This is a genomic window from Nocardia transvalensis, from assembly GCF_015477765.1.
Classification (GTDB): Bacteria; Actinomycetota; Actinomycetes; order Mycobacteriales; family Mycobacteriaceae; genus Nocardia; species Nocardia transvalensis_A.
This window is the reverse complement of sequence record NZ_JADLQQ010000010.1, coordinates 56736-171490: the sequence shown is the minus strand read 5'-3', so window position 1 is coordinate 171490 and position 114755 is coordinate 56736. Positions and strand designations below refer to the sequence as shown.

Genomic DNA, 114755 nt, shown 5'->3' with positions numbered 1-114755 from the left:
TGGTGCGGGAGGGATCTCGCCCGGTGGTGCACCCGGACAACCAGGCACCCCGCCGTCGAAGGCCGTCACCACCGGCGGCGGAGGAGGCGGCGGAGCCCCCACCGATAGCGGTGCCTCCGCTCCCGGTGCCTTTCCCGGTGGCGGAGGCGGGGGTGGAGGCGGTGGCATGACCGCATCGACACCGGGCAGCGCAGGCGCGAACGGCATCGCCTACATCATCGAACGAGCGAAATGACGTGGCTCCCGCAACCGGAAACACCAGTTGTTTACCAGCGTATTTGTGTCGTGGACAAGTGTCTTCGACTACTGGCCGTCGCTGCCTAGGTGTGCGACACGGATGGGCAAGGCCAAGTCAATGATCAGCGCAAGAGTTCTGCAGGGACGCGTAACTCGTCGCGCGCGTAGAGTTCCATGAGCGCGACGGTGTCGCCGTGGATGCAGATCGCGGCGATGGTGTCGAGGAGCTCGTCGTAGTCGGGACCGGTTTCGCCGTTGTAGGACGCGGTCATGCGGCCCCACTCGTCCCACGGAAGGGCCTCGACCTTGTTCAGAGCGGCGAGGTCTTTGATCGCGTTGCCCCGGATCTCGGCTGGTCCCCAGTTGTCGGTTCCATAGACGCCGAAGGTCGAGGCGTCGATGCGGTCATCCTGGAACGCGGCCCATGCCTCAACGCCGCTGAGGAATTCCCCGGCGCGGAGATCCTCGGGATGTTCCAGAACGGACTGCCCGAGGATCTCGGAGTCGATCCGCATCCAACGGCTTTCGCTGTCGTTCCAGTACTCGGTGATCCAGTGATCGAGCCCCTGTCCGGACTGGAAGTAGGTGGCGAAACCGCACCGGACACGGGACGCAATGCCCCGGTGGCGCAGCAACGCGCAGCTGATCACGGCGAAGTGACGACACGTACCGATGACGCGACAGGACGGCGCGCGGGCAACGTCGAGCGGCGTCGGTTCCAACATTAGGAGTGCTTCGATGAGACGGTTGGCCGGCCGGATCTGGTTCTCGGCGAACCGCTCTGCCGGAAGGTCCAGGGTCTGGGCGTCATGTGGCTGTATGACCAGGGCCGAGGTCAAGCGACAGATTTCGACGGCCTCGGTGGGTACCGAGCGCAACACGGCGTGGTCGATACCGTTCAAGCATGTCAGGGGGCCAGGTGTGGCGTAGTCGAGCACCTCGCTCATGCAAGCGATCGTAGGCATCCTTCCCGACACTCGTGGGCCGATCGGTCCAGCTTGCTATGGCGAGTCGCGTCACGCGGCTGCGGTGCCGCTGGTGTCGCCACCGTCATCGAACAATCACACGAGGAAGACCATGGCGACAGCGAAACTCATCCACGACAACCTCGGCGGATATCCCGGACGTGCCCGCTGCTACCAGCTTGACCCGCCAACCACATTCGGCGGCACAGGACACGAATACGTGACGATCTGGGTGCAGCCCGCTTTCTCGCACCAGCACGCCGAGGTCGGCGTCATCCCGGCCACAGCATCCGGTGCTTCCGCGCTACCCCACATCCAGCGCCACCCCGGCAGCTTCATCCCCCGCCACAACCCGGCCGATAAAGATGACGACTACACCGACGGCTGCTACGCCTGGGCACTCGACCAACTCGGCGAATACACCATCACCCCCTGACACAACCCACCGGTCACCCCCCACACCGTTACGCGCAGCATGCGCGCGGATCATGCGCGGGCACAACCGGATTTAGGAGAATTCGTGACCATATTCGGCGTTGACATCTCCAATCATCAGGCCGGATTGGATCTGGCGACAGTGTTCGCCGAGGGATTCGAATTCGCTTTCGCCAAGGTGAGCGAGGGCGACTACTTCCGCGATCACACCTGGCCGCAATTCCGTGACGCCACCCTCGCCGCAGGCAAGGTGCTCGCCGGATACCACTATGTGCGTGCCGACTGCGACCCCGACGCACAAGCCAACCTGTTCGTCGACCACCTCGGCGACTCCAACATCCCGGCGATGCTCGATCACGAGGTCAACTCCGGCGGTGTCGATGTTCTGCGCGCAGTGCGCGATGCGATCGAGGCCCGCGGCGTGCGCGTCGGCCTGATCTACCTGCCGCGCTGGTACTGGCAGCAGATCGGCGAGCCCGACCTGACCGGGCTCCCGCCACTGATGTCCAGTAACTACGGCCCGAACCGGGCAGGCTACGCCAGCGTGATCTACCCCGGCCCCGACGACATCGGCTGGCAACCATACGGCGGGCTCGACGTGACGGTCTTCCAGTTCAGCGACCGCGGCCAAGTGGCCGGCCAGTCCATCGATGTCGATGCCTTCGAAGGCACCCCCGACGAACTCCGCAACCTCTTGATGGGAGACGACATGGCATTCACCGACGACGACCGCCACATGCTGCGTGAAGTGTGGGAGCAGTTGCGCGGACCCGGCGGCGCAGGCTGGGCCCAGCTCGGCCGAAACGACAAGGGGGAGAACCTGACCCCGGTCGACAAGCTCACGGAAATCGGCGCCACCGTCGACGAGATCCGCGCCGCGGTCACGGCGAAGTGATGAGCCGCCACGGCCTGGCCGAGGGTGCGCCGAGTCAGGTTCGGCATCCGTGGCGCACCGTTGTGCGCACACTGTTCCAGCTCGGTCTCGGCGTCGCCGCAGCAATGCCCGAGATCATCTCGGCCTCCGGGCTCTCCGCAACCGCCACCGGTGTCGGGTCCGCGCTTGCGATCTCGGCCGTGGTGACCCGCATCATGGCGATCCCCGCCGTCGATGCCGCACTCGCGACCTGGTTTCCGTGGCTCGCGGCACACCCGCCCAGTCCGAAGTAGCGGGATCCTCATCAGCGAAGACAGCCACATTTGTTATGACTGCGCCCCAGACTCCTCGCTGGACAGAGGAGTCTGGGGCGCTTTTCGTCGTTCACTGGCACGAAGACCTACTGCCATGGGTTCCGCTGCGGCCGCGCGGCGTGAGCGTTCATCCGCCACTATGGGCGCACCGTCGTGGAATCAGTGCGATCATAGGTGCATTGATGTGAGTTGACTCGGGTTGCGCGGGGAACCTACCCTGGCATCAGGGTGCTTCAACCAACATCAACAGACTTGATCTTAGTTCGTTTGATGGAGGTCGAAGTCGGATGCTCGGTCTTGGAGGGTGAGATGCCCAAGGGCAGGAATACGAGGAAACGTGGAGGTGGCAGTTTCGCTGAGAAGTTGAACTACCTGTTCGCGACGGTGACTCCGGCCGAGGACCGGGAGTACAGCAATGAGCAGGTGGCCTCGGCGATCACCGCGAACGGGGTGCCGATCTCGCAGAGCTATATCTGGATGCTGCGGAAGTCCAAGAAGGACAACCCCACGTTGAAGCATGTGCAGGCGTTGGCGGATTTCTTCGGGGTGCCTCCGGCCTACTTCTTCGACGAGGCGGTCACCGACCAGGTGGGTCAGCGGTTGGCCGAGGTGAAAGCAGAGCAGCAACGTCTGCTCGAGATCGCCGAAGGTAGCGAAGCGCAGATGATGGCCCTGCGGGCGGGCGCGTTGTCTCGCAAGAGACGCCGACAGGTGATGGATCTTCTTGATGTGGTTTATCGTCTGGAACAGGCAGAACAGGGCAATGTGCCCGAGTGAGCCAGCGCCGGTAGTTCGGCCCGTACGTGTGTCGGCGCACGATCCGCCCGGCGGGGGTTGATATGCGATCGAGGAGCCACACGACAGCGGAGCGCGAGTTGCGTCGCCGATGTCGCCGTCTGCTAACCGAATTGAATATCCGGCCCCCGTTGGATGTGGTCGCCTTGTGCCAACGAGTGGGCGAGCAACGGGGGAGACCGATCCGGCTGGTGCCGCACCCCATTCCGGTGCCGGGGCCGTTCGGGGCGTGGGTGGCCACCGCGAAGGCGGATTACATCCTTTACCAGCGGGAGACCACCAAGGCTCACCAAGATCACATCATTCTGCACGAACTCGGGCACCTGTTGGCCGGCCATCGCAGCGACGAGCATGACGATGCGCTGCTGCGTCAGTTGTATCCGCCAGGCGCCGCCTTGACCCCCGAGGCCGTGCGTCGGGCGTTGCGCCGCACGTCGTATGACACCGTCACTGAACGTGAGGCGGAATTGGTGGCCACCATCATCCTGGAGTGGGCCAGTGTCGTCGACCCCCTCGCCGATCCGGTTCCGACCGATCCCACCGCTAGATGCTTGAGTAACGATTTCACCGATCGGGTGGGGTGGCTATGACCATAGATGCCGTGTTGCAGTCCATCGTGCACAATTTGCGGATTGTTTCCATGATCGGCTGGGCATTAGGGCTGGTTTGGGTTGTCTATCAAACCCTGCGCACACCCTGGAACATACGAATGCGCTGGATGACAGGCTTGTTCGCGGCAGTCGCTTTGCAGCCATTGTTCGTTTGGGCGTCCGGTCATTCGGTCAACCTGCTGGGTTTGACCTCATTGGGCAACTTCTTGCTTGTGTATTGCCTTGCTCTCATCGGCGATTATTGCTTGATTTGTTTCGCCTTGTTCGTTACGCGGGATTCACATACTGCCGGTGTCTGGGCTCGACGGTATGCTCTGGTCCTTGTCTCGGTCATCGCGGTCTTGACAGTGTTGGTTCTGCTCACCCCCGCGACGGCATCGTACAGGTCCACCACGCTGCCCACCGTTGCGGCCTTCCATATGATCACCAACCTCACCGGGACGGCGTGTTATGTGGTCGCGCTGGTCTGGACCCGCCGCTGCATTCGCCACGCTGGGCCTCGCTTGGCCCGAGGCCTGAGCCTCGCGTCATTCGGCATGGCCGGAACCGTTCTCTCCGGCTCCTTCTACATAGTGGTGGACATCCTCGGCTATACCACCAACACCGTTCCTGGTGTCCTAGCCAAGTCTGTCACTGTCGTCTATTACGTCGGCTCACTGCTGCTGCTGGTCGGGTTGTGCTACCCCACCGTTGCCATGCGAGCCGCGAGCTGGCGGATTTGGTGGAAACACCGCCGCGCGTACGATCAACTCTATCCCTTGTGGAACCTGCTACAGACCGCATTTCCCGAGGACCTGCTCGACCGGGTCCCCGCCAGCCGATGGCGCGATCGGATGAGTCTGCGAAACGTGCACCGCCGCTTCTACCGCCGGGTCATCGAATGCCGCGACGGCCTGGTGCGCATCAGCCCGTACATCGCCAAGGTTCGTAGTGACGGTCTCGTCTCCGCGGCGCTGGCCGACCAACTCGCCGCCGCCTTCGACCTGCGGGCCGCGGGGGAAGCCGACAGCGAAGCCGCCGTGGCGATCGCGTCGCCGCCCACACCCGGACTCGATGCCGATGTCGGCGAACTCATCACTCTCTCCCGCGCTCTGAAGGTCAGTGCGAACGGAGCCCGATGATGCATGCGGCGGTCATCGGTGGCGGCATCGCCGGAGCCACTGCCGCAGCGGCTTTGGCCGAGATCGGCGCCGAGGTGGAGGTCTACGAAGCAACGGGCCGGACAACCGAACACCACGGGTGGGTGACCCTGGGCCCGTCGGCGATGACAGCACTCGATCAGGTCGGAGTCGGCGAGCGAGTGCGAGCTGTCGGTTTCCCGGTCGTCGAGGCGCGCATGGTGAACACTGTGACGGGGCAGGAGGACAGGTTTTCCCGGTATGAGCCCAGCCATCGCTGGTCGAGTACACATGTCTGGCGACGAGATCTGCTGTCGATACTGCGTGATCGTCTCGATCAGGTGAATGTCCGCTGCCACTTCGACACCGCTGTCACCGCAGGCGAGGTAAACGCCGATCTCGTTGTCGGCGCCGACGGCGCACGCTCGGAAACCAGGCGTCTGCTCGGAAATACGACACCGTTGAGCTTCGCCGGACAGGTCATCCTGTACGGCCACCACCCCAAACCGGCGCCTGGGCTGCCGAGGCACGTGCTGCATTTCTGGATCAGTCCCCGCGGTGTCGTCGGTTACGTCGGCGATGACCGAGATGGATCGTTCTGGTTCAGCCGACACGATGCCGATGCTCCAACCGACATCATCGACCGCACCCAACTGCTCCATCCGCTGCGATCGCCGTCTGTCGCCGAGATCGTCGACATCTCCGAAATGAGCGATCAAATCGCCATCTACGAACTGGATCCCCGCGGAATCTGGCACAACACGGACACAGTGCTCACCGGCGATGCCGCCCACGCGGTCTCACCGGCGACAGCACGCGGCGCCACATCCGCCATCGAGGACGCCATCGTTCTCGCCAGGTGCCTGCGCCGCGCCGACACCATCACCGCGGCACTCGACACCTACACCGCCACCCGCCGCCCGGTGGCGTGGGCGACCTACCGGCCGACACCCGGCTACCGCGCGCTGCTCCCGACGGCAGACGACCTCTCCCTGGATGACATTGCCCGAACGTAACCCCGCGGCAGGGAACGATGACAGTTCGTTGCCGATTGAACATCCCACAAGGACGGATGCGGTGGTCGCGACAGTGCTGCAGTGTTGTTGGCGTTCGTGAAAATCCGCAGGTAGGCCGACAGCATTGCTTGAGCAGCGGAGGTGTTGGCGCTAGAAAATCTTCCCCAGAGGTGCTCGGAGCATTCCGGGATTGGGTGTCCGGGGACGCTGTTGGTATTTCGGCTCGGCGGCGTGTTCGCTTTGAACTTTGTGCGGGCAGCGGTCCGAAGGCTCGAACCCGCGCTACCTCCTGGATAGATCTGATCGAGTACGCGCGCAGACGCTATCAGCGGCTTCCGCTAAGGGCGAGCCTATCGCCCGGTTTCTGGCAACCAGAGGCCATCCCCAGCGCGGCGGAGGCGCTCCCGGAAGTCTTCGCAGCCCGGTAGAGCCTGCTCGACGATGCGCCAGAACTCGGCACTATGGTCAGGGCGCTTGAGGTGTGCCAACTCATGCACGAGGACGTAGTCCACCAGGCTAGGCGGGAGTTGCATGGTGGCCCAGTGGATATTGACCTGACCATCCCTGGAGCATGAGCCCCAACGGTAGCCAAGCGGACGCACTCGCAGCCCGGTGAACTCGACGCCCATCCGTGCCGCCCATGGCCTGCTTCGTCTGGTGAGCCATGGGTGGCCGACCCGGCTATACCAGCTCACCAGTTCCCTGACGCCACCGCCTTCAGGCAGCTCCAGCCGGCCTCGGATCAACCGGACCTCACCTGCGGGCACGGTTCGAAGCCGGTAGGAGCGGCCCAGATAGCGGAAGCCTTCGCCGGAGACAAGCGCCTTCTCTGGTGGGGCCTCGCCGAACTCCCGCTTTTCGGCAAGCTTGCGGTACAGCCACGGGCGTTTGGCTTCCACAAGCTTGGTCAGTTCGGCGGTGCAGATCTCCGGTGGCACAACAGCGGTGACCGAGGCGTCACGTTCGACGGTGAGACGGACGCTCTTGCGACGGTCACTCACCGAGACGGCAACCTTCAGGTCGCCCACCTGCAGGGCTCCGGGGAACTCAATCACGGGTTCACCGCCATGCCGCTACTATGCCCTGGGGATTGTCGCACTGTTGTCTTTGACGATGTCGCGTGTCTTGTCCGCGACAAGTTCCAGGTGTTCGAGTTCACCAAGATCGCTCATAGCCAGGATCTCGAAGATCTCGCTGCGGAAGTCGGCGACGTCGGAGCGCTTGGTCCAGAAATCGCGGCGGTGGATGGTGCGGCTCGCCAACGCCACGATCTCACGGGCAGCATCGACGAAACGGTGGTCGTGGATGTCCTCGTCCGAGGTTGCCAATTCCTGGACGAGTAGGCCGTAGACGGCGAACTCGGCCGCGCTGAAGTCGTGCGGGTTGTCCCGATGGTCGTCTACCACATCGGTCACAAGATCCCTGAAAGCCGAGAGCTGGGCATCCCAGTCGTCCTTGAGTTCGGTGAGAATTTGTTCCAGGCGCTCGCTGAGGAGTTGGTAGCGGGCTGGATCCTGGCCAGCGTGGACGGTGATGTGGTGGCGCAGGGCATGCTCCATCTCCGATGCCTTGGCCCGAGAACCGCCGGTCATCGCCTCCACTTTGGTGGCGAAGTTGTCAGCGGTCAGCGCGATCGGAGGAAGCTGCTGCTCGATGCCGAGTGAGGTGATGTGCTCATCGATGAGCAGCTTGATCTTTTGGCCGTATGCGCCAGGATCGAACTCGCCGCTGTCGATCCGGTACCGCCGGTTCGCGGTCAACCTGATCACCGAGAACCGCTTGACGTCTTCCAAGTACGGCATCGCTGCTGGATCCGGCAGGACAGTGTTGATGGTCCGGGCAAAACGGGTAAGTTCTATGCTGAATCGGTCCCGCAGTTGAGCGTCAGCCAGTTCTTGGACGCAGCCTTCGATGTCTGTGTGATCTTGGAACATCAACCGAAGTCGCTGCTGTTGCGGGTCTAGTTTGGAGATCTCCGACGCAAGATTGCGGAGTGCATTGGCGACGTCGTCGCTCTCGCCGGTCTCGAACTCCTCGTCGGCATAGATTCGCAGCGCATCCACGAGACTCTGCGCCACGCCGCGATAATCGACCACATAACCATAGAGCTTGCCGTCCGCTGTTCGATTCACCCGCGCGACCGCCTGGAGTAGATCGTGCATCTCCAACCTGCGGTCGAGGTACATCACTTGCTCGATCGGTGCGTCGAAGCCTGTGAGCAGCATCGACTTGACGATGACGAAGGCGATGTCGTTTTCCCCGAAGGGCTGGGTGAATCCGTCGATTCGGAGTTTCTGCTTGGCCTCGTCGGTCCATTCGGAGTAGCGCTCTTCATGCTCGGAGTCCCCTTTAGAGATCACCGGCACGAAGTCCATCCTCTTCAGGAGATCGAGCTGCTTGTGCGCTTTGACAAGCTGCACTTGTCGTGGTTTGAGTTCGTCCAGGCTCCGAGTCAACAGGTGCGGCGGCAACTTCTCGATGTCGCGCACCAGCTCATCGCGGGCGGCCATGAGTGCTTCCCGATAGCGGACGGTGGTCTCCCGGTCGTGCGCAACGACTTGCGCCTTGAAACCCTCGGGCAGCACCTTGTCCACATAGTGCCGGAGCATGTGCTTCGCTTTGACATCCACCAGCTTCTGTGCCGCTGACACGTTGCCCTTGGTAGCCCACCGCTGTTGGAGCTGCTGTCGCTCCTCGTCGGTCAGGTCCTCGAACTCTTCCTCGAAGAGTTCATCCATGTCCTGACCGTCCCGGAGCGCAGCCTTGATCTTGAAGCCCTCGTAGAGAATCGGCACGATGACCTCGTCATCTTCGGCTTCGCGCAGTCGGTAGGTATCGATAAACGGACCGAAAAGCTCAACGCTGGTCTTGCGCAGGCCCTTTCGGGTCATGATTGGGGTGCCGGTGAAGCCGATCCTGGCCGCGTTCGGCAGCGCCTGCCGGAGATTGGCTCCCAGCCGGGCAGTGTGCGAGCGGTGCACCTCGTCGATCAGCACGATGATCGATTCGTCGGGGTTGACCTCGCCCAGTTCCAGCCTGTCCTGGGGCACGCCGCTCTGGTTCTTCTGGATCATGACGAAGACCAGACCAGGCCCTTTACGTCCGAGCAGGGTCTTGGCACGGGCGCTACTCTTGGCGACGTCCAGCTTCTCGTTACTGAGCTGCATCTTCTCGCTGAGCTGGTTCTGCAGGTGAGTTCGGTCGGTGACGACAACAACCTTGTAGTGCGCCAGCTTCGGGATCGAGCGCAGTCGCCGGACCAGGAAGGACATGGTCAGGCTCTTGCCTGACCCCTGGGTGTGCCAGATGATCCCGCCCTTGTGGCCGGGTTTTCCGTGCAGCAACCGGTGCACGGTCCGCTCCACCGCGCGGAACTGCTGGTAGCGCGGTGCCACCTTCACTGTGACACCCTCGTCGGTGGTCATGAAGGTGACGAAGTTGTGGACGATATTGAGCAGGTTGGTCGGCTTCAGCGCGCCCGCGACCAGGATCTCCTGCCTGCTCAGCTGCTCTTCGCCCTTCTCCAGCTTCTCGGCGAGCTGTGCCTTGGTCAGCGGGTAAGGGTCGCGCCAGGGCACGTAGTGCTCCATCTTGGCGGTAAAGGTGCCGAGCTTGGCGTCCTCGCCGCTGGTGACCACAGTGAGCTGGACCGGATGGAACAGCTTTGGGTTTCCGGTACCGCTGTCGCAGTACCGGCGGATCTGGTTGACCGCGACGTTCAGGTTGCTTTCGGTGGTCTTTTTGCATTCGATGACCACCAGTGGGATGCCGTTCACGAAGAGGACGACGTCCGGGATGATCTGCTGTTTCCCACCGGTTCCCGGGATGTCCACACGGAACTGGTTGATGGCGGTGTACTCGTTGTTGCCGTACCGCCAGTCGATATAGTGGACGATCCGGGACTTGCCGCTCGTCGGGTCCTCAATCGGAATGCCGTTGATCAGCAGCTCGGTGACCTGCTTGTTGGCTTCCAGTAGGTCGGCCGCTGGCACACGGGTCAGGGCGTTGAGCGCCTGGCTGATCTTCAGATCGTCCAGCCAATCCCCGTTGATCCGCTTGATCGCTTCCCTAAGTTTGCCCTCAAGGATTAGTTCGTCAAAAGACCGCCGTGCCGACAATCCGGGGAACATCGGCACGACGTCCCCGTTTCGAGCGCCCGCAAGGTGCTGCCAGCCCATGCCCTCCAGCTGCTCGATCAACGGCCGCTCGACAAGGGTGTACTCGTAGTCGGTCATCGGCCAGCTCTCCTTAGCAGATCCATGAATAACATCAACACGAAATCTCACTCATCTTGGGCAGCGTTTGCTATCCCAGAATCAAAGGTCCTCCAGGGCAGCTTCAGCCTCCGGCACTCTGACACGCCCGGTCAGCAGATTCTCCATTAAACCTTGTTTGAGGGTGAGTAGTTTGCCGCGTTCCGCTTTCAGGGCATTAACTACACTCCGTCCCGCTTCGTTACATGCAACCACTCGACCTTGCCGAGAAAGAGAAGGAAAACGGACCCTGAGAGCCCTGACGAAACCCTGAGATATATTATTCTGGCCGCTGCTTCCACTTGTGGCTGCGTCGATCTGCCGCCGAACGTCCGCGGACGCGAGCGCCAGTTCCAGGTATGCGTTGTTTACGACTGATCTGTCGACAACGAGGCGCATCAGCTTATCGGACAGCATAAGCTTGGATGGCGTGTCTCTAACCAAAGCAGCTACGCCCACGAGGCTTTTGACCCCATTTGCTCGGCAGAGAATGAGGTCGCCGGGATGAACCTCAAGTTCTGGTCGTGGCCGCATCCCAGGGAGGAGAATTTTCGATTCCGATGGTACATAAGCTCCCGATGTGACGGCACTAACCTTGAGGACGCCCCACTTCCCAGGAGGGGGAGGAATCTCCTCACACAGTGGGCTCCAACCCGCTTCGATATCTATAAGCGCATCACCCAAACGTACCGGATCGACCACGGCTGCGTCTTCGGCGAGCAGGGCGCTTGTAAGCCCATCGAGAGCCTTGAGCTGCTTATTGATTACGAGATCAACGCTAGAAATTCTGAAATCCAGAGCGCCGATAATATCTGCGATTCGCCGCTGCACCTTAATCGGTGGGATGGTGATAGTCCAGCCCAGCAGTGAAGTAAGATTTATTCGGTCGCGGGTAACCCCCTGAAACCTTCCAGCCAACCCTTTGCGACCTGAGTAGCTATTTAGAACTAATTGCATAAACGGCGCCAAGACAAGTTCGTGCTTGACTCTAATTCTAAAGCAGTCTGCCTTGACGATTCCAGGGGGTAGATGCGAGGGATAGGTACAAGCACGCGCAACCGGGTGATTTTCATCACCCAGCGAAGCGACTAGAAGATCGCCGCCTCGTACCTCATGACGAGAAAGCACCCGTGCGTGACGCTCAGACACATACGCATGATCCGAATCGTCGAAGGTTCCAGAACCGATGTTCTGCAACCGCACAACCCGGACCCCAGGTACCTCAACGTAGTGCTCGGTCTTCAGGTTCGATCCAAACGGTCCGTCGGTGGCGGACTCCACCAAATCCGTCAGCGCTACTCGCGTCCAGCCAGAAGGAAGCTCACGCATAACCGAGCTCCTTGAGGTAGGCATCCAGCTTGACAGCGGCGGCTTCGAACTCGGCTTCGAGGTCGCGCAAGGTCACCGCATACTTGTCGGCCCACGTACGGAAAGCCGTCTCGCAGAGCCGGCGGGCGGCGGACGTACGGGATTCAAGACGAGATGTGAGTTGCGAGCGGAGGACGTTAAGGACCAGGTCTCGGCGAGAGTCGTCGTCGAGGGCGGCGATCGCCATCCGCAGGCGTGGGAGGAAGTGGTCCTCCAATGCATTGACCTTCTTCCTGGCGGCAGCCGTACGGGCCTTCAACTCCTTGAGCTCGGCCTCTGAAAGCTGGTCCTCGGCAGGCTCGTCGGTTTCCTCGTCATCTTCAGAAGGCTTGGCGGTCACCGCCTTGTACTGGGCGTTCAGTTCGGTGTACTCGGCTTCGGCCTCCTCAAGCTCGGCCAGGTAGTCCGGGATGAGCGCCGGGACGACTCGATGGTCGCGGGCCTTGCGCTTCTCGGCAGCGACCTTCTGCTTGTCCCAGTACTCAAGCTCCTCTTCGTCCAGCTCGAAGGCCGATTCGATGGTGGTCAGCCAGCCCTCGACGACGCCCTCAAATCCGTTGAGGCCGAGGGTCTTGATGTCGTACTGGGCCTCACCCCACCAAGCGGCGACTACGCCAGCGACGTCGAAACGGTCGAGAATGCCAAGTGGATGGAGCTCCGTGACGAAGGAGTCGAGGATCTCGGCCCGAACTTCCATGACCTTGCGCGTGTCGGGCAGTTCGATCAGCCGCTTGCTATGCCGGACCCACCAATCGGAGAACGCCTCGTGCAAGCGCCCCTCGGCTGAGGCGGCGAGGGAAGGGAGTCGGTCAGCGGTCGCCTGCCATCCCTCGGGGAGGAAGTCGTAGTAGTCGGAGTCCCGCTCGGCGAACAGCGTCGCCGGGTCGATGTCGAACGCGCGGAACAGCCCGGCCTTGGCCTCGATTTCTGCCTTGGGGACGCCGCCGTGGAGGTGGGCGCGGACATCTTGGGGCTCGGGTGGGGGCGTGTTGTCGACGTAGCGCCGGATGTTGAGGTTGAAGTCATTCGCGCGCAGTTCCTTGGTGTCCACAACCCGAGCGAAGCCAGGGATACCGCAGTACTCCTCATCGGCGCAGTACTCCTCATAGGCTGCGACGATCTTCTCGGCGTGCTGCGGGTCGAGGTAGTTCTGCGCCCGGCCGGGGGTGAACTCGCGATCGGCGTTAATGAACAGCACCTTGCCTTGCCGGTTCGCCGGGCGCGGGGCGGTGCCGCGCAGCACGAGGATGCAAGCGGGGATCCCGGTGCCGTAGAACAGGTTGGGTGCTAGGCCGATCACCGCTTCCAGGCGGTCGTCCTTGATGATGCGTTCCCGGATCTCCTTCTCCTTGCCACCGCGAAAGAGCACGCCGTGCGGCATGACTGTGGCGCCGATCCCGTCGGGAGTGAGTACGGCGAGCACATGCTGGGCGAACATGAGGTCCGCCTTCTTGCCGGTCTCGGGGGCGTAACCGTGCTTGAAGCGCTCCTTGTGCTTCATGTCGGCGGAGGAGTAGTTCAGTGAGAACGGTGGATTGGTGAGGACCCTGTCGAACCGTTCGAGCTCACCGTTCTTGACGTGTTTCGGCTCCGCCAGCGTGTCGTCGTTCTCGAGCTTGGCGTTGAGTACGCCGTGGAGGATCATGTTCATCTTCGACACGGCCCAGGTGCCGCCGTTGTACTCCTGCCCGGCCAGGGTCAGGTCGCTGGAGTCCAAGCCATGTTCGTCGATGTACTCCTTGGCGTGGATGAGCATGCCGCCGGAGCCTGAACACGGGTCGTAGACAGCATGGCCAGGCTGCGGCTTCACGAGCCTGACCATCATCCGGACCACACCCCGCGGGGTGTAGAACTCGCCGCCCTTCTTGCCAGCCGAGTCGGCGAACTGGGCGATCAGGTATTCGTAGGCCGCGCCAAGCAGGTCGGGGAACTCGAAGTCCTCGTTGCGCAGCCGCACCCGGGAGAAGTGATCGATGAGCTGCTGCAACCGCTTGTCCGGGATGGTCGACTGGCCAACCTTACGGGTGAAGTCGATGTGCTCAAGGACACCTTCCAGGGCCTCGACGTTCTCCTGCTCCAGCGCGGCCAGTGCCTTGTTGAGCATGTCACCGACGTTCTTCTGGCGGGAGTGGTCCTTGATGAACCGCCAGCGGGCCTTTTCGGGCACGTAGAACTTGTCGCCTCGGTAGAGGCTGCGCACCTCCGACATCTGTTCGGCTTCCTGCTGGCTCTTGCCCTGAGCCACCCACTTCTTGATGAGTTCCTCGCGGACCGTGTCGAACTGGTCGGAAGCCCGCTTCAGGAACAACATCCCGAAGATGTACTCCTTGAACTCCGAGGCATCCATCTTGCCGCGGAGGATGTCGGCAGCTCCGAACAGGTGCCGCTCGAGTTGCGGCAACGTCAGCTTCGCCACGCGGTGGCCTTTCTACTGTGATCGGTGGGTGGGCAGCTCAGTTTCGCAGGCGTCTCTTCGATGGCTACGTTCCAGCCGATGGTCACGTTCCAGAGCCGTTCGACCGGCGGCGGGTCGGCGAGTTACGGCAGCAGCAGCTTCCTTGCGAACGAGGTTGACGGGCGATGCCGATGTCGACCATCGTCAGCAGAGCTGCACTATCGGAGTTGCGACGTCGTCTGGGCATGCTCATGTCTCCCTGCTGGACAATGGTTGGTGGGCGAGCACCTGAAAAACCGTAGCGTGTCACACCGACAACTTGAGCCCGAATGACGACGTCACCCAGGCTGTCTGAGCGGGGATTGGACTCGCACGGCGTAGGTAGCAGCAAGCAGGATGTGCGCGGTGTGGTGAACGGGTCGGGGAGAAAGCTGTGGTCGTAGCGGGTATGTAACGACGAGCGGGGCCTGCCAGCGCTGACTGGTGATGTTGATCAATCGGGAGACTTGAGCCACGCCCGATAGCTAGGAGACTTTGGAGATCGTCGCGACGGCACCTCGGGTGTGAGTGCTCGGCTCGAACACTTTTGTCACCTTCCAGGTATCACCCTCGAACTGGAAGGTGTCGCCTTCGACCACGTCGATGAACAAGGAGTCGGGGCCGGATCCCACCGAAAGCCGAACCACCCAACGGCCTTGATCATCGACGGCGCTTCCCGCTGAAACGCCTGCGCCGCTTGCAGTCGTTGTAAGAATTGTCTTGTGTATGGTGATCGTTTCGGGCTGACCGCTGGTCATGGGGTCCTCACTTGATGGTGGTGTATTGGCCACTGCGGCTACCGTCAATGTTGTACCAACGGTAGTACTCCAAGAAAGTCTGTACATCTATGGGCGCCGGGTTATACGCGTCACCCCAGGGGTTCCGTAGATGGAGCACATCGCCGTCCACCTTGGTCACCTCGTATGCGTGGCCGAAGGCGAAGTGCTGAAACGGCGGAAGCTCTCCACCGAGTGGTCCGCGGCTCCCGACCAGTACTGGCTTCCCGTCGTCGAGTTGCCTGCGGAACTCGTCCAGCAGTGCCTGCGGGCCATTCTGCTGGTCGGGGAGGGGACGGACTTCGGCCTCCTCTCCGGTGAGTTTGGCGAGTAGATCGGCGCGTTCGTACTCGGTCGAGCCGAGGTCGATGCGGTTGTAGCCCAGCGGTGGTGTGTCCAGCGAGGGCGGTAAGCCCGCGTCACGTCGTTCGGCGTCGACGAGCGCTTTCGTGCCGTGGTATGCCCCGGCTTGCCAATCGTGTTCCCAGTCAGCGTGTTTGGTGGTGTCCCAGGCTTGGTCTTCGGCGGCGATGGCTTTCTCGAGCAGCGCGGGCCAGGTGCATGTGTCTGGCCGGGCCCCGGCCAGTGGTTGGCCGGGTTCGTTGAGGCTGACGGGCAGTTCGTTGCTGACGCGGTAGGTGGTCGTGTCGCCGGTGGGTCTGGCGACCGGATCCGACGGTGTCGCGGGGGCGATGGTGTGCAGTGTGATGTCGTAGGTGCCGTCGCCGTGATCGGTGATGGTGTTGGTGATTGCGTCGGGGCGGTGTCCGGCGACGGCACCGAAGGTGGAGATGATCCCGCAGTCGCCGACAGCACCCTGAACGGCCTGTTCGCGGGTGGGCGGGCCGTCGAACATAGGCTCGGTGCAGGGGCGGTGGTCGACGGGCGGGATGTTGGGGTAGTAGTCCTGGGTTATCGCGGGCCGGTCGGTGTCGATCACCTCGTGCGGTCGGTCGGGCGCAGCAGTCGTTTCAGGATGGGGACCGGTCGGGGTGGTGCGCTGTCCGGTGTTGTCGGGTTGTTGATCCGTGGTATCGGCACTGGGTTTCTGTGCGGTTTTCTCCAGCGCATCCGGCGCAGGTTCGTCCGCGGATCGTTCGGTGATGGGTTCTGGTTCCGGATGTGGACTGTCGTCGACGCGGTCGGCTGTCTTATCGGTGCGCTCGAGTGGTGCGTTGGCGTGTCCGGTTTCATCGCGGTCGACCGTGTGGGCAGTTGGTAGTTCGTGATCGTCGGATTGAGCTGTGTCGTCGTCCAGGCTAGCGTTGTGGTCCGTGTCGCGGTTGCGGACTTCCGGCGCCGGTGTTTTCATCGCTGGTGGCTTGTCGCTGACGGACTGATCCGCATCGCCCGATTTCGATGGTTCGGATGGCCTCTCGAAGGGTGCGGGCGGCACATCGCCGTTCTCGGTGTGCTCGATATTCCGTGGTGTTTTGACAGGCCGATCGGGAGCATGTGATTGGGGTACGGCCGCCGGATCGGGACGGGGTTGTTCGTCGGGCTGGGCCGCGTCAGGTCGTGGGCGGGACGCAACGGCCTGTTCCTGAGAGCGGCCGGCTGCCGAGGTGTCGATGTCATCGGGTCTGTCGAGGTGGCGGTTTGTTGCGTTGGCGCTGCGGTCCGAGGACGTATGTGTTGCGTCGGTACGGATTTCGGGCATTTCCGTAGTCACCGAACTCGGCCAGCGCGCTGGGCTTTCCTGGTTCTCACGCTGTTCGATGCGGTCGGTCCGATCGTCACGCCAGCTGTCACCGCTACTGTGTTGGTCGGCGTCTGGTCGCGATGGGCGATCGGCTGACCCGGTCTGTGCGTCGCGCGGTTCTTCGGCCCGTGCGCTGCTCGCGTCGGCGCTCATCGCTCGGCACTCTTGAACAGGGCCAGCGGCCACAGTGTCGGCAGAGTCAAATGCAGTGTGGCGGTGTCCAATTGCTTCTTCGGATCCGGATCGGGGCTGAGTTGGGCGATGGCGGCCATGAGGGTGGTGCGGGTCGATGTGGTGGCGGGTCCGTCGATGATCGCGGGATCGGATGCCCAGAGGTCGGGGTGTGTGCGTAGCGCCTCGAGCTGTTCGGCGGGTGTTGCGCCGGGCAGGAACAGGCCTCGACGGATCCATGCCTCGGTGTCCGGATGCGGCGCGTCGGTGGGGATGTCGGGGTCGGTGAGGGCGCGGCGGACATCGGCCCACCGGTAGTCGCCGGCCTGCCAACGGGTGTCACATCGGGTGCCGTTACCGCAGGCGAGGTCGTCGATGCAGGGGAGGAGGCCCATCTGGGCGAACGCGACGCGGATCAGGTGGGCGGTGAGGGTTTCGGGCTGATAGTAGCCGGTCAGTCCGCGATATCGTGCGTCGATTCCGGTGGTGAGCCGGTGGGCGATGGCGGCGCGGAGTATGCGGCGTCCGTCGGGGTGGTCGGTGGGGACCACGTCGTCGATCCACGTGGCGGCGGGGCGCGGTGTCGGTCGCCCCATCAGGTGGGCAATCAACAGCAACTCACACCAGACGATCACGCGAGGTTCGTCGGCCAGGCGCTGTGCCCGGGCCAGATCACGCATCGTCATCGGGGGGATGACTACATGCTCGTGTTCGCGTGGAGCGATCCGGATGTCGTGGCTTACGCCAGCCCGGGATTCCCGGTCCTCGTTGTAGGGAATCCGAACGCGCAGCGGCCGATCCATCCCGTCGGCGAAGACCGCTGCATGCCCGGGTGGTAGCGACACGACGTGGCGGGATTGGTCCTCGGTGAGGTTCATGGTGGTGCCCAACGCGTCCCGGTCCTCGCCTGCGGGCAGGCGGTGCACGATCTTCAAGGCGGTGTTCTTGATGACGTCCGGGGTGATCTTGGCCGGGATCTGTTCGGCGATCACGAATCCTTCACCGTAGGCTCGGATTTCGGCGAGCAGCGAGGCGAACAGCTCCACCGCGTGTGCTGCGGGGGTTCCGGGCTGGGCCTTCTTGAGCAGGCGGTGCGCCTCCTCGATCACGGTGATATGCCGCAGACCCGACCGGACACTCTCGTCGGGCCTACGATGGCGGACGCGCAGGTGCTGATAGAGCCGGATCAGGATCGCGCCGATGAAGAAGGCTTTGTCGGTGTCGTTGCCGAGGTCTTCGATTTCCAGAACGACATTGCGGGCCAGCAGATCTGCCACGTCGAGCCGATAGTTTCCTTCGAAGAAGCGTCCGGGTGTGCCCAGGCGCAGGGAGCTGAGCCGGACGTCGATGAACCCGCGAACGTTGTCGGTGATCTCCTTGCTGTAGCCGATCCTGTCGACGACCGTGAGGGCGGTCGACTGCAGGTCGGCCAGCGACGGGTATTTCGGTGTCACACCATTGGCGAGCCGGGATTCGCTGACGACCAGGTCCCATCCGAGGTTGGTGTAGCACTCGGTGAGCGCGTGGGCGAGCACCTGGGGGAAGGGCTCGTTGGCGTCGAAGGACGCTTCGAACAGGGCCCGCACCAGATCGATGTGGGTCTGGAGCGGGAACCCCGGCTCGGGCTCGAGCGGGTTCAACCCCACCGGGACGGCATCGGGGTCGCCGGGGCGGATCACCGTCACCTCACCCTCGTCTCCGACACGCCCCGCCATCGCCGCGTACTCGGACTTCGCCGGTTCGATCACTAGCCAGGGGATGGCCTTGACAGTGAGTTCTTCGAGCAGGTGGCGCACGGTCTGCGACTTGCCGGCACCAGTGGCGCCCGCGACGAAGGTGTGCCGGTTGAGGGTGGCAGGCGAAGCCGCGAAATCGTCCACCAGACGGTCGGATCCGTCGAGGACACCACCGATGTGCACGGCCGCCGATTGCGCGGTATCGGACTGTGCGGTCACATCGAAGCGGGGTGGTTCGAGCACCTCGATCCCGGGCAGCTCGGTCCGTGGCGGGCGGGCCAGCGCGACCACCAGCTCACCCGCGGCAGGAAATGGCGATCCGAAAGCGTCCTCGCTGCCCGGCCGGTCCGGCGGCGCGGTCTCCGCCGCCGGTGTTGTGATCCTGGTGTTCCATATTTCGGTCAAGGGACCGGTGCGGATTCCGGGGCGCACCAGGTAGGGCAGTTCGTCGAGATCGCTGGCACTGCACAGCAGCGCGGCCGCTCGCCGTGTTGCGGTCTCGCTCGTGCTCCCGACCAGGATGTGCACCTGCCACATGCCCGCGGCCTTGGCGCGGGACAGCTCCCGGAAGCGTGCCTCCCCTCGAGCGAGTTCGATGCGGTCGGGTTCGTGGTTGGGGCGATTGCGCAATCGCGGCAGCCGCACCTCCAGGTCGAGCAGCTCCCTGTCGACGATCTCTGGCGGTATCGGCTCCGCTACCACCAGCCAAGCGAACGGGCCCGGTACGTGCTCGATGTAATCCTCGAATCCACCACGGGCAGGTACGGCCGCAGGCGGATTGGCTCCAGGAGCCCACAACGGATCCGATCGTCCGGTGCAGCGGACCCAGCATGGCAACGAATCCCATTCCGCTAGCAGCAATTCCGTCGCTGCGGGGATCCCACGACTGCCGGGTGGGTATAGCACGGGCACTGTCCGGCTGGGCCGATCCGATCCGGATGGGCCGATCTCGTCGACATGCGCGGGCGGGAAGTAGGGATAGCCCCCGACGAGAATGCGCAGTTGCCGGTGACCCGGCGGGCGGTCCCACACGACCGCGATACCGGGGCGTGCGGTTGCGGCCGGGTGCGAGAGCTGTTCGAGTGCAGGCAGTGCCGACAGTTCGGCGTGCGCGGCCGTGATCGCCGCGAACAGCTTGGCGCCGATCTTCTTGTCGATGTACCGATCATCGGCGGGACTGCCCGCGTTCGCGGACGGGCGTGGCGTCGCGGTGATTCGGTGAAAGACGAACGACGACAAGTCGGTCGGTGTCACGGTCACGGAAGCGCCTCCCCCCGCTGGCCCGCAACCCGATCCAACAAGGTGATACCAGGATTGCAGTCCGCGGCCACCACGCGGCGGCCGGCTCGTCCGTTCTCGACCAGGATGAACGCGGTCGGTGGCAGCCCCTGCAGCGTGGTCGGTTCGATCGCGTACTCGTACACCCTGCCCAATGTCTGTCCGGTGCTCGTCGAGTCGGCCTGTGACTTGCTGAGGGTTTCGGACCAGTTCTGAGCGCGGGACACCGATCGGGAGGAATTGGGCATCTGATCGAAGAAAGTGCCGCTGTACCCTTGCGTTGCGGTGTTGGACAGCGATTCTCCGGTCGTGGAGCTGGTGCCGTGGGTGAAGGTGTGGCCGACCTGCTCGGTCAGCTGGGACAGCACGAATTTGTGGTTCCTGCCGATGAATTCGGCGGCAGCGGCGGCCTCGGCGGCGTTGCCGAGGCGCATGAAGATCGTGGCGCTGTCCGAGCCGCCGACCAACTGCGTCAGCTCGGATCGAAGATGCTCGATCATGATGACCAGCCGCAGCCCCGCCCGCCTGGCTTGGCGGCTCAGCGCTTCCAGGCTGGCCAAGCCCAAATGATCTGCGCCCGCCACGATCACGACATCGGCGTCGGCCGCTCGCGGATCTCTCGTGATGTTTCGCTCGGCATAGTTGCGTTCACGTAGCTCATGCAGCAGGCGCTGCACCACCAGCCGGTCGAGCAGGTCCTTGCGCCGTGGATGCGGGCTGGTCGTGGCGAGCACGGACAGCCCCGAACTCGGCAACAACTGCAGCCGCCCACCGGTAGTCGACGCCTCGGCCGGTTGGTTGGCAGCCAGCCCGACCAGCCCAGTCAACAGCTGCAGCTCGTCGGCCACCTTGTCGGTCGACCCAACGTCGTCGGCAAAGGCAGTCAGTCCAGCGATCTCGGTGTCCGTCAGAGGTTCGTCCGATCCGCGTTGGTACACCCGCCGCAACACCTTCAGGCCGGCCGCAATCCGAGCGAACGTGACCGGCTGGTCCAGCCGGTCACACACCGCCTGCAGCAGCTCCGTATCCAGACTGCGCAGATCGACAAAACCATGCCCACCAGCTGCTGCGCCGCCGGACTCATGGTTACGCAGCGTGTGCACCGCCTCGGCGAAAAACTCGGCAACCTCACCGGCGGCCAGGCCCACCAGCAGGTCGTCGGCGTTAGCGGGCCGGGTATCCAGCTCGGAATTGCCGGTATTGAGCCGGTGTCGGTGTCCGGGCAGTTCTACCGCTTGCACCGGGCAGCCCAGTGGCGCGGCGAATCGAGCGAGATCACCCACCAGCTGTCCCTCGGTGAAGTCCAGCACAAGCACATGGCCACCCGACGACAGCAAAGCCGCACCGACAGTGGTCAGCAAACTGGCCCAGCCGTCGACGGTGCCGCCGAATACATCGACTCGGGAAGGTCGTGATTCGGGGCGCAGCGGATACCACAGCAACGCTGTGGTGACCCGATGATGCTCACGCTGATCGTGTTCCACGACTGCGGCCTCCCAGGCACGATGATCGGCCTCGAACCTGCTTATCGCATCAGCACGCCAGGTATCGAAGGCACGCTGGGCCGACGAATAGCGACGCTGGGGAACCCAGACCGACAGCGCGGTAAGCGCCGCACCAACCAGGAACACAACACCCGCGGCAACCACAGACCCCATCGCGATAACCGCTGCGGCAAGACTTGCCAGCGGTAACCCGACCAGCAGGCGCACCCACGAGTCTCGGCTAATACGTTGCTGCCGAACGAGATTCACCGGCAGCGGCGGCTCTATCCACACCGGCCGCTGGTCCAGCACCGGAGACGGTACCGGTGGGCTCGGGGCAACGTACTCCCACCCCCAGCGCTCAGGCGCTCCGAACAACTCTCTAGCCAGAACAGATTCCGGCCTTGTTCGGGTACGGTCGGCCATCGCACACTCCCCCGTGGTCAAAACTCCCTTACACGCCCGCTCGGCGAGAGCCATCGTAGCGCCGTTCTCCGGCAAATGTATTGCAACGCTAGCAATTACCGTCAATGCAGGGGCTATCTCGGAGCATGAGTCCCGACCAGTCGCAGGAGAGGCTCCCGACTTGCCGACTATTGTCATCTACAACTGCTCGCCGCCTGTTCCAGGCATAGGTGGGACCGTTTTCGTATCTTCGCTCAGAAACCACCGAATCAGCGGTCAATCCGGTTCCTTTCGAGCAGCGGATCGGCAGGGGCAGGGCGCGGCCGATCCGGTGCGACGCGTGCGTGTGCTGGTGTTCGGTGCGGTGACAAACTCGGTATGACGTTCTCCTCCGGCACGAAAGCACCTGGCGCGCTCCAGGATCGGTTCGCTTCGCATGATGGCGACGCGGGCAGGGCATGACTCGCAGCCGAATGCACACAGCTGTCGCGGAGGCTGAGCGTTCTCCGCCGCGTCCGCTGATCTGTCGTAGTCGTCTCCTATGCTGTCGTCCGATTCGCGAGTGAGGTGTCAACCTGTGTAAGGAGATCCCTTGTCACCCATGCGACCTGAATCCCACGTCAATTCCGACATCTCGATCACTAAGCTGCACAGGGCCTTCCTGGCGGCCGGGTGGACTGTCGAGGAGGTGAGACGGGACTATGGCGAAGACCTACAAGTCCGCATCTTCGACCGCGGCGAGGCCACACCCTACAGGTTCTTCGTCCAGGCAAAGGCCATTACCGACGCCACACGGTCTCGGAGCAGAGACGGCAGGTATGTCTCCTACCCGATCGAACGCCACCATTTGGAGGCGTGGAACGGGTTCTCGGAGCCGGTAGTGCTGACCCTGTGGGATGTGGCCAGGGACCAGATCTATTGGGATATCGCCCAATCCCTTGAGTGGCCGCCGACGAGCACGAAAACGCGGAGTTGCACGATTCGGTTTCCAACCGACAATTTGCTCGACTCGGCTGGACTAGCTCGGATCCGGGCGCGCACGATCGGCCGGGCGCAGCGCCGTGAGATCGAACTGCAAGGCGTCGAAGTGTTGATCGAGAGGATCCACGAGTTGTTCGACGCTGCCGTCACCTTCGAGCCGCACGAGGGCAGGATTCGGATCGACCTCCCCAACGGGGAAGCCGACATCACCTACTTCGGGCGAAGATCTCAAGTCTTGCAAGAATTAATGAAACATACTGGATTAGCGGCGGAGGGTGCGGTTTTCATGCAGTATGCGATTTTGGAGGCTTTGGTCAGATATCTTGACAAGGGGAATCCGATTCCGTTGATAAAGGATGGCTCACTTGAATTACTGTCCGGAAATTCTGGTGAGGTTATCCGGCAACTCGTGCGAGCCGAGGAAATCGGCCCCACCTGTGGTGCCTAAAACCGTGTCTCACATGTGGGTGCGCAAGCGCGGCATCGCAGTACGTCATTCGGTAAATTCGCTTGGTTATTCGCGTATGAGGTCGACGACCGTCCGGTCGTTGATGCCCATACCTTCGACGTCAACGCTGTCGACCATGCTGCGGCGGGAGAGTTTGGCGGTACCGTAGCGGCCGCTCGCATTTCGGGCACAGTCCCTCAGCTTTGAGGGACTCCTCTTCGGTCTCCGTGCCGGGAATGATCGCGACCAACGACTTTCGGCATACCGCACCGTGCTGGTTGACGCGCCGCACTGGCGGTTGCTGCCGTGTCCATCCGACGTAATGCAATACCGCGCTGTCGGTGTCGGCGTCGCGGAGCTTTGTCGGCTCCCCGAAGCATGCGATATAAATATGCTGATCGTGCTCTCGGCACTCGTTCGCGCACGGGGCGCGAGCAAGCGGTGAACTGTCACCGTAGTCGTATTCGGCTGATGGACCGCTCTCCCGCGCGGGGAGCCGTGGGAGAGCGAAAACAGGCGCACCGCTCCAGGCGCGGTATGGGTCGGGTCCGTGAGCGGACAGGTCCCTGATCAAAGTTTCGAACCGCTCCCGGTTCGTCGCGCAGGACTCGAGGCGTTCTGTCCGGTCGAGGTACTGCGCTGTCGCAGCGGTCATTCTCGGCTCCCATTCAGGATCCTCGGACGATCTACATCTGCACCCTACGAAAAAGGCTGTGTCGCGCCCGTACGAGCCCTCGTAGGTAGCCACTCGCTGTTTGCAGAACCGGCACAAGAGGCCGCGCGGCCTCCGATCTGCTGCCCGTGTCGTCGTGTCGATCACCATCGCGTGGCAGCGCAGGCACACCATGCAACGCCCTTCGAGTAACTGCAGCACCTGGTCGAGCTGGCGCGGGTCGAGCCCGTGTCTCGACGCACGCTTCGCCAGAGTAGGTTGCGGTGTACCCAGCATGCATCCCCCGATGCAGCGCTCATGACTATCGATGTCGTCGGTCACAGCGTGGTCCTGTCGTCCCTGTTAGTTGCTGGCCATCAGCGTTGGTCTCAAATCAGTGGCATTTCCGCGTGCTCTGCGCCGATGTGGGCCCTATTCGATGCTCGGTGCCCGGCATATGACCCGTGGGGGGTGGCAGACCCCCACTACCTCGATAAAGGGATGGAGCTGGTGTGCGTCGCGGTCGCCACAGTCGCCGTGCACCGGCCGCCAGGACTGAGTATGGCGTGCGCACTCAACCGGCACCAGGGGAATGCAAGGGCTTCAGCCGCCGCAGCGGTGAATCGGGGCCTGAACGGCTGCCGTGCCCTTGCGATTGCGGCTGCCGAGAACGGTCACGACGCGGCGGAGCCGCTGATCGCGCCGAGCAGCGTGCCGATGAATCGGATGATCTCAAGCCAAATAGGCAGGCTGGCGCCGTAACTCATAACGAACCTCCCGACACGGGGTAGCTGAACAGGGAGCGACAGAACCCTCAGACCAGCGTGCGGCTGGTCTGAGGGTCCTGTTCGTGAAAACGTCAGCAGCGGAAGGGGATTAGGCACACTACTGGCGCGAACCCGACGTTAGCTGTCCACAATGGCCCTGTGCAAGGGCACCGAAGGCTAGCAGCGCCAAGCGAAACCGGCGATGCCGACCCGGGTCGGCGGTATTGGCTGTCGTCTGTCGGCTATCGATCATCCTGCTGTGCGAGGTAGCGCTCCACAGATTCGAGCTTCGAGTTGAGGGTGTCGGTATGGCCTGGACGCATGTCCGCCTTGATTACGATGCTGCAGCGGTTCGAGACCGCCATGACGGCGTCGGTGGCCTTCTTGATTACGCCGAAGACTTCGTCCCACTCGCCTTCGATCTCGGTGAAACTGGCGGCGGTCCGGCTGGGCAGCCCGCTTTCGCGGATGACGCGGACAGCTTCAGCTACCTCTCGGCCCACGTCTTCGCCGCGGCCCACCGGTGTGATTGAGAACGCTGCGAGCATTCGTTGCTCCTCCTCGTCTGATGGTGGTGTCTGATCATTCCCAATGTTGGGCTCGATGGGTGCGAATTCGTTCCAGCACTACAGGTTGCGCAGTAGATCACGGGTATTCCGGCGCAGTTCTCTTACCTTCGGCGTGTTCTTGATCCGAGGCGTCGCTGTCACCTTGTAGATACTTCGGATGTCACGGATGACTCGCACTGATGTCGTTCCCTGGGCTCTCTCGACGACAGCTTCGCCGAGGGCGACACCTTCATCGACATCGCCGCGTCTAAGTTGGAGGGCAGTCAGACGCGCCATGCTGAGCAGCCGCGACCGTGCGTGCTCATCCGAGAGCTGCATCGCCAACCTGAGACGCTCGATCGTGCGGGGCAGCTCTACACCCCGGGTGAACGCCAGCTCGAACAACCCTTGGGCAACGTCGGACGTGAGCAACTTCTCGTCGTAGTACGTTCTGAACCCTTCGTGCTGGGTGTCAGGGTGGTCCTCGCCCTGGGCCTCGAAGAAGAACTGTTCGGCCTCCCGAACAGCTCGGACACATTCGCGATGATTTCCTTGTTTGCCGAAGGCCCTCGCTTTCACGGCGGCGATGTCGGCCCGTCTGAGTAGGGACAGCTTGTCGGCTCGAATCGAGGCCATCCCCAGCTTGTCGAGGGCATCTTCAAAGTCGCCGCGGTAGATGGACTGACGCGCCATGCACGTGAGTATTGCGGCACGTATCCACCACTCGCCGTTGTCCTGGACGAGATGCCACCCCTGTTCGAAGTCGCTCCTGGCATTCACGTGCTCACCGCGGTCGTAGCGCGCCCACCCTACGACGCGGAAGAAGGTGGCGACTGCTGTCCTCAGTGCTCGCTCGACCTCAGGAGACATTTGGGCGTCGAGATAGGTTTCTGCGACACGGAGTTGGGCGGCCATGCCCTCAGCGATGCTGAGCCCAGCGTCGTCAGCTTGGCGGAACAACGCGGCCCACGCTTTGACACGATCCACATGCTCCCAGCCCACACGACTCGGGGCGGTTCGCTCGACCGGCTGGACTGCCGCCTCGCGAAGATGCTGGGGCAGCGCCGCAACGACTGGCATCGCTACTACCCCGCGAAGGAACTCCTGCCGGCGCACATCGATCTCCTGTCGGTTCTCAGGATCCAAGTTACGCGGCGCGCGGGGGTTGAAAAAACCAAGATCAGCGGGCGTGCAGTCGAACAGCTGGCAGAGGGCGTCGCGGTAGGGCTTGTGCGGCCACGTGTGGTTTCCGCGCAGCAACTTCCGGATCGACTCATCGGTGTACGTGCCAGTGTGACCGGTAACGGCTTCGACGCGCTCGTTGATCAGCTCCGCGACACGAGCCTGCGTCCAACCTGAGTCGCCGATCCGCTGAGCGAGCTGGAGGTTCGGAACTCGCTCTCGTGTCACCGAGTACACCTCCGTTGGTCGAATCTGTGTCCTAATGACTGTGACTACAAACCGTGCCGTTTGTCTACCCCTCGATTTTTTTTGAAACGACCCCGCGTTTTCGAAACTCGAGTAACCCCGCGTCTTCCAATCGCAAAGTCGCGGATGGAAAGCCAGTTTTTCGCCCTGTCTGACCTCAATGTTGCCGTGCAAGCCTCGAAGTGCGATGTAGTCGAGATTGTCGGCTGATAGCCCGATAGGAGTGCCAGGTGATCCTTCGCGAAGCAGGGCCTGTGACATTGGCCTGGGTACTGACCAATTGGCTCGAAAAAGCAAAATCGACGCTGGAGGATGTCGCCTACCGCAGCGTGCAGGACCGAGTAAGAGATGTCTTGATTCCTCGGTTGGGATGCCTCGAGGTCCAAGACCTATCGGGTGGGTGTCCGATCGGACCGGAAGTGCTGGGTTCTTCGGCGTCCGATGTCGCCATCGCTCAGGCAGCTTTCGATCACGACATCGTTGCTATGGCTCTGGAGCAGGCCGTCACCGAAGGCGCCATCTCATCGAATCCTCTTGCGGACGAGGCCATTCGGCCGCAGATCGACAGTCGCGGCATGGTCCCTGCAGAGATGATGCTCGCCAGCAATCGAAGAGGCGAGGTGGTGAGGTGACGGCCACGGCGAATCCGGCGGCTCACCAGTACCCCGCGCACCCGATGTCTGCGGTTCAAATGCACCGTGAACTGCGGAGTGAGCTGCACGCCGAGTGCACATTCGAGAGCTGCGAGATGAAGCGCGGTTGTTGGCTCGACCTGATCAGGCTTGGACACCTTCACCCGTACGACTCACCGGATGAATGCCCGACTTGTACACGCGGAGCGCGGTGATCATGAACAGTGAACCCCAGCAACAGATTCCGCCCGACGGACCGTGGATTAGGCTATCGATGTGTCTGGCCGCCAAAGTCGATAAAGACACCGGCCACCTCGCCGAGGTAGCGTGCCCGTCCTTGCTTTGTCAGGCGTGGGCTCCGCTGGTCGACGGAAGGATCGCCGATCACGACCGTACGGTGCCAGGCTTGCCTTTCGGTCCATGCCCGTGGATCGGTGTCCGAGTAGTCGACGATATTTCCAACACGACGCCGCATCGGCTCACACCGCCCGCATCAGGATCGGTGAGCGGGTGAATCGGCATGTGCGGCAACGGGACTTCACCGGCTCCCTCCGAGATGGATGTGCACTTGTCCGTGTCCCTGCACGGGATGCGGTTCGACTTCGCCGCATGTGTCAGCGCGGCAACGGTTTTCGTGCAGGACTGGCGGGCCAAGCACTGGCCGGACGCGGTGAACGTGATAACTGATGACCCGCACGGGCTTCCGCGCCTGCCGAACGAGCGGCTGTATCTGGAGCCGTAGAACCTGCCGAAGCCTGTACTTCGGCTGATCCTTCCCTGTGAGGAAATCATGGCTGCTACCACCGATTCTGCTCATGTGTGCTGTGCCCGGTACCGGGATGACCACGGTCTCGACGTAACTATCGACGCACACGGTCACATCGTTCTTCACGCAGGCGCCGTCGATGCCATTCAGATGCCGGAACAACTGGCCGAGCAGGTGCAGGCCGAGCTGCGAAACCGCGCGATTGCCACCCCCGCGATTCTGCACACCGGCACCCGCTACCGAACGTTCCTCAGCCACGGTGCCGGTCGGGACGAGCGCCCGGTTCGGATGTTCGGCAGCCTCTACCGTTACCAGGCCATTCGGACGGTCACCGGATCGCTGGTCATGCTGCCCGGCCCGGCCGACACGGTGCGGATCTGGCTCGAGGAACCCGACGGCACCCAACGACCGGAATTCGAAACGTTGGTCGCGGTCACCCTGGACGCGGCGAAGCGCCTCCCGAAAGGGGTCTGAGGCGATGGCCGATACGTCGAACGATGGGATAGACGAGTCCTCAGCACGGGCGGGCGGGCAGCCGCATGGGCCGATCCATCCGGAGCACGGCACCGACGGGTGGGAGCTGCGGGGCATTGCGGGCCAGGACTGGCTGGTCAAGGACTACCCCCGCTGCCTCGGGCGCATCCGCCCCACGACACCGAACACTTGTGCATGGACGATCAGCGGCATGGATGGACGGATGCTTCGAGAGGCGTCGTCCAGATCGGTCGATGACGCCAAGTCCCAAGCCGACGCGTGGGTCTCCCTTTTCAAACCCGCGTGTGGCAATGAAGGCTTGGACGAGTGGATCGCCAAGATGGTGACCGCCGCCGAACTCGCCGGGTACACGCTGCATCCCGATTCGGATCCACCACACCGGCTGCTGTGGCGGCGCATCGAGGACGAGTCGAGTGACGCACCGGTGGTGTGGGTGGACGAGCCACCGGAACACCTTCGGTGACCGTCCTGGTTGCCGGGGCCGAAGCCCTTGCGCCGGAGCCTGTTTCAGAGGTGGTGCAGGGCTGCGCGGCGGTGCAGTTCTCGGGCGATCACTTCTTCGGTCGCGGGCGTGACCACGGTGTCGTTGTCGTCTACGGCGATCAGGTAACGTCCGCCCGCGGAATGGTTGTCGCGGATGTCGATCCAGTTCAGGTAGACCGGCGGGGACGGGTTCCTGCTGTGCAGGTAGCGCTCGATGCACAGGTGCCCCTCGGCGACACGCGGCGCCCGCAGCAGCAGGCGGATCCGCTCCTCGACCGGTCGACGGCCCTCATCATCGGGACGCCACGATGCGGGCGGTTGCTCGCCGCGTACGCGCGGGGTGTAGCCCACCATCTGTCCGGCTGCGCCGGGCTGCGCGGGCGGCATCGTCGCCGCCAGGTGCCGACCGAGGTTGCGGCGCTGGGCGACCACAAGCTTGATATCGCCGCCGAAATCGGCGGAGGGACCGGATTTCTGGAACAGGATCACGCCGAGATCGGCGTGGGCGGCGGCCAGCGACCGCACCCGTTTCACCGAGTCGTGAAACTTGCCGGTGCAGATCAACCGCAGATCCGGTTTGACCAGAACACGCAACGGCCACGTGAGGTCCGGGTCACCACGATGCGGGTACCGGGCACTGATCTCCGCGCGCCGCCGCGCGTACTCGTCAGGGGGAGCAGGTGTTTCGAGAATACTGATTGGGTACGGGTATTCCCCCGCCAGCCCGGTCTCGGCCCACACCCACGCGAATTCGTCGGGAGTGAAGTCCCACACTGTTTGCGTCCGCACTCAGCGCCCTGTCTCCTGCGCGGGATTGTCGTATCGGATCGGTACCCCGGTCCCGGTGCGTGGCGGCTCGGGCGGACGGTATCCGGCATCGCCGGGAGGTGGTGTATCCGCGCCGGAACCGGTTGCGGCGGTGCTGGTCGGCTGTGCTGGGGTGTTCGAGTCCGGGGCCTTCCAGGTCGCGTAGTCGGCGCCGATCGCCTGGGTCAGCGCGGGCGGTAGATCGGCCAGTTCCGGCTGGACCTGCTTGAGATAATCCGGTACCGGTTTGGTCCGCTCGTCGTCCTCCTCCTTACGCCTGCCAGGTGCACCGGGCACCATCGGACCCATCGGACCACCAGGCCCCATCCCGGCAGCACGCGCGGCCGCAGCCGTCGGCCCGGCACCGGTCGATCCCTGGCCGGGCACGCCCGGACGCGATGTCCCCTGCCCGCCCCGACCTGAGCCCGCGCCCGATCCACCTTGGCCGCCGAATCCTGGGTACCGACCACCAGCACCAGCACCCTCACCAACGCCGCCGGGACCACCGACACCGGCCGCAGTCACACCCGCTGGAGACGTCGACGCACCACCCAGTCCCGGTTGGCCGGGCGCACCGGCTCCAGCCATGCCCGGCGCGTTGCCACTCGCGCTGGACGGTGCGGTCGATGCGGGATCGACATCAGCGGGCGTCGTCTGAGCCTGCTGAGGATCCTGCGCGCCAGGCTGTGACGAATCACCGGGGGCACCACCCCCGGTACTGCCACTGCCCGAGCCGACACCACCCGACGAGATCCCTTGGTCCCCAACGCCTGGGCCGCCGTCGCCACCACCCACCTGCGGTGGCGGCACGAACGCGGGCACGTTCTCGCCGGACGGTGGACAGATAGGAAGATAGATCCGGTTGACCGCATCGACGGCCATTCTGTAGGCCGCCCTGGAGGCTTCGTTGTCGGCGCGGTCCTTCGCCCCGCTCGTCAGGTTCGGCAGCACCGACTCGTTCGGGTTGTCCGGGTTCGGTGCAGTCGGCGTGGGTGGAGGCGGCACCGCCGCAGCAAAGGCGATCGCCGCGTTGTGCATCGCATCCAGCCGGAAAGCCGCCGATTCCGCAACCTGCCCCATCTGCTCGCCCCCACCCGCGAACCGCATCGCTGCCTGATGCGCGGCTTCGCCGGATACGCCTTCCCACCGGCCCTGCAGCGCACGGTTCACACCCATCCTGTGCAGCTGGAACAAGCTCGTGATGCCGATCGACGACTGCGCCCAAGCATGTACCAGCTTCCCCAGCGCCTCCCTATCGATGCTCTGGGCGGCCTGGTAGATCTGCTGATGGGTCATGGTCTCCGGAGGAGGCTCCGGATTCGTCACGTACGGAGGATCGACATCGCTCCGACCGATCCGCTGATCGTTCTCGCGCGCGCTCCGCTGCTGTGTAACCGCTTTCTGGGAGACGGCGTCGATCGCGCCGCCGAACAGGATGTTTCCGATCGCGGGGTTCTGAGGAGTGTTGTCACCGGTCACGCCGCCACCCCGGCTCGGTTGTAGGTCTCGGCGGACCACTTATCCTGCTGCGCATCGAATCCCCCTTCAGCCGCTGACCGGACCGTAGCACGTATGCGCTTCGGACGACCACCTTCAGCCCGATGCCCCGAAGCCGGCCTACTTCTTCGGGAGGTCTTGCTGTACTGTCTCGGCAAGCTGGCGGATCCGCTCACATGAATTGCCGGTTGCACGTGCGGGGTTCAAATACAGTTGCAAGCTGACCACACCGACCGGGGATTCCATCTCCAGATAGCACGTCGTGCCGAGTCCTCCTTTGGTCAAGAGGTGTCTAACAGCGTCATGACCTGCGATCTTGATGTTTTCGGCTGTGTCCTGGAATCGGCTACGGTCCTCGGCAAGGGTGATGTTGGTGGCGCTGATGTTCAGCGTCCAAGCCGTCCAACCTTCAGGGGTTTTCTGGTCGAAGTCACAGCCGACAAATGTGTACGTGTCGGCAGACAGGTCGTTTCGCTTCCGAGTCGCTGGATCGAATCCCAGCTTTGCAATCGTAGAATCGCCGATATCTACGCACGGGTCGAATGTCACGACGGGGCGGCCGGTATCGTTCCGTTGCGGAGACGGGGGCGCCACAGATACGGCCACGCTCGGGCGGGTGGTTGTCGTCGGTGCGGTCGACTCCTGGTGGCCGTTGGAATGGCTGCCACCGCACGCGCTGAGCGCCAGGGTCGTCAGTGCGATGGGGGCAGCGATCCGTACAGTGTTCACCGTGCCGAGTTCTCCGTTCCGACCGTTTGGGCGATGATTTGAAGCGCCTGGGTGTTCTTCGCTTCCGCTTCCGTAATTTTCCCTGCGGAGATCAGGTATGCCTCCTGTAGGCGCATCGCTCCCTCGATGAAGTGAGCGAGAACAGCGGCGAATTCATTGGCCTTCTTGGAAAACCCTTGCGCCAGCTGTTGAGTCGAGGGGAATCCACCGAATCCCCCGATATAAGCAATGCTTTGAATGTTCTTCATTTCGTTCTGTAGACCCTCGATGAGCACGTCGTACACCCGGACCACCTCGTCGACCACCTGTGGGTCGAACAGAAAGTGACCGCTTTGCGCTGCGGCAACCGCCTGCTGTTTGAAGGCGGCGATGTCGGCTTGCCCATAGTCGATATTGACGTTCTGCGCCACGGTGGCCCCCTCGAGAGTGTCTCCTGGTCTGAGAGGCTACCAGCAGCGGAGCGCGATGACGGGCTGTCCTCGTAGGGTGAGTGGGCTTCATCGGCCATGAGATGTCTCGGGGCTTCTGTCGGTGACGGTGAGCTCGCCGCCCGCCCCACCTGGTTCGGTGGAAGCTGTCACCACGCTCACCGACCTGCAATACTCGGCTCTCGGCTCTCGGCTCTCGGCTCTCGGCTCTCGGCTCTCGGCGAGCGGGTGCCACTCCTCCGCCACATTTCTGCGTGATCAGGACCCGGTTTGGCTTACACCAGCCAGCTTTTCCGGTGGTAGTAGGAGTCGTAGTCGTCGTCATCATCTTCTGCCAATGGACGGCGTGCATGGGAAGCTTCCTGGGCCTGAGAGCGCTGGCGGGCGAGTTCTTCCTCGCGGTCGACCTGTTCAAGCAGCTCGATGTACTCCGGTGGCAACCCGGCATATTTGTCGTTGGTCATTACTGCTCCGGTCCCTCGGCTATAGGCGACCGCGCATCGCCGACCGCAGGTTCGACCAGACGATACGAGCGGACGCGTTCTGCGGCACGGTGGTCAGCTAGCTCTGCCCGCAGTTCGGGATGCTCATGATAGAAGCGAAGCAGCCAATACACAGCCGATGCACCTATAGCGTATTCAGCCACGCCGAGATTAATGCCGGGCCGTGAATGAATTCTACTGGTACTGAATTGCAGTACTACTGTATAAGATCTGGATTCGTGTGGTGAAACCCGCCCGATGTCTCGCCATTTCGTGCAGGTGTTTCCAAAGAAGTGATTCGGTGTGCACACGCCAGTGGGAGATAGCTTTATTTCACCGACGGACCCTCTGGACGCATATACGATGAGCAGTATGGTTGCAAGAACCGCCAGCGCCAGAGTGAACGGCGCATAGGCGGCGTTACCAGCGGGCGACTCCTCAATATCCAACACTCCCGCCCAAGTGCCGAAACTGAACGAAGCACCGCCGACCGCCATGCCCATCAACATTATTGGCATCAGAATGCGCACCGACTTCGGCCGCCTGACTATAATGCAACTATTTCCATGCGGTATGTCCGTTTCCGCGACCTGGGTCCGGTTCTGCGTCGAATTCTTGATAAGTATCAGTGTTGGCAGTAGTACGAAAAGTGTGCCAGTGCCCACAAAGAATATGGCTCGCATCCACTCAGACTTCACTGCCGATGCGACACCTAATACCAGCAGGAGTGCTCCGAGAGTGCCGAACATGAGTATTGATAGCGCAAGTTTCCAGATTGGAAAAGGTGCCCATCTGGACGGTATCGGATAGTGGTTGGGTGCATTCATCATTTACAGATCGCCTCGCCCACTCTGGCGCCGATGTCACCGAAAATCCATGAGCCAGCGACTGCACCTGCTCCAGCGCCGGCGACGGCAACGGGACCACCCGCACTTCCCACCATGCCTCCCACTGCTCCGCCAGCCCAACTTCCCGCCACTCCGAAGGTGCCTGATATTCCAGCCACGCATGCGTCATGGGCGCTACTCGCTGCAGAAACATCCCAGATGGTAGTTGCGAAGCCGAGAGCAGGACCAGCGAATTTCGATCCTACTTTGACAGCGCTGATTTCTTTCTCGCTGAGAACTGCGATTGCCCTGTCACTGCTGGACCAGTTGTCCAAACCACTGATGGCGCCGCCGACGGTATTCAGCTGGGGGTGAGTGAAGAAATTGCTTACCTTCTTTGGGTCGAGTTCTTTCCCATCCGGCCCGACTGCCAATATCGTCTCGGCATCCTTGCCCGGAGTCTGCCGACCCAGGATATAAGCCTTCCCGGGGTAGCTCGTATCAGTGTAGATCGTGCCATCCGGCTGTTTGATCGTGCGAACCGTCCCGATCAGTTTCCCAGATGGATCATAGGTTGCTGCAGTCTGCACCGAGTCGCCCCGGGACGGACCGAATGGTTCCCCTGGGGTCCGTTCGCCGGTGGGCTGGTAGCTGGCGGTCGTCGTAATGACCTGCTTGCCGCCGTCCTGCATCGTGATCGTCTTGATGTGAGACCCGTCTTTATCTTCGTCGGTGACTCCAGCGACGGTGACCGCAGCGTCCTCGGCCTGGATCTGCAACTGTTGCATCACCCCGATCGGCGTCGCGGGATTGGGTGCCGCGTCCAGCGGCCTGCCGATGATCGGGTTGAAGTTGCCCAGACCATGATCGGTGTTGATCTGCGCCAATGCTTGTGCAGCACTGTCATCAGCGCTGCCGAGCTGGATCAGCAACGGATTGAGGACCTTCTGCCACGCCGTCTGTGCCTTACGCAGAACATCAGCGTCGTACGGCTGGTCCGCACGGATCAACACGACCCACATGTCGGTCACCCACAGCGGCCCGTTCTCGATCGAGTGCACCGTGGTGTCGATCCTGTTCTTGACCGCCGTCAAAGAGTGGTAGGCCGAATCGAGAGCCGTAGCCACCTCGTCGGCGAGGTCGGAGAACGCCGCCGCCTGGTTCCCGGCGCGACCGAACATCGTCAACGCGGCATCATGAGACTTGCCCTCCCAACCTCGAAGTTCCGGCAGCTCGGCACACCGGTTCTTCAGGGTCACGACCGCCTCTTCGATCTGGGCACCCGCCTTGCGGACGTCTGCCGCCGCGGCCAGCAGATTCCCCAGATTCCAACCGTTGAGTTGAGTACGTGTCGGCAGCATGGCGTCAGTTCGGTTTCGCCTTCGGTGGATCGTTATAGAGCATGTTGAACCGGCCCGCGAGATCATCGTCGGTGATCTCGAACTTGGTCGCCGTGCCGTGCACGGCATCGCCCATCCAACCGACTTCCTGAGCGAACTTGGTTAACGGAGCGGCCACGTTGAGCGCGAGGCTGCGCGCCGCCCATTGCAGCGCCGACCCGCTCATACCGTCACCGGAAGTACCGAGTTTGTCCTTCAGACCGGCATCGGACACCGACTTCGATGCCTCTCCTACCTGCGCAGCGAAGGACCGCAAGATCGCAGGATCGACCAGCACGGGCTACCTCCCCCTTCCTGTTCCAGTACGGTGAACTTTTCGGCACGCTATCACGTTCGGAGGTCTCGATCTGAGCCAGCGGCGAGCCCTGGCACGGTTGTCGATCGTTGACCGCACGCCGACGAGTGCTGGATGGCGTAATCTGACCCGCTCTGTCATAAATCTCGGACTCAGGGGCTATCTGCAAGCGGGCGGTCACAGCTTTTCTTCGCGGATAACCCTTTCTAGTGGCACGATTGTCATCAGGCCGAGCAAAAGCATGTAGATTGCGAGAAAGATCCGGAAGGGGGTAGATAGGGTAGGCTGATCCTCGGTAGCGATAATTCGGGCCATTGCAACCATGGGGATCATGCTGAAAACGATGTGCAAGAATCCCCAGAATGTCAATATCCCATTCGACTTCTCGCTGTAAGCTTTCTTCACGTAGCCGACCAGCACTTCCGCCAGCCCGATCACCAATATAAAAAGGGACAGCCCGAAGATGAGATACGGATTCATCAGCATGGGGGCTCCTACTTTCTGACCTCTGCCAACCCTTGCCTGTGCCGTCCTGCCGGAACGTCAGCAGGCAAGGGCGGTGGCTATGAGCTACTTAGACATCTTACTTCGGGCCGTACTTGATGACCCAGGAAATAATCATGATGGCCACCTTCTTTTGCAATCCGGGCGCAAGCGCCCGCCAAGCCGTCGCGACTACGGGACCGACAACCGCACCCGTTACGCAGGAGGCGACGGCGTTCCACGCGTAATCTGTCGGTTCCCCGCGGTTCACCATGTCTTGCAATGCCGACGTAGGCAGACTCAGCAGTGCGGAAGATGCACACCCTCCAGCCATGGCGATCACGGGACCAGTAAACACTCCAAGTGGGTTCTTCTCCGCTGCGCGGTACTCCACGGCCGGAGCGTTGTCGCCGAAGGAAGCCGCACTGCTGACGCCAGCGGCACCCACCGTCCCAGCGAGTACAATACAAGTTGCGGCCACAGCCTTACGAAGTTGGTTCACAGCATGTTCCTATCTAGTGGTTGTGTGTTGCAAGCTGCGATGAGCAGCTCCTGGTGTCGGGGAGTAGCAGCTCCCCACATCAGGCTTCTTTCCGCCGGAGTTCGGCGGGGTCCAAAGGCAGCCGAGCGTTATACCCATGTCGCATTCTCGATGGATCGGTGCCGATCCATCGAGACGTTGAGGGCCAACAGCACAGGTTGCCGGGGCAGATCAGAGTTCGGCGCAGATCGTGCGTAATCGATTGCACCGCAGCGACTTCCATCAGCAAGAGCAACCCCCTTCGGCTCGAGATCCGAGATCTGTCCGTTCATTAGGATTTGACGCCAACACGACAGGAACGGTTCCCATCGATCCGGGAAATCTCTGAAGGTCGGGTGGCGAGGTCGAGCACGACAAACAAAGCGCCAGGTCAGCGACTGTTATCGACATGCCTGACGCATGGATGGGCGAGAATAATGTGCCCGCGCACACGAGTCCTGAGCGAAGGCGCGGCTCCTGCCACGCATCTTCGGCGAGGCGGACGCGCTACTGGTAGCAGCGCCTGCACGACCAGCTATTCGAGAACGCCTTCGGGCAGGTGGCAGCCCAGCGCAGCGGCGAGCAAGCGATAATGGGTTGGCGCCCAGCTGGTTCGGCAGGATAGCGAAAACACGATGTCGTCGACCAGCTCCTCGAAACCGAGGGCAGCTCTCGCACGCGCGCGTGCCCGACGAAACTGTTGCTCAACCACCCTGTGCGGTACCGAGGCCGCAACCCGCTCACATACTCGATGAGCTCGACGTTCGCGACACCGAGATACTGTTTCCGCTATCAGCGAGCCCTGCATCCGCGATCCGCTGGTCAACCATCAGACCAAGCGGATCGCGTCGCGGGCCTGCCGTTCGGTCACGGCACCGAGCTCTTCCGCCGACCAGAATGTTGATCAGACCTGCCCCGATCTCATCAGGCGGCACTCCGAGGCGACGTACCCAATCGCCGAGGAATATCGAACGGTTCCGAAATGCAGTGGAATGTCCCGAAACATTGTTGCTTTCCGCAAATGGATGGGTTCAGTGTCGAAAAGCCCAGTGAGCACTCTGACTGGTCCGTGGCTGATGTCCCGTCACGTATCGCCGTTGGTCGCTTGGTTCTCCATGCTTGGGTCCGCCTCCTCGAGTAGGTCTATCGGAGGTAGATTCTCCACTTCACGTGCTCGGTCCACGATGGCGGCGATGCTGGCGAGTGTTTGTGGGGTCAGTCCGGATGCGCGCAACGCGAGATTGCGGACCGTCACGTCCTTCATGGCTTGCAGCAGGCTTAGCTGCGACTCGATCGCTTCATCCGGCTCGCTGTCTACGAGGTAGGAAGCTGGAACGCCGAAGAACTGAGCGATCGCCCGCAGGTGGGCGACTGTCGGGTTCGACTTCACGCCGGAACGGAGCTGCCACAGGTACGTGGCGCTGATCGAGGTGCCGGTCGCTTGCGTAATCGCCTCGGCGGCAGCCGCATTCGACAGTGGTGGGTCCGAGGGTTTCCGCATCACCTTGAACAATCTGTTGATCTTGGCTGCGAGTTCGGTTGGGGTCGGCGCGATCTCGGCGGCCGTCTTCTCGTCGTCCACGGTCCTCCGTCCCGGGTTGACTTGCTTCAATAGTACACAGTAAAGCGATTGACATATACCCATGTACATGACAGAGTATGCGCCATACACCTAAGTATGCGAGTTGCATGCAGGCATGTACTGGCGCGAAGGGGGCGTCAGTACATGCCGATGACACGGGAGCGTTTCGGCCAACGATGCTCGAGCTTCTGCTCTCGGGACATGCTTGGGCACCAATGGGTTCGGACGAGCGGAGGATTGTCAGCTGCACCGGATTGATCGCGCGAGACCTCACACGGTCGCGAACTGGTGTGCAGCCAGCCCGATCCAGTGCCCGGCGTGTGCCCATTGGTACCGACAAAGCTCGAGGTGGACGAGATGGCAGAGGTCTGCGCTATCGGGTCCTGCGGCGCGACGTCGCAGATATGGGGTCCGGGAGTGCTCGGGGGTGACCCCGCTTAGCGGGACGGAGCGGATCGACCTGAGGAGAGGAACGATGCCCGTACATCTGGTGTCGCAGACACCCGGCGGTGGTGTGTCACCGCCGGACCGGCACGGGATTCGCGAGATCGTCGCGTCCTACGGCGCCGACGCCGTGGCCAGTCGGATCATGCAGCTGCACGCCGAAGGCCGGCACGCGGCAGCGGGCTGCATCGAACAGGAGCTACAGAATCCGGACGCGTCCGACGACCAAACCGACGTCGACGACGCGTGTCTGATCCTGCAATTGGCCACCGACCTGTTCGATGATCCAGCAGACGAGACCGCCGCGCTCGAACTGATCGGCCTACTGGCGGCCCGCTTCCCTGCGATCAGCTGCAACTGGGTGACGCACGGAGGGGATGCCACCCTGTATCGACGTCCCCTGCGGATCTGTTCACCCGAAACACCGGGCCGGAAGCGTGAGCCGTCGCCTCCGGCACCGACCACAGCAGTCGAATCGAAAGACGCCGGTACACAGCATCTTTGGAGACAGACATGACCGACCGATCCTCGGCCCCCGGCCTCCGGACCGTGCAACCGGCGACGGCGGAGCTCGTGCAGCCGTGCCCGCCGTGGTGTGAACGACCGGCCGGGCACGGATGGGAAGACGGAACCAGCTCCGGTGACCTCGTGCGCTACCACTGGCGCACGTTCCCCTTTCCCGACACCGACCATGGCAGTCTCATGGTGATCGCCACCGAATACCACACCGCCACGGGGATGCGGCGCGACCCAGAAAGCTACGTCGTCGACACCGGAATCGGTGGTGATTGCGGGCTCGATGCCGCCGGTATCCGAGGCATGGTCAGTGTGCTGGCCGAGGCCCTAAGCCTCACCGACGAGTCTCCGGCGCCGCCGCGGCCATTCCGATCGCCCCTACGGTGAAGGGCAACTGAGGCAAGTTAGCAGTGGACATCGGTTCGCGCACGGAGACAACCCTTCCGCTGCCGATCCGATCGGCAAACGGTTGTTCTGCTCGGACATCGTCGGGTTAGCGATCTGCTGGCCTACAATTGGCGCGATACCGCAGCCCAGCGCACGCAGAGTGCACCTCGACGGCAGCGACTTCATCAGCGCTACAGCTCGTCGGTCCCATCCTCTAACCAACTTGTCAGCTGCGTCCGAACATCATGCGCCGCAATAGATTTCTCCACCATGAAACTAGCTGCCAACTGGGAGAGCTGGGACTATACTGCGCCAGATAGCGCTCAACCACCAGAAGAACGTAGGGGCGCATTATTTCCTGGTGGTCGAGTCCAGGTGAGGCAGGGGACATGCGCGATGGTTCGCAGCCGCCGGCGCTGAAAGACCGGTTACAGCGGTTGTTCGACGACATCCGCCCGCAAGGCCGTCACGGTCGGCGGTACACCAACGACGAGGTCGCTGCGGCGATCAAACAGCGTAATCCCGCCGTCCGGGTCAGCGGTGCCTACCTGTCCGCGCTACGCACCGGCGGCAAGACGCGGCCGTCCCCGGACCTGTTGGCGGCACTGGCGGAGTTCTTCGGGGTGAAACCGGGATACTTCCTCGATCCCGTCACCGCGGAGGAGACCGACGCCGAGATCGCCTTGGCTCACACCCTCGCCAACATGGGAGTGCGACAGATCGCCCTGCGGGCAGCCCGTCTCGAGCCGCACCAGCGCGACCTGCTGGCCCAACTCATCGACCAGATGGAACGTGCGTCCAGCACGGACGAACAAGGACGGCGAGATGATCAGTGAACGACGGGTTGGGAGAGCCGATGGTGGTGCTCAGCGTATGGCACGCACAACCTTCGAGGGATGAGCGGATGGGCCGACGAACCCTGCGGCGGCGCTCCGCCCGACTGGTGGAAGAGTTCATCGCCGACCTTCGGCTGCCGATCCCGGCCGAGCCGGACCAAGTCATGCAGGCGGTCTGTGATGTCCTCACCCGCCGTCTCGGCCGCCCGGTCAAACGAATGCCGGTGAAGTTTCCGCCGTCGCAATCCGATGTCGTTTTCGGCCTGTGGGTTCACGGCGCTGACGGCCACTACATTTTCTACGAGCAGGACACCAGCCCCTGGCACCAGTTGGTGATCTTCTGCCATGAGACCGGTCACCTGATTCACGAGCACGACCAGGCCCCGCTTCTCGACGCCGACCTTCCCCGCCTGTTGCTGCCGAACCTCGACCCCAGCGCGGTGCAGCGCATCATGGCCACCCGCTCCCAGCAGTGTTGCGGTCCCGCCGAAATCCAAGCCGAGACGTTCGCTGCGCATCTGCTGACCCAGGTCAGCAGGTGGCTTCCGGAACAACATTGGCCGGTGTCGGACGCTGCCGCGGCCGTCGTGCAGCGCATGGAAACCACCTTCGGACTACCCCAGGGCCCGCAATCGTGAATAGCACCGGCACCGCGGTCTATGCCGCAGCGTTCTATACCGCAGCCGCCGTGAGTGTGATCGCGCTGGCCTACAAGGCCAACCAACTCCGACGGCACCCCAGTCTGCAGCATTGGGCGGTCCTCGCCGCCATGTTCCTGTGGATAGCGGTGTGTCTCTGTGTCCCGCCCCCGACCGTCACGCTGATCAACCGCCTCACCGGGATCCCCAACCTCGCCGGGCTACTGGTCTACATCTTGCTGATCTTCCTGGCCGCCGCCATGCAGGCGGTCATCCTGGTGTGGCGGGGCAGTCCTGGCGAGATCGGACCGAAGATCCGCCGCCGCGTGATCGCCTACACGGTGATCAGCATCGTGTTGATCGCGCTGTTCGCTGCGGGGAATGCGTCGGTCGAAAGACCCGTCGACTTCGACGTCTACTACGCGACCACCCCGTGGCTGGCCCAGCTCATCGCCGTCTACCACCTGGTCTTCGCCTTCGCTGCAAGCGATTTCACCTACAGCGCGATCGCGGGGGCGCGGGTGACCACCCGGCCCTGGCTGCGGCGCGGCCTCTACCTGGTGGCCGTGTCCGGCCTGTTCGGCGTGGGTTGCATCGTCACCAAGATGACCGCGGTCGTGGCCCACTGGTTCGGTCGCACCCACCTGGACCACCTCGACACCCAGGTCGGGCCCGGCCTCGCCGCGATCGGGATCGTCATCGGCTGTGCCGGATACACCCTCCCCGCTGCCGGCGAACGCCTCACCAACCTGCTCGCACGGCTGCGTGAGTATCACGCCCTGCGGCCACTGTGGCGTGCCATCCGCACCGCTACCCCGGAATTGGCCTCCCCCATCGATGCCCCCTGGTGGGACCTCAAACTCCGCACGACACGACGTCTCGCCGAAATCCGCGACGGCCAGCTCGCACTGCGTGCCTACACCCCCGCAGCCGCCGAAGACCACGCCCGACGTCTCACCGACCACACCCAGCTCGACGACATCGACCGCGCCGCCGTCATCGAAGCAGCCCGCATCAAAACCGCCATCGCAGTCCGGCACGGGAAACTCCCGGCAGGAGCTGGGACGCCGCATGCCAGTTCCCGAGGTGGCAGCGACAGCGCCAGCGAACTCGCCTGGCTGACCCGGGTCAGCCGCGCCTACGATCGCTCACCCATCGTCGCCGAGACCCTGCATGCCCTCCAGTCCGCAGCTATCGCCCCCGCCGAGGCGCCAGCCGAATGATCCGCTACCGCACAGCATCCATGGACGGAAGCAGTGGTCGGCAGCTGCTGAGGGTTCATACGAGGGTTACGGGCTAGAGCTGCGACTGTGGCCGCTGGCCCTTGGCCGAGCCGGGCTGTCTCGCGAGCCAGTCGGCCACCACAGCCAGCGGAGTCCATCAATAGGTAGAAGGAGATCGGGCATGCTGACAACGATCATCGCCCTGGCCCTGTTCATTGTCTGGCTAGTTGTGGCGTTCGGGGTGCGCATTCTGATCGCGGTGCGCCGCACCGGCGAGACCGGCATCCGTCCCCCGCAACGTTTCTCGACACAATGGTGGGGCGAAAAGCTGTTCCGGCTCGTAGCCGTTCTGGCGTTCGCCGGCTGTGCTGCCGACCTTGCCGGACTCATCCCGCGGATCCGTCCGCTGGATCACCCCGTCGTCCAGCTCGCCGGGGCAGTACTGGCCGTAGCGGGCATCGCCGCAACCCTTGGTGCCCAGCTGGCCATGGGTGACTCGTGGCGCATCGGGGTCGACGAGCACGAACAAACTCCCCTCGTCACCACCGGGGTGTTCGGCCTCATCCGAAACCCGATCTTCACAGCCATCGTGCTGACCGCGGTCGGTCTGACTCTGATGGTGCCCAACGTAATCTCCGTGACCGGGTTCGTGATCCTCGCAGCCACCATGGAATTGCTCGTCCGCGCGGTTGAGGAGCCCTACCTACGGCGCGCCCACCCAACGGAGTACCTCCGTTACGCTGCGCGAGTCGGCCGGTTCTTTCCGTACGTGGGCCGGCTCAGAAGTTGATCCGAGTCGGAGGCGGATATCTTTGTCACATTCTTCGAGGGTGTAGACGCAACTGGAGTCCGGCGGGTTTGAGGGTGAGGGACTCTCGCACGTCGAGTCGGTAGTGCGGGTCGGGTTCCAGGTCGAATTGGTGCAGGATCGCAGCCAGGGTCACCATGATCTCCTGGTGGGCGAACTGTCGTCCGATGCAGGCACGTGCCCCGGTGCCGAATGGCTTGTAGATGCGCGGCGGCAGGCTGCGCATGTTGTCGGGCAGGAACCGATCGGGGTTGAACTCATCGGCATCGGCCCCCCAGGCCAGATCCCTGTGCGCGGCCAGCAGCAGCACCAGCACCCAATCCTTTTCCTGGAAACGATACGTGCCCTCGCACAGCGTCGTGTCCTGTTTGGCACGCCGGAAATAGCCTGGGGCTGTGGGCCATAGCCGCAGTGTTTCATCGACCACTCGTCGAAGACTGCGCAGTCTCGGAACGTCCTCGAACCCGATGTCCGGAAACGGTGCTGAGGGCCACCGATTGTCGAGCTCGGACCGGACGCCGTCGGCGATGTGCGGATGGGTGGACAGATAGTGCAGCGCGAAGGCAATTGTGTTGGCTGAAGTCTCACTGCCGGCTGCGAGGAATGTCAGAATCTGATGGCGAATGTTGGTGCTGTCCAACGATTCACCGGATTGCGGATCGACACCGTCGAGCATGGTGTCGAGCAGATCCAGGTGCCCAGCGCCGGTGCGTGCGCGACGGGCCTCGATGATGCTGTCGACAACCCGGTGTGCGTGGACCATATCCTTGCGATGCTGATGTGTGCGCTGCCGTCGGAAAATTCGCTCGAACCAGGGCAGCACATCGGTGCGCCGGTTGGCATAGGCGAGTTCGCGAACCATGGCGGTCACGAACGGATCCTGGTCGGGATCGGACAGAGATCCGAACGAGTGCGAAAATCCGGCCCGGGACATGATCTCGAAGGTCAGCTTGTTCGATTGCGCCGCAATATCGATCCACGAATCCGGTCGTGACCTCCAGGCATCGGTCAACTCGCGGACGGTGCCGACGATGGTGGCATGGTAGTTGCTCATCGCGGTCTTGGTGAATGCCGGCGCCAGGATGTTGTGTGCCTTGGCCCAGTTCGGTTCTCGGTTGAACGCGGTGAACAGCCCGTCACCGGCGAGTGGCCGCAACTTCATCAGCGAATGGCCGACATGCTTTTCCCACTGTGTCTCATCGTTGCACTCCTCGATCGCTCGGGTGCCGGTGACGATGATCGCGGGATACCCGAACAGCTTCTGTTCGAATACCGGTCCCAGATCCCGGGCCTGCTGGGCGAGCTTCTGGCAGGGCTTTGCGAAATCGGTCGTGAATACGTCGCCCAGCAGCGGCAGCCGGTAGGGCGGATGCGGCATCGGCCGCGGCGGGGACGATGCGACGATCGGTGATGTCTCGGTCATGTGGCTCCCTGCCTTAAGGGTTTGATTCCACACTAGACACATTCGGTGCCGGGTGTCGGTCAGCGGTGGCGAATCGGCGTGCTGCCGACCACCATTCGGCGAGTTGGAGAAGTTCTGTGACCTCGTCTTCCAGATTCGCGGAGGTTGAGGGTGGTAGCGGGCAGACAGTTTCGTGGACGTGCTCCGGGAAATCGGCCTTGTCTCGGACTGCGTACGCGAGTTGCAGGGCGAAGCGTGCCGCCTCCTGCTTCTGATGCGGAATATGTTCGGCCGCAATGAAGGTCTCGAGCTGCATTGGATCAACGTCTCGTAGATACGGATGCAGTTGCAGGACTGCATCCCGGATCTCCACGGTCATGCGATGCAACCGCAGCCTCGTGATCCGTCGGGTCGTTTCGCTGGAGTCCAGGGGGAGGAGGCTGTCCGGAAACAAGGAAACCAATGCCCGCCACAGTGGTCGGAGGCGTTTCCAGCGTCTGGTGGTCGAGTCGAACCCGAACCATCCTGCGATCGACTGCACCAATGTGACAGCCGATATGGCTGTGATCGTCACAGCGATCCAAAAGAAGTTCCGGGAATTTGTGGCGAGCCGGTATCCGACTGAATCGACCAGGTTCAGTTGCTGCAGTATCGGTAGAACCAGAGCGATCGCCGTGGTAGCCCCGATTGTCACCCCTACGGCTGTGATGCCGGTGAGAACGAGTCGCTCTGCTGCCGTGGCCCCCGGCTGACGGAACTCCACGCTGCACCGGCAGATGAGGTAGCCGGCCACGTACAACGGCAAAACTGAGAACGCAACCCAGACAGCGACCCCGTCCCATCCTCCGGAGATCTCCAGCGGGAGCCGTTCCCGGCGTGCTCGCGTTCCCGCGATCAGAATCAGAATGGACAGTCCGATCGCTGTGGCATAGGTGCAGAACCGTTCCCGTCGTGATGGTTCTGCATTCTCCCCCAGCAGGACACGCGCACCGTTGAGGAAGGGCGCGACTGCGACCACGATGGTACACAGTGTCAACTGCTGGATAGTAGTCACCGTCAGAGGTGAATGCCCAGCGATCATGTCCTGGACCGCGCGCTCCCGCAACAATTGGGTCAGCAGAATGACCGTGAGTGTGGTGTTGAGATACCGATCGACCGTGGTGCCGTTGAACCACCACCACCGAGCCGCGATGACCATAGCCATAGCGCCGATCAGCGGCCTTGCGATCACCTCGCTTACCGATGAAGTCATTGCCGCTCGAAGAGGACACTTCGGAGACTCCGTCCCGGTCCGGTACGAACTGCGGCGACTATGAGCATCGTGGCGAACAGCTCGGCCTCACGTTCGAGACTGTTGCTGTAGCCGGAGCGGCCCAGGACGGCTCGAACGGTCGTGGGGTCGAGATCCGGTAGCGCGGACCGGAACATCGGATAGTCGGCACCGCCGCCCGGATTGGCGCGGTCGTGGCCGAGAACCATGTGCCCGATCTCATGGCAGACGATCTGGTCCACGTGGTACTCCGATGTTGAACCCTCGTGAATGACCACATCGTCGTGCTCTCGTACCAGCCATAGCCCGCACGGGCTGTCGGCAACCCCCAGCATCTGGGTCGGAATCAAAGTGATCGGGCGTCCACGAAGTGCCGCCACATTCTGTACGAACCGGTTCCGATCCCAGGGCTCCGGTATCGGAAGCCTGGCGAGCACCTCCTTGATCCGTCTAGCCGACGTCTCCATCGCGTTCTGTCCTCAAGCTCGATCCTCATCGCTACATTGGCACTGCTCGTCCTTCGGCTCGACCGGCGGCAGGTTCTCGATCTCACGCGCCCGGTCGACGATCGCAGCGATATTGGCCAGCGTTCGCGGGGTCAGCCCCGACGCACGCAAGGCCAGGTTCCGCACGTCGGCATCCTTCATAGCCTGAAGCAGCCGCAACTGTGACTCGATCGACTCGTCGGCGCCACTATCGATCAGATACGAAGCCGGGACACCGAAGAACTGAGCGATCGCCTGCAGATGCTGCACCGTAGGGTTGGACTTCACTCCCGACCGCAACTGCCACATATACGCAGCGCTGATCGACGTTCCCGTCGACCGCGTAATCGCCTCCGCGGCAGCAGCATTCGACAACGGCGGCTCGGAAGGCCTACGCATCACCTCGAACAGCCGATTGATCTTTGCGGCCAACTCGGTCCGGGCCCGCTCGGGACCGTCTGGCACTACCTGTTCGTTGTCCACGGCTCTCCGTACTGCACGGCGGCGGCTTACGACAACAGTACATCACGACGCAGCTAACATGCACCAGAGTTTATGACACTGTCGTTAGCTTGCTACTTGAGTACATACAACACCATCATGTGCACACTGCTGTAAAGAGTAGGTCGGTGAGACCGCTGTCCATAACGCTTCAGTCGATGGCGCCTGGAGCCGGGACATCGTTAGGGACGATTGCTCAAGGAACTGTACGGGAAGACTGTGATATCACGCTGACGCTCTGTTGAGAGACTCAGTCTGGGTGGAACACCTCTCGGAGACGCTAGTGAAGCCTTGCCGCCTTGTCCGGGTTGCGGCGAAGCTCCTCGGTCAGCATGTTGTTCCACACCTCGATGTCGACGGGGTGGATCTCGGAGACCGGGATATCGTCGAGGAAGCCAAGCGATAGGTACGGCCTCGGATTGGGGGCAGAATTTCGTCGGGCAAAGCTACTCCTCGGTGTTGGTGCGAGTACTCCCGGTTCTTTGTCTTATACGGAGCAGCAGACGCTCTCGCACCTTGGCGGTAGTTGGCCCGGTTGCTATCTGGCGAAGGAGTCGTCCCGCCTGGTCCCGGGAAACAGTGCGGGCCTCCACCTCGATCAGGGAACCGGCTTGGTCGAGGATGTCGGTGTATTCGATGCGTCCGCATTCGCCCGGTGCCAGCGGTCTCCTCATCCCTCGTGACCTTGCTGTGCTTTGCGAAGGCCGCGGCGGCCGGTGTCCAACAGGTCGAGGATGAAGTCACGCGCGTCGGGTGGTGATTCGGGCGACAGGGTGTACGACAGCATCTGCAGCGGACCGTGCTGGTCTTCCAGCTCCTTCAGGGACCGGCAGCGGCGCGGATGGCACGCTGGTCGTCTCCCACGGTCCGGCCGGACTCAGTTCATGCCACAGGTTTTCGTCGCGATCCCACACCATACGCAGTCTGTCCTGCTCTGCCGGGTTCGGTTCGCCGGTCGTCGCCGTGGTGTTCACTGTCATCTTGAGCCTCCTCATTTCGCCTGGTTATCTTGGCCATGATCATCTCAAATTGCTTGGTGGCAACGGTATTCGCCGTGACTGGCGTACACCGTTGCCGCGCTACGGTTTTCGGGTTTGGCGCGTGTGGGTCACTGCTGCCCGTCGTGCGGCGGGGTGTCGATCGGGCAGTAGCTGCACCTCTGGCTTCGGCGTGTGCTCGTCGCGTGTGGCGCGGTGTCGCCAGGGCAGCACCACATCGGTCGGTATCGGCGCCAAAGCTCACCATCGCACGTCAGGCACCGTGTCGTCTCCAGCACGACTCCGACGAGGGGTTCACCGTCACCGGTCTCGTATTCGAATTCCATTGCTGTTCAGTCCAATCAGTCGAGAGCCGATAGGCCGGTTCGCTGCTGTCGTGCCGATGTGCGGCGGTAGACGGTGAAGGTTCGGCCGCCGCGGCGGCGTGCGGTGCCGACCTTGCTGAACCGTCCCGACCGCACCTGCTCGGCCACCAGCAGCGTCAGCGTTGTCTCCGACGTCGTGCCGGGCAGTTGGTCGATGGTGAACGGGTCGCCGGATGCCGCCAGCCGGTCCAAGGCTCTGCGCAGCAGCGCGGTGGAACACAGTGGTGTCAAGGGGATTCCGGCTGCTTGTGCGCGGCTGGTGAGCAGTTGCTCGGGCACACCGAGCCGTGTGGGCAGGGTGTGGGCGGGGGTGTGGTGGTCGAGGAGGAACCGCAGGTCGGTGAAGAATCCGTCGAGGGGGTCGTGGTCGAGGGTGGGGCAGCGGCGGGGGTGTTTCGGGCGGCCGTGTCGGGTGGGCAGGTCGTTCCAGTCGAGGTCGTCGGCGTCGTCGTCGACGGTGTAGGACCAGATCGTCGCGGGCATGGTGGTGGGCTCCTTCGGGTTGGTCAGCCTGGCAGGGCTGGATCCGGTTGTGTGGCGGGTTCGGCCGACACGGTGTGCAGTTCGACTTGCGTCAGGGTGGGGTCGTTGGTGGCGACGAGATAGCTGGCCAGCCAGACGGTTTGGATCAACGCCAGGACTGCGTCGGCGTCGGTGTGGTCGACCGGTTGTGGGATTGTGAAGGTTCGGTGGTGGCTGGTGGTCAGCTTCCAGGTCACCGACAGCTGCCGGGTCACGGCTTGTCCTTCGTGTCGCCGATGTACCTGATGAACAGTGCGCCGTCTCGGACCTGGACCTGGAATCCGGGTCCGAACGCTGACGCTTTGCCGGAGCTGATGCGGTATTTGGCGCTGGAGGGGTGGGCGACGGCGTGCGGGTACTTCGCCCACCGGCCGGGGTTGCCGCGCAGCTCGTCGGCGAACGCGCGGTTGATCGCTGCCCGTGACAGGGTGCGTGCCTCGGGTAAGTGGTCGACGAATTCAGCCATGATGGTTCTCCTGTCTCGGACGAAGGGGTCGGGCGGCGCACCCACGTGCGCCGCCCGAGGTGAGTGTGCTGCGGGGTCAGAACGGGGGTTCGTCGTCGAAGTCGCCGCCGAACGTGGTTGCTGCAGGCGCGGACCTCCACGGGTTGTCGCTGCCGCCGTGGGCCTGTGAACCGCCTCCGCTGCCGGTGGTTTTGGTAAGCGCAGCCCGTGCATACCGCAGCGCGGGGCCGACTTCCTCGGCCTCCATCTCCACGACCGTGCGTTTGCTGCCGTCGCGGGTTTCGTAGGAGCGCTGCTTGAGTCTGCCGTGGACAATGACACGGGCTCCGCGCGTGAGGGATTCGGCGATGTTCTCGGCATAGTCGCGCCAGATCTGGCAGCGCAGGAACAGCGCCTCGCCGTCGGTCCACTCCCGGGTGGCGCGGTCGAACACCCGGGGCGTGGAAGCCACAGTGAAGGTGGCGACAGCGTCGCCTTTGGGGACAAATCTCAGCTCCGGGTCGGAGGTCAAGTTTCCGATGACGGTAACGATGGGCTCGCCGGTCATATCTGGTCCTGTTCTGTGTGTATCGGTGTCTCGGTCACCGTGCGGGGATGAAATGCTCTGGGGCCCAGTCGGTTTTCGCGCGCTGCACCCGCTTCAATGGGCGATCTGCCCTCCAGGCGTTCCAGGCTTGGATGTAGAACCCGATGATGTCCTTGTCCGACAGGCGTTCACGGGCGAGCTTCGCGGTCTCGAACCGCCGCCGAAGCGCCAGGATCGATGATGTCTCCGACAAGTTCGCCCCGGAGATCAACGCGTCGAAGAACTCAGGGGTGGCCGTGGGGTTGACGCGGGAGAGCACGATCATGATCGCGCCGCTGACGCCGGGGCGGACGAAGATCTTGCGCAGGTCGTTGTAGTAGGTGTTGAGAAGGCCGACCTCATCGGGGTGGGCAGCGACCCATTCGGCGACCGCGTTGTTCGACAGCCGCAGCCGTTTGTTGTCGCGGAACAGCCAGCCTTCTTCGATGGAGATGACCATGCGCGCGACTCCGGCGAGGAACGCGCCGTTGCGGTGGCCGAGCATGCCCAGCTGCTGGCCTGCATCACGTCGGCGTCCCTGGTCCATCGACAGCTGAGATTCCGGCGGAAGACCGCGCACCACAAGGAACTTCAGCGCCGTGCTACTACCGATGGTGCGTGCCAGCGCGAGCAGCCGGTGCTGGCCGTCGATGAGACAGCCGTCGGTGTCGAACTTGATCGGTTCGGCGTTGAACGTCCAGTGGCCACCGATCATGTCGGCGTAGTAGGTGTTGACGGTCGGTTCGGAGACAGGGCGGTTGGTCTGCTGGGTGTTGAGCCAATCCAAAGCCAGTTCAGCGTCGACGATTTCGACGCTGGCGGTTTCGGTGTCCGCCTCGATGGTGGTGGAGCTGGCGTGAGTGTTCATGACTTCCTTGCTGTTTCGGGTGGCCGAGACCCGACTGCGTTGGTACACCGGCCACGTTCTTGATCAGTCGTTGTGGCCGTCTCGGTAGCTGCTGGCCGGATGGTCCGGGCAGCTTTGGCACGGCTCGATGTGGGCCTTGCTCCAGTCGGTGTCGGTCCGGCGCTTGACGCGTTTCTGCTTCGGTTCGAGGTAGTGGAACCGGTCGAGGTAGATGTAGTACTTCGGTGTTTCCTTGATCAGCTCGCCGAGAACGATGCACGGGCCAGCCGAGTTGAATTCGCGCACGGAGCGGGTGCTCATCGTCAGGCGTTCTCCTCTTGTCGGACGTTGTGGCATCGGGCGACTTTGGCGCCGTAACGGGTGAGCACGCCTGTGATGTCGGCCGCTTCCCAGCCCTCGGGCAGGATGATCGTGCCGTCGTCGCCGACGGTCACGGTGCCGTCGTGGTTGATCGTGGCGACGATGGCGCGCACGACCTCGGACATGACCTCCCGGGTGGCAGCCGGACCCGCCACCTGCAGCAGATCACCGGTGGCTGTGGTGATGAAGCCGAGATTGGCGTTGACGACGCCGACAGTGTTGAACGTTGCCGGGGAGAGCTGGTCGGCGAGAGTTGTTGCGGGGTCGATGGATTCATCGGCGTCGAGCATGTCGATGACATCCAGGCCGCAGGCATTGAGCAAGTCGCAGAGCAATGCGAAGGTTCTGCGGAGCTTGCCTGCAAGGGTTTGCTCGGTCGGGATCGTCGGGGTGCCGGGAAGCTGGCCGGCGGCCGACATGACTGCTTCGACACCGTCGGTGATGGTCAGTCTCGCGGGGTCGGGGGCGAGGGTGAATGCGCGGGCCCAGCCGTAGCCGTCCTGGCTGGCGTCGATGCCCGTCAGGGATGCGGAGGTCTGCGCCCAGTGGTGAAACAGGGGGCGCTCGGCCAGGTCGCTGCTAACCCAACGCTGATCTGAGAGCTTGGTCCAGGGGCGGCCGGTGGCGTCGTAGACACGTTTCCCGACCGGGAGTGCGTCAAGGTCGTGTGCTGTGAGTGGTGTCGTCATCAGAAATCCTCGGTGCAAGTGCGTGGGAAAGCGGGTGGGGCGGCGTGATGCCGCCCCAGCCGGTGATGAGTGCGGTAAGTCAGTCGGTGGTGGGACGGGTCATGACACACCAAGGCTGACGCAGAGGCTGCGCAGCTCCCGGTTCATCGGATCGACGAGGCGTTTGAGCGCGTTGAATGCGAACACACACAACTCGTGCACGGTGTCGGCCAACGGTTCCGGAGGCAACGTCGGCTCGTACTCGGTATGGGTGACGACGCGCAGTCCACCCTCGACAGTTGTGGCGCCGACCAGAAGCCCCTCCGGGGTGCGGTGAGGCTCGCCCACCAGGTCCGACCACAAGGCGACGCTGCCGTTGAGGATCGGATCGGCGAATCCGGACACGCTGACGGTGCCTACGTCACCGACTGTCGCGACCAGCCGGTGCAACCAGCACAGCCGCTGGTCGAAGTCCAGATCGGTGGGTGCGGTGAACAGCTCAGGGTGGGCAGTGACGGCATCGAGAAGGGTGTCGTCGTTGATGTGCAGCTGAATCATGCCTATCCCCACCTGATTACGCCGCTACCGGGGGAGTGAGCTGGTAGTGCAGTGCCCACTCGCAGATGTCGAGTTCCACCGGTGCGTTGTGGGCGCGTTCGGGATGGGTGAGGACTTCGGCCAGGGCCGTGGGCAGTTCACTGAAGGTGCCGTAATGGTAGTGGCCGTGCACGCCCTCGTCGGCGGTGGTGCGCCACTGCAGCAGCCAATGTGCTGGTGTGTGGTCGTCGGTGAGCACGTGGAGGAACTGGTTGTCGCGGGACAGGCTGACCATCAGGTCGCGGTGGTCGGGGATGCCCAGTTCGTTGCGCAGGGCAGCGGTGAGTTCCATGGGTTTCCTTACGGGGGAGTGGAGCTGGCAGGCTCCACGACGAATGCGTTCAGTCGGTGAGGGTTCGGGCGATGGTCGGTTCGCTGACGGTTGTCCTTCGGACGCGGGTGACGAAGCGATATCTGGCCAGCAGAGCCGTTTTCTCCGGGTCCGGCACCTTCAGGATGTCGTAGGCGGCGATGATGAAGTCGGCGAGATCCTTGCGGCTGAGGGCGTCGGTCAGATCGAAGGTATTACTGGAGAGCCGTGTTGTGCGCCACATGGTTTCACCGGTGGGGAACTCGAATCCCCATTCGGTTTCGGCATCACCGTTGTCGCCGGAGCTGGTCGGTGCTGAGGTGTCGGCGTAGGGAGTGATGGGGCCCCACCGGCGAATCAGGGTGACACTGCGCAGCCCCTCGCTGCCAGGCGATGTCAAGGGTTCCCAGACGTCGTCGTCTCCCTTCTGCCAGCTGAAGCCTGCACTGTCGGTGACCTTCGTGCCGAACCCGGCCTCATAGAGCTGCTGGGCGGTGAGGGTCTGTGTTGTCGGTGTGTCGCTCATACACCCAACCTACGATCGGTTGCGCGCAACTGGCAAGTGGTTTCGCGGAAGTTGGACGATCCTGTGATTGGTTGGCGTGGAGGCGCGGGTGAGGGTGTCGGTTTGTGGGCGGCGGTGACTGAACGGCCAGAATTGATGATGACCGATCGTGTAATCGCCCGTTGTACAGGGCTATTGGCGCTCATGGCAGGCGGGGGCGCTGACCTGCTCGGATAGGCTTTCCCGGGTGTCGTGGCAGGATGCCGTCGTGTTACGGGAGCGGACCACGGTGCGCAACCAAAGAGTGGGTCTCGCAACAGGTTGCGCATTGCGTCAGTGGTCGGGCAGGACGAACGACGCACACTGCGTCAGGGCCGCGATGATCGACAACGGACAGGAATCCACCGCGCGAATGTCCACGCCCCGGTAGCGGCCTTGCCTGCACGGCAGGAGTATCCATGGTTCACGGTGGCATGTTCTGTCCTGTGGCGCGGGCCTGGCTGGTGGTGGCGGTGTGCGGGGCGTTCGGGCGGCTCTGGCTACCGGAGGTGGTGGACCGGCCCTCATGCGTGTGTGGAGGTGCAGGCGAATCCTGGTGCAGCGCTGGGGCTTCTTGGGTCTGTGACGACGTCTGGTGGTGTTTGTCGACGAACACGGCGTTGATGCGCTCACGCATACGTTGCCGGTGTTCGGGGCTGGATCCTGGTCCCCGTAACGCCAGCACTTCACCGGCCGGGCGGGGTCCTTCACCGGCGGGGGTGTGCATGCGGATGAGCTTGGTGATGTGGCCTGGTGCGATGCGTGGCAGCGACTCGTTCGGGTCCAAGGCGCGGGTGTAGAACCTGCCGACCGCCTCAACCGCACGGGTGAATTCCCATCCTTGATCCCGGGCGGCCAGCCCCCACGCCGCACGTGTGGCCGCATCGTTGGCGACCCGGTTGTCGAACCCGGCGATCAATGACACCAGCGCGATCGTCTGCGCCTCGGTGAACGCCATCACGCCCCCAACTGGCGCGGTTCGGGATCGAACGGGTTACTCAGCAGAGCCAATGGATCGACACTCTCGTCATCGGCGTCGCGGGCGAGCGCGGCCTGTAGCGCCTCACCGGCTTCGGCGAATTGTCGTTCTCGCGTGGTCATCCGGTGTCCACGCGCGGGTAGCGGGTCGGTGTCGGTCCATGCCTCGGCGTTGAGCCAGGTTGCTGGATACTTGGTGAACGCTGGCTCACGGTTGGGATCGTCGCGGTATCGCTGAACGGCGGCCAGGATCGTGTCGAGGTCGGTTTTCCGGAGCGCGGCAGTGAAGGCGCGTTTGGCGGCGCCGGCATCCTTCTTCAGCGGATATAGCGCCCAGAAGCGGTCGAACCCCGCGGGCGCGCTCGCACGCGCTCGCTTCGGTGTCGACGGGGGAGATATCTCGACTACCCCGTCAGGGGTAGTCGGTTCAGGTACAGGTTCAGGTACAGGGGAACCGTTGGGGTTGTCGCTGCTGGTATCGCTGGGGCAACTGTTGGGGGAAGGCTTGGGGGAAGCGGTGGGGGTAACCGACGTCACCGGTTCCCAGCTGCTACCACCAAAGTCGACCGATCCTTGCGGGAACCCGGTGGGGAAGCCCGCCGGGTCGATCGCGCTGCGCTCCAGCAGTGCTGTCACTCGTGAATCCTTCCAGCCCGCCAAGCCTGGTTGCTTTTTCGCCAGCTTGCGCAGTTCGTACACGATCACCGCGCGCAGTGCTCGCGACGCTGTCGACCGGTAGGCGTTCACCATCGAGATCGCGGTCTTCGGGTTGGCCACGACCTTGTCGTGCTTGATGTGGGAGCGGATCAACACCTCCTCTGTCCCCTCGTCGACAACGATGAGCAACCCGTGGGCCAACTCTGCCCCGGCGGCGTTGACCTGCGCCGGAGTCCAGCCTCGCGCGGCCTCCTTGATACGGGCGGGCCTCCAGTCGGTGACGCCGACGGCGGTGAGTTTCGATGAACGCAGCAGCGTGTAGTACAGATGCTGGGCCGCCGGGCTCAGATCACGAAAGTCGTCGTCAGCCTCCAGATCCAGCCGTAGTTGTGCGTACTCGCGAGCCATCGATCAGTTCCTTTCCGTCAGTTCATGGGGAGGGGAGACGAGTACCGGTCGCGAACCCACTACCAGGTGATGCACTGCCAAGGTTTCTCACCGCCCGGCAGCAGCCAGCGGTCGATGCCGGCAGGCTGAAGGGAACAGACAGGTTCATCTGGGTCAGCCGGTGCGGTGCGATTCGTCCCCCGGTGCCGATGTGTCCGGGGTTACGCGGATTGATCTCGCAGGCGCACGATGGCGTTGACGATCCTGTCTCCGAGTTCGGCGTCCATGAGTGCCACGGCGTCGGGCGTGGCGGTCTCCCACAGCTGCGCCAGCAGATCGACGCTGACCTTCAACTTGCTGTCCGGTCGCAGAGACCGGGTCTGTTTACGGTAGTGACGGCCGTAGGCGGCGTGAGCCTCGCGGCAGTCCTGACACGGTTCGGTATGTTCCTTCAGATGCCGCTGATAGCCGCCGTTGGTCCCGCACCGTGCTGTCGATCGGTGACCGACGCCAGCGCCGGGCTCCTGCTCGCTCACAGCGCACCGCCCGAAGCGGAGTGTGGACACACGCGCGGATATGTGCCGAAAACCGGTCGGAGGCAGGGTATTCCGGTTGGCTCGTCCGACTGCATTGAGATGACGTCGGAGGACACGGTGGTAAGAGCTCCTTTCGAAGTCCAGCGATAGCGGCCATGTGGGCGCGGCAGCTGCCGCGCCCGCATGGCCGCGTGAAATGTCAGGCCGCAGCGTTCGCCTTCGCCGAGGGTGACTCGTGCCCGGAGGCGTCCTCGCCATCACTACCAGCGACCTCCGACAGCGACGGTGCCGATTCACTGTCGGTGGCGCGCAGGTCGTTGAGCAGGATTGTGAAGACGTTGCTCACCTCCGTTTTGCGCCTGCCGAGCCGGTGGGCGACCGAGGTCCAGATCTCGTGGAGTTCCTCGACAGTGCCTGCCGCTTTTGCCTTTTCGACGACGGTGTCGATGTCGGCATCACTGAGCGCGGTCGAGTCGGCAGTCGAATCCAGTGGCTGCAGAGCACGCACCCGCGCCTTCGTCGGATCGCACTGCAGAACGGTGAAGATCAGCCATTCGAGGGTGAACTCCGGTGCGCTAACCGGCTTGTCCGCGCCAGGGCGCACCCCGGCGTGCACCGACCGCGCCCCGATTATTTGTGAGCGCGGCTCGTCTCGCGACAGCCGTACCCACGCCGAGGCGTCGAAGGCGAGGTTCTTGTGGCCTTCCACCCGGTATTCACGTTCTCCGGCAATGGGTTTGCCGGTCGGGTCCATCGCCGCCACCGTCTTGCCGCGCGCGGTCATGACCACGATTCCGGGGAAGGTCATCAACAGATACATCAGCCGGTTGTGGCGGTCATTGGCGTCGTTCCACAGATTCATCGCGGGTTTGATCTCCGCATCCGGGTCCTTGGCGAGGATCTTCTTCGCGTAGTTGGATTCCCGCGCACGCGCACCGACCCAGTCCTTGAGCATCTCCCACTCGGCGGTCATGGAGTCGATGAACAGCACGACCGGCTTGTCACCAGCGTCGTTGGCGCGCTTGGCTTCCTCGCGGATCGCGCTGACCTGCCCGTAGATGTCGCGCCAGGTGCCGTCGTGGTCGACGACCAGATAGTTCGCGCCGGGGATCGCAGCGTATTCGTCCATACTGCCTTCACCGAGGTCGATCCAGTAGGCCTGACCGATGCGGTCGCAGGCGGAAAACTGTGCCAGCTGCCATGATTTGCCGGTCTTTTCACCGCCTTCCAGCAGGATCAGCGGCCACGGCACGGCACCGGTGGGGCGGCGGGTCTTGATCTTCACCAGAGTCATGCGCACGGTCCTCCTCCCAGAAGAGTGCAGTCAGCGGTGTGGGCGTCGGGGTCGCCGTCGTAGACGGTGTCTCCCTCGTTCACGCAGACCCGGATGTGGGTGTGCGGGTTGGTGTCGATCTGGATGACGGTGGCGCCGTCGGTGTCGCTGACCGACACGAACACCTCGACGCCGACGCCGCTCACCGACGAGGTCGAACGATCGGTCATGCTGCCGCCCCTTCCTGGCGAGCACGCAGGTCGCGCAATGTGGCCAGAAGCTGCACCAGATCGGTGCGAGGGCGCACTAGTTTGGTGGCCTGCCCAGCAGGCTGGCGGGTGGCGACCACGAGCGGCTTCGGAGTGCGTTCCCGACCGTTTCCGTCGATGCCCGGTGGTGTTTGTACGATGGCGCGGCGCGCAGAGCCCATGCTGCACAACAGGTCCGACTTCACCCGGTACAGACGAGCCTTGCTGGCGTCGTAGGCCAGCTGCGCTTCGATGTGCTCGATGGCCAGGTCCAAGTCGGTGGGCCAGTCCGGCTCGTCGGCATCGAAGTCGTTGTGAGCCGTGCGGATCGCCTCATACGTCTCGGCGCGGTCGTCGTTGTCCGGTTCGACGTCGTCGTCGAGTGACTGCATGAACGCGGCCACCCTGGTCACCATGTCGGTGGCGAACGCGTCGTCGTAGTCCACCCAGTAAGCGGTGACATCGTCCAGGCACGGGCCGCCCTTGATCACGGCGGTGCGCCGCAACCCCGATACCAGCATCTGCCACGTGACCTGGACCAGGACGTCGTCCGGAACGGCGTCGGTGCCCGGATCACCCCACTTCAGGCCCTCCGGGTCCGACCAGTAGCCGACGGTTTTGACGTCGATGCCGAACCGCTGGCCGGTGTCGGCGATCATGCCCTCGCTGTCGGGTGTCGCCGCAGCCGGGAAACCCAGGTCGTTACGGGTGTAGGTGACGGCGGTGTCGGCGATGCGACGGAACTGCCGGTTGCGGTCGAACCACATGCGCAGAAACCCGGATTCGAAGTAGTGGCCGCGTTTCTGCACGGGGTTGCTGGTCTGCGGGAACTTCTCGGGGTAACGCATCTTGAGCCACTGCGCCTTCGGGGAGTTCCATGGTGAGACTCCCAGCATGGCCGCGACCTTCGACGCGGTGGCGGTGCGCCGCCAGCGGGGCGAGCCGACCGCCAAAGCGCCGGTGTTGGCTGCGTCGTCACCGTCGGGGTGTGTACCCTTATCTGTGTTCATTGGTTCCTTATTCCGTGGTGGGATGAGGATCGGTGGGCTTCCTACGGGAATGCCAGCGCTCGCTTCCGCGCAAAAACCCTTGGCAGAGGGGCGGAACGCGGGCGCTGGCGCTTAGAGGGGGACGCTGGCACCGCCGTGGGCAGGCACCGGTTCGGCCGGATGGTCATCCGGGAGGTCGAGAAGCCGGTCGATGTCCCTGCGCCGGATCCGGACGAGACTGCCGAGCCGCTTGACCGGCAGCTTCCCTTCTTCGACCAGCTGGGCGATCTTCCACTTCGACACCGACATCAAGCCGGCCGCGTCGTCGTAGGTCAGTGCCAGGCGCTGGTCGACCGGGACACGGTGCTTGGGTGGCGCGTTGGTTTCGCGTGCTTTGCGCGACATGCGTGTGACTCCGTTCACTTCAGATACTGCGCAACCACTGCGAAACACTACCGACGCTGCGCGAGGGATGGCAAGTCGTATCGTGCAGCATCGCAACGGATCTCGCCCCAAACCTCCCGATACATGGGCTCCAGCTCGAGGATCTACCTGCGTGGATGTGTGCGCATCCATGCGCAACCGGCGCAGGATGTTACCGCTGGGTCGTGCACCGTGGAATCGCACGAATTACGCGCAACCGGACTACCCTTGTGGACATGAGCAACACCAATGCACAGAGCATGCGCGTCGCGCGCGAGCTCAAGGCCGCGCGCGAAGGAGAGAAACTCTCCATCCGCAAGGCCGCAAGCCGCGCAGGCATCAGCGAAAGCCGCTGGCGTCAAATGGAAAGCGGCGTGCAGGTGAAGAACGGCGTCAGCAGCCCCGCTACGACCACACCGGACACCTTGGTCAAGATGGCGCGCGCCATCAACCTAGACCCTGAAACCTTGCTGGAGCACGCGGGTTTCGGCACCTCCACCGCCTCGCGCCGCGAACTGGTCGCCTCGGTGCCACCGACCATGCACGGACCCCGGACCCTGGACCTGTCCGAGTTCACCGATTCCGAACGCGCACAGGTGGAAGCCTTCGTCGCGGGCCTTCGCGCCGGTCGTATCGCCCGCGCGCAGTGATCACGTCCGCGCGGGCGCGCTCGATAGCGTGCCGAGGACTCGGTCCGCAAGGCTCGAATACAGTTGCGCGCGTCACTGCGCAACCCCCCAATTTTTCCGGTATGTTGACGGTACAACGTAAGCGTCGAAGCGACGCCGGGGGGCGGGGGGATTTCATCACCGGGGGAGCGGAGACAGTGTCCAGCGCTACCGGTGAAGGACGGTCGATGACCTCAGACCTATGTACCCCCTCCAGACAGGGCCACTACGATGCCTACACTCACGCCATCGCACGAGGGATTGATGTCGGATTCCTACCTCTCAGCTCCGCTCAAATGCTATGGCTGCCAAAGGAATCGGCCATGGTGGTCAACGCTGACCTACCGGAGCGAGAACGTCACGAATGGGTCGCCCACGGCATCGCACACGCCGACCTCGAACGCCGGCGCCTCGTCCGCCGCGCACGACGGGGCCGCATCCCTGTCGAACTCGTCGAGAACTCCGCCAACAAGATCACCGCTCGTCGGCTGCTGCCGATACGACCACTGCGTGACGCGCTCCGAAAGACCACCGACGCCACCGAAGCCGCAGCACTACTGGGTGTCACGACCACGTCGCTGTTCATCAGACTGACTGGCGTGCGCGTCGGCGAATACCAACTCCTGCGCGGCCTGGTCCACCGGATCCGATGGCCTGAGAATCTGTCCTGGGGCACCTGCGGATGGGACCGCAGCGACGACGACCACGCGTGTCGGCCGCCGAGCTTGCCGGTCGTGGCTATGGGCACTGCGATGCGGATCGTCAGCGACTGTCACCTATTGACCCCGATCGTCAGCATCGCTGCAGCAACATTGCGACCTCCCTTGCTGTAGTCCTCGCAGACACCGCATCTGGACAGAGGCGCTCGGGTACCGTTCGAATGCGTCGCCCGGCCGGACGGCACCACAGCATAGGTGGGCCGGAACTGGACGCCGGTGGTGGCTTCTCCGCACGCCGAGACATGACATTAGACTTCAGGTAGCGTCAGCCTCTGCGCGCATCGAGGATCGAGAGGTGCGCGGGGGGCTCGCGGACGACAGCCGCAGGGAAATTCGAACCATGGCACGCTAACAGCACGTTTTCACCGGGAGATACCCGGAACCAACCGGAGTCACCAGGGGTCGTGGTTGCGGTGTTTGACCAGGTAGAGGGCATTATCGGGAGTCATCGGGAGGTACTGGAACCCCTTGATCCACAGTGTGGGGGTCGGGGGTTCGAGTCCCTAGACCTCCGGGGATCATCGAGCTATCTCCGTCCTGAGGTGGCGCGGGGGGTTTCGCGCATGTGATCCCAATTGTCGTCTGCGAAGACCTCGATGCTGATCACGGAGTCGATGTCGATGCGTGTCATGACCGCGCCAGGGCTATTGAACGGGCTGAGAACCTCCAGCAGGTTACCGTCGATATTCCAGGTCATACCGGGTCCGGCGGTGCGAACCCGGCCCCGATCATCGCGATACCGCACGGTGACTGCGCGCGCCGCCGCCCAGGCAGCAACCAGGATTCCCCGGGGAGTCTCATGACCGTATCCATAATCATTGCGCCGAGCCGCGTGCAGGTCGTGCCCACCGTGGAAGCCCTTCCAGCCGTCGAGCATCTCGTGCTGGCGATCGAACAGATCGCGATGGATCTCCTCGGCTGTAGCCTGCTGCAGGTAGTCGTCATAGCTGAACTGGTACAAGGCTTCCGCATGGCTACAGGCCCAGCCCTGGGCGTCGCGTTGCAACCTGAAATCCTGGGTGAACCGCTTTCCGTCGGTGTCGGTGTACCAGGCACGCCAGTTGCCTCCACCATTGTTCTTCACCTTTCCGGCGGTCGTATAGTCCCCAGCTCGGTAGCAGTCGACCGAATCGGTCGTACCTGTCCTCGTCGGGTTGATAGCCGTACTTGCTCGGTATCCCGTCATCGCCCGGCGGGATGTCATCGCCTACCGCAACCAGCTTCAGCGCAGGTTTGCTGTTCATTGGTTCGTTCACTCCTGTTCTTTTGGTTCGGGTTTCAAGTTGCATTGCGAAGATCGGCCTGGGCCCTGCGGGATCCCGAGCATCGACCCTTATGGACAGCCGGACTGATTTGTTGATCATGGTGTGCGCCAAGGCGCTTCGGTCGAAGGTTGGAAGAGATCGAGAGACGTCGATCCGTCGTCCAGTTTTGCCATCCCCCCAAGTTCTTCCACCCCGTCGTGCTGTACAGCATTGATCACCATATGCCTGGACACCGACATCGACCAGTACCGCGACCTCCTGTACGAGATCTGCCGGCAGGTGCGGTAAGTCGCAACTCCCTCTTGCCTGGCTCGGGCAGAGGAGTAGCCGTTGTAGCACCCGGTGTGCACTTGGCCTCGGTGTAGCTGATTCGTGACGTGCGGTTCTGCTCGTGGCAGCGTCAGCTGAGCATTTCGTCATGTCGAGCAACCCTTCGATCGCGGTTCCGTACGCCCCCGAAGCCCTCTTGGCCGAAATGAGCCGGTTGGCGTCGAACCGGCGTTCGTTGAAGTGGAGCGATTGAGGACTGGCCTATCTGCAGTCGTGAATCGCGCTGATTACTCAGTGCAGCGATGGCGGTTTACCATCTACTCCCCCTCAGCAATCAATCCGCAAACCAACGGACTTACACACCAGCGGTCGGCGGTTCGAACCCGTCTGCGCCCACTTCGTGAAACTCCAGGTCAGAGGGCAATTTCATCACCGCGATGGCAATCGACAGTGGCGAGCAATTCGGCTCAGTGAGCCGAGAGTGTGCCAACGCGTGGGAAACCGGGCCTCGCGTTAGTCGTAATCAACCAGTCGGATGCCTGGTCACGAGCTAAGGGGTTTGTATGGCGCTCTGACCAAGCGCTACGCAAATCCGTTGACCACTTGATCAGCTATCAAGCGGTCGCCGGATCGAGCGAATGGCTCGAGGTTTCCCGCTAGCGGCTCGTCCAGAGGGGCACGGTTGGGCCTACTGGGTATCTCCGCACGGAGTCCTGGTTGCGGCACTCCGACCTGAGGCTATCGGGCCCTAGCGCTCTCGGTCGCGGTGGCGGATCGCCGAGGGCAATGGCCTTTCGGCCGGGCAGAAGCGGGATTCGACAAGTTGAACGGGGCAATCGTGAACCGCATAGTGGTCCGCCGCTCGGAGTCGGCATGTGTGGTTGCTCGGACCATCGGAGATATTGTCGGCGCCGCCGTATGGGTCGGCGACGGGATGGATCGCGATGACCTCACCGGTGGCCGGATCGACCGACTTCAGCGTGGTGTCCTGAGTGGCGGGGCTGGTCTCGGTGGATGTCATGGCGGAGTTCTCCTCTGGCGAATCGCGGGATCGGTAACGCAAACGCAGGGCTACAATGACTGCGATAATGTCCCATTGGGACACAACTCCTAGCAGCAGTAGTGTCCCAATGGGACACTATAGGCTGTGATCTGGGTTACGGATGGGAAGGGCTCGGAATTGACTGAAGCAACCGGTTGGCAAGCGCAGGAGAAGGCCCGGGTGCGACAGGAACTGATCATGGCGGCGTTGCGGTTGTTCGAAGAGCAGGGCTTCGATCGCGCCAGCATTCAGCAGATCGCCGAGGCGGCTGGGGTGACCCGGCGCACCTTCAGCCGCCACTTTCCGTCCAAGGCGGCCGTGCTCTTCGCGCACGAGGAACAGCTCTTCGCCCGCTTACGCGCGGCGCTGCAGCGGCGATCGGTCGACGAGTCCGCCCTGACCGCATCACGAGCCGCCGTGCGCGAGCTGCTGCTCGGCCCGCGACCCCAGGCGTTGACCTCGACAGAGATCGACTCCGTCCGGCGCGCGCGGCTCTTGCTGATCACGAATCCGACCCTCTGGCAGGAGAACTACTTCGGCGCGATCCAACGCCAGCACGATCTAGCGCACGTCTTCGCCCAGCGCGCCGACCTCCCCGACACCGACCTGGCCCCCCGGATCGTCGGGGCGGCCTGCTTCGCCGTCGTGGGCACGGCCCTGGACCACTGGGTCCTTCACGGTGATCACTCCGTCACCGCACTGCACCAAATTCTCGATGCCGCACTCGCATCCCTGCAACACGGCATCGACATTCAGCCGCAAGCGTAGCGAGATCACCATGACACCCTGGACCCGACAGCGGTGGTCGGTGACGAACGCTATACCGGGCTTCGCGCGAAACCGGTTGCGGCAGAAGAGGATACTTGGACGCAGCGCGTCAGTCGTCGTGTCGCCGGTCGTCGAGCCCGGCGTTCGATTTGCCCGGTATCCGCTCTATGGCCGATGAATTCGAGGCGTGAACTATCGGGTGGGCCGCAGTGTGTCGGGGGTGAGGTCGGCCAGGGTGGGGTAGCCGTCGACGGCCATGATCAGGTCGGCCTCGGCGAGCAGGGCACGCAACACATGCACGATGCCGTCGGTGCCGGCCAGTGCCGCACCGTAGGCGTAGGGGCGGCCGATGCCGACGGCCGTGGCGCCGAGGGCAAGGGCTTTGATGATGTCGGCACCGCTGCGGACGCCGGAGTCGAACAGCACCGGCAGGCCGTCAGCGGCGGCGACCACGTCGGGCAGACAGTCCAGAGCGGGCAGACCGCCGTTGGCTTGCCGTCCGCCATGATTGGAGCAGTAAATACCGTCCACACCATTGTCTTTCGCGCGGCGGACGTCATCGGGATGACAGATCCCTTTCACGAGCAACGGCAGCGTGGTGAGCGACCGCAGCCACGGCAGGTCGTCCCACGTCAGCGGATTGCCGAAGATCTGAGCCCAGCGCAGTGCCGTGGCACGCGGGTTATCGTCGGGATCCGTGCCCAGACTGGCCCGAAACACTGGGTCGCTGGTGTAGTTGGCCAGGCAGTGCCCGCGCAGCTGGGGGAAGTTGCTGAAGCCCAGATCGCGTGGCCGCCAGCCCGTGATCCACGTATCGAGGGTGACGACGATGCCCTTGAAACCCGCCTTTTCGGCGCGTTCTACCAGACTGGCGGCCAGATCCCGGTCGGTCGGGGTGTAGAGCTGGAAAAACCCTGGCGTGTCACCGAATTCGGCGGTCACCTGTTCCATCGGATCCACCGACAGTGTGGAGGCAACCATCGGCACGCCCGTGCGTGCGGCGGCACGCGCGGTGGCCAGGTCCCCGTGCCCGTCCTGGGCGCACAGCCCGATCACCCCGATCGGCGCCATGAACACCGGCGACGGCAGTGTCATACCGAACAACTCGATCGACATGTCACGCTCGCGCGCGCCGACGAACATCCGCGGCACCAACCCCCACTGATCGAACGCCGACGCATTGGCACGCTGGGTGCGCTCATCACCGGCGCCACCGGCAACGTAGGACCATACCGACGGCGGCAGCGCCTGCTGAGCCCGCTGCTCCCACCCCGCGAAACTCATCGGCAACGACGGCTGCACCCCCATCAGACCGGCGAAATAGATCTCGTTCTGGAAATCGGCGAATGCCACAGGTCTGTCCCTTCTCGACGTGATGAATCGCTTGACCCGCCCAGTAGAGTGCACTCGAGACAACGTGTGACGAAGAATATGCAGGAATTTCTGTTGAGACCGGTATTGGATGCAGGATTCTGCCAAACCACTGACTGAGGGCGAGCTCGAGCTCGTCCACGCCCTGCAGCTGCGGCCGCGCGCGCCCTGGACCGAACTGGGCCGCGCCCTCGGCGTCGACGCGGTCACTGTGGCCCGCCGCTGGCACCGCCTCACCGACAGCGGTCGAGCGTGGGTGACCATCTCTCCCGGGCCGCGGGCCTATCAGCTGCTCTGCTTCGCATTCGTCGAAATCGGGTGCGCCACGGGACATGCCGGCGAGGTGGCCGAGACCCTAGCCGGTCATCCGCACTTCCTGACGATCGAGCGCACCACCGACGCGCACCTGTTGCTCGGCACCGTGGCCACCGACGATCTGGCCATGATGTCGCGCTACACCCTCGACGTTCTGCCCGTTGTCCCACACGTGACGGCCGTGCGCGCCCGGGTCGTCACGCACATGTTCACTGAGGGCGGTCGCTGGCGCATCGACGCGCTCGATCCCAACCAGCAAACCCGGCTCGCCTGCACGCCGACCGCCGCCGACCGGCCCGGCTCACACCCGCTCACCCCGCTCGACCGAGCGCTGCTCACCCACCTGTCCCACGACGGCCGCGCCCCACACCAACAGCTGGCGACCTCGCTCGGAGTCAGCGCGCAAACCATCAAACGACGCATCGATACCTTCACCCGGACCGGGCTGCTGCGGTTCCGCTGCGACTTCGCGCGACCGCTCGGCGGCTGGCCGGTAGCGGTCACCTTCTGGGCGACCGCTCCCGCCGCCGACCTGCTCGACATCGGTCACGCGCTGGCCCACTACCGGCAAACCCGCAACTGTGCTGCACTCAGCGCTGAATACAACCTCGTCCTGCAGGTCAACACCATCAACCTCGCCGACGTGCTCGACTTCGAAACCCGCTTCACCCGAACACATCCCGGCCTACGAATCGGCGAACGCCTCCTCACGATGCGCCACCACAAACTCCTCGGCCACATCCTCGACCCCCACGGCCGCAGCACCGCCGTCGTCCCACCAGCGCCCTGGAACGAACCCACGCTCCGGCCGAACGAACGATAGTGCCGCTGCGCGCGGTCTGAAGCTGCCCTGGTCGGGTGTCAATTCTGCGAAGAATTGCAGCGGATGCACGATAGCGGCCTCGAAAACGGCTGATACGGCATCAATTACGGTACGCAAACCAGCGTTTCGGGCGGAGCTCTGTCCTGGATCCTTGCCAAGAAACACTCATCTGTTGCATGATTCGCCCGTCCAGCGATGGGAGATCGATGCGCAATCAAGGTGGGCTACCGCTGGGATCGGCGCGGTTGGAGCTGGTCGACGGCGTGGCACTGCTGCGGCCGGAAGACGCTGTGCTGCAAGCGATGTTGCGGGGATGGGAGGCACAGCAGGTCGGCGGCCGATGCCTGACGCGATCGCGAGCGGATTCTGCGGCATCCGACGTGGCGCGGCCTCCGACCGGACAAGCACGTCGATCAGATCGACTGCCCGCTTCGGAAATCTGAGGCGCTAGGCCGGTGCGGCCAGCCCGAGGGCGCGATCATGACCTGCGTGATCTCCGCGCGGTCGGGTTCGCCGGGGGTGGCGAGCCTTAGGTGCAGTCGAAGAGTCGGTCGAGGTAGTAATCGATGGCCGCCAGCGCGGCCTCGGGATCGATGACGTCGAACTCGAGCAGCGGGGTGAAGCCGGTCAGCGCGAGTAGGAGGTTCGTCTCGATCGCCGGTTCACGATCCGGGGGGAGGTGGCCGTCGGCGATCGCCTGCCTGATCAGGCGTTCGGTGAGTGCTCTGCCGTCATGGAGTCCGAGGCGGGCCTGCTCGTGCAGCCCCGGGTCGTGGAGTGCCTCGAGGGTGTAGGCGGCGCTCATCCGGCTGGTGGCGCGGGCATCCGGGTGCAGGGGGAGCATCTCCATGAGCGTCACTCGCAGCACGTCTCGGGGGTGCGGAGGTGAGCCGAGACGGTCGAGGCCCTGGGTGACGCGCCGTGCGGTCTGTTCGGCAGCGAATTCCATCGCGAAGACGAGCATCGCTGTCCGGGAACGGAAATAGTGCTGGACCTGTCCCAGGGAGGCATCCGCCTCACGGGCGACCTCGCGCATCGTTGCGCGGGCCCAACCTTGTTGTTCGACTACTCGCCACAGGGCGCGCGCGATGGTTTCGCGACGTTCTCGGTGGTCGACCTGTTTCGGCATCCGAACCCCTTCCATTCGTTTCCATACGTCTGACATAATACAGCTGACTTGTAAAAGGAGATGCGATGAGTACATTCGCCACCGCTGAGCTGGAGGCAGCATTCTTTGGGGCCTACGACGCGGTGCTGGCCCACTGGCCGGTACCGGTCGAGACGGTAGATCTTCCGAGTCGTTACGGAACGACGCGGGTCACCTCCGCCGGCCCGGCCGCGGCGCAGTCGCTGGTCCTGCTGCACGGATACGGCGGCACGTCCGGGATGTGGTACCCGGTAGTCGGTTCGCTGGCCGAGGAGCATCGCGTGCGGGCCGTGGACATCATGGGCGAGCCGGGCCGCAGCCGGCATACCGGCGCTGCCTTGACCAGCATGGACGATCTCGTGGACTGGCTGGCGGAAACGTTCGATCTGCTCGGGCTACCCGCGGCCGACCTGTGCGGCCAGTCCCTGGGCGGGCACCTCGCGCTCCGGTTCGCGCTCGCCCATCCCGAACGGGTGCGGCGGCTGGTCCTGCTCGATCCGCCTCTGGTCTTCGCCGGGCTCAGTCCCGAATTCGAGGAGCTGGGCCGAAACCGCGACCCGCACCCCACATTCGAGGCCGCCCGCGCGATGCTGGCACCGGACGGCCCCGGCAGCGGACCGGCGCACCTGGAGGCCTACCTCGATCTGCTCGCGCACGGAGCCGCACACTTCCCGGCCTCGCCGATCGTCTATCCGCACCTGCCGGATGGGCTGACCCAGCTGCCGGTCCCGACCTTCGTCGCACTAGCCGGTGCGAGCGAGGTGCACGATTCGGCGGTGGCCGCGGAGGCCGCGCGGCGTGCCGGGGCCCATACGGTGGTTCTCCCCGGTGCTGGGCACGGCCTGCTGGCCGACGTCGAACCCGTCCGCGGCCTCGTCCTGGAACACCTCCGGCTGCACGACTAGGTGGTCCAGGCCGCCCAGGCACCGCTCTCGAAGACCAGCGCGCGGCCCTCGGCGGTGCGGCCGGTCTTGGCGATGGACGGGTCGCAGGCCTCGTCCTTGGTGTAGCGGCCGGTGCCCACGTTGTATGGGCCGGTCTCCTCGTGCTTACCGGACTTTCCGAGGCACAGCAGCGTGCCGCCGTCGGAAGCGGAGCCGATCAGCCCGGCCTGGGCCTCGGTGCAGGACGCGTCCTTGCGGACCACCGCGGGGGTGGTCGGCGCACTGGCCGTCGTGGTGCTGGGTTCGATCACGGGTGCTGCCGCCGTGCTCTGCGGCACGGCGCTACCGTGTGCTTCGGCGCCGTCGAACACCACACGCCCCCGCCCTGGCCCGACAACCCGCAACAGCCCAAACGCGTGCACTTCGACCTCGCCGTCGAGGACCTGGCCACCGCTACCGAACGTGCCCTCGAACGGGGTGCGACGCTGCCGTCCTTTCAGCCCGGAGCCGATCCCGAATGGGCAAGGCAACCCGTCTGGACCGTCGTCCTCGATCCCGAAGGCACCCCGATCTGCCTCAACACGTCAGCCTGATTCAGACCGGCCCCCGCCAGCGGATCGGGTTTCAGCCGGATGAGTGCAACCATCTGCCGCTGCGCACTCGATCGGACCAATGTCGTGGGTTAGGCGATTCTGGCTATTCGACAAGTATCAACATGTCGGCTTGCCAGCAGCAAGATCGCGACGTCAGAATTCACCGATGCAGCGCAGGGTCGGTGTCTTGCGCTGTGCAGCAGGTTCGGATCGGTGTGGCCCGTGCCCTTACAGCTCGGCGTCGGCGGCGACGCGTTGCGCGGTGTCGACGAGGTCTTCGATCCGTTCTGCGGTCGGGGTGGCCGCGGTTGCTCGGTTGCGGGGGTCGTCGAGGGAGCGGCGCAGGACGCCTTCGGCGATGATCGCGAGTTTCCACAGCGCCAAGGCATGCCAGTACCCCAGCGTCTGTCGGTCGCGGCCGGTGAGAGCGAGATATTCGGAGACCAGGTCGTCGCGAGACGGAAAGCCGGGCAGGGTGCACATCTCGAATCCGGGGACTGTCGGTTCGTCCCGGGTGGGCCAGTAGGCGAGCAGGCTGCCGACGTCGGCGAGCGGGTCGCCGAGGGTGCACAGTTCCCAATCCAGTACCGCGGCGACCTTGCCGGTTCCGGGCGCCGTGATGACGTTGCGGAGGTTGTAATCGCCGTGGACCAGCGCGATTTCGCGTTGTTCGGGTATTGCCGCCAGGAGACGTTCGGTGAGTCGTTCGAGTGCGGGTAATTCGCGTGTCTTCGATTTCTCCCATTGGCCCGACCACCGTTTCAGCTGTCGGGGGGCGTAGGGTTTGTGGCTGGCCAGGTCGGCGAGGCCGGTCGCCTCCAGATCGACGGCTTGGATGCGGGCCAGGGTGCGTATCAGGGATATGGCGGCAGTGTGGCGCTGCTGCGCGGTCAGCTTCTCGGCGTTGGCGATTCGGTCGAGAACCAGTCCGTCGATGTGTTCCATCAACACCAGCGCGACATCCCCTTCGCGCCGGACGTCATGGATTCGCGGCACCGGGACATCGGTCGGCCCCAGTGCGGACAGGACCCGCGCTTCGCGGGACACGTCGTGCGCGGAAGCGAGCAGTCGGCCCAGCGGCGGACGCCGCAGCACCCAGCTCCGCCCGTCGGCATCGGTGATCCGGAAGGTCAGATTCGACTGCCCGATTCCGACTCGCTCGGCGTGAAAGGGGACAGCACAATCGATTTCGAGCGCGGCGAGCCAAGCGGCGAAGGCGGTGTCGTCCAGTTCGAAGGCCGCCGGACCTGTGGTCGGGCGGATGATCTCCGCGGGGGAGTCGGCGGGTTGGCGGTGGCATGGACCTTACCGAGTTCGGCGCGGGCGATGGCGCGTTTGTGGACCTCGTCGGGGCCGTCGGCGATGCGGAGTGTCCGCAGGTCGGCGTACAGGCGAGCAAGCGGGAAATCGTCGCTGACGCCAGCGGCGCCATGAACCTGGATCGCGCGGTCCACGATCTGCAGCGCCATGGCCGGTGCCGCGACCTTGATGGCGGCGATCTCGGTCTGGGCCGCCTTGTTGCCCACGGTGTCCATCATCCACGCAGCCTTGAGCGTCAGCAGCCGCGTCTGTTCGATGGCGATGCGTGCCTCGGCGATCCAGTCCTGGATGTTCGCGCGCTCACTGAGCTTCTGCCCGAAGGTGATTCGTGTTTCGGCGCGGACGCACATGAGCTCCAGCGCGCGCTCGGCCATGCCGATGGCGCGCATACAGTGGTGGATGCGGCCGGGACCGAGGCGCGCCTGGCCGATCGCGAAACCTTCGCCCTCTCCCTTCAACACGTCGCTTACAGGCACTCGCACGTCGACGAAGTCGATTTCGGCGTGCCCCTCACGGTCGGTGTAGCCGAAGAAGGGAAGATTGCGGCGCACTGTGACACCGGGCGCATCGATGGGGACGATCATCATGGACTGCTGCCGATGCTTGGGCGGGTGTGGGTCGGTCTTGCCCATAACGATCAGCACCTTGCAGTTGGTGTGCAGCGCGTTGGTGGCGAACCACTTTCGGCCGTTGAGCACGTAGTGGTCGCCGTCGCGGTCTATGCGTAATTCGATATTGGTGGCGTCGGAGCTGGCGACGTCGGGTTCGGTCATCGCGAACGCGGAGCGGATGGTTCCGGCCAGCAGCGGCTCGAGCCAGCGCTGCTTGTGCTCCTCTGTGCCGAAGAGGGTCAGCACCTCCATATTGCCGGTGTCGGGGGCATTGCAGTTGCACGCCTCGGGTGCGAGATGCGGGCTGCGGCCCATGATTTCGGCGAGCGGTGCGTACTCCAGATTGGTCAGTCCCGGCCCCCACTCCGGGTGCGGGTGGAAGAGGTTCCACAGTCCGCGAGCGCGGGCCTCGGCCTTGAGGTCTTCCAGAATCTGCGGATGATGGTGCGGGTCATTGGAGTCGAGCATCTGCCGTGCATAGACGGGCTCGGCGGGATACACGCATTCGTCCATGAAGGCGAGCAGCTGCCGCTGATATCGGTGAGAGCGTTCGGAATTGGTGAACAGGTCCATAGCAGGTCCGATCGTGCGAGCAAGGCAGATGCCTCGCAATTCGGTGGAAAGTCTACGAGAAGGCCCGAACAGGCGAAGCCGATGAGGCGGGGCTCGGGTGGTTCCAATGGTGACCAGACTCGCCGAAATTGAATGTGACGTCAAGTTCAAGAATCGCTCCCGATTCGTGAGACGAGTCACCTCGTGGTGGTCGGGGAGTGTCGACGACGCCCGGACTTCGCCGGTCGGTGCTTATCGCCGACGGTGAGTCAGTGAGATTCCTTCAGCTGTAAGGCGTTGAACCAGAGCCGATTCAACGTCCGCACCAGCCGCTCGAACGGAATCTTCTCTCCGTCCACGAAGACGTGATACGCCGTGCGCGAGACCATGGCCGACAGGGCCAGCGCAGTCGGACGCGGCTCCAGTTCGGGATCGACCAAACCCCGCTTCTGCAGGTCTCGGATCATCGCGACGTTGCGATCGATGAACGCCATGGCGCGCTCGTGTCGCAGCGACCGGAAGTTCTCGTCGATCTTCGACACCTGCTCGAGGACGGCCATCAAGCGTGCATTGCGTCGATACGACTGCAGGTATTCGCGGTTGGCCGCGGCGATCAGCTCCCGCGGGTCGTCGACGCCGACGCGCTCGCGGATGTGCGGGTACAGCATCTCGTCGGCAACCTGCTCGATCACCTCGGCGAGGACTTCTTCCTTGCTGGTGAAGTAGGTGTAGAACGAACCCGACGCCATCCCGGCGGTCTTGGCGATATCGCTGATGCGAGCGTCGAGGAAGCCGTCGCGCTCGAACACCTCCCGCGCCGCGGTCACCAGCGCGGCCCTGGTCCGCATGCCGCGCTTGCTGCGCGGGACGGCCCGATCGGGCTGCTGTTCGGCAACGTCTGGGGTGCTCACCGTCTCACTCGCTGTCGTCGGGCCATTCGCTCTGTGGGGGATGGTAACAGCGCCCGACGTCCGCGAATCGACGCCGCTCGTGTGTGAGGTCGGGGAGGGCCTGCCTCGCATGGCCCGACAAGTTATTGAACATGACGTCGGATTCAAGTACAGTCCTGGGCCAGCCCAACCGTGGCTCCCTCACACTCCGTTCGCGCGCAATCGCCACCGCCCCATCGGGAGGCTCCATGCCCAACGTCGCCGATCGTTTCTGGCAGCACGCCGCCAGCAACCCCGACGCCGTCGCACTACGCACCACGACCGAACAGATTTCCTACGGCGAGCTGGCGCGCCGCAGTGCCACCTGCGGCGGCATGCTCCGAGATCTCGGGGTCGCGGTCGGGGATCGGGTGCTGTTGGTGGCGCCCACGGTCCCGGAGTTCGTGGCCGCGTATCTGGGTGCACAGCTCGTCGGCGCGATCGCGATCACCATGAACACCATGGCGGCTACGCCCGAAATCGGTTATGTGCTCGACGATTCCGGTGCCCGGGTCGCTCTCGCCTGGCGCGGTGCCCAGGAGGCGACACAACGCGCGGTGGCCGAGCGGAACGCCATCTTCCGGGGTCTCGCACCCGGCGTCGATTCCGAGACCGCGCAGCCGGTGACCGAACCGGTGTCGCGGCAGGGCGGTGACACCGCGGTGCTGCTCTACACCTCCGGGACGACCGGCAAGCCCAAGGGCGTCGAGCTCACCGTCGACAACCTGACCGAGACTGCGCGGCTCTACGCCGACCAATTTCGGCTCGCTCCCGGTGAGCGGTACGGAACCGGGCTACCGCTGTTCCATGTCTTCGGTCAGGCCGTGTGCCTGCTGCCGGTTCTGTACTCCGGCTGTTCGTTGTCGATGGTGTCACCGTTCGATCCGCGAGTCATGATCGAGATGATTCGCGATCACCGGCTCACCGTCGTGGCCGGTGTGCCGACGATGTGGAACGCGTTGCTGCACAGCACCGGTGACTATGGGCCGCAGGATTTCACGAGCCTGCGGTTAGCGGCGTCGGGTGGCGCCTCACTGCCGGGAGAAGTGATGCGTGCCTTCTCACAGCGTTTCGACTGCGCCATTCTCGAGGGATACGGGCTGACCGAATCGACCGGTGCTGCCGCATTCAACCTGCTGCATCGGGAACAGCGGGTGGGCTCGGTGGGCACGGCACTGCCCGAGATCTCGGTGGAGGTGCGTGACGCGGAGGGGAAGGTGCTTCCCGCGGACACGGTCGGCGAGATCTTCCTGCGCGGCCCGAACATCATGAAGGGCTACTGGAACCGTCCCGACGCCACCGCCGAGACCCTGACCGAGGGCTCGCTGAAGACGGGGGATCTGGGGCGTCTCGACAGCGACGGGTATCTCTACATCGTAGACCGTGCAAAGGATCTCATCATCCGCGGCGGCTACAACGTGTATCCGGCCGAGGTCGAGGATGTGCTCTACCAGCATCCCGATATCGTCGAGGCGGCGGTGATCGGCGTGCCGGACGAGCACTATGGCCAGGAGGTGGCCGCGGTGGTCGTCGTCGGCACCGAGATCGACTCGGAGCAGTTGCGGGCGTGGGCGAAAGAGCGGCTGTCGGCCTACAAGGTGCCGCGCCGATTCGCCTTCGTCGATCAGCTTCCCAGGGGTGTCACCGGAAAGATTCTCAAACGCGCCCTCGACTGGAACCGACTGACCACCGCCACCAACGAGGAGCCCCGATGTCCATCGTTCCTACCGTGACCGGACCCGTCGACTCCAGCGCGCTGGGCCGGGTCCTGGTCCACGAACACATCTTCGTCCTCGGTGAGGAATACCGGCAGAACTACGCCGACTGGGACGAGGACGCCCACGTCGACGACGCCGTGAAACAGCTCGACGAGTTGCACTCTCTGGGCATCGACACCATTCTGGATCCGACTGTTCTCGGGTTGGGTCGCTACATTCCGCGTGTCCAGAAGGTCGCTGCGCGAACGGAATTGCAGATAGTCGTGGCTACCGGGGTCTACACCTACAACGATATCCCCTTCCAATTCCATTACCACGGGCCGGGATTGATGTTCGACCGGCCGGAACCGATGGTGGAGCTGTTCATTACAGACATCACCGAGGGCATCGCCGACACCGGTGTCCGCGCCGGATTCCTCAAGTGCGCCATCGAGACACCCGGACTGACACCCGGCGTGGAACGCGTGATGCGCGCGGTCGGACAAGCCGCCGTCCAGACCGGTGTCCCGATCACGGTGCACACCAATCCCCACACCGGATCCGGACTGGTGGCCCAGCGGGTGCTCGCCGAAGAGGGCGTGGATCTGCGCCGGGTGGTCCTCGGGCACTCCGGTGACACCGACGATCTCGACTATCTCACCGAACTCGCCGACGCGGGATCGTTTCTGGGTATGGACCGGTTCGGACTCGATGTCCTGCTGCCGTTCGACGTGCGGATCGACACGATCGTCGAATTGGTCCGCCGCGGCTACCGGGACAACATCGTCATTTCCCACGATGCTGCCTGCGTCTTCGACTGGTTCGATCCCGACGACAACGAACGGGTCGCGCCGAAGTGGAACTACCGCCACATCAGCGAGGATGCGATTCCTGCGCTGCTCGCGAAGGGACTCGCCGAGGACGACATCGACGCCATCCTGGTTCGCAACCCGCGCCGATACTTCGAAGACAACAGCCACTGAGACGGACCCAATGAAACAACTCGAGACCAGGAGTTCACGTTGAGGTCCGAGCGTTACGCACTCGCCGCCGTCGGTGCGATAGTGCTGCTCTGCGGATCTGTCGCCTGCTCGAAACAACAAGACGCAGTGACCGATACTCGTGGTGAGCTGGTGTCCGCGACTCCACTCACCGAGTTGTCGACGGAAGAGGCCGCGACCTATCTGGCCAAGGAGAAGATCGATGCCCGGTGCGAAACGGTGTCGATGCATACCGGGTCGTGTACAAGACCGTCGCTGTCGATGGATCGCCGACCACAGCCAGCGGGCTGGTCGTGTTACCGCGCAGCGCGTCTCAGCGGCTACGCGTGGTGAGTTACGAACACGGCACGATGGCGTTGAAGAAGTCTGCGCCTTCGGTCGACGAACAGAGCCCCGACCGGGCGGTGGCGACAATGTTCGCCGCCGCCGGTTACACCACGGTCGCTCCGGATTATCTCGGTCTCGGTGAAGGGCCCGGTTTCCATCCCTACGTTCACGTCCCCACCGAGGTCAGCGCCTCCATCGACCTGCTGCGCGCCGCTCGCACGGTAGCGGGCAAGCGCCAGCGCGAATTGGATCCCGACGTTCTGGTCACCGGCGCCTCCCAAGGCGGCACGGCCGCAACAGGTTTGGCCAAGGCACTACAGGGCGGCCGGGCGCCCGGCTTCGGGCTGGCGGCCCTGTCGCCGATCAGCGGACCGTACGACCTCCAACACGCCGATCTGCCCGCCGGTCCGGCCGGCCTGATCAACCCGTCGGTCGCGGTCTTCTACTTCAGTTACTGGATCACCGCGATGAACCGGATCTACCACCTCTACGACACGCCGTCCGAGGCGTTCCAACAACCCTATGCCGCCACGGTCGAGGGCCTGTTCGATGGGCAGCACGACGAAAAAGCCATCAGGAGTGCGCTACCTGGCACGCTGCAGCAGCTCCTGACACCCCAATTCATCGACCGGCTCCTGCATCCCACCGGTCCGGTGCTGAAAGCGATGACCGACAGTGACGGCACCTGCGACTGGACCCCGCGCGTCCCGGTCCACCTCTACCACTCCACCGGCGACCGCGACGTCCCCTACATCAACGCCGAACACTGCCTCGACGCCTTCCGCAGCGACAAGGTCACGCTCACCGACCTCGGCAACATCGACCACGAAACCGCCATCCGCCTCGCCCTCCCTAGAATCCTCCAGCAATTCCTCCAAGAGGTTCCACCCACCTGACGCGAGTCATGACTGCCCGCCGCAGCAGGGTCTGCAAGTTCTCCACCTGCTGACACGCCCGCAGCCCCGGCTTCGCCTGCAACGCAAGGGGATCGGGCTCGGCGAGGTCGTGCCGACGACCGCGCCGCGCGCGTAACCGGTCTACCTGTCGTAGTTCTCGACGAACACGGCCAGCCCATACGTCGGGACGCCAGTGCGGTAGGCAGCGGCATTCAAGTCGGCTTCCTATGGACCCGCCCCTACAGCGCGTGGAGTTCCAATGAGACCTTCGCTGCCGACGCGGTCCTGTACCCGTCGATGTCGATCAGGGCCTGCACCCACGGCACCTGCATAAGCGAGGAGTAACTCGATCGCTCCGTCGCGAGTTTCGTCTCCCGCATCTCCTGTTGGACGGCCGAGGCGACGAATGTCTGCGCCGCCCGGTGTCAGCCGTCGCAACGGCAGACCACCAGCGAAAGCCCCGGTCTACCAATGGATCAAGCAACCGGCCTGACACCGTACGGCGAATCGGCCGGACGCACTCCATTCGGCATGAGCGCGCGTTGGAAAGCCCTGCCAGCCAACCAATTGGGCGGCTGACCAACGCCCGCGCAGCGGCATTTGCGTGTACTCTTGTCCACTATAGTCAGCGTGGTAAGTGGGCGGTACCAATCGCACGCTCAGACTTGAGCCGAGCACGGTACGGACCCCGGAACGCCTCGAGATTGGGATGCTGCCGTGCACATGCAGATCTTGAACCAGACAATCCCGCGCACCATCATGCTCAATCCATATCTGTAAGGGTCTGCCACTGTGGACACGCTCATCGGCCCTCATCGGCGGTGAATCAGCCGAATGTCAGCCAGGTCTCGAGCACTCCTCGGCGGCTTATGGTGTGGGTCGGATCAAGGGGAGGAAGATGTTGTCGATGATGTCTTCGATGTCTGCGTCCGGCATGGGCTGCAGCGTCATGAAGACGTGGTGGCGGAGGAGGTCGACGGGGAGGGCTCGCAGGCGCGGGGTGAGTTTGGCGGGGTCGATCTCGCCGCGCTCGACGGCTGCTGCCAGGATGTCGTCGACGACCGTGTTCTGGCCGGTGAGCGAGGTCTCGCGTAGGTCGGCGAGGGTTTCGCCGGTCTCCTGGTAGTAGCCGCCGAGCTGGACGCCCATCACCGTCGCGAGATCGCGGCGGGAGTTGCTGACTTCACGCAGCAGCGCGATGAGATCCCCGCGCAGGGTTCCGGTTCCTGGCGCCGAGACCGGTCGCCGCATGCTCGCGTGCGTGATGGTGGCGCGCAGCAGCTCGCGGCGGGTTGCCCAGCGGCGGGCAAGGACCGGACGGCTGGTGCCCGCTCGACCAGCGACGGCTTCGAGGGTGAATCCGGCGTAGCCGTGCTCGCACAATACGGCCCAGGCGGCGTCGAGCAGCGCTTCTTCCAGGGCCGCACCACGGCGGCGTTGGATCGGCTGTACCTCATTAGGATGCACTTGCGCATCTTATCAGTGCGCGCTAGTCTCGGATTTATAAGATGCGGCTCCGCATCTAAAAGTTGCTCGTGGAGGAAGTCATGAACGAACCCGCCACGATCCAGACCGAAGTTCTCGTCATCGGCGCCGGTCCGGTCGGTCTCACGCTGGCCTGCGATCTCGCCCGCCGCGGGGTGGCCTGCCGCATCATCGAGCGGGACGTGGCCGCCGGTCGCGCCTCCAAGGCCAAGGGAATTCACTCGCGGACCCTCGAGGTGCTCGACGATCTCGGCGCCGTCGACTATGTCGTGCGGCACGGTGTCGCGAATTTGCCGATGCGCCTTCACGATCCGTCCGGCGCCGCCGTCGATCTGGCGCGGGTCACGGTTTCGGCCTGGGAGGGCTTCCATACCCCCTACCCCGACATGCTCTGGATCGGGCAGTTCGACGTGGAACACGCGCTGCGCGAGCGGTTCCACGAACTCGGCGGCGCGGTGGAGTACGCCACGGAAGCCGTTGACCTGGTGCAGGATTCGGATCGGGTCACGGTGAGCGTGCGGGCCGCAGCGGGTGCGCGCACGATCACGGCACGCTATGTCGTCGGCACCGACGGCGGCAAGAGCACGACCCGTCACCTGATCGGTCTCCCGCTGGAGGGCGAGACCCGCGACGAGGAACGCTGGTACCTCGGCGATGTCACCGTCGACGGCTTGCCGCGTGACCGCACCCACGTCTGGACCTCCAGCGCCGGAAAGCTGAACCTCACGCCGCTGCCCAACAGCGATATCTGGCAGTTCCAGAACCGGATCCCGAATGATGTGGAACCCGATGAGCCGTCCCTCGAGCTCTATCAGCGACTGCTCGACGACCGGAACGCCGGGATCACCTTGACGAGCGCGACCTGGCTGTCGATCTACCGCGTGAATGTGCGGATGGTGCTGGACTATCGGCGCGACCGGGTGCTGCTGGCCGGCGATGCCGCGCACGTGCATTCACCCGGCGGCGGGCAGGGCATGAACACCGGTATTCAGGACGCCTACAACCTCGGCTGGAAACTGGGCGCGGTCATCGCGGGCGCGCCCGCCGAACTGCTGGACACCTATGGCGCCGAACGCATTCCCGTGGCCCGCAAGGTCCTGGAACTGAGCACCGAGAAGCTGGACCGGGTGGCCGCCGCCGCGAACGGCGGTATAGGTGAAGTGGCCGCCGCGTCGGCCGAACTCACCGACCCCGTACTGACGACCGGACTGGGCATCGGCTACGGCGATGCAGGCGCCGCACGCCCCGCGGACCACCCGGACGCCGGTGACCGCGCCCCGAACATCACCGGCCTACACGGCCCCCGCGGCGCTGTCGACCTGTTCGACCTCACCCGTGGTCCGCAGTGGACCCTGCTGGCCTTCGACATCGACGGCAGCGCGACGGCTCTGTTCGAGGACATCGAATCGGCCGATCTGCGCGCGTATCGGATCACCACCACCCCCGGCGACGGAATGTTCGACGGTGACGGCGAATTCGAGCGCGTCTACACCCCCGAGCCGGGCGAACTGATTCTCATCCGCCCGGACGGCTACCTCGCCGCGCGCGGGACCGGGACAGAAGACGGCGCGAGGGCATTACTGCGGTTGATCCCACGTCATCGGTGAGCCGCACGACCAAGTCCGGTGCGAGGTCCAGCAGGGCGATGGCCGCTGTCGTCGAAGCTAGGCCCGGTCCGGACAACGACAGCCGCTGAATTCACCGCTGGGCTGACAACAGCAGCCGACACGACCCGTAGATCATTCGCATCGCAAAGGATTGCAATGAGCACCAAGGATATTCGGTTCGGCGTCAACCTGAGCTTGACCGGGGGCCGTGAGGCGTGGCAGGCCACCGCGCGGCATGCTGAGGAGCTGGGATACGACGTTCTCCTGGCACCCGACCATCTCGGCAGGCTCACACCGCTGCCCGCGCTGGTGTCCGTCGCGGCGGTCACCAGCCGCGCGAAGTTGGGCACGTTCGTACTCAATACCGGCTTCTACCGGCCCGCGCTGCTGGCCCGAGATGTCGCCGGATTGCACGAACTCACCGACGGGCGTTTCGAACTCGGTCTCGGCGCGGGGTACGTCGCCGAGGAGTTCGAGGCCGCCGGGCTGCCGTTCCCGAGCGCGCGCCAGCGGGTCGAGCAGCTGGAGCAAACGGTGAGTGAGGTCGGCATGGCGCTGAGCGAGGCCGGGCACCGGGTACCGGTGATGATCGCCGGTCAGGGCGACCGGCTGCTCACCGTGGCGGCGCGACATGCCGACATCATCAACATCTCCCTCAGCGCAAGCGCCACCCCCGAACAACCCGACCCACTCGCCGGGCGGATCGAGCTCATCCGCCGCGTGGCCGGCGACCGTATCGCCGATATCGAACTGTCCCTTGTCCTGCCGACGGTCCATATCGGCGGGGTCGACGACATCGATCTTTCCCTGCTCCGACGAATCCACCCCGGCCTGTCCGATGAGGAAATTCTGTGCCTGTCCGGCGTCGTCCACGGCACCGCCACCGATATCGCCAACACACTGCGCCGCTACCGCGACACCTATGACATCACCTACTTCGTCACCATGGACATCGGCGAAAATCTGACCTCACTCGGCCGTATCATCCGCGAATTCCGCTGATAGACAACGTCACTCGATGGACTGCTCCGCACCGGCTCCGCCCGGATCGGTGCGGAGCCCGTCGACCGTCGACCGGTCGGAACCATAGGAACCGAGACTGGCGAGAGGCGCCCGCACATATTCGCCGAAGGCGGCGATCCAAGCGATTGTGCTCGTCTCCGCGGGTGGCCGGCGCGACATGGGCCGGATCGGCATCATCGACCGAGCTGAAGATCATAACTCCTCTCCATAGCTCGGAGATGTCTCACGACACCCGACAGCCGTCCGTTGCCAAATTGAAGTAACGCAGCTTTCGGGCCGCGATCAGGGGTGCATCCTCATCAGCGAGCAGCCCGTCGACGGACCCGTTACCCTCACCGCCCGCGATGCCGTCACTTTCGACGACATCGCCACGACCGCAGCCCAACTCACCGGCCGCACCATCACCCGAGTGGTCATCGACGACGAGCAGTGGCTCGCCGACCGGATCGCCGCCGGCACACCCGAGCCCATGGCCCACATGCTGCTGGCGATGTTCCACGCCGCGTGCGACGGTCCCTTCGCCGACACCGACCCACTACTGGGTGAGTTTCTCGGCCGCGAACCACACACCATCGCCGACCTGCTCGCCGGCCGGATCAACACCTAGTTCATCCACAATCCACACGCGTAGGTACGACAGAGCCGATCACGGTGCGCAACCTCAATTCGGCATGTGGGTGCGTTGAGTTGTCATGTGCCAGAGGCCATGTAGGCAGCGAGAATGTAGTTCGGATGCCGGTCAAGGTTGGTGCGCGCCCGGTCGTAGCGCATGGTGGTTCGTGGATCGGCGTGGCGTGCGGCGATCTGGACGTCGCGCAGATCGACTCCGGCGTCGAGCATGGTGGTGACGAAGGTGCGGCGCAGCATGTGCGGGTGCATCCGCGGCAACCGGACCACCGATACCTCGGCTAGCCTGCGTAGGCGGCGGGTGGCGCAGTGCCGATCCATCCGACGTCCCCGGGAGTTCAACAGGATCGGGCCGATGTCGCGGTCGCCGATCGCGCGGTCGATGCCGCGCCCGACCGCTGGCGGGAGCGGGATCAGCACGATCTTGCTGCCCTTGCCGACCACACGCAGGACTCGGTGGCCATGCTCTTCGCCGACGTCGCCGATATCGCAACCGCAGGCTTCGAACATCCGCAACCCGAGCAGGCCCAGCATCACCACCAGCGCGAAATCGAACCGACTGGCCGAGTCCCGCGCCGCCGACAGCAACGCCTCGAATTGCAGAAGCGAAAGCCCCAGTGTCGGAGACTCATTCGCCACTCGCGGTCGCCGAACATATTCGGCCGGCGAGTGCTCGAGGACGCAGGTGCGGTAGAACCCGGCGACACCGCCATCCGCCGCGCGACCGTGGCGGGCCTGTAGCGTCGGACCTCGCGCATCCAGCCGACATAGCGTTCGATCTCCGGGCGAGTCATCGCCAGCGGCGCGAGCTGGCGCTCGCGGCACCACACGAAGTCCAGCCGAAGATCCGACGTGCAGTGTTCCCGAGATGTTCCGGTGTAGCGGGCGAGGTAACCGGCCGAGGCCAGCCGCAGCACGAGGTCGTCACCAGCGAAGGTGACGTCGATATCGGTTGAGGTAGCCATCCTCCACGATGCGCGCGAACACCCAGTGCCAAAAGACCCGCCATACCCGCGGCGTTACGCAACTCGCACCGGCCGTCGAACGGGTCATCGCCCGCACCGGTCGTCGCCCGCGCACCGTGACCGCCGACCGGCGGATACGGCGAGAAAAGCGTCGACGACGCCCTGCACAGCTGGGTGTGCCTACCGTCGTCACCCCCGCAAAGGCCGGCCATCGAAGGCCCGCCAAGCCGAGGAGAAACGAAAAGCGTTCCGCCGCGCCGTGAAATAAGCGGACCGGCAGCGAGGGGCTCATCAGCGCCCTCAAACGCGGCTACGGCTGGGACCGCAGCCGCATCGACAGCACCGACGGCGCACGGATCTGGACCGGTCACGGCATCTTCACCCACAACCAGGCCAAGATCACCGCCTTGGCAGCGTGACCAGGCCGCCGCACCCGCACCGACGCCCACGACCCAGCCTGCCGCACAGGCCGCCCTACCAGCAACCCAGGGTTTTCAGGTCGAAGTAGCTGATACCGGCCGGGCCCCCACGACCGTGCGGCTCGTACCGCCAGGCCGCGATGTAGATCGCAACCGCCCGTTACCCGCCGGGTCCGCGACAAGGTCGCAAATCCAGATCGAGGTATCAGGAGTGATCGAAGAGAGTGACTACGCTCCGCGGCGCTTCCGGGCCGAAGAAAGCCTCCAGGTTATGCGCCGAGCGGCCGGCGGCGTCGCTACTACGCAGGAATAGCCGCTCTTCGTAGGCGGTGAACGCGACCTCGATGTCGAGTAGCTCGACCAGCTTGCTCGCCAGGTCCGCGCCGTCGTACATGGCGAGGTTCGCGCCCTCGCCTGCGAAGGGCGACATCAGATGCGCGGCGTCACCGACAAGCGTCACGCCGGGCACCCTGTCCCACTCGAGCCCGACCGGAAGGGCATAGATGGGTCGCAGCCACGGTTGCGCATCGCTTTCTGTCACGAAGGCGGTGAGCAGCGGCGACCAGCCATCGAACTCGTCGGCGACTTGACGCAGGCCGGCGGACGGGTCGCCGAAGTCGATCGACCTCATCCACTCCTCGGACTTGTTCAGCGCCACGTATCCGCGCACCTGCCCGTCGGCGTAGCGATGGGTGATGATGCCTTTGCCCGGCGCGACCGCCATCAGCGTGCCACTGCCGATCGCGGCCACGCTCGCCCGAGCGTTCTGGCCGTATGAGGTGAGGGCGATCTCGATAAAGCAGGTTCCGCTGTAGAGAGGCTTGGCGGGGGTGAGCAGCGGACGCACCTTCGACCAGGCACCGTCCGCGCCGATGACGATGTCGGCGCGCGCGGCGGAACCATTCGCGAAGGTGAGGTCGTAGCCGCCCTCCGGACGGTGCCGGACCGAGTCGAGCTTGTGACCCCACCTTATCGTCCCCGGCGCCAGTGAGTCGATGAGCAGGCGCCTGAGTTCGCCGCGGTCCACTTCAGGACGAGCCGAACCGGGGTCTGCGGGGATGTCGAACAGAATCGTGCCGTGGTGGTCGACCACACGCTTGGCATCCTCGCCCGGGCGGACCAGAGTGAGGAACTCGTCGTACAGACCGGCTGCGCGAAGCGCGACCTGCCCGGTCGCTTCATGGATGTCGAGCAGGCCGCCTTGCGCACGGGTCTGCGCCGAAGGCTCACCCTCGTAGATCGTCGTGGCGACGCCGTGAGTCTCAAGCACCCGGGCGAGCGTCAGCCCGCCCAGTCCTGCTCCGACAATGGCGATGGTCTTCTGCATGCTGCGCTCCTCTGTTGCGCCGACACGCGTCGGCGACGGCCAGTGCCGGGAGCGGACGTGATGTCCGGTCTCAGCAGGGAGACGCTCAACGATCAGAACCATCTGCATCGATGTATGAGCGATGTCCTGCGGAGCGACCCGCGCGGAACATCGTTTTTCGCGACCCAATGACTATAACTCGGCATCCGCCTCGCGGCAGCCGGGGCCGCTCACGCTGCGACGCACCACGCCCGCCAGGTTCAGCCTCGACGGCTCGACAGTCCTTGGGGGTGTCGTTGGTGATACGGGAAAGAGTGACACTCACTCGCCCTGGTACATCTTGGCCTCTGGCGCCGACGCCACTGGTAACAGTCCGAGGCAGCCGCGACCGACGACGGATCGTCAACCAGCCCAGAGCGAACCCCACGCAATCGGCATGTACGCGCGTTGGGAAAGCTCTGCCAGCCAAGCGATCTGGACAATTGACCAACGCCCGACCAGTGGCTACTTATCCTGCGTTCGATCTGAAGTACTGGTGCATACGATGCCTGCCCTATCGCCCGCAAAGGTCCGTCAGTCTCGGAGGCCCTCGTGGCGATGCAAGCGATCACGGCTGGCCAGGCGCCGAAGTCTGCAAAGGTACTGGCCGGATCTGTTCGAAAGAATCGGTGCGACGCGCACCGACACCGCCGTCAGGAAAAACGATGGCGGTGGTCGACCGCGGCCGATGACATCCGGGCTATCCCCGAACACGTAGCAGCGTGGGTGACCTGCCCGGCCAGCAGCGTCGCGCCATCGCCGGGCACGGCGTCGAGCGCGGCCGCCGGGAGCGACCTCCGCGCGTCGGGTCCGCGCTAGGGCAGCGTGCACGGCCGTACCAGCCGCGGCTCGGCTCCCAGAGTCCGTAGGGCGTCGGTGGGTCCGAGTCTCCTCACCATATGGACGCAATGATTGGGTGCTCGTTCGCCAGCGCGCTGATCCACAGCGGAACTCCTTCGGCGTCAAGCGTATCCGGCGGAAAGCCGGATGTTGGCACAGCGGCCGAGTGTATGACCGGCGCGATGTCCGGCATCGGGCGCGTTGCCCCCGGCGCGGGCGGGTTAATATTAACCAGGTAAGACTCTGGTATGTTCGACGGTGTGGACGATGGGCTCGGAGACATGTTGCATCGCGTGGTCCAGCTGCTCGGTGACGCGACCAGGCGGCGGGTGGACGACTCCGGCGGGCTGACATACAGCCAGATGCGGCTGCTGGGTACGCTGGAAGAAATCCAACCGGCGACCCAGCATCAACTGGCGCAGGCGCTGGCGGTTTCCGATCCGGCGATCAGTCGCGCGCTGCGCCCGCTGGAGAAAGCCGGACTCGTGCGGGTCGGTCCGGATCCCGAGCACGGGCGTCGACGTCTGGTCCGTCTTACCGAAGCGGGCAGCGAGGCTTTCCACGCCACAGGTAAACCGCTCTACGACGAGTTGCGCACCGCTCTGCTCGCGGCCGGTTTCCCGTACGAACGCTATCTGCAGGACACTGCCGTACTGGCCCAGCTCCTCCAGCCGCGACACCCCTAGGCCGACTGAGCGTGCCCGCCGGTCAGCGAAATGCCGAGCGGGCCTTGGTGATCAGGCGTCCGCCGACGGTTGCCGACAGTGGGGCCAGGAACCACAGGATCCAGACGTAGGGTGTCAGCCAGGCCAGTGCCGTGGTGGCGGCGAAGACCGCGGCGACCGCGTAGGACGCGTCGGCGCTGGAGCGCAGGTCGGTGGGGTTCGTGGCTTCGGTGAGGATCGAACGGCGGGCGGCCAGTTCCTTCACCACGGCCTCGCTGGCGAAAAGCAGTGCGGCCGTTGCCGCGAACAGGCAGACCGCGAGCTTGTTGTCCGTAGCGTGACCGAAGACCGCGGTCGCGTACGGCAGGACCGCGGCGAACAATAGCAGGGGCGCATGCCAGGCCAGTGTGTGCCGGTCGAGGCGGTGCACCTCGTAGATCAGGGTGTGGTGGCGGCGCCACACCGACCACAGCAGGAAGAACGCCAGCACGTACGCCATGAACGAAGCCCGCTCGTGCGAGAGGAATTCGGCCAAGGCGTGCGGATCGGCCAGTTGCTCACCCTCCGGCCGCTTGATCTCGATGACCAGCAGCGTAATCGCGATCGCGAGCACGGCATCGACGAACGCGCCGATCCGGTGCGGATTCCAGCCCGTCTCCGCGGCGTCCGCATGCGGTTGTGGTCTCATCAGGGCCTCCGTCGTGTCCACCTGCCGTCCGCCGGTGGGCAGACTACCGGGCATCACCGTTCACGGCGCGCCACGGGCCGCCGCCGATGGTCGTAGCTGTCGAACGCACCTGGCGGACAGTGGTTTCGGCACCTCGTGAGTCGATTATTCCGCTCGCGCCGACCGGGTCTCGGTGAGTTTCACGATTTCGGTGGCGCAGTGGCGCGCGCCGATCTGTCCTGGGCGGATGGCTTCGACGAGATGTCTGTGCAGGCGGGTGTGCTCCGCGGGCCGCCTCCTCGGAACAGGGCGTGGCGTCGATCTGTTCGGTGACCGCCGCGCTCAGCACGTCGCACAGCTCGGTGAGCAGGAGGTTGCCCGCAGCGCTCGCCACTGCCTGGTGGAAAGCGGACGTCGGCCTTGGCGGTCTGCCGCGAATCTACGGCCGCCTCGGCCTCGTCGAGCAGGCGCCGCAGGCGGGTGAGGTCGTTGTCGCCGCGCCGCGCCGCGGCCAGGCCGATCCGTACTCCTCGGGAACCGCGCGCAGTGCCAGCACATCGGCGCGCCTCGAAGCGGAGGCGCGGCGCATCAGCACCGCAAGCAGTTCGCTCGACGCGCGGACATAGGTTCCGTCGCCCTTGCGGGCCTCCAGCAGGGCGCAGATGCACCAGAGCGCCGAGCGCCTCGCGTACCGTTGTGCGCCCGACGCCCAGCTGTTCGACCAGCTCAGCTCCGGGTACCTGAATATTGACTGGTTAATATTAACCATGCAACACTCATTGTATGAACGAGATGACCTACCTCGCGCAGTCCGCTTTCCCTCTGATCTGGATCCTGATCGCCGTCGTCGGTGCACTGGTCCGCACGCGGCACAGCCCCTCCTGGCTGGCTGCGCTGGAAACCTGGCAGCGGTGGTGGGCCGTGGCGGCACTCGGTTTCGGCAGCCTGTGGATGACAATCTCATTCCTCACGGTTCCGGAGGTGATGGCCACCGCGATCGGCTTCAACCGGACCCCGTTCCAGTTCGAAATCGCTTTCGCCAACCTCGGACTCGCCGTCCTGGGTTTCCGCGCCGCTTCGGCCACCGCCCGCGAGCGCATCACCATCGGCCTCGGCGCCGGCATGTTTCTGTGGGGTGCGGCGATCGGCCACGTCTACCAGTGGTTCGCCCACGGTGATCACGCACCCGGCAACACTGGCGGCGTGCTGGTCTACGACCTGCTCCTCCCCGCGGTCATGATTATCCTCGCGCGTTGCTCGCAGCGGCCCATCCCCGCGTCCTTCACCTTCGACAGGGAACTGGCCACCGAGCCGAACGACCTGGGCAGGTATTTCATCGAACGCGTCAATGCGGGCGATGTGGACGGGCTGGTGGCATTGTACGAGGCGGACGCAGTGCTGGCGTTCCCGCCGGGCAACCTCGCGACCGGGCATGCGGAGATCCGAAAAGTCTACGAGCAGTTCGTGGCGACCGCGCCGGTGCTCTCGCCGGGTAAACAGCATCCGGCGCTCGTGAGCGGCGACTTGGCGCTGACAGCGACCACGCTGACTACCGGTGAGGTGACCGCCGAAGTCGCCCGCCGCCAGCCGGACGGGTCGTGGTTGTTGGTGGTGGACCAGCCGGTGCTCGTCCCGTAGCCGGGCAGTGGCGGGCTGGCGCTATCCGGCCCACCACCATCCCGTCACGCCACCGTGCCCTTCCGGCCGGCCCAGTAACCTGCTGTCACCGTTCGCTGGTTCAGGAGCCTGAAATGGCTTTCACCACATACCTTTTCGTGTCACCATCAACTGCCCGAACCCGCGCCTGCCTCGTTTAAATCAGCAGCTCCTCGGCAGCCGATCGCGCTCCGCCAAACCCGGATTTCGTGCTGCACATCAGCGATCACGATGCCAGGACCTGGACTTCCAGAGCGTCACTGCACTGGGGGAGCGGTGATCGGAGATAGTCGAGAAGCGATTGCCCCCACATCCGCACATGCCGATGTCAGGGCACTCTCTCGATGCTTCATGGTGGCGTCGCTGACCGATGATGTTCTACGCGTGTCCTTCTCCGAGCTGTGAACTGCTGGATCATGTCGAGGCTTTCACGGCGGGCGAGGCCAGCACCTCTCCCTGGTTGGGTTGGTCGGGTGCGCAGCTGATCAGTAGTCGGGCGGTGTGCGCGATGTGATCGCGCAGCAGTTCCTGTGCGTGGTCGGCGTTGCGGGCGAGGGCGGCGTCGAGCAGGGCTCGATGCTCGGCGGCGAGGTCGCGGCCGGGTTCGTTGCCGAGGGATACCGACCATTGCAGGTACAGTTCGGCCTCCTGCCGTAGCGCGCGTGCCGTGTCGATCAGTCGCTGGTTGTGGCAGCCGGCCAGCAGTGCCCGATGAAAGGCCGCGTGTGCCTGCGACCATTCGTCGGTCGGATGGTCCGGATCGGCCGGATCGCGATAGGGCGTGCGTTCCAGAAGGTGGTGTGCCGCAACGGCGTCCGCCTCCCATCGCATGTCGCCTTCCAGTACGGACAGCCGCAGGACCAGGGATTCGATCTCCACCCGCGCCTCGGTCAGCTCGGCCAGGTCCTGATGGGACAGCGGGCGGACCTGGTAGCCCAGATGCGGCCTCGTCACTACCAGCCCTTCGGCGACCAGTCTGGTCAGCGCCTCGCGCGTGGCGCCGACGCTCACCGCGTAGCGGGCGGCCAGGTCCGGGAACTTGAGCCGTTCGCCCGGCATCAGGCGGCCGGCGAGGATGTCGGCGCGCAACGCCTGGTGAATGCCGTCGGTGCGGGTCGCGCCGCCGCTCTTCGTCATGCACGCATTGTAGCAGTTTACGAATATCCATTGAACTTTCGAAAGTTGCGGACTACTTTCGAACCTGTTCACGTCACCTCGATGAGAACCGAGGGATCGCCAGAGTTCTTCCGCCCAGGGAGGTCTGGGCATCGACAAGGCTCCAGAACCCGGCGGCTGCGTACTACCGAACAAGGAAACGTCCATGCTCTCGAACAACCCTCGACGTCCGACCGTTTTGCGCGCCGGAACCGTCCTCACGATGGATTCCGGCCACACCGTTCTGGAAGGTCACGATGTGCTCGTGGTCGACGGCCGGATCGCCGCCATCGGTGTCGATCTCGTCGTTCCCGACGACGCCGATGAGATCGACGCCCGCGGCGGCATCGTCATGCCCGGGATGGTCGACACCCACCGGCACATGTGGCAGACCACGACCCGTGGCTACGGTGCCGACTGGACTCTCACGCAGTACTTCGTGTGGTATTACCTCAACTGGGGCAAGAAGTTTCGGCCCGAGGACGTCTACGCCGGAAACCTCCTCGGCGCGCTGGAGGCGATCGACGCCGGGGTGGCGACCTGCGTGGACTGGTCGCACGGGTTGCAGACGATCGATCACGCCGACGCCGCGGTCGATGCGCTGGCCTCGGTGCCGGGGCGATTTGTATTGGCCTACGGCAATATTCAGGACGCGCCCGCGAACTGGACGGGCACAACAGAATTCCGCAAGTTCTTCGAACGCCGGTCCGGTGATCTCGAGGGCTTTCAGATCGCCTTCGACGTCACCGGCGATCCGAGCTTTCCCGAACGGCGCGCCTTCGAGGTCGCCCGCGAACTCGACCTGGCGGTGACCACGCACGCCGGTGTCTGGGGCGCTACCGGCGACGACGCCGTGCGACTGATCCACGAGCACGGCTTCGCCGAGGCCAGGACGGTGTATGTGCACGCCTCGACGCTCTCGGCGGACTCCTACGCCCGCATTGCGGCGACCGGCGGTTCGGTGTCGGTGTCCACCGAAAGCGAGCAGAGTGCCGGACAGGGTTATCCCGCGACCGCCGCCCTGCGCGCCCATGGCATTCCGATCTCGCTGTCGGTGGACAGCTGTGTGCCGTGCAGCGGTGATCTGTTCTCCGCCATGCGCACAACGCTGGGCGCGGATCGCGCCTATGAACATCTGCAGGCGCATACTCGCGGCGAGACCGTCACCCATTCCTCGGTGCATGCCGACCAGGTCGTCGAGTGGGCCACCCGGGGTGGTGCGCGAGCGATCGGGCGCGACAGCGAGATCGGCAGTGTGGAGGTCGGCAAGAAGGCGGATCTCGTACTCGTCCGCGACGACGCTTCGCCGGTGATGACGCCGCTGCCGCTCAACCCGCACGGGCACATCGTTCTGCAGGCCCAGCGCGCCGATGTCGACACGGTCCTGGTCGACGGCCGGATCGTGAAGCGCGACCACCGCCTGGTCGGTGCCGACCTGGCGGGTGCGCGCCGCGCGGTCGAGGCGACCGTCGACTACCTGCGCGCCGAGATCGGGGAGCAGGCCTGGCGCGAGGGTATGAACCCGGAGATCCCCGAGACCAAGGTCCTCGACAACCCCTACACCTACACCGACTACCGGTCGGCGGCCACCCACGGTGACCTCGTGTCGAAGTGACGACCGTCCACACCCCGTCCAGTCAGGAACCCACGCCATGCGTTTCGCCACTATCTCGGATCGGTTGTCACTGATCACCGTGTCCGACACCGTCATCGACGTCGCCCGTGCCAGCGGTGGCTGGTTCGGCCCGCGCATTCAGGATGCCTACGAGCGATGGGACGAACTGCTCGAGTTCTGCGCGACCGTCACCGCGGCGGGCACGCCGCTGTCGGGGGTGCCGGCAACCGAATTCGGCAATCCGGCCCCGAATCCCCGGCAGCTGTTCGCGATCGGCCTCAACTACGCCGACCATGCCGCGGAGTCGGGATTGGCGGCGCCCGAGGAACCGGCGGTGTTCACCAAGTTCGTGACCGCGCTGGCCGATCCGCACGGGACGATCACGCTGGTGCCGGGCAAGGTGGACTGGGAGGTCGAGTTGGTGGTGGTGCTCGGCCGCCGGGCGCACCACGTGGCCGCCCGGGACGCGTGGCGCTATGTCGCGGGAGTTTCTGCGGGCCAAGATATTTCGGAGCGGGTTCGGCAGCGGGTGGGCCCGGCGCCCCAGTTCAGCATGGGCAAGTCCTTTCCGGGCTTCGGCCCGATCGGGCCGGTGCTGGTCACTCCGGACGAGTTCGACGACCCCGACGATCTGGAACTGGGCTGCCTGGTCAACGGTGAGCAGATGCAGAAGGGCCGGACCTGTGACATGGTTTTCCCGGTGCCCGAGCTGATCGCGCGCCTGTCGGCGATCACGCCCCTGCTGCCGGGCGATGTCATCTTCACCGGCACACCCGCCGGTGTCGGGTTCGGCCGTACCCCGCAACGGTACCTTGCCTCCGGCGACGAACTGGTCAGTTACGTGCGGGGTATCGGCGAGATGCGTCACCAGATCGTCGCCGGGCGCTGAACCCGTCGCGAATTCCCAGGAGACACAATGGCATTGCATCGCTTGGCCTCGGTCACGATCGGCGTGCCCGACCCGGCCGCGACCCGCGACTACTACACCGAATTCGGTCTCACTCCCCGATCCGACGGCTGGCTGTCCACCCGCGACGGCGGCGATCAGCTGCGACTGATACGGGCGCCGTCGCGTCGGCTGGCCGAAATCGTCATCAGCGCAGACGATTTCGATGATCTCGACGCGGCAGCCGCCCGCCTGCGCACGCTCGGCCTGCCGGTGGAGCGCACCGCCGACTCGGTCGCCACCGTGGAACCGATCGCAAATTTCCGTGCCGTGGTACGGATCTCGAACCGCATCACCCAACCCGCCGCACCGGTGACGCCCTACAACGGGCCGGGCCGCATAGAACGCCGCGGCACCCGCGCCCCCGGCGTCCTGCGCGACGACCCGGTACGGCCACGCAAGCTTGGCCACGCGGTCATGGGTTCGGTGGATTACGTGGCCACCCGCCGCTTCTTCACCGAGGGACTGGGTTTCAAGCTGTCCGACGAGATCAAGGGCGAGGGCGCGTTCCTGCGGTGTTCCACCGACCATCACAACGTGCTGGTGCTCAACGCGCCGGTCAACTTCCTGCACCACACCTCATGGCAGGTCGACGATGTCGACGATGTCGGCCGCGGCGCCACCGCCATGCTCGAGGGCAACCCGCAGCGGCACATCTGGGGCCTCGGACGCCACCATGCGGGCTCGAACTTCTTCTGGTACCTCAAGGACCCTGCGGGCAACTTCTCCGAGTACTACTCCGATATGGACTCGATCATCGACGATCAGCTCTGGACCCCGGAGCTTTTCGACGGCGCCCAGGCGCTGTGCAGCTGGGGCCCGCCACCACCGCCGTCGTTCCTGCACCCCGAAGACCTTGCCGCGCTGATGACCGGCGCGCACCACGCCGGATAACGGCCGCACCGACCCCACCACCAGCAGCCTCGGCGCCCCTTCGCCGTGGTGCGGCCCGTGGGCGTGCGCAGCAATCGAATACCGATCGAAGGGATCGGGGCCTGCGAGTCCCGCGCTCAGCCAATAAGGAGAGATCATGTCTGACCTGTACGTGCCCCAGATCCCGGACAACCTGAACATCCGGTTCGTCGAGAACCGCATCGTCGTCGAACGCCCCGCGCAGGTCGTATACGACTGGGCGACGACCTGGTCGAATCTGCCAAAGTGGCTGCCATTCGCGTCGGGCACCGAGGTGCTGCGAGGCACCGACGGCGTCCCGGCCGAACTCGGAGATGTGCTGCTCGAGTACATCTTTCCGGAACTCAACGAGAAGCCGAAGGAATACACCGTGGTGGCGCGGGTGCCCGGCAAGCTGTGGACGGTGGTTGGCCGCGACGTACTCGACCACGGTGCCCCGGCCGCGGCGATGCACGCGATTGCCACCTTCACCACGTTCGACCTGGGCGATGGTACGACCTTGTTCTGTCGACTGTTCGAGCGGCTGATTCCCGACACCGAGCCGCCCGGCCCGCACCCGGTCGAAGACTCGGCACGGATCCAGCCCGGTCTGGAACTGCTGAAGGCATATATCGAGGACACTGCCGGATAGCCCCGGCGCCCCGCCCCCACCCGCCACTCGATTGAATCACTGAACAACCGCGACGGGTGCTTGCTCCCTCCACTGAGGCTCTTGGCACCCCGCTTGACAGCCCGCTCAATTCCTCAACTCGCCAGATCTCTCCGGCAAGCCGGGTCCTGCTCCTGGGCGCTCTGGTACCTACCCAGATGGGACTCACATCCGCTGGCCTGTTCCAGCTTCCAGGACGCACCACATCTCCAGTTTGACGGCTTGGTTGAATAGCTTGAAATATAGAATTGATTTACATTGTGTACGGTTCTATCCTCGCTGTGAGGAGCCGGACCGTACCGCGACGAACGGGCCGCCACAGCACACGTAGGAAGGAATCACCCCCATGACGACCCTGCGTCGCCATCGTCGGCGGCCCGCCCGGCCTGATGTGCGCTCGGGTATCACGGCAACGGTATTGACGGTCTACGACGCTGACGTCGCTGTTGATTCCCACGACCCGGGCGGCACGCTCGACTTGCACGCCGACACCGGTCAGATCGCCTTTTCAGAAGCGGGCTTTGACGGACACCTTCATGGAGTTGGCCCGGGTCGAAGGGCGGGCGAATACCCGCCGAGACCAGCACGGCACGGTGTCGGCCGAGCTCTCTCCTGAACCGGGTGATGTGGCTGCGCCCGAGATCGACTGCGGCCAGCTGTGAGGTCGGCGCTACTGAGCGCTACTGAACAGCACCGATCGCCACGACACCATGATGCGTCGTGGCGCGCCATGGCTTCCGTGCCCTGCAACAGCTGTGCCCCACATGACACAGATGTTGCAGAGCCGTCCCACCGGCGAAACATGAAGCGGACAAGCGCCGCGTTCGAACGCACGATCGGAAATGAGGTCATCATGCACCGCCCCATCGTAGAAACCACAGCTGCGGGAGCACACGTGCTTATCGAACCCGACGGTGCCGACGACGACGAGTTCTGGTTCGTCGCGGTGGCGGGGGAAGACTACGGAGTGGACGTTTCGACCATCCACCTCAGCACCAACCAGGTCGGGCAATCGCCGCCGCTACATCAGCACCCGTACCCGGAGACGGTGGTCGTGTTGCGCGGCCGCTCCGAGTTCACCATCGGTTCCGAACTGAGGGCGGTCGGCGCCGGTACCACGCTGATCATTCCGGCATTCACTCCGCACACATTCCGAGTGCTCGGCGACGGCAGGTACGAGAGCCTGGCTCACCATCTGTCCCCGAAATTCGTTACTGAGGAGCTGTAACTCGCATATCCGCCGCGGTCGCGCACACAGGACTTGACCAACGAGCATGTCAGCGCGGGCACGGCGCTGTTTCGGTCACAGCGGTTACGTCACCTTGCTCGATGCCGGATGGTCCCTGGCCATGGCCGAGCGATGACTGCTCGGCCAGTGCCACGCCGCCCTGCGATGAGATTCGGCCGGCTCACCACGGCACGGTTTGGCCGAACCGGTCCAGGAATTCGAGGCCGGGTTTTCCCAGCCTCGACAGCAGCACGTCCACGATCGGCGGGACGCTCCCGGCGGACGATGAGTGCGAAGAGCATGAGAGCAGAGGAGAGCATTGTGAATAGACCCGCGTTGGCGGTGGCGCTTAACCTGGAGCCGCATCCCGAGGGTGGGTGGTTTCGGGAGACCTGGCGTAGCCCAGTGGAATTCGAGCCCGCCGGGTACGACGGGAAGCGGTCGGTGGCGACCGCGATTCACTTCTTGTTGATGCCGGGCGATGAATCCGCGCCGCACACGGTGCGGTCGGATGAGCTTTGGCTGTGGCATCGAGGTGGTCCGCTGCTGCTGAACATCGGGAGTGAGGAGATCCTGCTCGGTCCGGATGTGGAGCGCGGACAGCGGTTGCAGGCCGTGGTGCCCGGTGGGGTCAGCCAGTCCGCCCGGCCCGCGGGTGACGAGTATGTGCTCGTCAGTTGCATCGTCGCACCCGGCTTCGATTTCGCCGATTTCCGCTTCGACTGAGTTCACTCACCCAGCCCACTGATTTACCGTCCCGGGTTCACCAATCCCGTGGACCAGCGAGTCGAGCGGGCCGCGATGGAGCCGGTGAGACGCACTGAGCGGCACTCCACCAGTTCCGCGCCGCACTCATCGCGGCCAGCTTTCCCTGCGAACGCTACCTCGAAGACACCTCGGGCTGGCCGAACTCCTCGCATCCGGCTGAGAACACCGCTCCGCGTTCTGCGACAGCACCACCCACCTCCGAACCGATCCCGTCTGGATGGAGAGACAATGACCGCGCGACACCAGGACTACTTCCTCGGCGAAACGAACGAGGAGACGAGCCGACTTTACCGGATGGCGCAGGCGCTGACGGCGGATGCCGAGCAGTTGCTGGAGCGGGCCGGCATCGGCGCCGGATGGCGGGTCGTGGATGTGGGCTGTGGTCCCCTGGGTGCGTTGGACGTACTTTCCGCCAGGGTCGGACCGGGCGGGCGCGTGGTCGGACTCGAGCGGGCGGAAGCGTTCGTGGCAGCGGCACGCGCGGCGGTGGCGGCTCGTGCGCTGGACAATGTCGAAATCGTCCAGGCCGACGTGCACCGGAATACACTGCCGCCGGAATCGATGGATGCCGCACATGAGCGGTTGGTGCTGATCCAGGCCGGTGATCCACCGGGGGTCCTCGACGCGATGGTGCGGCTGGTACGGCCCGGCGGGGTGGTACTTGCCGAGGAATTCGACTGCGGCGGCTGGGCCTGCCACCCGGCACATCCGGCCTGGGACACCCTGCTGGAGCTGTTTCTCGAGGTGGCCACCGCGGGTGGTGCCAATGTGGAGTTCGGTCGCACGCTGCCCGGCATGCTGCGCGCGGCCGGGCTTACCGAGGTACAGGCCGTGGCACGGGTACATACCCCCGCCCCGGGCGATTACCTGCGCTACCACCTGCTGTCCTTACTGGACTCCGTGCGCGAAACCGTGCTGGCGCAAGGCCGATTGACCGCACCACAGTGGACGGAGCTGACCACACGACTGCGAGCACACCTGGACGACCCGGCCACCTTCCTGCTCGGCCAGCCGCTGGTGCAGGCGTGGGGCTACAAGCCGCTAGCCCGGCCGTGACCGCCGCCGAGGACACCGCGGCCACCGTGGCCGAGATCAGTGCCCGCATCGAGCGGCTCCCGCTGTCCTGGTGGCAGCGGCGGGTGCGGTTGCTGGTCGGGGCGGTCACCCTGTTCGACGGTTTCGACCAGCTCTTGATCGCCTACGTGTTACCGGTGCTGCGGCGAGAATGGCACCTCGACGCAAGCGGTGCCACCTGGGCGATCACCAGCGGGTCGGTGGGCATGCTGGCCGGCGCGCTGCTGGCGGGCTGGCTGGCCGACCGGCTCGGGCGGGTGCGGGCGATCGCGCTGTGTGTCGCCCTGTATTCGGTGACCAGCCTGCTCATGCCGGCCTGCACCGGGCTCGGTGCCTTCCTGCCGTTGCGGTTCGGGCAAGGCGTGGGCATCGGCGGGGAGGTGCTGGTCGGTGCCGCCTACATCAGCGAGATCATCGGCGCGCGCCGCCGCGGCCGGTTCGTACTGGCCTACGAGCTGGTGTTCGTGGTCGGGCTGCTGGCCGCGGCGCTGGTGTCGTCCTGGGTGGTTCCGGCCTGGGGCTGGCGGCCGCTGTTCGCGCTCGGCGGGTTGCCGGTGCTGCTGGCCGTGGTGTTGTGGCGCTGGGTTCCCGAATCCCCGCGCTGGCTGGCCGCGCGCGGGCGGACCACCGAGGCGGCAGCGATAGTCGGCCGGATCGAGGCCGAGGTGCGCCGGCGGCACGGGCAGCTGCCGGCGGTGGCCATGGACCTGGCGGTGCGGCCCGGCAACGGTCGCCTTTCCGAGGTGTTCACCAGCCGCTACGCGCGGCGAACCGCCGTGCTCATGCTGACCTGCTTCACTGCTTACCTGGTCAACTACGGCCTGACGTCCTGGTTACCCAGCATCTACACCGGGCTCTATCACGTCGGGCTGGCCACCGCGCTGCGCTACAGCCTGCTCACGATGGTGACCGGGTTCTTCGGCGCGGCGCTGCTGGCCGCGACGGTGGACCGGCTCGGCCGCAAACCATGCCTGACCGCCGGGCTGCTCGGCGCGGGGGTGACCCTGCTGGTGCTGGCCGTCGTGCGGCCCGCGCAGCCCGGCGTGCTGGCGGCGTTCGTCTCGGTGGCGGCCCTGTTCGTGTTCGCCACCAACCTCGGGCTGCAGCTCTACGTGGCCGAGCTGTATCCGACCAGAATCCGCACCTGGGGCAGCGGCATCAACGGGGTCGCGATCCGGCTCGGCGTCATCGTCGGCCCGGTGCTGGTCGGGCTGGTGGCCACCGGCAGCAGCGGCTTCGCATTGGCGATCGGGCTGCTCGCGTCGGCCGCACTGGTCGGCGGCGTGGTGTTGGGCCTTTTCGGTGAGGAGACCGCCAACCGCCCGCTGGAACGATTGTCCCCATAGCAACCCCCAACGGCTCGCTGCGGCTTGCCATCTCAAGTGGGTCTGCGCGGACAGCTGCCCGAGCATCTGCGCGACCAGTTCTGGTTGTACAGCGACCTCGGATTCCCTATCTGGGTCCAACGAGGCACCCCCGAACGCCCGATGGTGTTCGTGATCGACCCTCCCATGCGGCAACCCGAAAACCCTTCCCGCACCGCCTCTTCCCGGACCGGCATGATCCGATCGTTCTGCCTGCACGCCGCCGCGGCCGCCGTCATTCCGCGCTACGACGGCCCTGCCATCACGCAAACGGTCGGGCCTGCCCGTCTGGACTTGGTCCTCGACGGCGGACCCGATATCGACATCACCGATATCCTCGCGTTGCGAACCCACCAGCACTCGACGGCCTGCCCGTGAACACGTAGTCCACCGCATGTCTTCAGGCCGCAATGCATCCGAACGTGGCACGGTCGTCGCTGACCATCGAAGTAGGTTGTAACGACTCCAATGGCGTCGTTACTGAGCGAGACGTGCGACAGCCGCGGGATAGGTTGGACGAGTTGCCGATACAGCGCAAAAAGTTCCGCGTGGATGTCCTGTAATGCCGCATGTCGCGCATTGGTCGTCCGTCCAGATTTCTCTGGATCGGTTGGGCGACATGGCTTCCCGCCGCGCGCTCATGCCGAGTTCCGTACGCCCGCCGAGCTGGCCCTGCCGCGGCGGATTGCCCGGTCCGGTGGGAGCTTCGGCCAGGCTGTTTGCTGTGGTGGCAAGCAAAGAGCAAGGCCCACATCACGACATCGGCCCACCACGCCTGTGGCTGATGCCGGACCAGGACAAGCTGGTCTGCCAGCTGGTGGTGTGGCCAGAGTCGGACCGGGCGGGTAGCCGGAACCCGTCGATGTGCACGCGTGCAATGAAGGCGCGTCCCATGCGTCAGGGGTGACGTCGAGGGCTGGGCCGCCGGGCATCGAGGATGCTCACACCGGAATGGCGTGCTGGGTGACGTAATGCAGGATCAGCGTTTCGATCGATCGGCGGAAGGAGCCCTGCTGCCTCTCGCTCAAAGTGCTTGCCAGATCGCCGATCTCGGCTCGGACCGCCTCGCGCACCAGATGCACGACGGCTCGGCCGTCGGCGGTGACGGTGACATGGACGGCGCGCCGGTTTCCGGGAACGGCGATCCGTCGCACCAGACCGCGCCGCTCGGCTCGATCGACCAAGCCGGTGACGCTGGACTTCTCCAGTTCCAGGATGCCGGCCAGCTGCTGCATGCCGATCTCGCGATCGTCGAGCACCGCGAGCATTCGCAACTGGGTGACCGATAGCCCTTGTTGGCCGGCGAGGCGGCCCAGGACCGCCTGCAGGATGAACGACAGCTGGATCAGCCCGTCGACCAGGTCCGGCGGGTCGGGTGCGTCAGTGGTCACAGTGGGCCAGGTTAGCTTGATTCGGTTCGCGATACCAACTATTTTGATTCGTGACACGAACAGTATGTGGGACGAACAATTGCGTGGTGTGCACGGGATCGGCGGCACGCGGTGCCGCCGGGCTCGACACGACCGAGATAGGGGAAGAAGTGGTCCTTTGACGGACAAGAAGCGCGTCGCGGTCCTTATCGGCAGCACCCGCCCCACCCGTATCTGCCCCGGTATAGCCGCCTGGGCACGCGACACCCTGCGGGAGGAGAGCGATCTCGACTATGACCTGCTCGATCTTGCCGGTGTAGGGCGAGCGGCCGCTGGTTCTACCGGGTGGTTGTCGTCCAGCACGGTCCCCGCTAGGTGCGGTCACCATGTAGCTTCGCTCGCGGCCGTAATGGCCCAGGAGTCCCGAAACTGCCCCTGGGGCAGAGTAGTTGCTTAACTGCTGCTCGTAGGCTTCTTGTCGAGGTGGCGGTAGATGGTGGCGCGGGTGACCGGGGACCGGTGCGGGAACGGTCATCTCTCGCTCGAACTCAGCAATTCACTGATGCACGTGCGCGCGCTGTCCGTCGCGGTCGAAGACCATGATCAGCTCGGCCGGACCGGACGGGGCCGTGAACGCGTGCGGGACCATCGTCGCGAACTCCGCCGCCTCGCCCGCCTCGACGTCGATCTGCCGCTCGCCCAGCCACAGTCGCACGCGTCCCTCGAGCACGAGGAACCAGTCGTGTCCCGGGTGCACCCGTTGGCTGGGCGGCTCGTCGGACGGCTCGAGACGCATCTTCAACGCAACCGTGCGCCCGTCCGGACGGCTCAGCGGCCACGTGGTCCGCGTGCCGCTGCTGTGCGCCACGGGGCGGATGACGACGTCGTCGTCGGTGGGCACCTCGAAGAGCACGTCGAGGCTCACCTGGAGGGCGTTGGCCAGCGGCACGAGCACGTCGAGGCTCAGCGTGCGCTTGCCGGTCTCGACGCGGCTGATGGTCGACGCGCTGAGGTTGGTGCGCTCGGCCAACTCGTCGAGGGAGTACCCCAGGGTGGTGCGCATGCTGCGCAGGCGCGACCGCGCCAGGGCCTCGACGTCGGCGACTCCGCTCATGCCTCCATCCTGGCATGCCTTGCGAATTGTGCAAGAGACTTTGCTGAGAAGGCCAGGCGCCGTACCGTCGGACTCATGAGCGAGCACCCCGCGCAGAGCCAGCACTCAGCCCATTCCGAGCACGCCCGGCACCCCACCCTGCAGCGTCACTGCGACGTCGCCGTGATCGGCGGCTCGGCTGCCGGTCTCGCCGCCGCCCTGCAGCTCTCCCGCCAGCGGCGCAACATCGTCGTGGTCGACGACGGCACCCCGCGCAATGCCCCGGCCGCGCACATGCACGGTTACCTGGGGCACGAGGGGGTCGCGCCCGGCGAGCTGATGGCAGTCGGGCGTGAGGAGGTGCGCAGCTATGGCGGAGAGGTGCTCTCCGGCCGGGTCGTGGGCGTGCACCGTCGCGACGACGGCACGTTCCGACTTGACCTCACCGGCGAGCACGCGCTGGTGGCCCGGCGCGTCCTCGCCGCGACCGGCCTCTCCGACGAGCTCCCCGCGATCGACGGCATCGCGGAGCAGTGGGGACGCGGCGTGGTCCACTGCCCGTTCTGCCACGGCTTCGAGGTGCGTGACCAGCGCCTGGTGCAGATCGTGACCCACCCCCTGGGTCTCCACCCGACCACCCTGTACCGGCATCTGACGGACCGGCTGACCGTCGTGCTGCACGACCCGGCCGGGATCGACGAGGAAGTCGTCGACGATCTCGCCTCCTCCGGCGTGGTCATCGAGCGCAGCATGGTCCGCCGGGTCGTCACCGCGCCGGACGGCGAGGTATCCGGGGTCGAGCTCGACGACGGCCGCGTCCTCGAAGCCGACGCCGTGGTGGTCGGATCGCGGTTTCACGCCCGCGCTGACGTGCTGGCCGGGGTCGGGCTCACCACCACCCTGCACCCGACCGGCGCCGGCAACGTCGTCGCGGTCGACCCGCGCGGCGAGACCGCCGTGCCTGGGATCTACGCGGCCGGTAACGTCACCGACCCGAGCCTTCATGTGCTGCCGTCGGCCGCCCAGGGCAGCCAGGTCGGCGCCATGATCGCCTTCAGTCTCGCCGAGGAGGACCTGCGCGCCGCCCGGCGCTCGGGCGAGGAGGCCGACTGGGACCACCGCTACGCGGGCCCCGACCGAGCGTGGAGCGTCAACCCCAACGGCACGCTCGTCCACGAGGTCACCGAACTGGCCCCCGGACGGGCGCTCGACGTCGGCACCGGCGAGGGCGCCGATGCCCTCTGGCTGGCCGAGCGCGGCTGGAAGGTGACCGCCACCGACATCTCCGGCAACGCGCTCGCCCGGCTGCGCGCCGAGGCCGAGCGCCGCGGGCTCGGCGTCGACCTCGTGCGCGGCGACGCCAACGATCCCGCGCCCTTCGGCACCGAGACCTTCGACCTGGTCTCCCTGCAGTACGGCTCGTTCAAGCGCACGCCTGACCAGCGCGGTCTGCGCAGCCTGCTCGACGCCGTCGCCCCCGGCGGCACACTTCTGGCCGTGCACCACGACCTCGCCCCCCTGCGCGAGCCGGTGGACGTGGCGATCCAGACCCGGATGTACGACCCGGAGGCGTTCGTCGGCGTCGACGAGATCGCCGCCGCACTCACCGCCGACCCCGACACCTGGCACGTCGAGATCCACGAGACCCGGCCGCGGCCACCCGGCGCGGCCAGCACCCACCACGTCGACGACGTCGTGCTGCGCGCGACTCGACGAGCCGTCTGATCACCTCCGGTACGGCGCCGCCCTGCTGGCGCAGCACCAGATCGACCGCACGCAGCGAGTCACGCGGGGTGCCCGACACCACCTTGTCCGCAAGCCCGGCGGCCTGGTCGTTGATCATGTTCAACCAGGTGCGGCATCACCTGGCGGAGGTCCGGCAGTTGCAGGCGATTGGTGACCGTGCTGCCGTCTTGGGCGGTTCGAGTCACGATTCCGCACGAGCCGTTGGTGTTCAGAAAATGATCGTTGGATCGACACCGGCCCGGTCTGGGCGGATCGCCTGGTCGATCCGGTTCCGGTCGTTCGGGTGGGTCACAGCCACTGGTCGGCAGGCGATCTCGCGAACGTCCCGCAACTGCCGACGAGCGGAGGTTGACGTCGGCAGATTCTGGCCTCCGATAGGGCCCTCTTTCGGGTCGCGCGAATTCACATTCACGCCGAGTGTGTATCCAACCGACGCGACGCCTGAAATCCGCCAGTGCCGGGGCTGCCCAGGAGGAAGGCTGTGATGCATGGATCTTGGTTTGCACAATATGGTCGCGGTGGTGACGGGCGCGTCGAAGGGCATCGGGCTCGCCACCGCTCGGACGCTACATGCCGAAGGCGCGCTGGTGGTTGCCGCATCACGACGCTCCAGTTGGGAACTCGACGCACTGGCGGGCGAGCGATTGGTCCATGCCGCCGTTGATCTCGCAACACCAGAGGGCCCGGCTCAGGCGATCGCGAAGGCGGAGGACGCCTTCGGTGGGCTCGACATCCTCGTCAACAACGCAGGCGGTCCGCCGCCCGGCGCGATCCTGCCGCGCTTCTCGTTCACCGCGCTCACCGACGCGGACTGGGCCGCGATGCTGGATTTCAACCTCATGTCTGCGGTTCGGGCGGTTCGCGCGGCAATACCGTTGCTGCTCGCGCGTGGCCGGGGCTCCGTCGTCAACATCACCTCGACCCATGCCCTCGTGCCCAGCGGTGTCAACGTCGACTACGGGGCGGCGAAAGCAGCGGTCGGCAATCTGACCCAAGCATTGTCGGAAGAGTTCGGCCCGCAGGGAGTTCGGGTCAACACGGTCGTTCCGGGGCCGGTGCGTACACCGTGGTGGACCGATGAAGGCGGAGCAGCCGACGTCTTGGCTGCAGCCACCGGCACCGACCGCGATACGATCTTGAACCAGAAGGCCGCCGAGATGATGCAATTGACCACCGGCCGACTCATCGACCCACAGGAAGTCGCCGACGCCATCGTCCTGCTGTCCTCGCCACGGTCGGCAAGCATCACGGGCTCAGCGGTTCTCGTCGACGCGGGCTTGAGCAAAGTCGTCTGACCTGGTCGTCTTGGCGATTCCGTGAGCGGCTTTTTCGCCGCCCGCCGCGCTGCACTGCGCGCGACTGGTGCAACAGGATCTGCTGCTGATCAACACAGGCGCACACCTACTAGCGATCCCCATCAACGCACTGACATGCCGCATCGCGCACGTGCCAGGGACAAGCACCCGGCACACCGAAAGATCAACGCGCATAGATCATCTCGACCTCAGCAACGCACGGTAATGCCGCGTTCCGAGCGCTCCGTGGGTCGTAGTCGTTGGCCCTGCAGTCGATCTCGAGACGTCCGCTACTGCTGATTCCAGGATGTCGCTCAGTTGTTGGTGGGAGGCTGAGGGAGGTCGTCGCACAGTTCGCCTGATCAGAGTTGGGATGCGACAGGTTCCTGATGTCGGGGGGTAGCGCCCGTTCGAGTAACGCCGAGGATCCAGCCGCGCTGCCGCGCAACGGCCTACACCTCCCTCGGCCGTAGTTGCCTCTTCGCGATCTTCCCCGCTCGATCGGATGGAGAATCGCGCCGTCAGGAGAACCTGGTGGATGGCTTGCGGTCGTTGTTCTAGTGATCGTCTCGGGCCTGCCTGCGTCGATATTCCGCCCGCCCTGGCCTGGTAGTTCTCTGATGGCATGAAGGAGCGGGCCTCCGCTTCTCGTGATCCGCCACGGCACTACGAGCCCGACACCACCGTGCGCCGGGACGTGTCACCAAGCAGGGCTCACGGCTGGTGCGCTGGGCGGTGATCGAATCGGTGCAGCGGCTGTCGAAGACCAACCCGATCGGCGCCTACCGCGACCGGATCGGCACCCGCCGCGGCAACCGCAACATCGGTGTGGTCGCTGCCGCCCGCAAACAGCTCATCCTGGTCTACTACGGGCTCCGCGACCACACGGTGCGGGCCGTGCAGCCGGCGGCATGAGCATCCCGGATCTGCGGTCGGCGCGGATCGTGCAGGTCATGACTCCCGCTCGGCGGCGAAGCCGTCCCCTCTGATTGATCCCGACCGGCCGCCCACCTGTCGAACAACCTCATGCCCGCACACGTGCCGGGCGAAGGAATGACCGGCAGCCCGTGGGGAGCCTGCCCGAGCCGGGGCACCCGGCGCTGAGGAAACCGATACCCACACCCTACCGACAGTCAGAAGGACAACCGTCACAACAACCTTCCAACCAAACCCCCGATCGCGCATCGGGCAAGCGTCGCGCCGAAGACCACGCCGGCCACCACGGCCGGACAACATCCCGAGCCCCTTGCCCGACCCCGCTCCTTCAGGAATGACCTGCGGAAACGACGTCGCAGATTGGTGCCCCGGCAGGTTCGCCACAGAACTGTCCGTGTGCGTCCAGGTCGACGTCGGCCCGGACGTTGAGTGGTTCGTGGATTCGGGCGAAGGCGAGGATGGCTCGGGGTATACCGAAAGCACCGTCTTCGACCGGGTGGTCAGAGTCTGTCGACTTCCTCGATGCGCACGGCGGCCGGATGACCGTTCGGCAAGATTCACACCGGTGTTCGCTGTTGGAGGCTCGCCTGGTAGCGGCCGGGGGTCTGGCCGAGGATCGCCGTGAACGCGTCGATGAAACTCGTGGTGTTGGCCCATCCGCACAAGGTGGCCGTGTGGGTGACGGAATGCCCGTCCATCAGGTGTACGAGCGCGTGCTGGACGCGCAGCTGGGCGCGCCACTGGTGGAAGCTCATGCCGAGTTCGGCATGGAACAGCCGGCTCAGGGTCCGTTCGCCGGCGCCGACCGCCCGGCCCAGCTCGAGCAGTGTCGACCCGTCGGCGGGGTCGGCGTACAGCAGATCGGTGACGGCGCGGAGCCGGTCGTCGCGCGGTTTCGGCAGGTGCAGCGGTTGCTCGGGCGCCTCGAGCAGCGCGTCGACGATGACGTGGCGCAGTCGCAGCGCGGCATCCCGCGCCGGCGCCGGGGTATCGGTCAGCCGCAGCACCGCGGCGCGCAGCAGTGCGGAGGCGCCGAACACGGTCGGCCTGTCCGGCAGCAGTCTCGACAGGTTCCGGGGCAGCAGCAGTGTCCGGACGTCGGTGTTGCCGTACGCGCTGTGCTCGTGATCGAAACCGGCTGGGGTCCAACTGATCCGGGTAGCCGGGGTGAGCCAGATACCGCCCTCCGTCGCGATCGAGAGGATCCCGCTAGACGGGTAGATCAGCTGCCCCCGCGGGTGTCGGTGCATGGCCATGCGCTCGCCATGCGGCCAGAGCCGGGCGGACTCCGGCGCAGGCACGAACTGGCGGCTTTCTGGCATAGAAAGTCAGTTTACCGGTGGTTGTCACCCGCGGTGATGAGCAACAGTGGAATTACGAGCACACAGCACCAGGAGGACCAGGCGATGAGCGAGACCCGAATCGAAGACCGCCAGGCGATAGGCGAATTGATGACCGGCTGGATCCACCGGGACAAGGAGCACTGGGCAGAGCTGGCCGCCCTGTTCCACGCGGACGCCACGCTGCGGATCCTGTGGTTCTCCGGCCCTGCTCACGACTTCATCGACGGCTCCCGCCGCATGGGGCACGGGCCGCTGCGGAGTAAGCATTTCATCGGCGCCCCCACCGTTCGCTTCACCGGTGATCGCGCGTTCGTGGAGACCAACGCGATCCTGCTCGCGGAGCTCACCGGCGCGGGAATCGGTGCGACCATTCACAATCGGTTCCTCGATCGCGTGAGCCGCCGCGATGGTGCGTGGCGGATCGAGCATCGCGACTCCGTCTACGACATGGGCGGATTCACCTACCCCTTCGGCGTCGGAGGTGCACCGGACATCGACGCGGAGGCGCTTTCGGCTCGTCACCCCCGGGAGTACGCGGCGCTGGCCTACCTCCTCGAAACCGCGGGACACCCGGTAACCGGCACCTACCCGACTCGCTTCGGCGATCAGGAGGCTGCCATCCTCGAGGCAGGCGACGCCTGGCTGGCCGCGGCGGACGCGCGCCGATGATCGTCCTCGGTGACGGCGCCGCGCGGGTGCGCCGACGGCCCCGAAGGCGACCGGGAGGTCACGATGGAGCTTAGTGCAGACCCTCGGTCGCCGATACTCAGCATTGATCGAAACGGGGCGGCAGCTCGCCGGACCATCGACTGGCATGCACATGACGAAGCGATGCTGCTGTGGTCCGCCACCGCGACCGTGACCATGAGCACCCCCGTCCGCGATTGGCTCGTGCCTCCCGGATACGGCCTCTGGGTTCCGCGCGGGATCGAGCACACCGAGAAGGCCCTGCAGCCGGGAGAACTGTGTGTCGTCCTGTTTGCACCGGAACTCTGCCCCATCTCCTGGACCGAACCCGTGGGTCTCTCGGTAGCGCCCCTGCTGCGCGAGCTCATCGTGCATCTGCACGCGGCCGAACCGGATGATCCCAGCCGCGCGCACGCCGAGCCATTGGTGTTCGATCTCCTGAAGCCGTTGCCCATCAACACAATTGATGTTTCCATGCCCACGGATCCACGGATACGGACGATCGCCGAGCAGATCATCGCCGACCCGAGCGACTCCCACGATCTGACCTTCTGGGCACACCGGGTCCACGCCGGGGTACGCACCCTGTCTCGGGTGTTCCTCAGCGAAACCGGCCTGACGTTTGCGCAGTGGCGAACGCACGTCCGCATGCGAGCCGCCGCCCAGCAGCTGTCCGAAGGACGATCCGTCAGCGCCACCGCGCGCACCGTCGGCTACCGCAAGCCCAGCGCCTTCATCGCCGCATTCCGCCGGTCGACCGGCCAGACGCCGGGGACCTATCTCCGCTCGGGCACGACGAGCGACCTCGGGTAGTTCCACTCTCGCCCGTAGTTCGCGTTCGAGTATCTTGCCCGTTGCGTTCTTCAGCAGTTCGTCAGCGATCCCGCCTATTCCCACGGGTTGCTGGTGGCGAATCCGGCCGCGGCTGGGTCGGGCGGAAAGACCTCCAGGATAGAATCCGGCGGCGTGCTGTTGCGATAGAAATCCAGCGAACCCTCCGGCGGCGTCCACTTCACCGGTGCCCAGTCCGGTTCGTAGTTGCGACGGCCGCCGGACATGACCTCGATACGCAGTCCGCTGGGATCGCGCGTGTAGAAGTACGATTCCTCGCCCATTCCGTGGCGCCCGGGGCCGTACTCCAGGGTGGCGCCCGCTTCCAGCAATGCATCGCAGCCCCGATAGAGGGCGGACGGCTCGTCCACCCAGAACGCCACATGGTGAAACCGTCCGGGGATACCACTCGAGTCGCGAATCAGTCCCAGATCGTGGGCGCGCTCGTTCGTGCTGAGCATTGTGAAGAACGGTTCGTCGTTGAGCACGGTGTATTCCATGAACCGGAACCCGAGAGTGTCGCGGAACCACTCCGTGGTTGGCATCAGGTCGGCGACGGATGGAACCGAGATATGGTCGATCTGGCGGAGCGCGCAGCCGCGGATGCCGAGTTTCTGTGGCCTCGACGGAAATGTCGAGGCGAGTTCGGCGGGGGCCTCCCAGCGGTCGACTTCCCAGAAGACCTCGTGCAGTTGCCCACTCGGGGCACGGAACCGGTATGCCGGACCGTGGCCGGTCTCGTCGTCGAGCCATTCTCCGGTCACGCCGGAAGCCTCGATCCGCCGGACAGCTTCGTCCAGTCCGTCCTGCCCGTCCGACCGCCAGCCGATATGACCCACGCCGGTCCGGGGGCTTTGTGTGAGCTTGACGCTGTGGTGGAAACGTTCGCCCCAGCAGCGAAGATAGACCGACTCATCGGTTCGCCCGGACTCCTCGAGTCCGAGGACGTCGGTGAAGAAAGTCGTGGATTGCTCGAGTGTAGGAGTCAGCAATTCAACGTGTGCTAGTTGCGAAAGTATTCGCATCGACATGGATTTTCCACCTTTCCGAGGAGTGCTGGTTTTGTGGGGATCGGTCGCGAGCAGTATTTGCGGCGACGATCGATCAGATGGGTTGGGCGAGCAGCTTCTGGCTTTCGTTCATCAAACGAGCCGCCTCCGAGCCGTGTTCGGCCGCGTTCTTCTCCCACTCCGAGAGCTGCACGGAGTTGTCGACGATGGCACGACAGCGCGCGAAGCGGCGCCGGGTGAATGCCGAGAGCGCGGCCTCGACGGTTTTCTCGCTGGTGAGAACATCGGCCAAGACGTATCCGTCCTCCATTGCCATGCCGCCTCCCATGCCGAGCTGCGGTGTGGGGAGGTGAACCGCGTCACCGATGAGTACGACGCGTCCGCGAAACCACGGCGAAGGCGCTATTAATTTGTGCAACGGACGGATATCCACCTGTGCCGGATCGGTGATTGTCTCGCGGATTTCGGCTGGTAACGCGCTGAAATCCGCCAGCATTTCACGCATCATTTCCGGGGCAGCGTCCGCGGCGGGCCTCGATCGCTGGGTTGCCGACTCGACGACATAGGCATACATGCGGTCCGCGCCGATCGGCATGAAACCCGCCTTGCGACGGACGCCGTACAGGAAAGTGCTTGTCGTAAAATCGCTGGGCCGCTGGACGACGGCGCGCCAGACCGCCTGCTCGAGGAAAGTCGGGGCCGGTGCCGCGGCACCGAGCAGCCGGCCACGTATCTGCGAGAGCCACCCGTCCGCGCCGACGAGAAGGTCATACCGGTCCGTCGTGCCGTCGCTGAAGGTGACCGCTACCGCCGTGCCGGTCTGCTCGAAGTCCGTGACGATCGTGCCGACGCTGAGGCTCGCCCTGGTTGCGAGCGCGGCCGCGAGTAATACGTCGAGCAGTTCGGGACGATACATACCCGCGATCGCCGGCAGTTTCGGACCGAGCAGGCGGGGCAGGTCGACGGTCTCCAGCAGTTCTCCCGCCGCTGTGGCGGTGACGAGCTCGGTGACACCGTAGCCGCGCTCGAGGCATGCTTCGGCCAGTCCGAGGTCACCGAGCACGCGCAGCGCCGGTCCCATCAGCGTGATACCGCTGCCGTTGGAGGAGAATCCCTCGTTTCGCTCGACAATCCGGACCTCTATACCCTGGCGGCCCAGGGCGATCGCTGTTGCCAGGCCGGCGAGACCGCCGCCGACCACGAGGACGCGGCCGACCACCGGGCTGCTCATCCGACCGGCTCCACCCGGAATGTGTTTCGAATCGATCCGAGACCGTCGATGCTCACTTCGACGACGTCCCCGTCTTCGAGATATGTCTCGGTCGCGGCCCCGACACCCCCGGGGGTCCCGGTCGCGATGACGTCGCCGGGCACGAGATCCACTATCCGGGACAGATCGGCGATCAGGCTCGGAACGTCGAAGACGAGGTCGGCGAGGAAGGCACGCTGGCGCTCCTCGCCGTTGACCGTGACACGAAGTTCCAGCGCCGGCACATCGTCGATTTCGTCGACGGTGACAAGGGTCGGCCCGAACGGCGTCGAGGCCTGGAAGTTCTTGCCCGCGAACCACTGTGTGGTCCGATTCTGGAAATCGCGAACCGAAACATCGTTGATGACCGTGAGTCCGGCCACGTGATCCCAGGCGCGTTCGGCCGAGATGTCGGCGCCGGCCGTTCCGACCACTACCCCGAGCTCGCCCTCGTAGTCGATCTTGCCGCAGGTCGCCGGCAGGACGATATCGGCATACGAGTCGGCCAGTGACCGCGCGAGCTTGTCGAACAGCGCCGGATGAGCGGGCAGATCGATGCCCATCTCCGCCATATGGGTGCGGTAGTTGAGGCCGACGCAGACCGTGGCGCCCGGATTCAGCACCGGCCGCAGGAGATCGTTTTCCCGCAACGGCAATTCCTGGCCGCCCTCCCACAGTACGAGCCGTGCGGCGTCCAGACCGGCCGGGCCGGCCTGCAGCAGCGCACCGACATCCTCCGGCGGCGCGGCGCCGTTGATCGCGGGGATGAGCAATGCGGCGTTACCGCACTGAACCGCGGCCCGCGGCCCCGATTCGGTCGAGAGAGTCATCAAGCGCATCACATGTTCCTTTCCCAGGGGCATGAGTGAATTTTCAGAAGCGCGCCACCGCGCTTCGTCCGCCACAGCCACACGGGACCGGCGTGGGCTCGGCGCGACGGCCCACCGTTCACGTCCGACCTTTCAAACGCGGGCGCTGAACTGCGGTAAGCCAGACTCTAAGTTGGCGGGCGCGCGCCTGGCGGCCACAAAATGCCCCGTAACGGCCAAGCGGAAGGTGGCTGACTTGCCCGACCATCACCATGGTTTCAGTTCGAGCCTCTGATTCGTTGTCCAGCAACGTGATTCGCCCCTGCGTGAACGCGCCCCTGCCCGGCGTGCCCGATCTGCACAGCGTCTCCTGGTCCGAGTACGGTGCCACGACCGGGATCTGGCGACTGCTCGAGATCCTGCGTACGCAGCGCATGCCCGCCACATTCGGTGTGAACGTCCTGGTCGCCGAACGATTTCCCGGCGGGAAACAACGCCAGCACCAGTGCGAGTGCGGTCGGGGCGAGCAGTGCCGCGCCCACCCCCTGTCCGACTCGGGCCGCGAGGAGGACCGCGGCGGTGGGGGCGAGACCTGCCGCGATCGAACACGCCGTGAAAATCGCTGTGCCGGTGAGAAATACCCGCCGCCGTCCGAATACGTCGCCGAGTCGACCGCCCAGAAGCAGCAGGGCCCCGAACGCGAGTACGTAGCCGTTGACGACCCAGGACAGCCCGACGGGTGACAGCTCGAGCCCGCGCCCGATGTCGGGCAGCGCGACATTGACGATCGAGGTCGTCAGCACGACCAGGAACTGTGCGGTGGCCAGGACGATGAGCCCGATCCATGCCCGGGTCGGCGGGGTGGGGGTCCGGGTTACGGGGACGGGCTGTAGTAGAGGGTTCATGATCTGTCTCCATGCCCATGTGGCCGTTCCGACGGCTCGGTGGCCATCGGACGGCCACATGCGGTTGTCCTGACGCCGATCAGTCCGCGATCCAGGATCCGTGGATACCGCCGGGCACGTGCCGCGGCAGTTCGACGGCCGCGACCGGTGGCGCGGTGAAGTCGTGGGCGTCGAGGACGAGCAGCTCCGACGTCTTCCCGGCGCGGTCGCCGACGAGGGTGAGCAGGTAGCCGTCGTCTTCGCCCGTGGCGTCGGCGGCGGGGACGAAAACAGCTTCACCGGGGATACGACCCGCCCCGGTCGGAGCCAGCAGGCGAGCGCCGGTGTCGTTGTCGTACTTGACGATTCCGACGCCGTCGGATCCGGAGCCGGGGTAGGCGACCGCGTAGCTGTAGCGGTTGCGGCGCCCGAGGTAGTCGTCGTTGATGGTCGGGAATTCGGTGACCAGCGAGTCCATCATTTCCTCGCGTGCCGTGGTCTGCCCGGGTTCGAGGACCCAGCGGTACTGCAAGGCACCGGCGACCGGGTCGGTCGGGTATCCGGGTGCGCCGATCCACCACTTCCACGACGTCTCCCAGCTCGACCGGCCCAGCCGCGGGCCTTCCACGACGACCCGTCCGGCCGCGTCCTCGTAGGCATTCGAAACATGCAGCATCGCACCGGGTTCCACATCGAACCAGCGCACCGGACCGGGGCCGGTGCGGGGCAGGATGCCCATGCGCGCCTGGTAGGCGTCGTCCCACCGGTAGGGGATGCCGGAGGTTTCGGCGGGGTTGAAGGTCACCGACAGGTCCAGCCATACGGCGTAGTGCTCGGTGATCGCGAAGTCGTGCATCAGCGACGAGCCGGCCCCCTCGACGACCTGCTGGTGGCGCAGGTCGCCGTCGGCGGAGGCGATGTAGTAGATCAGGTGCGGCGCGACCGGGGAGTAGGCGAAGAAATGCAGTTCGCCGGTGACCGGGTCCGCCTTCGGGTGCGCGGTCATCGCGGTTTTCAGCTTGCCGCCGAAGTCGTAGGCGCCGACCGTATCCAGCTCGGGAGTCACCTCGAACGGCAGGTTCGCCTCCTGTAGTGCAAGGATGCGGCCTGCGTGCTCGATGATGTGGGTGCCCGCCACGCTCGCGGTCAGATCGATGCTGCCGTCCTCGCGGATATAGGGTGCGCCGTCGAGGGCGGGCGTCTTCACCCACCGGTTTCGATACCACTCGGCCTGACCGTCATGCAGCCGCAGGCCGTGGAGCATGCCTGCGCCTTTGAACCAATGTGTCGGTGTATCACCGGGTTTCGGGTTGTGGCCGTTGCGGAAGTAGCGGCCGTTCAGTTCGGCGGGGATGGTCCCGCGCACGGGCAGACTGTGCGCGGTCACCTCGTCCGGCACGGGCTGGTAGTGGCCGGTCAGGTAGGGCTTGGGGAGTGTGGTGTCGTTGTTCATCGGGTAACCTCGTGATTCAATCGAGTGGCGGGGTGCGCTCCGAGAACGCACCCCTGCCAAGAGTTTTCGTCGTCAGCTCCAAAGCCTGAGCATGAAGACAGCGGCCGACGCCCTGGGCGCGGACTGCATGCTGCGGCGCAGGGCGATACCCAGCCCGGCGGTGGCGAAGCCGACGAACCCGAGCAAGATCGGGCTCCACTGCCAGCCGAACGTGGTGGCTAGTGTCGCAAGGATGGGCGGTCCAATGGCTTGCCCCAGTGTTGAGCCCTGCAGCAGCGCCTCGACCGTCGCGGCGGCCGCATCGGGGCGAGTGCCCAGAGCCCGACGACGATATCGGCATCGTCGGCACTCTCAACTTCATCCCGCGCGACGTCCTCGCCGTCTGCTTCGGCATCCCCGAAACCGCGTTCGGCCAGATCCCCACTGATATCAAGCCCGTCGTCATCACCAAACGCCCTCGCTGACCACACCGCGCCGTCCGACGTTCGGTGTCGCCGCGCGCAGGCGACCTCGGCACGCACCGGTCCGCGGGACAATTACCCGCGCGGACCGGTGCTGATCGTCGAGCACGAACAGACCGGCGGGGACGACGAAGGGCCGGGCTGATCTGTGTCGGTCAGTGCCGTCCGGTGTCGTCTCCGTTCCGTAGGTGTGGTCGCCGAAAGCTGTTGGGTGAATGAGTGTTTCGAGCCATCGGCGGGTAGTGCTGAGACGGTGCGGAAGCCGGCGTTGCCCATGGTGGCATCGGGGGTGTTCGAGGATCGGGCGGCAGTGCGGTATCTGGAGCAGTAGCTGTCGTGGCACAGATACGAGCCGCCGCGCAGTACCCGCGACGCCCCAGCCACGGCGCCTTGTGGATCGCGCACGTGCCCTGCTCGAGCGTCGTGGCTGTAGGTGTTCGGGGAGAATCGGTCATAGCACCACTCCCAGACGTTGCCTGCTGTCTGCCAGAGTCCGTACCCGTTGGGCCGGTAGGAGCGCACCGGTGCGGTGGTCAGGAATCCGTCCTCCTGGGTGTTGACGTTCGGGAAGCTGCCCTGCCAGATGTTGGCCCGCCACTGGCCGCCGGCATCTGGGGCATCGTCACCCCAGGGATAGCGGGTTCCGGACAGCCCACCGCGCGCGGCGAATTCCCATTGCGCTTCGGTCGGGAGCCGTCGGCCTGCCCAGTCGCAGTAGGCGATGGCGTCGTGCCAGGACACCTGGACGACCGGGTGGTCGGCGCGGTCGTCGATGCTGGAATGCCGTCCTTCGGGGTGCCGCCAGCTGGCCCCCTCCACCTCTACCCACCAGGGACTCTGTGGAGCGCGTCCGACGAGGTCGTGCTCGTCGGCGGCCAGCACGAGGTGGAATACGGCGGAAGATCCGAGCTTTTCCGCGTCGGTTCGGTATCCGGTCTGCGCCACGAAGGTCGCGAAGGCGGCATTGGTGACGGTGGTCGTGTCGATGGTGAACGGCGACAGTTCCACGGTGTGCACGGGCGTCTGCCCGTCGGCGTGAAATCCGTCGCGGTGCGGATCGCCCATCGCGAACGCCCCGCCGGGCAGGCGTGCCTGTTCGATCCGGTGGCGGTCGGAGCTCATCGAATTCGCTCGGCTAGGCGGGTGCGTTGCCGTTCGACGTCGCGGGGATAGGTGCGGTAAAGAATGGTGCAGAAGGCGGCGTTGGCGAGCATGAGTATGCCGGGGATCCAGAGCATGACGCCGCGTAGGCCGATCACGTCGGTGAGCAGTCCGGCGGCGAGGTTGAACAGCGCGTAGGCGAGGGCTTCGAACACCGACAGCAGGAGCGCGAAGGCCGCGCCGCGCATTTCGGGCGGAACGACGGCGGCGACGATGGGCCGGTTCACCCCGGGGTTGAGGCCTTGCATGAAGCCCAGGACCGCCCAGAAACCGGCGAAGATCTCGATGCCGCCCCAGTCGTGCTGGGTGCCCAGGATGGCGACGACGCCGAAACCGAGTTGGGCGAACTGCAGGATGATGATGCGTCCGGTCTTGGGGAGCCTGGTCTGCAGGAAGTCGGTGGCCAGACTGCCGCCGACGGTGCCGAGCAGGTAACCGATGCCGAAGGGCAGGGTGACGATCGAGGCGACGGCGGTGGTGAAGCCGTAGGTGTGGACGAGGAAGATGATGCCGAAGCTCATGATCAGCAGGTGGCCGGAGATGAGCCGCTGGATCAGCATGAGGACGAATGTGGGAATCCGGAGCATCTGTTGCACTGCGGCCCAAGTGATCCGGTCGTTCTCGGCATGCTGCGGCCGGGCGGTTTCGCTGGCGCCGACGCCAGGATCGGTGAAGAACACGGCCAGCAGCACGGCGGTGAGAACGGTGAGGGCGCCCCAGGCGAAGAATCCGTACCGCCAGCCGTCTGGCACGCGGGACAACTGCCCGATCAGCGGTCCGAGTACCGAGCCGAGCAGCGAGATCGCGCCCCAGGTGTAGCCGTTGGCGCGTCCACGGGCTGTGTCGTCGAACAGATCGGCGGTGATTTCGCTGGCGATCGGCAGTGCCGAGGCGATGAACACGGCCGATAGTCCGTAGAGGATGATGAGCTGAACGTAGTTCTGTGCGAGTCCGGTTGCGGCGGTGGCGATTCCGGTGCAGCCGGTGGCAACAGCGAAGGTGATCTTGCGGTTCGTCCGGTGCGCCACCCACGCCCATAGTGGCCCGAAGACGATGCTGATGAACTTCGCGAGGGAGGTCAGGTAACCGACCGCGGCCGCGGGCGCCGCGACCGCTTGGACGATGACCGGGGCGAGCGTGCTGAGCACGCTGGATTCGTTGTTGTCGGCCCACAGCGGAGCGACGACGAGGGCGAGTTTGCGCCAGCGGCCGGGGACGATCACCGGCGCGGCATCGGTGAGTGCCGGGGACGCCGGCACGACTTTGTCTGTCAAGGGATGTCTCACTGAGGGTGGCGGGAGATCGGTCGGCTCTCGGCCAGTGCCCGATCGAGGCGGTGCAGGGTTCGCCTGGTCAGAACCGGGCTGAAGGGGGCCAATTCGAGGAGGGTGGCCGAGGCGGTCTGCTCGGCTATGCGGGCGATCGCGGGCCCGAGCGTCGCCTCGACGACCGTGCGGGTATCGGCCGTGGCGAGCAGATCGGTGATCGGCGTGTTCACCCCGGGCCGCCCAGTCGGGAAATCTTCCGGCACCGGGAGCGGCTCGACAGCTTCCTGATAGATCGGCAGTTGGGCCCTGGCCAGCAGGTGCCGGTAATCTGCCTTTCCTTCCAGCGGCAGGCCGAGGCGGAGGAACTGGGAGTCCGGCGCGTCATTGGCACGCATGAGGTCGAGCAGCAGGTCGATCATCCGCAATTCGAGGTCATCGTCGACGATCGGGTTCTCCTGGTCGGGG

General features: G+C 64.7%; 116 protein-coding genes and 1 pseudogene (2 of these 117 cut by a window edge). 51 read left to right on the top strand and 66 right to left on the bottom strand.

Annotation, left to right across the window (positions count from 1 at the left end):
- On the top strand, window positions 1-235 hold the 3' portion of the coding sequence (locus IU452_RS28095; RefSeq protein ID WP_195112198.1) for a glycine-rich domain-containing protein. 782 nt of this gene lie to the left of the window's left edge; the window shows 235 of its 1017 coding nt (coding positions 783-1017); its start codon lies off the left edge, out of view; the stop codon is at window positions 233-235.
- Between the two features lie 124 nt (window positions 236-359).
- On the opposite strand, the gene IU452_RS28090 is transcribed toward IU452_RS28095, so the two are convergent.
- The gene (locus tag IU452_RS28090) at window positions 360-1184 is read right to left on the bottom strand and encodes a transglutaminase-like domain-containing protein (protein WP_195112197.1); all 825 of its coding nucleotides are present in this window, start codon (window positions 1182-1184) and stop codon (window positions 360-362) included.
- A gap of 130 nt (window positions 1185-1314) precedes the next feature.
- Here IU452_RS28090 and IU452_RS28085 point away from each other — a divergent pair, with 130 nt between their 5' ends.
- From IU452_RS28085 to IU452_RS28055, 7 genes are all read left to right on the top strand, one after another.
- Entirely contained in the window at window positions 1315-1638 is a 324-nt protein-coding gene (locus IU452_RS28085; protein WP_195112196.1) for a hypothetical protein, read from the top strand.
- Window positions 1639-1722: 84 nt separating this feature from the next.
- Entirely contained in the window at window positions 1723-2532 is an 810-nt protein-coding gene (locus IU452_RS28080; RefSeq protein WP_195112195.1) for a glycoside hydrolase family 25 protein, read from the top strand.
- Window positions 2532-2804, top strand: a complete 273-nt coding sequence (locus IU452_RS28075; protein ID WP_228818889.1) for a hypothetical protein — start codon at window positions 2532-2534, stop codon at window positions 2802-2804. The genes IU452_RS28080 and IU452_RS28075 overlap by 1 nt, the downstream gene beginning before the upstream one ends.
- 384 nt (window positions 2805-3188) lie before the next feature.
- Window positions 3189-3602: a helix-turn-helix domain-containing protein gene (locus IU452_RS28070; RefSeq protein WP_228818888.1), complete on the top strand. Its 414-nt coding sequence runs from the start codon at window positions 3189-3191 to the stop codon at window positions 3600-3602.
- A gap of 251 nt (window positions 3603-3853) precedes the next feature.
- On the top strand, window positions 3854-4210 hold the full coding sequence (locus IU452_RS28065; RefSeq protein ID WP_228818887.1) for a hypothetical protein: 357 nt from the start codon (window positions 3854-3856) through the stop codon (window positions 4208-4210).
- Window positions 4207-5352 carry an MAB_1171c family putative transporter gene (locus IU452_RS28060; protein WP_195112193.1) on the top strand — a complete coding sequence of 382 codons (1146 nt, stop codon included), beginning with the start codon at window positions 4207-4209 and terminating at the stop codon, window positions 5350-5352. The genes IU452_RS28065 and IU452_RS28060 overlap by 4 nt, the downstream gene beginning before the upstream one ends.
- Window positions 5349-6365 carry an FAD-dependent oxidoreductase gene (locus IU452_RS28055; RefSeq protein WP_195112192.1) on the top strand — a complete coding sequence of 339 codons (1017 nt, stop codon included), beginning with the start codon at window positions 5349-5351 and terminating at the stop codon, window positions 6363-6365. The genes IU452_RS28060 and IU452_RS28055 overlap by 4 nt, the downstream gene beginning before the upstream one ends.
- 350 nt (window positions 6366-6715) lie before the next feature.
- Here the strand turns inward: IU452_RS28055 and IU452_RS28050 are convergent, their stop codons facing one another.
- The 8 genes from IU452_RS28050 to IU452_RS28015 form a co-directional block, all read right to left on the bottom strand.
- Window positions 6716-7420: a SprT family zinc-dependent metalloprotease gene (locus tag IU452_RS28050; protein ID WP_324192861.1), complete on the bottom strand. Its 705-nt coding sequence runs from the start codon at window positions 7418-7420 to the stop codon at window positions 6716-6718.
- 21 nt (window positions 7421-7441) lie between these two features.
- Window positions 7442-10600: a type I restriction endonuclease subunit R gene (locus IU452_RS28045; protein ID WP_195112191.1), complete on the bottom strand. Its 3159-nt coding sequence runs from the start codon at window positions 10598-10600 to the stop codon at window positions 7442-7444.
- An 81-nt stretch (window positions 10601-10681) separates the two neighbouring features.
- A complete protein-coding gene (locus tag IU452_RS28040) occupies window positions 10682-11947 on the bottom strand; it encodes a hypothetical protein (RefSeq protein WP_195112190.1) in 1266 nt (421 codons plus the stop codon).
- Window positions 11940-14402 carry a type I restriction-modification system subunit M gene (locus IU452_RS28035; RefSeq protein WP_195112189.1) on the bottom strand — a complete coding sequence of 821 codons (2463 nt, stop codon included), beginning with the start codon at window positions 14400-14402 and terminating at the stop codon, window positions 11940-11942. Before IU452_RS28035 ends, IU452_RS28040 begins: the two co-directional genes overlap by 8 nt.
- Before the next feature lie 503 nt (window positions 14403-14905).
- On the bottom strand, window positions 14906-15178 hold the full coding sequence (locus IU452_RS28030; RefSeq protein ID WP_195112188.1) for a hypothetical protein: 273 nt from the start codon (window positions 15176-15178) through the stop codon (window positions 14906-14908).
- A gap of 7 nt (window positions 15179-15185) precedes the next feature.
- Entirely contained in the window at window positions 15186-16508 is a 1323-nt protein-coding gene (locus tag IU452_RS28025; protein WP_195112187.1) for a hypothetical protein, read from the bottom strand.
- A gap of 539 nt (window positions 16509-17047) precedes the next feature.
- Window positions 17048-20065 carry a helicase HerA-like domain-containing protein gene (locus IU452_RS28020; protein WP_195112186.1) on the bottom strand — a complete coding sequence of 1006 codons (3018 nt, stop codon included), beginning with the start codon at window positions 20063-20065 and terminating at the stop codon, window positions 17048-17050.
- On the bottom strand, window positions 20062-21741 hold the full coding sequence (locus IU452_RS28015; protein ID WP_195112185.1) for a hypothetical protein: 1680 nt from the start codon (window positions 21739-21741) through the stop codon (window positions 20062-20064). Before IU452_RS28015 ends, IU452_RS28020 begins: the two co-directional genes overlap by 4 nt.
- An 832-nt stretch (window positions 21742-22573) precedes the next feature.
- Here IU452_RS28015 and IU452_RS28010 point away from each other — a divergent pair.
- A complete protein-coding gene (locus IU452_RS28010; protein WP_195112184.1) occupies window positions 22574-23401 on the top strand; it encodes a DUF4365 domain-containing protein in 828 nt (275 codons plus the stop codon).
- 1661 nt (window positions 23402-25062) lie between these two features.
- Here the strand turns inward: IU452_RS28010 and IU452_RS28005 are convergent.
- Together IU452_RS28005 and IU452_RS28000 are read right to left on the bottom strand one after the other, a co-directional pair.
- On the bottom strand, window positions 25063-25368 hold the full coding sequence (locus IU452_RS28005; RefSeq protein WP_195112183.1) for an MTH1187 family thiamine-binding protein: 306 nt from the start codon (window positions 25366-25368) through the stop codon (window positions 25063-25065).
- 78 nt (window positions 25369-25446) lie between these two features.
- Window positions 25447-26778, bottom strand: a complete 1332-nt coding sequence (locus tag IU452_RS28000; RefSeq protein ID WP_195112182.1) for a hypothetical protein — start codon at window positions 26776-26778, stop codon at window positions 25447-25449.
- Window positions 26779-27026: 248 nt separating this feature from the next.
- Here IU452_RS28000 and IU452_RS27995 point away from each other — a divergent pair, with 248 nt between their 5' ends.
- The 4 genes from IU452_RS27995 (at window position 27027) to IU452_RS27980 (ending at window position 29152) form a co-directional block, all read left to right on the top strand.
- A complete protein-coding gene (locus IU452_RS27995; RefSeq protein WP_195112181.1) occupies window positions 27027-27428 on the top strand; it encodes a hypothetical protein in 402 nt (133 codons plus the stop codon).
- Window positions 27429-27996: 568 nt separating this feature from the next.
- Window positions 27997-28170 carry a hypothetical protein gene (locus tag IU452_RS27990; protein WP_195112180.1) on the top strand — a complete coding sequence of 58 codons (174 nt, stop codon included), beginning with the start codon at window positions 27997-27999 and terminating at the stop codon, window positions 28168-28170.
- Window positions 28171-28218: 48 nt separating this feature from the next.
- Window positions 28219-28668 (top strand): hypothetical protein, encoded by a 450-nt coding sequence (locus tag IU452_RS27985; protein ID WP_195112179.1) that lies wholly within the window; start codon window positions 28219-28221, stop codon window positions 28666-28668.
- Window positions 28669-28672: 4 nt separating this feature from the next.
- Window positions 28673-29152: a hypothetical protein gene (locus IU452_RS27980; RefSeq protein ID WP_195112178.1), complete on the top strand. Its 480-nt coding sequence runs from the start codon at window positions 28673-28675 to the stop codon at window positions 29150-29152.
- Window positions 29153-29196: 44 nt separating this feature from the next.
- Here IU452_RS27980 and IU452_RS27975 read toward each other — a convergent pair whose 3' ends face one another.
- From IU452_RS27975 to IU452_RS27930, 10 genes are all read right to left on the bottom strand, one after another.
- Window positions 29197-29961, bottom strand: coding sequence for an ESX secretion-associated protein EspG (locus tag IU452_RS27975; protein WP_195112177.1), 765 nt, complete (start codon window positions 29959-29961; stop codon window positions 29197-29199).
- Window positions 29962-31458 carry a hypothetical protein gene (locus IU452_RS27970; RefSeq protein WP_195112176.1) on the bottom strand — a complete coding sequence of 499 codons (1497 nt, stop codon included), beginning with the start codon at window positions 31456-31458 and terminating at the stop codon, window positions 29962-29964. It abuts the gene before it with no gap.
- A gap of 138 nt (window positions 31459-31596) precedes the next feature.
- Entirely contained in the window at window positions 31597-32205 is a 609-nt protein-coding gene (locus tag IU452_RS27965; RefSeq protein ID WP_195112175.1) for a DUF3558 domain-containing protein, read from the bottom strand.
- Window positions 32202-32615, bottom strand: coding sequence for a hypothetical protein (locus IU452_RS27960; protein ID WP_195112174.1), 414 nt, complete (start codon window positions 32613-32615; stop codon window positions 32202-32204). Before IU452_RS27960 ends, IU452_RS27965 begins: the two co-directional genes overlap by 4 nt.
- A gap of 293 nt (window positions 32616-32908) precedes the next feature.
- Entirely contained in the window at window positions 32909-33097 is a 189-nt protein-coding gene (locus IU452_RS27955; RefSeq protein WP_195112173.1) for a hypothetical protein, read from the bottom strand.
- The gene (locus IU452_RS27950; RefSeq protein ID WP_195112172.1) at window positions 33097-33645 is read right to left on the bottom strand and encodes a hypothetical protein; all 549 of its coding nucleotides are present in this window, start codon (window positions 33643-33645) and stop codon (window positions 33097-33099) included. Before IU452_RS27950 ends, IU452_RS27955 begins: the two co-directional genes overlap by 1 nt.
- A 296-nt stretch (window positions 33646-33941) precedes the next feature.
- The gene (locus tag IU452_RS27945) at window positions 33942-35303 is read right to left on the bottom strand and encodes a WXG100 family type VII secretion target (protein ID WP_195112171.1); all 1362 of its coding nucleotides are present in this window, start codon (window positions 35301-35303) and stop codon (window positions 33942-33944) included.
- Window positions 35304-35307: 4 nt separating this feature from the next.
- Window positions 35308-35619 (bottom strand): hypothetical protein, encoded by a 312-nt coding sequence (locus IU452_RS27940; RefSeq protein WP_195112170.1) that lies wholly within the window; start codon window positions 35617-35619, stop codon window positions 35308-35310.
- A gap of 195 nt (window positions 35620-35814) precedes the next feature.
- A complete protein-coding gene (locus IU452_RS27935) occupies window positions 35815-36123 on the bottom strand; it encodes a hypothetical protein (RefSeq protein ID WP_195112169.1) in 309 nt (102 codons plus the stop codon).
- A 1601-nt stretch (window positions 36124-37724) separates the two neighbouring features.
- Window positions 37725-38141 carry a helix-turn-helix domain-containing protein gene (locus IU452_RS27930; RefSeq protein ID WP_228818920.1) on the bottom strand — a complete coding sequence of 139 codons (417 nt, stop codon included), beginning with the start codon at window positions 38139-38141 and terminating at the stop codon, window positions 37725-37727.
- A 556-nt stretch (window positions 38142-38697) separates the two neighbouring features.
- Between IU452_RS27930 and IU452_RS27925 the strand changes: the two genes are divergently transcribed.
- The 6 genes from IU452_RS27925 (at window position 38698) to IU452_RS27900 (ending at window position 43056) form a co-directional block, all read left to right on the top strand.
- Entirely contained in the window at window positions 38698-39183 is a 486-nt protein-coding gene (locus IU452_RS27925; protein WP_195112167.1) for a hypothetical protein, read from the top strand.
- Complete coding sequence (locus IU452_RS27920; RefSeq protein ID WP_195112166.1) at window positions 39180-39569, top strand: hypothetical protein; 390 nt, start codon at window positions 39180-39182, stop codon at window positions 39567-39569. Before IU452_RS27925 ends, IU452_RS27920 begins: the two co-directional genes overlap by 4 nt.
- A gap of 389 nt (window positions 39570-39958) precedes the next feature.
- On the top strand, window positions 39959-40405 hold the full coding sequence (locus IU452_RS27915; RefSeq protein WP_195112165.1) for a helix-turn-helix domain-containing protein: 447 nt from the start codon (window positions 39959-39961) through the stop codon (window positions 40403-40405).
- A gap of 68 nt (window positions 40406-40473) precedes the next feature.
- Window positions 40474-41043 carry an ImmA/IrrE family metallo-endopeptidase gene (locus tag IU452_RS27910; protein WP_195112164.1) on the top strand — a complete coding sequence of 190 codons (570 nt, stop codon included), beginning with the start codon at window positions 40474-40476 and terminating at the stop codon, window positions 41041-41043.
- Window positions 41040-42266 carry an MAB_1171c family putative transporter gene (locus IU452_RS27905; RefSeq protein WP_195112163.1) on the top strand — a complete coding sequence of 409 codons (1227 nt, stop codon included), beginning with the start codon at window positions 41040-41042 and terminating at the stop codon, window positions 42264-42266. Before IU452_RS27910 ends, IU452_RS27905 begins: the two co-directional genes overlap by 4 nt.
- A 181-nt stretch (window positions 42267-42447) precedes the next feature.
- Entirely contained in the window at window positions 42448-43056 is a 609-nt protein-coding gene (locus IU452_RS27900) for a methyltransferase family protein (RefSeq protein WP_195112162.1), read from the top strand.
- Window positions 43057-43081: 25 nt separating this feature from the next.
- On the opposite strand, the gene IU452_RS27895 is transcribed toward IU452_RS27900, so the two are convergent.
- The 21 genes from IU452_RS27895 to IU452_RS27795 all read right to left on the bottom strand — a co-directional run bounded on the left by IU452_RS27895 (window position 43082) and on the right by IU452_RS27795 (window position 58468).
- Window positions 43082-44497 carry a cytochrome P450 gene (locus IU452_RS27895; protein ID WP_195112161.1) on the bottom strand — a complete coding sequence of 472 codons (1416 nt, stop codon included), beginning with the start codon at window positions 44495-44497 and terminating at the stop codon, window positions 43082-43084.
- Window positions 44498-44510: 13 nt separating this feature from the next.
- Complete coding sequence (locus IU452_RS27890) at window positions 44511-45728, bottom strand: MAB_1171c family putative transporter (RefSeq protein WP_195112160.1); 1218 nt, start codon at window positions 45726-45728, stop codon at window positions 44511-44513.
- On the bottom strand, window positions 45725-46213 hold the full coding sequence (locus IU452_RS27885) for a hypothetical protein (protein WP_195112159.1): 489 nt from the start codon (window positions 46211-46213) through the stop codon (window positions 45725-45727). The genes IU452_RS27890 and IU452_RS27885 overlap by 4 nt, the downstream gene beginning before the upstream one ends.
- 12 nt (window positions 46214-46225) lie before the next feature.
- The gene (locus IU452_RS27880) at window positions 46226-46630 is read right to left on the bottom strand and encodes a helix-turn-helix domain-containing protein (protein WP_228818919.1); all 405 of its coding nucleotides are present in this window, start codon (window positions 46628-46630) and stop codon (window positions 46226-46228) included.
- A gap of 1441 nt (window positions 46631-48071) precedes the next feature.
- The gene (locus IU452_RS27875; RefSeq protein WP_195112157.1) at window positions 48072-48578 is read right to left on the bottom strand and encodes a hypothetical protein; all 507 of its coding nucleotides are present in this window, start codon (window positions 48576-48578) and stop codon (window positions 48072-48074) included.
- 23 nt (window positions 48579-48601) lie between these two features.
- Window positions 48602-48832: a hypothetical protein gene (locus IU452_RS27870; RefSeq protein WP_195112156.1), complete on the bottom strand. Its 231-nt coding sequence runs from the start codon at window positions 48830-48832 to the stop codon at window positions 48602-48604.
- Window positions 48829-49083, bottom strand: a complete 255-nt coding sequence (locus IU452_RS27865) for a hypothetical protein (RefSeq protein ID WP_195112155.1) — start codon at window positions 49081-49083, stop codon at window positions 48829-48831. Before IU452_RS27865 ends, IU452_RS27870 begins: the two co-directional genes overlap by 4 nt.
- A gap of 76 nt (window positions 49084-49159) precedes the next feature.
- Window positions 49160-49630: a single-stranded DNA-binding protein gene (locus tag IU452_RS27860; protein ID WP_195112154.1), complete on the bottom strand. Its 471-nt coding sequence runs from the start codon at window positions 49628-49630 to the stop codon at window positions 49160-49162.
- 34 nt (window positions 49631-49664) lie between these two features.
- Window positions 49665-50516, bottom strand: coding sequence for a hypothetical protein (locus IU452_RS27855; protein WP_195112153.1), 852 nt, complete (start codon window positions 50514-50516; stop codon window positions 49665-49667).
- Window positions 50517-50579: 63 nt separating this feature from the next.
- Window positions 50580-50816 carry a hypothetical protein gene (locus IU452_RS27850; protein WP_195112152.1) on the bottom strand — a complete coding sequence of 79 codons (237 nt, stop codon included), beginning with the start codon at window positions 50814-50816 and terminating at the stop codon, window positions 50580-50582.
- A 2-nt stretch (window positions 50817-50818) separates the two neighbouring features.
- The gene (locus IU452_RS27845; protein ID WP_195112151.1) at window positions 50819-51565 is read right to left on the bottom strand and encodes a hypothetical protein; all 747 of its coding nucleotides are present in this window, start codon (window positions 51563-51565) and stop codon (window positions 50819-50821) included.
- A gap of 99 nt (window positions 51566-51664) precedes the next feature.
- Window positions 51665-52102 carry a hypothetical protein gene (locus IU452_RS27840; RefSeq protein WP_195112150.1) on the bottom strand — a complete coding sequence of 146 codons (438 nt, stop codon included), beginning with the start codon at window positions 52100-52102 and terminating at the stop codon, window positions 51665-51667.
- 16 nt (window positions 52103-52118) lie between these two features.
- On the bottom strand, window positions 52119-52433 hold the full coding sequence (locus tag IU452_RS27835; protein ID WP_195112149.1) for a hypothetical protein: 315 nt from the start codon (window positions 52431-52433) through the stop codon (window positions 52119-52121).
- 49 nt (window positions 52434-52482) lie between these two features.
- Window positions 52483-52977, bottom strand: a complete 495-nt coding sequence (locus IU452_RS27830) for a DUF7316 family protein (RefSeq protein ID WP_195112148.1) — start codon at window positions 52975-52977, stop codon at window positions 52483-52485.
- 442 nt (window positions 52978-53419) lie between these two features.
- Window positions 53420-53953 (bottom strand): hypothetical protein, encoded by a 534-nt coding sequence (locus IU452_RS27825; RefSeq protein ID WP_195112147.1) that lies wholly within the window; start codon window positions 53951-53953, stop codon window positions 53420-53422.
- Complete coding sequence (locus IU452_RS27820; RefSeq protein ID WP_195112146.1) at window positions 53953-55038, bottom strand: hypothetical protein; 1086 nt, start codon at window positions 55036-55038, stop codon at window positions 53953-53955. Before IU452_RS27820 ends, IU452_RS27825 begins: the two co-directional genes overlap by 1 nt.
- Before the next feature lie 200 nt (window positions 55039-55238).
- Window positions 55239-55553, bottom strand: coding sequence for a hypothetical protein (locus IU452_RS27815; protein WP_195112145.1), 315 nt, complete (start codon window positions 55551-55553; stop codon window positions 55239-55241).
- Between the two features lie 199 nt (window positions 55554-55752).
- Window positions 55753-56847, bottom strand: a complete 1095-nt coding sequence (locus IU452_RS27810; protein WP_228818886.1) for an AAA family ATPase — start codon at window positions 56845-56847, stop codon at window positions 55753-55755.
- A complete protein-coding gene (locus tag IU452_RS27805; RefSeq protein ID WP_195112144.1) occupies window positions 56844-57056 on the bottom strand; it encodes a hypothetical protein in 213 nt (70 codons plus the stop codon). Before IU452_RS27805 ends, IU452_RS27810 begins: the two co-directional genes overlap by 4 nt.
- The gene (locus IU452_RS27800; RefSeq protein WP_195112143.1) at window positions 57053-58084 is read right to left on the bottom strand and encodes a YqaJ viral recombinase family protein; all 1032 of its coding nucleotides are present in this window, start codon (window positions 58082-58084) and stop codon (window positions 57053-57055) included. Before IU452_RS27800 ends, IU452_RS27805 begins: the two co-directional genes overlap by 4 nt.
- Window positions 58085-58195: 111 nt before the next feature.
- On the bottom strand, window positions 58196-58468 hold the full coding sequence (locus IU452_RS27795) for an excisionase family DNA-binding protein (RefSeq protein ID WP_195112142.1): 273 nt from the start codon (window positions 58466-58468) through the stop codon (window positions 58196-58198).
- A 254-nt stretch (window positions 58469-58722) separates the two neighbouring features.
- Here IU452_RS27795 and IU452_RS27790 point away from each other — a divergent pair, with 254 nt between their 5' ends.
- Both IU452_RS27790 and IU452_RS27785 read left to right on the top strand, forming a co-directional pair.
- Window positions 58723-59136 carry a helix-turn-helix domain-containing protein gene (locus tag IU452_RS27790; RefSeq protein ID WP_195112141.1) on the top strand — a complete coding sequence of 138 codons (414 nt, stop codon included), beginning with the start codon at window positions 58723-58725 and terminating at the stop codon, window positions 59134-59136.
- Between the two features lie 341 nt (window positions 59137-59477).
- Window positions 59478-59987, top strand: a complete 510-nt coding sequence (locus IU452_RS27785) for a hypothetical protein (protein WP_195112140.1) — start codon at window positions 59478-59480, stop codon at window positions 59985-59987.
- A gap of 412 nt (window positions 59988-60399) precedes the next feature.
- Here IU452_RS27785 and IU452_RS27780 read toward each other — a convergent pair whose 3' ends face one another.
- Both IU452_RS27780 and IU452_RS27775 read right to left on the bottom strand, forming a co-directional pair.
- Window positions 60400-60879, bottom strand: a complete 480-nt coding sequence (locus tag IU452_RS27780) for a hypothetical protein (protein WP_195112139.1) — start codon at window positions 60877-60879, stop codon at window positions 60400-60402.
- A 1277-nt stretch (window positions 60880-62156) separates the two neighbouring features.
- Window positions 62157-62429: a hypothetical protein gene (locus IU452_RS27775; RefSeq protein ID WP_195112138.1), complete on the bottom strand. Its 273-nt coding sequence runs from the start codon at window positions 62427-62429 to the stop codon at window positions 62157-62159.
- Window positions 62430-62588: 159 nt separating this feature from the next.
- Between IU452_RS27775 and IU452_RS27770 the strand changes: the two genes are divergently transcribed.
- The gene (locus tag IU452_RS27770; protein WP_195112137.1) at window positions 62589-63218 is read left to right on the top strand and encodes a TetR family transcriptional regulator; all 630 of its coding nucleotides are present in this window, start codon (window positions 62589-62591) and stop codon (window positions 63216-63218) included.
- A gap of 192 nt (window positions 63219-63410) precedes the next feature.
- Here the strand turns inward: IU452_RS27770 and IU452_RS27765 are convergent, their stop codons facing one another.
- Window positions 63411-64571, bottom strand: coding sequence for an alpha-hydroxy-acid oxidizing protein (locus IU452_RS27765; RefSeq protein WP_195112136.1), 1161 nt, complete (start codon window positions 64569-64571; stop codon window positions 63411-63413).
- A 109-nt stretch (window positions 64572-64680) separates the two neighbouring features.
- Here IU452_RS27765 and IU452_RS27760 point away from each other — a divergent pair, with 109 nt between their 5' ends.
- Window positions 64681-65727 (top strand): Lrp/AsnC family transcriptional regulator, encoded by a 1047-nt coding sequence (locus IU452_RS27760; RefSeq protein WP_195112135.1) that lies wholly within the window; start codon window positions 64681-64683, stop codon window positions 65725-65727.
- 529 nt (window positions 65728-66256) lie between these two features.
- Here IU452_RS27760 and IU452_RS27755 read toward each other — a convergent pair.
- A complete protein-coding gene (locus IU452_RS27755) occupies window positions 66257-66856 on the bottom strand; it encodes a TetR/AcrR family transcriptional regulator (protein WP_195112134.1) in 600 nt (199 codons plus the stop codon).
- A gap of 65 nt (window positions 66857-66921) precedes the next feature.
- Here IU452_RS27755 and IU452_RS27750 point away from each other — a divergent pair, with 65 nt between their 5' ends.
- Complete coding sequence (locus IU452_RS27750) at window positions 66922-67779, top strand: alpha/beta fold hydrolase (protein ID WP_195112133.1); 858 nt, start codon at window positions 66922-66924, stop codon at window positions 67777-67779.
- Here the strand turns inward: IU452_RS27750 and IU452_RS27745 are convergent.
- Window positions 67776-68096: a hypothetical protein gene (locus tag IU452_RS27745; RefSeq protein ID WP_195112132.1), complete on the bottom strand. Its 321-nt coding sequence runs from the start codon at window positions 68094-68096 to the stop codon at window positions 67776-67778. The genes IU452_RS27750 and IU452_RS27745 overlap by 4 nt on opposite strands.
- 9 nt (window positions 68097-68105) lie before the next feature.
- Between IU452_RS27745 and IU452_RS27740 the strand changes: the two genes are divergently transcribed.
- Complete coding sequence (locus IU452_RS27740; RefSeq protein WP_195112131.1) at window positions 68106-68351, top strand: VOC family protein; 246 nt, start codon at window positions 68106-68108, stop codon at window positions 68349-68351.
- Between the two features lie 228 nt (window positions 68352-68579).
- Here IU452_RS27740 and IU452_RS27735 read toward each other — a convergent pair whose 3' ends face one another.
- From IU452_RS27735 to IU452_RS27725, 3 genes are all read right to left on the bottom strand, one after another.
- Entirely contained in the window at window positions 68580-69581 is a 1002-nt protein-coding gene (locus IU452_RS27735) for a phosphotransferase family protein (protein WP_195112347.1), read from the bottom strand.
- Complete coding sequence (locus IU452_RS27730; protein WP_228818885.1) at window positions 69482-70855, bottom strand: acyl-CoA dehydrogenase family protein; 1374 nt, start codon at window positions 70853-70855, stop codon at window positions 69482-69484. The genes IU452_RS27735 and IU452_RS27730 overlap by 100 nt, the downstream gene beginning before the upstream one ends.
- A gap of 248 nt (window positions 70856-71103) precedes the next feature.
- On the bottom strand, window positions 71104-71745 hold the full coding sequence (locus IU452_RS27725; protein WP_324192860.1) for a TetR/AcrR family transcriptional regulator: 642 nt from the start codon (window positions 71743-71745) through the stop codon (window positions 71104-71106).
- Window positions 71746-71972: 227 nt separating this feature from the next.
- On the opposite strand from IU452_RS27725, the gene IU452_RS27720 reads away from it, so the two are divergent.
- From IU452_RS27720 to IU452_RS27710, 3 genes are all read left to right on the top strand, one after another.
- Window positions 71973-73496, top strand: a complete 1524-nt coding sequence (locus IU452_RS27720; RefSeq protein ID WP_195112130.1) for a class I adenylate-forming enzyme family protein — start codon at window positions 71973-71975, stop codon at window positions 73494-73496.
- The gene (locus IU452_RS27715) at window positions 73475-74443 is read left to right on the top strand and encodes a phosphotriesterase family protein (RefSeq protein ID WP_195112129.1); all 969 of its coding nucleotides are present in this window, start codon (window positions 73475-73477) and stop codon (window positions 74441-74443) included. Before IU452_RS27720 ends, IU452_RS27715 begins: the two co-directional genes overlap by 22 nt.
- 227 nt (window positions 74444-74670) lie before the next feature.
- On the top strand, window positions 74671-75684 hold the full coding sequence (locus IU452_RS27710; protein ID WP_195112128.1) for an alpha/beta fold hydrolase: 1014 nt from the start codon (window positions 74671-74673) through the stop codon (window positions 75682-75684).
- Window positions 75685-76551: 867 nt separating this feature from the next.
- Here IU452_RS27710 and IU452_RS27705 read toward each other — a convergent pair.
- Window positions 76552-77151 carry a TetR/AcrR family transcriptional regulator gene (locus tag IU452_RS27705; protein WP_195112127.1) on the bottom strand — a complete coding sequence of 200 codons (600 nt, stop codon included), beginning with the start codon at window positions 77149-77151 and terminating at the stop codon, window positions 76552-76554.
- An 80-nt stretch (window positions 77152-77231) separates the two neighbouring features.
- On the opposite strand from IU452_RS27705, the gene IU452_RS27700 reads away from it, so the two are divergent.
- From IU452_RS27700 to IU452_RS27690, 3 genes are all read left to right on the top strand, one after another.
- Window positions 77232-78776, top strand: a complete 1545-nt coding sequence (locus IU452_RS27700; protein WP_195112126.1) for an FAD-dependent monooxygenase — start codon at window positions 77232-77234, stop codon at window positions 78774-78776.
- A gap of 156 nt (window positions 78777-78932) precedes the next feature.
- On the top strand, window positions 78933-79778 hold the full coding sequence (locus tag IU452_RS27695) for a TIGR03621 family F420-dependent LLM class oxidoreductase (protein WP_195112125.1): 846 nt from the start codon (window positions 78933-78935) through the stop codon (window positions 79776-79778).
- Between the two features lie 430 nt (window positions 79779-80208).
- The gene (locus IU452_RS27690) at window positions 80209-80406 is read left to right on the top strand and encodes a hypothetical protein (protein WP_195112124.1); all 198 of its coding nucleotides are present in this window, start codon (window positions 80209-80211) and stop codon (window positions 80404-80406) included.
- Window positions 80407-80489: 83 nt separating this feature from the next.
- Here IU452_RS27690 and IU452_RS38505 read toward each other — a convergent pair whose 3' ends face one another.
- Window positions 80490-81065 carry a tyrosine-type recombinase/integrase gene (locus tag IU452_RS38505; RefSeq protein WP_324192859.1) on the bottom strand — a complete coding sequence of 192 codons (576 nt, stop codon included), beginning with the start codon at window positions 81063-81065 and terminating at the stop codon, window positions 80490-80492.
- Between the two features lie 385 nt (window positions 81066-81450).
- On the opposite strand from IU452_RS38505, the pseudogene IU452_RS38500 reads away from it, so the two are divergent.
- A pseudogene (locus IU452_RS38500) lies at window positions 81451-81810 on the top strand (transposase); the annotation flags it as partial.
- 205 nt (window positions 81811-82015) lie between these two features.
- Here the strand turns inward: IU452_RS38500 and IU452_RS27680 are convergent.
- Window positions 82016-83137 carry an FAD-dependent oxidoreductase gene (locus IU452_RS27680; protein WP_195112123.1) on the bottom strand — a complete coding sequence of 374 codons (1122 nt, stop codon included), beginning with the start codon at window positions 83135-83137 and terminating at the stop codon, window positions 82016-82018.
- Window positions 83138-84255: 1118 nt separating this feature from the next.
- Here IU452_RS27680 and IU452_RS27675 point away from each other — a divergent pair.
- Complete coding sequence (locus IU452_RS27675) at window positions 84256-84681, top strand: MarR family winged helix-turn-helix transcriptional regulator (protein WP_195112122.1); 426 nt, start codon at window positions 84256-84258, stop codon at window positions 84679-84681.
- A gap of 22 nt (window positions 84682-84703) precedes the next feature.
- Here the strand turns inward: IU452_RS27675 and IU452_RS27670 are convergent, their stop codons facing one another.
- The gene (locus IU452_RS27670) at window positions 84704-85348 is read right to left on the bottom strand and encodes a TMEM175 family protein (RefSeq protein WP_195112121.1); all 645 of its coding nucleotides are present in this window, start codon (window positions 85346-85348) and stop codon (window positions 84704-84706) included.
- Between the two features lie 290 nt (window positions 85349-85638).
- Between IU452_RS27670 and IU452_RS38495 the strand changes: the two genes are divergently transcribed.
- Both IU452_RS38495 and IU452_RS39300 read left to right on the top strand, forming a co-directional pair.
- Window positions 85639-85953, top strand: coding sequence for a hypothetical protein (locus IU452_RS38495; protein WP_228818884.1), 315 nt, complete (start codon window positions 85639-85641; stop codon window positions 85951-85953).
- Window positions 85954-86110: 157 nt separating this feature from the next.
- Window positions 86111-86965 carry a DUF6790 family protein gene (locus IU452_RS39300; RefSeq protein ID WP_324192858.1) on the top strand — a complete coding sequence of 285 codons (855 nt, stop codon included), beginning with the start codon at window positions 86111-86113 and terminating at the stop codon, window positions 86963-86965.
- Window positions 86966-87397: 432 nt separating this feature from the next.
- On the opposite strand, the gene IU452_RS27650 is transcribed toward IU452_RS39300, so the two are convergent.
- Window positions 87398-88120 (bottom strand): GntR family transcriptional regulator, encoded by a 723-nt coding sequence (locus IU452_RS27650; protein WP_195112120.1) that lies wholly within the window; start codon window positions 88118-88120, stop codon window positions 87398-87400.
- Window positions 88121-88304: 184 nt separating this feature from the next.
- Between IU452_RS27650 and IU452_RS27645 the strand changes: the two genes are divergently transcribed.
- The 10 genes from IU452_RS27645 to IU452_RS27600 all read left to right on the top strand — a co-directional run bounded on the left by IU452_RS27645 (window position 88305) and on the right by IU452_RS27600 (window position 97072).
- Window positions 88305-89753, top strand: a complete 1449-nt coding sequence (locus IU452_RS27645; protein ID WP_195112119.1) for an amidohydrolase family protein — start codon at window positions 88305-88307, stop codon at window positions 89751-89753.
- 37 nt (window positions 89754-89790) lie between these two features.
- On the top strand, window positions 89791-90642 hold the full coding sequence (locus tag IU452_RS27640) for a fumarylacetoacetate hydrolase family protein (RefSeq protein WP_195112118.1): 852 nt from the start codon (window positions 89791-89793) through the stop codon (window positions 90640-90642).
- 27 nt (window positions 90643-90669) lie between these two features.
- Window positions 90670-91593, top strand: coding sequence for a VOC family protein (locus IU452_RS27635; RefSeq protein WP_195112117.1), 924 nt, complete (start codon window positions 90670-90672; stop codon window positions 91591-91593).
- Between the two features lie 136 nt (window positions 91594-91729).
- Window positions 91730-92242 (top strand): SRPBCC family protein, encoded by a 513-nt coding sequence (locus IU452_RS27630; RefSeq protein ID WP_195112116.1) that lies wholly within the window; start codon window positions 91730-91732, stop codon window positions 92240-92242.
- A 539-nt stretch (window positions 92243-92781) separates the two neighbouring features.
- On the top strand, window positions 92782-92922 hold the full coding sequence (locus IU452_RS27625) for a hypothetical protein (RefSeq protein ID WP_195112115.1): 141 nt from the start codon (window positions 92782-92784) through the stop codon (window positions 92920-92922).
- Between the two features lie 233 nt (window positions 92923-93155).
- Window positions 93156-93488, top strand: a complete 333-nt coding sequence (locus tag IU452_RS27620; protein WP_324192856.1) for a cupin domain-containing protein — start codon at window positions 93156-93158, stop codon at window positions 93486-93488.
- A 300-nt stretch (window positions 93489-93788) separates the two neighbouring features.
- Window positions 93789-94214: a cupin domain-containing protein gene (locus IU452_RS27615; RefSeq protein ID WP_416382375.1), complete on the top strand. Its 426-nt coding sequence runs from the start codon at window positions 93789-93791 to the stop codon at window positions 94212-94214.
- Window positions 94215-94484: 270 nt separating this feature from the next.
- A complete protein-coding gene (locus IU452_RS27610; RefSeq protein ID WP_195112112.1) occupies window positions 94485-95312 on the top strand; it encodes a methyltransferase domain-containing protein in 828 nt (275 codons plus the stop codon).
- Window positions 95282-96676 (top strand): MFS transporter, encoded by a 1395-nt coding sequence (locus IU452_RS27605; RefSeq protein ID WP_324192853.1) that lies wholly within the window; start codon window positions 95282-95284, stop codon window positions 96674-96676. The genes IU452_RS27610 and IU452_RS27605 overlap by 31 nt, the downstream gene beginning before the upstream one ends.
- A 36-nt stretch (window positions 96677-96712) precedes the next feature.
- The gene (locus IU452_RS27600) at window positions 96713-97072 is read left to right on the top strand and encodes a hypothetical protein (RefSeq protein ID WP_195112111.1); all 360 of its coding nucleotides are present in this window, start codon (window positions 96713-96715) and stop codon (window positions 97070-97072) included.
- Window positions 97073-97635: 563 nt separating this feature from the next.
- Here the strand turns inward: IU452_RS27600 and IU452_RS27595 are convergent.
- Complete coding sequence (locus tag IU452_RS27595) at window positions 97636-98085, bottom strand: MarR family winged helix-turn-helix transcriptional regulator (protein ID WP_195112110.1); 450 nt, start codon at window positions 98083-98085, stop codon at window positions 97636-97638.
- A 535-nt stretch (window positions 98086-98620) separates the two neighbouring features.
- Window positions 98621-99178: a helix-turn-helix domain-containing protein gene (locus tag IU452_RS27590; protein WP_195112109.1), complete on the bottom strand. Its 558-nt coding sequence runs from the start codon at window positions 99176-99178 to the stop codon at window positions 98621-98623.
- Between the two features lie 75 nt (window positions 99179-99253).
- Here IU452_RS27590 and IU452_RS27585 point away from each other — a divergent pair, with 75 nt between their 5' ends.
- The 3 genes from IU452_RS27585 (at window position 99254) to IU452_RS27575 (ending at window position 103113) form a co-directional block, all read left to right on the top strand.
- The gene (locus IU452_RS27585; RefSeq protein ID WP_195112108.1) at window positions 99254-100882 is read left to right on the top strand and encodes a bifunctional NAD(P)/FAD-dependent oxidoreductase/class I SAM-dependent methyltransferase; all 1629 of its coding nucleotides are present in this window, start codon (window positions 99254-99256) and stop codon (window positions 100880-100882) included.
- A gap of 530 nt (window positions 100883-101412) precedes the next feature.
- Window positions 101413-102198 carry an SDR family NAD(P)-dependent oxidoreductase gene (locus tag IU452_RS27580; protein ID WP_228818883.1) on the top strand — a complete coding sequence of 262 codons (786 nt, stop codon included), beginning with the start codon at window positions 101413-101415 and terminating at the stop codon, window positions 102196-102198.
- A gap of 723 nt (window positions 102199-102921) precedes the next feature.
- Complete coding sequence (locus tag IU452_RS27575; RefSeq protein WP_228818882.1) at window positions 102922-103113, top strand: hypothetical protein; 192 nt, start codon at window positions 102922-102924, stop codon at window positions 103111-103113.
- 578 nt (window positions 103114-103691) lie between these two features.
- On the opposite strand, the gene IU452_RS27570 is transcribed toward IU452_RS27575, so the two are convergent.
- The gene (locus tag IU452_RS27570) at window positions 103692-104456 is read right to left on the bottom strand and encodes an AraC family transcriptional regulator (RefSeq protein WP_195112105.1); all 765 of its coding nucleotides are present in this window, start codon (window positions 104454-104456) and stop codon (window positions 103692-103694) included.
- Window positions 104457-104540: 84 nt separating this feature from the next.
- Between IU452_RS27570 and IU452_RS27565 the strand changes: the two genes are divergently transcribed.
- Complete coding sequence (locus IU452_RS27565; RefSeq protein ID WP_195112104.1) at window positions 104541-105146, top strand: nuclear transport factor 2 family protein; 606 nt, start codon at window positions 104541-104543, stop codon at window positions 105144-105146.
- 162 nt (window positions 105147-105308) lie between these two features.
- The gene (locus IU452_RS27560; RefSeq protein ID WP_228818881.1) at window positions 105309-105977 is read left to right on the top strand and encodes a helix-turn-helix transcriptional regulator; all 669 of its coding nucleotides are present in this window, start codon (window positions 105309-105311) and stop codon (window positions 105975-105977) included.
- A 74-nt stretch (window positions 105978-106051) separates the two neighbouring features.
- Here the strand turns inward: IU452_RS27560 and IU452_RS27555 are convergent, their stop codons facing one another.
- From IU452_RS27555 to IU452_RS27535, 5 genes are all read right to left on the bottom strand, one after another.
- Complete coding sequence (locus tag IU452_RS27555) at window positions 106052-107020, bottom strand: VOC family protein (protein WP_228818909.1); 969 nt, start codon at window positions 107018-107020, stop codon at window positions 106052-106054.
- 79 nt (window positions 107021-107099) lie between these two features.
- A complete protein-coding gene (locus IU452_RS27550) occupies window positions 107100-108224 on the bottom strand; it encodes an FAD-dependent monooxygenase (RefSeq protein WP_324192852.1) in 1125 nt (374 codons plus the stop codon).
- A gap of 8 nt (window positions 108225-108232) precedes the next feature.
- On the bottom strand, window positions 108233-109093 hold the full coding sequence (locus tag IU452_RS27545; protein WP_195112100.1) for a fumarylacetoacetate hydrolase family protein: 861 nt from the start codon (window positions 109091-109093) through the stop codon (window positions 108233-108235).
- A gap of 248 nt (window positions 109094-109341) precedes the next feature.
- On the bottom strand, window positions 109342-109968 hold the full coding sequence (locus tag IU452_RS27540) for an MFS transporter (protein WP_195112099.1): 627 nt from the start codon (window positions 109966-109968) through the stop codon (window positions 109342-109344).
- A gap of 79 nt (window positions 109969-110047) precedes the next feature.
- On the bottom strand, window positions 110048-111400 hold the full coding sequence (locus IU452_RS27535) for a carotenoid oxygenase family protein (protein ID WP_195112098.1): 1353 nt from the start codon (window positions 111398-111400) through the stop codon (window positions 110048-110050).
- 260 nt (window positions 111401-111660) lie between these two features.
- Here IU452_RS27535 and IU452_RS27530 point away from each other — a divergent pair, with 260 nt between their 5' ends.
- Window positions 111661-111864: a hypothetical protein gene (locus IU452_RS27530; protein WP_228818879.1), complete on the top strand. Its 204-nt coding sequence runs from the start codon at window positions 111661-111663 to the stop codon at window positions 111862-111864.
- A 72-nt stretch (window positions 111865-111936) separates the two neighbouring features.
- On the opposite strand, the gene IU452_RS27525 is transcribed toward IU452_RS27530, so the two are convergent.
- The 3 genes in view from IU452_RS27525 to IU452_RS27515 are tightly spaced (at most 8 nt apart) and all read right to left on the bottom strand, a layout consistent with a single transcriptional unit that may run on beyond the window.
- Window positions 111937-112983 (bottom strand): formylglycine-generating enzyme family protein, encoded by a 1047-nt coding sequence (locus tag IU452_RS27525; protein ID WP_195112096.1) that lies wholly within the window; start codon window positions 112981-112983, stop codon window positions 111937-111939.
- Window positions 112980-114296 carry an MFS transporter gene (locus IU452_RS27520; RefSeq protein ID WP_195112095.1) on the bottom strand — a complete coding sequence of 439 codons (1317 nt, stop codon included), beginning with the start codon at window positions 114294-114296 and terminating at the stop codon, window positions 112980-112982. The genes IU452_RS27525 and IU452_RS27520 overlap by 4 nt, the downstream gene beginning before the upstream one ends.
- Window positions 114297-114304: 8 nt before the next feature.
- Window positions 114305-114755, bottom strand: partial view of a sulfatase gene (locus tag IU452_RS27515; protein ID WP_195112094.1) — the 3' portion only. Its footprint extends 1346 nt past the window's final position; the window shows 451 of its 1797 coding nt (coding positions 1347-1797); its start codon lies off the right edge, out of view; the stop codon is at window positions 114305-114307.

Excerpts from the sequence above, each read along its gene's own strand:
- IU452_RS28090 (WP_195112197.1), bottom strand. The coding sequence starts at position 1,184 with ATGAGCGAGGTGCTCGACTACGCCACACCTGGCCCCCTGACATGCTTG.
- IU452_RS28085 (WP_195112196.1), top strand. The coding sequence starts at position 1,315 with ATGGCGACAGCGAAACTCATCCACGACAACCTCGGCGGATATCCCGGA.
- IU452_RS28075 (WP_228818889.1), top strand. The coding sequence starts at position 2,532 with ATGAGCCGCCACGGCCTGGCCGAGGGTGCGCCGAGTCAGGTTCGGCAT.
- IU452_RS28060 (WP_195112193.1), top strand. The coding sequence starts at position 4,207 with ATGACCATAGATGCCGTGTTGCAGTCCATCGTGCACAATTTGCGGATT.
- IU452_RS28055 (WP_195112192.1), top strand. The coding sequence starts at position 5,349 with ATGATGCATGCGGCGGTCATCGGTGGCGGCATCGCCGGAGCCACTGCC.
- IU452_RS28045 (WP_195112191.1), bottom strand. The coding sequence starts at position 10,600 with ATGACCGACTACGAGTACACCCTTGTCGAGCGGCCGTTGATCGAGCAG.
- IU452_RS28040 (WP_195112190.1), bottom strand. The coding sequence starts at position 11,947 with ATGCGTGAGCTTCCTTCTGGCTGGACGCGAGTAGCGCTGACGGATTTG.
- IU452_RS28030 (WP_195112188.1), bottom strand. The coding sequence starts at position 15,178 with ATGACCAGCGGTCAGCCCGAAACGATCACCATACACAAGACAATTCTT.
- IU452_RS28025 (WP_195112187.1), bottom strand. The coding sequence starts at position 16,508 with ATGAAAACACCGGCGCCGGAAGTCCGCAACCGCGACACGGACCACAAC.
- IU452_RS28015 (WP_195112185.1), bottom strand. The coding sequence starts at position 21,741 with ATGGGGTCTGTGGTTGCCGCGGGTGTTGTGTTCCTGGTTGGTGCGGCG.
- IU452_RS28010 (WP_195112184.1), top strand. The coding sequence starts at position 22,574 with ATGCGACCTGAATCCCACGTCAATTCCGACATCTCGATCACTAAGCTG.
- IU452_RS28005 (WP_195112183.1), bottom strand. The coding sequence starts at position 25,368 with ATGCTCGCAGCGTTCTCAATCACACCGGTGGGCCGCGGCGAAGACGTG.
- IU452_RS27985 (WP_195112179.1), top strand. The coding sequence starts at position 28,219 with ATGGCTGCTACCACCGATTCTGCTCATGTGTGCTGTGCCCGGTACCGG.
- IU452_RS27980 (WP_195112178.1), top strand. The coding sequence starts at position 28,673 with ATGGCCGATACGTCGAACGATGGGATAGACGAGTCCTCAGCACGGGCG.
- IU452_RS27955 (WP_195112173.1), bottom strand. The coding sequence starts at position 33,097 with ATGACCAACGACAAATATGCCGGGTTGCCACCGGAGTACATCGAGCTG.
- IU452_RS27945 (WP_195112171.1), bottom strand. The coding sequence starts at position 35,303 with ATGCTGCCGACACGTACTCAACTCAACGGTTGGAATCTGGGGAATCTG.
- IU452_RS27935 (WP_195112169.1), bottom strand. The coding sequence starts at position 36,123 with ATGCTGATGAATCCGTATCTCATCTTCGGGCTGTCCCTTTTTATATTG.
- IU452_RS27930 (WP_228818920.1), bottom strand. The coding sequence starts at position 38,141 with ATGCGGAAACCCTCGGACCCACCACTGTCGAATGCGGCTGCCGCCGAG.
- IU452_RS27925 (WP_195112167.1), top strand. The coding sequence starts at position 38,698 with ATGCCCGTACATCTGGTGTCGCAGACACCCGGCGGTGGTGTGTCACCG.
- IU452_RS27920 (WP_195112166.1), top strand. The coding sequence starts at position 39,180 with ATGACCGACCGATCCTCGGCCCCCGGCCTCCGGACCGTGCAACCGGCG.
- IU452_RS27915 (WP_195112165.1), top strand. The coding sequence starts at position 39,959 with ATGCGCGATGGTTCGCAGCCGCCGGCGCTGAAAGACCGGTTACAGCGG.
- IU452_RS27910 (WP_195112164.1), top strand. The coding sequence starts at position 40,474 with ATGGGCCGACGAACCCTGCGGCGGCGCTCCGCCCGACTGGTGGAAGAG.
- IU452_RS27900 (WP_195112162.1), top strand. The coding sequence starts at position 42,448 with ATGCTGACAACGATCATCGCCCTGGCCCTGTTCATTGTCTGGCTAGTT.
- IU452_RS27895 (WP_195112161.1), bottom strand. The coding sequence starts at position 44,497 with ATGACCGAGACATCACCGATCGTCGCATCGTCCCCGCCGCGGCCGATG.
- IU452_RS27890 (WP_195112160.1), bottom strand. The coding sequence starts at position 45,728 with ATGACTTCATCGGTAAGCGAGGTGATCGCAAGGCCGCTGATCGGCGCT.
- IU452_RS27885 (WP_195112159.1), bottom strand. The coding sequence starts at position 46,213 with ATGGAGACGTCGGCTAGACGGATCAAGGAGGTGCTCGCCAGGCTTCCG.
- IU452_RS27880 (WP_228818919.1), bottom strand. The coding sequence starts at position 46,630 with ATGCGTAGGCCTTCCGAGCCGCCGTTGTCGAATGCTGCTGCCGCGGAG.
- IU452_RS27875 (WP_195112157.1), bottom strand. The coding sequence starts at position 48,578 with ATGCCCGCGACGATCTGGTCCTACACCGTCGACGACGACGCCGACGAC.
- IU452_RS27865 (WP_195112155.1), bottom strand. The coding sequence starts at position 49,083 with ATGGCTGAATTCGTCGACCACTTACCCGAGGCACGCACCCTGTCACGG.
- IU452_RS27860 (WP_195112154.1), bottom strand. The coding sequence starts at position 49,630 with ATGACCGGCGAGCCCATCGTTACCGTCATCGGAAACTTGACCTCCGAC.
- IU452_RS27855 (WP_195112153.1), bottom strand. The coding sequence starts at position 50,516 with ATGAACACTCACGCCAGCTCCACCACCATCGAGGCGGACACCGAAACC.
- IU452_RS27850 (WP_195112152.1), bottom strand. The coding sequence starts at position 50,816 with ATGAGCACCCGCTCCGTGCGCGAATTCAACTCGGCTGGCCCGTGCATC.
- IU452_RS27845 (WP_195112151.1), bottom strand. The coding sequence starts at position 51,565 with ATGACGACACCACTCACAGCACACGACCTTGACGCACTCCCGGTCGGG.
- IU452_RS27840 (WP_195112150.1), bottom strand. The coding sequence starts at position 52,102 with ATGATTCAGCTGCACATCAACGACGACACCCTTCTCGATGCCGTCACT.
- IU452_RS27835 (WP_195112149.1), bottom strand. The coding sequence starts at position 52,433 with ATGGAACTCACCGCTGCCCTGCGCAACGAACTGGGCATCCCCGACCAC.
- IU452_RS27830 (WP_195112148.1), bottom strand. The coding sequence starts at position 52,977 with ATGAGCGACACACCGACAACACAGACCCTCACCGCCCAGCAGCTCTAT.
- IU452_RS27825 (WP_195112147.1), bottom strand. The coding sequence starts at position 53,953 with ATGGCGTTCACCGAGGCGCAGACGATCGCGCTGGTGTCATTGATCGCC.
- IU452_RS27820 (WP_195112146.1), bottom strand. The coding sequence starts at position 55,038 with ATGGCTCGCGAGTACGCACAACTACGGCTGGATCTGGAGGCTGACGAC.
- IU452_RS27810 (WP_228818886.1), bottom strand. The coding sequence starts at position 56,847 with ATGACTCTGGTGAAGATCAAGACCCGCCGCCCCACCGGTGCCGTGCCG.
- IU452_RS27805 (WP_195112144.1), bottom strand. The coding sequence starts at position 57,056 with ATGACCGATCGTTCGACCTCGTCGGTGAGCGGCGTCGGCGTCGAGGTG.
- IU452_RS27800 (WP_195112143.1), bottom strand. The coding sequence starts at position 58,084 with ATGAACACAGATAAGGGTACACACCCCGACGGTGACGACGCAGCCAAC.
- IU452_RS27795 (WP_195112142.1), bottom strand. The coding sequence starts at position 58,468 with ATGTCGCGCAAAGCACGCGAAACCAACGCGCCACCCAAGCACCGTGTC.
- IU452_RS27790 (WP_195112141.1), top strand. The coding sequence starts at position 58,723 with ATGAGCAACACCAATGCACAGAGCATGCGCGTCGCGCGCGAGCTCAAG.
- IU452_RS27785 (WP_195112140.1), top strand. The coding sequence starts at position 59,478 with ATGGTGGTCAACGCTGACCTACCGGAGCGAGAACGTCACGAATGGGTC.
- IU452_RS27775 (WP_195112138.1), bottom strand. The coding sequence starts at position 62,429 with ATGACATCCACCGAGACCAGCCCCGCCACTCAGGACACCACGCTGAAG.
- IU452_RS27760 (WP_195112135.1), top strand. The coding sequence starts at position 64,681 with ATGCAGGATTCTGCCAAACCACTGACTGAGGGCGAGCTCGAGCTCGTC.
- IU452_RS27755 (WP_195112134.1), bottom strand. The coding sequence starts at position 66,856 with ATGCCGAAACAGGTCGACCACCGAGAACGTCGCGAAACCATCGCGCGC.
- IU452_RS27750 (WP_195112133.1), top strand. The coding sequence starts at position 66,922 with ATGAGTACATTCGCCACCGCTGAGCTGGAGGCAGCATTCTTTGGGGCC.
- IU452_RS27730 (WP_228818885.1), bottom strand. The coding sequence starts at position 70,855 with ATGGACCTGTTCACCAATTCCGAACGCTCTCACCGATATCAGCGGCAG.
- IU452_RS27720 (WP_195112130.1), top strand. The coding sequence starts at position 71,973 with ATGCCCAACGTCGCCGATCGTTTCTGGCAGCACGCCGCCAGCAACCCC.
- IU452_RS27715 (WP_195112129.1), top strand. The coding sequence starts at position 73,475 with ATGTCCATCGTTCCTACCGTGACCGGACCCGTCGACTCCAGCGCGCTG.
- IU452_RS27700 (WP_195112126.1), top strand. The coding sequence starts at position 77,232 with ATGAACGAACCCGCCACGATCCAGACCGAAGTTCTCGTCATCGGCGCC.
- IU452_RS27695 (WP_195112125.1), top strand. The coding sequence starts at position 78,933 with ATGAGCACCAAGGATATTCGGTTCGGCGTCAACCTGAGCTTGACCGGG.
- IU452_RS27680 (WP_195112123.1), bottom strand. The coding sequence starts at position 83,137 with ATGCAGAAGACCATCGCCATTGTCGGAGCAGGACTGGGCGGGCTGACG.
- IU452_RS27670 (WP_195112121.1), bottom strand. The coding sequence starts at position 85,348 with ATGAGACCACAACCGCATGCGGACGCCGCGGAGACGGGCTGGAATCCG.
- IU452_RS39300 (WP_324192858.1), top strand. The coding sequence starts at position 86,111 with ATGAACGAGATGACCTACCTCGCGCAGTCCGCTTTCCCTCTGATCTGG.
- IU452_RS27650 (WP_195112120.1), bottom strand. The coding sequence starts at position 88,120 with ATGACGAAGAGCGGCGGCGCGACCCGCACCGACGGCATTCACCAGGCG.
- IU452_RS27645 (WP_195112119.1), top strand. The coding sequence starts at position 88,305 with ATGCTCTCGAACAACCCTCGACGTCCGACCGTTTTGCGCGCCGGAACC.
- IU452_RS27640 (WP_195112118.1), top strand. The coding sequence starts at position 89,791 with ATGCGTTTCGCCACTATCTCGGATCGGTTGTCACTGATCACCGTGTCC.
- IU452_RS27635 (WP_195112117.1), top strand. The coding sequence starts at position 90,670 with ATGGCATTGCATCGCTTGGCCTCGGTCACGATCGGCGTGCCCGACCCG.
- IU452_RS27630 (WP_195112116.1), top strand. The coding sequence starts at position 91,730 with ATGTCTGACCTGTACGTGCCCCAGATCCCGGACAACCTGAACATCCGG.
- IU452_RS27615 (WP_416382375.1), top strand. The coding sequence starts at position 93,789 with ATGAGAGCAGAGGAGAGCATTGTGAATAGACCCGCGTTGGCGGTGGCG.
- IU452_RS27610 (WP_195112112.1), top strand. The coding sequence starts at position 94,485 with ATGACCGCGCGACACCAGGACTACTTCCTCGGCGAAACGAACGAGGAG.
- IU452_RS27590 (WP_195112109.1), bottom strand. The coding sequence starts at position 99,178 with ATGAGCGGAGTCGCCGACGTCGAGGCCCTGGCGCGGTCGCGCCTGCGC.
- IU452_RS27585 (WP_195112108.1), top strand. The coding sequence starts at position 99,254 with ATGAGCGAGCACCCCGCGCAGAGCCAGCACTCAGCCCATTCCGAGCAC.
- IU452_RS27580 (WP_228818883.1), top strand. The coding sequence starts at position 101,413 with ATGGTCGCGGTGGTGACGGGCGCGTCGAAGGGCATCGGGCTCGCCACC.
- IU452_RS27570 (WP_195112105.1), bottom strand. The coding sequence starts at position 104,456 with ATGCCAGAAAGCCGCCAGTTCGTGCCTGCGCCGGAGTCCGCCCGGCTC.
- IU452_RS27565 (WP_195112104.1), top strand. The coding sequence starts at position 104,541 with ATGAGCGAGACCCGAATCGAAGACCGCCAGGCGATAGGCGAATTGATG.
- IU452_RS27560 (WP_228818881.1), top strand. The coding sequence starts at position 105,309 with ATGCTGCTGTGGTCCGCCACCGCGACCGTGACCATGAGCACCCCCGTC.
- IU452_RS27555 (WP_228818909.1), bottom strand. The coding sequence starts at position 107,020 with ATGCGAATACTTTCGCAACTAGCACACGTTGAATTGCTGACTCCTACA.
- IU452_RS27545 (WP_195112100.1), bottom strand. The coding sequence starts at position 109,093 with ATGCGCTTGATGACTCTCTCGACCGAATCGGGGCCGCGGGCCGCGGTT.
- IU452_RS27540 (WP_195112099.1), bottom strand. The coding sequence starts at position 109,968 with ATGAACCCTCTACTACAGCCCGTCCCCGTAACCCGGACCCCCACCCCG.
- IU452_RS27535 (WP_195112098.1), bottom strand. The coding sequence starts at position 111,400 with ATGAACAACGACACCACACTCCCCAAGCCCTACCTGACCGGCCACTAC.
- IU452_RS27525 (WP_195112096.1), bottom strand. The coding sequence starts at position 112,983 with ATGAGCTCCGACCGCCACCGGATCGAACAGGCACGCCTGCCCGGCGGG.